This window comes from Nocardia miyunensis NBRC 108239 (genome assembly GCF_001613065.1).
GTDB classification, from domain to species: Bacteria; Actinomycetota; Actinomycetes; order Mycobacteriales; family Mycobacteriaceae; genus Nocardia; species Nocardia miyunensis.
The window spans coordinates 57,672-171,055 of record NZ_BDBQ01000034.1; the positions used below are offsets into that span (position 1 = coordinate 57,672).

The following is a 113,384-nucleotide window of genomic DNA, read 5'->3' on the forward strand; positions in this document are numbered from 1 at the left end:
GCGTACGCGGGCCTGCCCTCCTCGCCGTGGTACGAGCGCGGAAAGCAGTTGGCGCCCAAGGGAACCAGCGCGATCATCGGATTCGAGCTGGCCGGTGGCGTTGACGCCGGGAAGCGTTTCGTGGAGGCGCTGACCCTGCACAGCCACGTCGCCAATATCGGTGACGTCCGCTCGCTGGTGATCCACCCGGCCTCGACCACCCACTCGCAGCTGACTCCGGAGGAGCAGCTCGCCGCGGGCGTCACCCCGGGCCTGGTTCGCCTGGCGGTCGGCATCGAGGGGATCGAGGACATCCTCGCCGATCTGCGGACCGGATTCGCCGCGGTCTGAGGACGGCAGTAGAGGCGTCGGGTTCCGCACGGGGAGCCCGACGCACACCTCACCGGTCGTCACGCCCCCGCACACGGTCACGCCCCCGCACAGGGTCACGCCCCTGCACAGGGTCACAAACCCACGCACGGTCCAAACCCGCGCACGGTGGAGAATTCCACGACGTTATGACGTGGTGACCCGCGCCCCAGGGGCGGTGCATCGTCGAGATCATGGCGGTCCATGGTTCGGCGCAGTGCGTGAAGTGATCCGTCGCCCAGGCCGACCTATGCTGGCCGGATGAGCACACCCGCAGCGCTGGTGACGGTTGCCGAGGACCTGGAAGCGGTGACCACGATCGGAGACGAGGACGATCCGGCCGCCGCCGGGCTGAGCAAGGCGCAGGTCGAGGCGGTGTGGGGTTCGGTGCGGCAGTGGTACCGGCTGGGCACCACCCCCGCGATCCAGATCTGCCTGCGGCGCAACGGCCGCATCGTGCTCGATCGCGCCATCGGGCACGGCTGGGGTAACGCGCCCGGCGACGATCCCGCCGCCGAAAAAGTACTGCTGACCCCGGACATGCCGTTCTGCGGATTCTCCACCGCGAAGGGCGTCGCCGCGGCGATCATGGCCATGCTCATCGAGCAGGGATTCTTCGAATACGAGGATCCGGTCGCCCAGCACATCCCCGAATTCGCCGCGCACGGCAAGGAGTCGATCACCATCGGTGACGTGCTGTCCCATGCGGCGGGCGTGCCGTTCGTGACGGGACCGTACCGGGGTTTCGAGCTGGTGGTGGACGATGAGCTGGCCGCGCGGGCGCTGGCCGATCTGACTCCCGCCTGGCCGCGGGGGCGGTTCCGGGTTTATCACGCGATGACCGGTGGGCTGATCCAGCGGTTGCTGGTGCAGCGCGTCACGGGGAAACGGATGCGCGATCATCTGGCCGAGCAGATCCTGGACCCGCTGGGCTTCCGGTGGACCAGTTTCGGGGTGCGGGCAGAGGATGTCGAGCAGGTGGTGCCCAGCGTCAAGACGGGCCCGAAACCGTCCCCGGTGATGAAGTTCCTGGCGCACAAGGCGCTCGGCGGCGCGTTGAGCGGGCCGATGTCGGCGGAGAAGAATCGTGATTTCCTCACCGCCGAACTGCCCTCGGGCAATCTCGTCACCACCGCCGCGGAGTTGTCGCGCTTCTACGAGATCCTCACGCGCGGAGGCGAATTGGACGGCGTGCAGATCATGAAACCCGAGACCGTCCGAATGGCGGCCGCCCCGGCGAAGTGGATACCCGGCGCCGCGGGAAAGGTCAGCCGCGCCGGATTCGAGCTCGGCGGACGCCGGTCGAAATTCGGCCGGAACACCGAATCCCATTTCGGTCGTAGCGGTTTGACCACCCAGTACGGCTGGGCAGATCCGGCTCGCGGACTGTCCGGTGCGATTCTGACCAGCGGCAAGGCGTCCACCGATGTCAAACGCCCGGTTCAGCTGTGCGCCCAGATCGCCCGTGTCATAGGGCATTCCGACACCCCGGCATTCACCCTCTGAACCTGCCGTACCCATAAAGGCTCGACCACAGCGCAGCAACACTCGAAGCGCGAACTGAACGCCTGATCACGCTCACAGGCCACCTGGACGCGCTCGGAGATGCGCTACACGGCGGGCATACGGCATCCACCGGTGGCCGCGACGGTTCACCCGAAGTCTCACTCAGGGGCGGATTCGCAACTCGTTGTGGATGATTCGAGCGGCCTTGGCCATGATCGCCTCCGCGCCCGGCTGGAGTACGGCGGGAACGCGGGACTGAGTCAGGGCCGCGACGGCGAGGGTCTGCCCGTCGGCGTGTTCGACGACGCCGACCTCGTGACGGAAGTTCAGCAACGAGCCGGTCTTGGAGGACCAGCGCGAGGCATCGGAGCTGAAATCAGGCGCGAGGCGGTGCCGAATCACGTTGTCCGCCATCAGCTCCCGAGTCCGTGCGGCGGCCGGTTCGGTGATGGTGGTCGGTCGCCACAGCCCCTGTAGCAGATCCGCGAAGGCGCGGGCCGAGCCGGTGTTCGCACTCCCGACGTCCAGCTGCGGCACCGGATGACCGTGTCCCGCCGTCGCGGCCTCGATGGCGAGTGTGTGGGCCAGATACGCCTGGGCCTGCTCGAACGCCTCGGCCGGCGTGTGGGTCAGATCGTCCATCAGATGCCGCACGGCGATCCCGTCGTAGCCGAGCCGCCGCAGTTCGGCGCTCACCGCGGCGGGCGGCGTCAGGGCGAACAGCGCGTCGGCCGCGGAACTGTCGCTGATGGCGATGCTCAGATACAGCAGGTCATCCAGCGCGATGGTGGCGGGATACCGGAATTTCGCCACCCCGATCGGCCCCGGCGTGGCGATCGCCCCCGGCCGCACCGTGATCGGCGTGGCCGGATCGAGTTCCCCCCGCCCGACCCGCTCCAGCGTGGCCACCACCAGCGGCACCTTCACCAGCGAGGCGATCGGCCACTCCAGCTCCGCGTCGACCCCGAGCTCGTCCCCGCTGTCCAGATCCCGCACCAGAATCGACCCGCGCAACCCGGCATCGTCCAACTCCTGCCGCGCCGCCCGCAGCGCCCTGGTCATCCCCATTGCCGCACAACCCTTCTCATGAACGAAGCACCGTTGTCATGCCCGCGGTATCGCCCGGCACCGCCGTCCCGGGCCCCATCGAACAGGCCGATCGAGTCCGGGGTCGCCGCACGGCCACCGACGCGAGCGCGTCGCCGGGTATGTCCGACCGAAGGCCCATTCACCGATCACCCATCATCACGACCGCAAACCGTCGGCGGTGGTCGTTCCCTCGCCGATGTGCGGCAGGCCCAGGCAGCGGGCGATCACGACCGCAGCCCAGCAGCAGTGTCGATTCCCTCACCGACGTGCGGCAGGCCCAGGCAGCGGGCGATCACACGGTGAGGCGGGTGGCGATGCAGTCGGCGTCCGCGAGCTGGGCGACGGCGACATCGTAGCCACGGGCCGGGTCCGAATCGCCGACTGCTCACCATCACAACCACGGACCACCGCACCATCACGACCGGAGCCCAGCAGCAGTGTCGGTTCCCTCGCCGATGTGCGGCAGGCCCAGGCAGCGGGCGATCACGCGGTGGGGCAGGGTGGCGACGCGGTCGGCGTCCTCCGGGTAGGCGGCGGCGATGTCGTAGCCGCGGGCCGGGTCCAGTTCGCCGATGGGTCGCCAGTTCAGGCCGAATTCGGCGGCTTGGGTCGGTGAGCAGAGCAGCAGATCCTCGGAGGCCAGGACCGCGGCCGCGGCGGTGACGAGGGGCTGACCGACGACGACCTGGACGGGTTGCAGGCCGAGCGAATCGCGCAGGCGGATGATGCGGTCGCGGATGTGCGGCACATCGTCCTCCGGCTGGAGCCAGACTCGGCGGCGAGGGCTGTCGCGGTCGGCGCGTCCGGCACGCAGTGTCTCGAGGTAGATCGGCGTGCTGTGCGGGCCGCCGGTATCGGCCAGCCCCAACGGGATTCGCCAGACCGCACGATCGGCGGGCACCGCGACCAGGGCCGCCCGCACCTCCTGGGTGCGGGCCAGCTCGGCGCGTTCGCGCGGGTCCGCCGGATGCAGGTCGAGGGTGAGGCCGCGGGCTGTGCCGTCGGCGACCAGGCGGGCCAGCGGGAGCGGGCCGCAGACGGCGGGCACCGCCATCCGGAACGGGCGGCTGCGGGCGCGTTCGGCCTCGTCCCGCATCGCCTCGGCGAGTTCGACCAAGCGCCGCGCCGAGGGCAGCATGTCGCGGCCGAAGGCGGTGAGTGTCGCGGTGCGCGAGGTCCGGTCGAGCAGCCGGGCCCCGAAATGCTGTTCCAGCGCGGCGATGCGACGGCTGGCCACCGATTGCGGGATCCGCGCCGCGGCGGCCCCGGCGGTGAAACTGCCGTGACTGCTCACCGAGACGAACGCCCGGCAAGCGGCGACCATATCCACGATGCCGCAGTCTATGCCGATTCGGCATCGTTTCGGTGATTTCTGTCTTGGACGGCATCGAAGATCGGTGTCAGGCTCGTCGTCACCACGCCGCCCGTTCCGGTGCGGCAGTCGATCGGGAGGCGAGATCGATGTTCCATTCCGTCCGGTTCCACCGGGCCGCAGCCACTGTCGCGGTCGGCACGGCCCTGCTGTCGCTGTGCGCATGCGGCTCGGACCAGTCCGGTTCGTCCACGACCACAACCTCTGCCGCCGCGCCGACGACGCCGGTAGCCGGCACCGAACTATCAGGCCGATTCGGCGCGCTGGAAAGCCGATTCGGTGCGCGCCTGGGGGTTTTCGCGCTGGACACCGGGTCCGGACGCACCGTGGAGTACCGCGCCGACGAGCGGTTCGCATTCTGCTCCACGTTCAAGGCATTGGCAGCGGGCGCGATCCTGACCACCGCGAACAACGCCGAACTGGATCGCCGGATCACCTACACCGCAACGGATCTCACCGCCTACGCGCCGATCACCCGCCAGCACGTGGCCGACGGGATGACGGTGCGGGATCTCCTGGACGCCGCGGTGCGCTACAGCGACAACACCGCGGCCAATCTCCTGTTCGGGCTGATGGGCGGCCCCGCCGGTTTCCAACGCGACCTGCGGAATCTGGGTGATCAGGTGACTCGGAGCGACCGTCTCGAACCCATGCTCAGCGACGCCACCCCCGGCGATCCGCGCGACACCAGCACACCCCGCGCCTTCGCCGCCGATCTGCGAACCTACGTCCTGGACGCCGCACTGCCCACAGACAATCGCGCACTGCTGGCCACGATGCTGCGCGCCAACACCACCGGTGCGGGTCTCATCCGCGCCGGTGTCCCGGCCGATTGGGTGGTCGGCGACAAGACCGGCAACGGCGATTACGGCACCCGCAACGACATCGCCGTCCTGTGGCCACCCCATCGCGCCCCGCTCGTCCTCGCCGTCATGTCCACCCGCCACGGCCACGACGACACCTACGACAACGCCCTCATCGCCCAGGCCGCGAACGCGGCGGTCACGGCATTGAGTTGAGACCAATCCTGCACGGACACAACAGAATCGAATCAGGACGAATGAACGGAAATATTCCGCCACTGACGCGCCGAGGACTGTTCGGCGTAGCTGCGGGTGCCGCGGCGACGGTAGGCGGCGTGGCCTGCGGAACCGCCGAGGAGAACACCCGACGCGCACGACAGCTGACCGGGATCCGGCTGCGCTGGTGGGGCAACAACAGCTGGGAGATCCGGATCTCCGCTCCCAGCGGCGACCGGACGGTGCTGATCGATCCATGGCTCACGAGGTTCCGCACCGGCACCTATACCCCCGCGGGCGCCGACCCGGCGACGCCGCTGTCGGTGGACACCGCCCTGATCGACCACTACGTGGACAGCGGCGAACTGCGCGCCGACCACATTCTGGTCACCCACGGGCACTACGACCACATCACCGACGTCCCGTACCTGGCCCACCGCACCGGTGCCACGGTGATCGGCACCGAATCCCACCTGAATCTCCTGATCGCCCTCGGCGCCCCGCAGGACCAGTTGTCGATCGCGTCGGGCGGCGAGTACATCGACTGCGGCACTCACCAGATCCGGGTGCTGCGCTCCCTGCATTCCCAACTCGGTCCCCGTGCCCGCGTACCGTTCCCGGGCACGCGTCCGGCAGCCCCACCGCCGCGCCCTCGCACCATCGCGGATCTCGTCGAAGGCGGCACGCTCGCCTACCAGATCGACGGTCCCGGCGGTTCGGTCCTGAACCTGGGCGGTTCGAACTACATCGAATCCGAACTGAGCACCCTGCGCCCCGACGTCCTGCTCCTGCCCGTCGGCGGTTCGAATGTGCACGATTACGTCCCGCGCCTCCTACATGCTCTGGGAAACCCGCCCCACATCCTCCCGACGCACTGGGACGATTTCGACCTCCCCCTGAGTCGGCCCGCGAAGGACACCGGCGGACTGGCCCCGCTCCGCAAGGCCGTCACCGCAGCCAGCCCCTCCAGCGCCTTCGTCGTCGTGGATCATCTTCAGACGTATCCCACCTGATCGCCGCGGCTTCAACATGGAATTGTGGTCCAGCGGAACAACTCCGGCACTCTCGGTCGGGCTCCGCGGCTCATTCGTCCACGTCCGATACGACCGGCTCGCAGCGCACCTCGAAATTGACCGAGTTGGCGATGAAACACATCTTGTGCGCGCGCTCGTGAAGGATCCGAGTCCGGTCGACGTGCTGGGATTCAGCTGTTCGTACCTGCGGACGCAACACCACTTCCGAGAAGTGACCGCCCCCATCGGCTGTTTCGACCATGGTCCCGGACGGACGATCGGTGTAATCCGTGACGACTATCCGCTCCTGCGCACACAGTGCGAGAAACCAGAGCATGTGACACTGCGACAGGCTGGCGACCAGAAGTTCCTCCGGATTCCACCGCTCCGGAACACCCCGAAACGCGGGGTCGGCGGTACCGGGAATTACCGGCTTACCCAGCGCCGCGATATCGTGCGCACGCTCGTATTCCCGATATCCGCTGGTGCCCGTCCCGGTATTACCGGTCCAGGTCACATCCACTTCATAATGATGAGTCTTGGGCACTGCAATCTCTCTTTCTCGAGAACCTGGCCAGACGCACCCGAAACCTTTCGACCCCGGGATACTTCTCGCCGAGCGAGGTGGCGGCGAATCCCGCGGCGAGGTAGAAGCCGAGGGATGCGGAGTCTGTTTCGGCCACCAGATCCGAATCCGGATGGCGGGAACGGATCTCGGCCAGCAGCCGCCGCCCGATACCGGTGCCACGATGCGGCTCGGCCGTGGCGATGTGCCGGAGAGTTATTCCGGCGCGGTCTTGCGCGTATCCCGCCACACCGATCGGACGATCGTGCACGACCAGCGCGAGAAGTACTGCGCCGCAATCATTGCGGTAGCTCTCGCACGCAGCGGTGAGCCGGGAGCGATCACCGCCGATCGCAGCGAACAGAAGCTCGGCGACCGCGGGATCGTCCACATCGGCCGGGGGGATCCGGAGTGCCGGATCACCCGATGTCCGCGGCTGCCAGTTCGGCTTTGACGAGTGCATAGGCTCGGGACTGGTTGTAGCCGCGGCGGGCGAGCATGCCTACCAGGCGGCGGATCAGCTTGTCGCGGTCCAGGTTTCGGGTCGCGGTTCGGAGTTTGCGTTGGATCAAGGCGATGGCCGCATCGTCGGAGTCGGTATCGGAGAGGGCGTTGCGAGCGGTGCGGACGGCGTCGTCGTCCGAAGCGTGGTGCTCATCGGCATCGGCGGTGCGGCGGCGACCGCCTGACGTGGTGTCGGCGGCGGAGAGGGAATCGTCCGATGCTGTGCGGCCGGGGAATTCGGTGCGACGCAGGGTTGATCCCGAGTGTTCCGGGCGTGGCGGGGCCGGGAGATCGGCCTCGGCGACTGCCGCCTTCACGACCGTGTAGGCGGTGGACGGGTCGTAGCCTTTGCGGGCCAGCATTCCCACGAGACGTCGAGTTGCCTTGTCGCGGTCCAGGTCCGCGGGGAGGGTGCGGAGCTTGCGATGGACCAGGTCGGCGGCGCGGGTCTGTTCGTCGTCGGCGCTGATGGATTCCAGGGCGGGAGCCGCGACGTCGGGGGCGACGCCTTTGCGGCGCAGTTCCTGGGCGAGCACCTTCTTGCCCTTACCGGAGTACGTGTGCCGCGAATGCACCCACTGCTCGGCGAATGCCGCATCGTCGATCAGCCCGACGGCGGCGAGCCGATCCAGGGCACGCTCGGCGACCTCGGGCGCAAAGCCCTTGTCCGCCAACTTGTTCGCCAATTCGGCCCGGCTCCGAGCCCGATCGGTCAGCAGCCGCAGACACAGATCCTTTGCCTGTGCCTCGGTCCCCGCCGAGGTCTCCTGTTCGGACGCCTCCCCTCGCCGCGAACGGCGTCCTGAGCGCTCCGCCCCGGACCCCGGTACATCATCCGTGAATCGCCGCCCAGCGCCGGACTCGCTCCCCCTACGGCCCGACCGCCCCGGCGGGGCATCCATGGCCTCGGACAACTCATCCGAATCCATTCCGCCGGAACAGTATTCGTGATCTCGCCTTGGGGCGGGGTCATCGATCGCACGCCAGGGCACCGGATCCCCGTCAGCCTGCTCGCTCGACTCACACCCCGTGGTGTTCGAACCGATCGGGCCACCATCGGAACGCCACAGCCCGGTGGCACTCTCCTCCCCCGCGCCGGACGACTTTCTGCGGATCGGGCGGCGGTGTGGGCGAAAGGATTCCGTGGAATCGTCCGCGCGCGCACGCTCACCGGACTCGAGTTGTTCGAGCTGGCGGCGCAGGCGCTCCACCGCTTCGAGCCGAGTCGCGCCGGGGTCGCGGGCGGACCCGGACCCCGGCGGTTCCCGGTGCGGCATCGGTTAGAAGTCGACGGGCGCCTCGGCACCCGCGTCTGCGGTGACATCGGCACCGATGCCGAGCTTCTCCTTGATCTTCTTCTCGATCTCGTTGCGCACGTCGACGTTCTCCAACAGGAACTTGCGCGCGTTCTCCTTGCCCTGGCCGAGCTGATCGCCCTCGTAGGTGTACCAGGAGCCGGACTTGCGGATGAATCCGTGCTCGACACCCATATCGATGATCGAGCCCTCCTTGGAGATGCCCACACCGTAGAGAATGTCGAACTCGGCCTGCTTGAACGGCGGGGCCACCTTGTTCTTGACGACCTTGACGCGAGTGCGGTTGCCGACCGCGTCGGTACCGTCCTTGAGCGTCTCGATCCGGCGGATGTCCAGGCGCACCGAGGCGTAGAACTTCAGTGCCTTACCACCGGTGGTGGTCTCGGGCGAGCCGAACATGACGCCGATCTTCTCGCGCAGCTGGTTGATGAAGATGGCGGTGGTGCCGGAGTTGTTGAGCGCGCTGGTCATCTTGCGCAGCGCCTGGCTCATCAGACGGGCCTGCAGACCGACGTGGCTGTCGCCCATCTCGCCCTCGATCTCGGCGCGGGGCACCAGCGCGGCCACCGAGTCGATGACGATGATGTCCAGCGCACCGGAACGCACGAGCATATCGGCGATTTCGAGTGCCTGCTCACCGGTGTCGGGCTGGGAGACCAGCAGCGCGTCGGTGTCCACACCCAGCTTGCGGGCGTAATCCGGATCCATGGCGTGCTCGGCGTCGATCATGGCCGCGACGCCGCCGTTGGCCTGGGCATTGGCGATCGCGTGCATGGCGAGCGTGGTCTTACCGGAGGATTCCGGACCGTAGATCTCGATGATGCGACCGCGCGGCAGACCGCCCAAGCCCAGGGCGACGTCCAGCGCGATCGATCCCGTCGGAATGACCGAGATGGGCTGGCGCGCCTCCTCCCCGAGGCGCATCACCGCGCCCTTGCCGAAGCTCTTCTCGACCTGGGCCAGGGCCAGCTCGAGTGCCTTGTCGCGATCGTAGGCCTGTGGTGCCATCGTCTGGTTCCCCTTCTCACGGGTGATCGTTGTGTGGTTGGCGCCCACAGTAGAGGGCGGCACCGACAAGTTCTGCCGCCAAGCTTAGACGAACACGTGTTCGAGGCAAGCGACACGCCTGACCACACCGAACCCATCTCCTCGGGCAGCACCCGTGACGCCTGACCACACCGAACCCATCTCCTCGGGCAGCACCGCCCGACCAGCTCAGGCCCTCCGCTCCGGCGGCACCACCGCGATACGGTCCGCGCCCATCAGCGCCTGCGCCTGCTTGAACACCCGCAGCGAGGGAGTCACCTCGACATCGGTGATGCCGTCGAGCGACCCCAGCCGCTCGGTGACGTACCGGTACAGATGCGCGGTGTCGCGGCAGACGATCGAGGCGATCAGATTGGTCGCGCCGGTGGTGGCGGCGGCGAACGCCGTCTCGGGGAAGGCGGCGACGGCGGTGCCCACCGCGTGCAGATCGGCCGGACGGGTCCGCAACCACAGCGAGGCGCGCACCGCGTATCCCATCCGCTCGATCGCGAAGTCCAGATCGAAATACAGCACTCCGGCCTCCACCAGCTCGGCCATCCGCCGCGCGGCCCGGGTCGGACTCCAGCCGGTCTCGGCGGCGATCCGGGCGTACGACGCGCGCCCGTCACGGCCCAGCAGTGTCAGCATCGCCTCGTCGTCCGCCGACAGATCCATCGGCTCGTCCGGTCCCGCCGGATCGGCGATCGACCGGGTCGAGGAGCCCAGCGCCGCCCGCTGTTCGGCGGTGAGCAGACCACCGAAACGCGGCCACTCCTCGTCGAGCGGGAACCGGTGGATGATCTCGTACGCGTTCAACCGCGTAACCTGGCTGGCTTGAGGAAGGATGTTGAGCAGCAACGCATCTCGCTGCTCCGCGGTGCGCGGACGACTCACGCACGTCACCTCCGAACCGGTCGCCAGCAAGGCCACCCAGCTGACATCGGGCAGCCGCGCCAGCGATTCGGCCAGCCGCAGCGCCTTGTCCGGAGTCGAGCCCAGCCGCAGCATCCACCGGGTGCTGCCCAGCGGCACCGCGTTCACCAGACCGGAGATGTGCAGGATGCCGCGCCCGCGCAGGGAACGATAGCGCCGCGCGACGGTCTGCTCGGAAACGCCCAGCACCGCACCGAGTTTCGCGAACGGGATGCGCGGATCGGTCACCAGGCCGTGCACGACCTGCCGGTCGAGCAGGTCGAGTACGGAGGATTCGCGCACTCCATCGACGATCACGAGGGGATTCCCATGCTGCTGGTCGGTCATCGGGTGGAATTCCCCAGTATGCCGCACTTGCGCATCGATATCGTTCGCGTCCCGATATCGATGACGACCGTCACCGCCGGACGACGGTCACCAGATTGATCAGCGATGCGCTGACGTGCCCCTGCCCGGCTCGACCACCGGCAGCGGCCGACCAGCGGCGCGCAGACAGTCCGCCAGCTCGGTACGCTCGGCATCCCAGCCGCGCTCGGAGAACCACTGTGCCGCATCGGATCTCGGCTCGTTGTAGATCAGCCGCGCCCAATCGCTCCCGGCCTCGTCACCGGCCTGCTCGGACTCGGTCAGCTCGGTGTAGGACTCCCGGGGCAGCGGCGTCATCTGCTCGATGGCGGCGCGACTGCCCGCCGCACTGGCCGAATCGAGTGTGCTGAACAGCTGATCCTGCGCGTCCGGGGTGATGTAGATCAGCAGCCCCTCCACCAGCCAGGCGGTTGGCGCCGACGGGTCGAAACCGTTGCCCCGCAAGGCATCGAGCCATTCGTCCCGCAGATCCACCGCGACCTCGCGGCGATCGGCGAGCGGTTTGATTCCGGCGTCGGCCAACGTCCCGCGTTTGAAGTCCAGCACCTGCGGCCGATCGAGTTCGTAGACCACCGCGCCCTCGAGGCAGGCCAGCCGATAGGCGCGGGCGTCGAGCCCCGCCGCCAGGATCACCACCTGCGCGACGCCCGCTTCCCGCGCGGTCCGCAGGTAATCGTCGAAATACCTTGTCCGCCCAGCGATGTGGGCGCGGAAGGACGTCCCGAAATCCGGCGACCGCAGGATGTGGTCGCGAGTGAGTTCGGGATCGGGATCGGCCAGCAGCGCCCATTCCCCGCCCGCGGCCCGCAGGAACAGCCCGGCCAGCGGATCGACCGCGAGCGGCTCGTCGTCCTGTCCGGCCAGCGTCCGCGCGGCCGCCACGAACAGCGCGGTCGACCCGACACCAGTGGTGACATCCCAGTCATCCGAATCACTTCGCATGCCGGTCACGCTATCGACGGGTCACCGGAATCGGCACCCATCACGCACCGCTCCGCGAGTTTCCTCCATGACGGACAGACTCAGCGATAGTTTCCGCCATGGACAGCCACCACGAAGCCGGGTCATGCAACCCGCTCACGTCGCGGGTCGAAGTGCGGAGCGGGTGCGCAGGTGGAAAGCGACGAGCCCGAGGAGTGTGCTCGCGGCGAACCAGGCCAGTTGCACGGCGAAGCCCGCGAATGGCGTGGTGTCGGAGAAACCTGCGGCGGTGGACGCCTGCATCGCCCCGTAGGAAGGTAGCCAGCGCACGAGCCCGCTGTCCGCCCCGACGCTGGCGATGGGGTTCTGCACGGCCATGTCGAGGCAGCTGATCATCGCGATGGCGAACATGCCCTCGACCTCGCGGTGCAGCAGCGCGCCGAGAGCGACACCCAGTGCCCCATAGGTCATCGCCGCGCCGAACAGCGCCGCGGCGAGCAGGACGGGCTGCCGGGGCGACCAGTAGCAGCAGATGATCGCCGTGGCGTACACGGACACCACCACCGAGGCCAACACCAGGCAGGCGATCTTCGCCATCCCCAGCGCGACCCGGGGGTACCCGGCCATGGACAGCCGCCGGTCGAATACTCCGCTGCTGAAAGTCGCCGCGAACATCATGAACCCGACGATCAGCGTGACCGCCATCAGCGCGGCGCTGATCTGGGCGAGCTGATTGCCGTTGGCGTGCACGACCAGACCGGTGTCCCGGAGCCGGAACGGTACCTCGATGCCGGTGATGGCCACGCGCGCCAAAGTCACCAGTACGGGGACGAAAGCGGCCACCAACAGCATGGCGAACCGGTTGCGCGCGTGCTCGATGAGGCCGTAGCGGGTGGCGATCAGGAACAGCCGGAAACCGTTGCTCATGCCACCGTTTCCTGTCTGTCGTGCAGGATCCCGTCGTGCAACCGCCACACCTGATCCAGCTTGTCGGTGTCGTGGGCCAGATGCGAGACGACCAGGACCGACCGGCCGGTGTCCCGGAACTGCGAGACCAGATCCCAGAAACGCAGATACGTCTCCCAGTCGAACCCCTGGTACGGCTCGTCGAGCAACAGAACCTGCGGGTCGTGCATCACCGCCAGGGTGAGGTTGAGCTTCTGCCGGGTGCCGCCGCTGAGCGTCCCGACCCGCTCATCGACGTACTCGGACAGACGCAAGGTCTCCATGGTCTCCTCGGCCCGCCGCAGGTCCGGGATCGCATAGGCCGCGGCGAAGAAATCGAGGTGCTGGCGAACCGTGAACGCGTCGTTGAGGACCACTTGCTGCGGGCAGTAACCGAACCTGCCACGGTGGCGGACCACTCCCCGGTCCGGTCGCAGCCCGCCCGAGAGGACTTGCAGCAACGTGGATTTGCCGACCCCGTTCTCGCCGACGATTCCCACCAGCGCTCCCGCCGGCAAGGTGAAGCCGATGCCCCGCAGCACCGACCGCCTGCCGTACGAGTGGTGGACGTCCCGCACTTCCATCGTTGCCCCTTCCTACCGCCGATGCGATAGCCCGGCAACCGTACGGATTCTAACAATCATCGACGAAAGTCTCTGCCAGGAAGGCTGATTCGCGGTGCACACCCTCCGTCCCCCCGGCGGGCGTGCACCGCTGCCCGGCCGCGGTCGCCGGAAGCACCCGAGCCGAACGTGCGACGCACCGACGGACGGATTGGTAAGATCATCTGCGACGGCTTTCCAACCGCCGACCTTCCAGAGTTCAGCGGAGCGGAGTCGAGTCATCACCGTGTCGATCGCTTGCCATGAGAATCAAGGTCGGTTGTGATATTGACGAGTCCCCTTCCGGCAGTTACTGATCCGTCGTTTCCGCTGGCCACGGGAGTGCTCACTCCGGTTCCGGCCGGCGACCAGTGGTGGTAGGCGGCACCGATCCTCGCCGCAGCGCCTCGAGCAGCTCCGTCCACCCTGCTCGGTAGCCCCCGCGACGGTTACCGGCTCGGACACTGATCTCCCCGCCCGTCGCCGTGGGCGTTTCTTCCGCAACCCACCTTCATTCGACATGGAGTTCGCAATGCAGAGCAGACCACCTCTCGACCCACTCAATATGCCCCGGCATGTCGCCTGCATTCCGGATGGAAATGGAAGGTGGTCGCAGCTGCGCAACGGATCCCGAATCGGCGGACACAGCCAGGGCGCACGAGTAATCCACGATCTCATAATGAGCGCATCCGATCTGGGGATCGAATGGTTCACGGTATTCGCTTTTTCCGCGGAGAATTGGCAACGTCCCGAGATCGAGGTCAGATTCATTGCCAGTACGATCGAACGAGCCATCTACCGGTGGCTCGATGATTGCAGTCGGAGCAACATACGGATCAGATGGATCGGGCGCGCCGATACGCGCATACCTCGTGCGCTGCGCAGGGCGATCGACTATGCGACATCGACGACGAAGAACAACACCGGAATGACATTGACCGTTGCCTATAATTACAGCGGCCGCAATGAAATCGTCGATGCGATCCGCAAGATGATCGAGGACGGCGTGGACGCCGCGGATCTGGACAGCGATCTGGTGAGTCGATACCTGTACGCCCCGGATATGCCCGATCCGGATCTGGTCATCCGCACGTCGGGAGAGAGCAGGATCTCCAATTTCCTGCTCTGGCAGCTCGCCTACAGCGAACTCGTGTTCACACCTGCGCTCTGGCCGGATTTCACCGTCGATCACCTCTTGGATGCAATTCGCGAGTATCAGCGACGAGATCGAAAATTCGGAGCCGTCGACGACGGCATTGAAAAGTTGGATACACAGCTGCACTAGCCCCGGGTGGACATCCCATCACCCTCGAATGATCAGTTGGAGATATCGATGAGCACGGATTGGGCAGCCAAAGTCCCGAACCTACCGTTCGAGGACACCTATATCGCAGATTCTCGCATAAGCCCCTTCTGGGCGCAGGTGGAGGCGAAATCACGGTCGGTGCGCACGGAATGGTTGGGGCCGCTCACATCTACCGAAAAGGAGCGATTGCACGGAATAGATTGCGCGAAGATCGCGTGTCAGCTGTTTCCGGAAGCCTACCTCGACGACTTGGTCGTACTCACGATAATGTGTGAATGGAGCTTCCTCATCGACGATCGGATCGGATTCGACGAATACCACTCGCTGGAGGATCTTCAGAACGATATCTCGCGCTTCGATCGCATACTCGAGACAGCGCGGGTAGATATTGCCGAACCCGGGCTCGAATACACTCTCGCCAAATGTCTACAGCAGATCTACCCCAGGCAGTCGGACAGCTGGAAGAAACGAACACGGCAAAACTTTCTCGACTGCATTCTGGCCATGGGGATCGAACTCGACAACCGGCGGGAGGGGTACGTACCGGGTCGCCAGGAGTATATTTCGATGCGTCGGAACACGGTCGCCCTGTACCTGCTGTTGGATATAAGTGAATTCATGCTCCGGATCGAAATATCGGACAGGTTGTACGATAGCGGAGAAATGTGCGATCTCCGCGAAAGCTGGGTCGATATCGCGGCCTGGGTCAACGATATGGCGTCGTACCACAAGGAAGACGCAGCCGGTGAGGTGAACCTGATACACGTCGTGCGAGCCGAGAAAAATCTCTCGCTCGAAGCGGCATTCGATGAAGTGGCCGCTATGATCGAATCGCGTGTCGACGATCTGATCGAAGCCGAACGCTCATTGAAGGACAGTATCGCGTACAGAAACAGCACCGCCGCCGAGCGTGACGCGGTCGACGTCATGGTGCAAGCAGCGCGGAACGGAATGGGAATGTACGTGCGACATCACCGAGAATCGCCGAGATATGCCAGCAACGGCAGCGGCGTGTAAATTGCCGGACCGAATCAGCGTGCGCCCGCGAGCGTGAATTCGATGTGCAATTCCCGCAATCCGCGCAACAGGAACGTCGGCTCGTACCGATAGCCGCGCCGTTCCGCCGGACCGTGCGCGCTCTCGTCGATCGTGATGTCCCGCAAGCGATCCAGCATCCGATTCAGCGTGACCTGGCCTTCGACCCGGGCCAGCGGCGCACCGGCGCAGGTATGGATGCCGCGGCCGAAGGCGATGTGCTCGCGGGCATTACGGCGATCGAGGCGGAATTCGTCCGGATTCTCGAACTTGCGCGGGTCGCGATTGGCCGCGCCGATGCACAACATCAGCACGGTCCCGGCGGGGATGTCGACGTCACCGAGGCGAGTCGCCTTGCGCGCCAACCGGAAATCCACCTTGGTCGGGCTCTCGGTGCGTAGCGACTCCTCCATGAACGGGCCGATCAGCCGACGGTCCTCGCGCAGCGCCCGTTGCAGTTCGGGCCGTTCCGCCAGTACCCGCACCGCGGCGCTGAGCAGTTTGGTGACGGTCTCCTGTCCGGCGGCGAACAGGAAGGTCGCGGGCCGGACCACCTCGATGATCTCGGGCATGACGCCATCGGGATAGGTCGTGGACGCCAATGCGCTGAGAATGTCTCCGCGCGGCGTGCGGCGACGGTCGGCGATGTACTCGCCGAAGGTTTCCTCCAGCCATTCCAGCGGATTGCTCCCCACCGGCTCGTGGTCGAGCGCACCCACCCGGCTGCCCGGAGTCTTGTGTCCGGCAAGGGTTTCCCGGAATGTCTCGCGATCCGCCTCGGGCACGCCGAGCAGATCGGCGATGACCAGCGTGGCGAAGGGCTTGGCGTAATCGGCGAGGAATTCGCAGCGCCCGCCGGAGAGGAATTCGTCGAGCTGGCGGTCGGCCAGCCGCCACATGTACTCCTCGTTTTCCTTGAGCCGCTTGGGCGTCAGCAACCGGCTCAGCAGCGATCTCGCTCGCGTGTGGTCCGGCGGATCCATGGTGACCATATGCTCGAAAATCGGGAACCTGTGGCGGTTTTCGCTGATCTGCGCGGTGATGTCGTCACCGGCGGGTTCGAACGGCAGCGGCGGGAACGGCCCGCCGATCGAGACGCAGGCCGAGAAGGACTCCGTATCTCGGAACGCCTCCACCGCCTCCGGATATCCGGTGACGGCCACGACGCCGTAGTTCGGTTCGCGGAACACCGGATTCCGGCTGCGCAGCCAGGCCAGGTAGTCGTAGGGGTCCTGCGCGATCTGTGGATCGGAGAAGTAGTCGAGGGTTGCCGGATCGGTCATTGCACACCGCCGTGGATCGGACCGTCGCCCGCATCCGCCCGCGCCGCCTGTCGCGTCACCGGACGAATGCTGATCGATCGATCAAACTGTTAGAATGGCCCATGCCTATCACGAAGCGCGACGAGCGGTCAAGAGCGGCCTCTCCGGCCCGAAGCCGTTGCACTGCTGAAGTTCTCGACGATCTCGCGGTCCGGCAGGCCCGCGCGTGAGCAAGCGCGGGGACGCGGGCGCGCGCGAGCGGCTGATGGAGGCGACCGCCCAGATCATGCGCGAGGAGGGCTATGCGGCGGCGACTTCGCGACGGGTGGCCGCGGCGGCCGGGGTGCGATCGGCCCTGGTCTACTACTACTTCCCCACGATGGACGACCTGTTCCTGGCGGTCTTGCGCACCGGCGCGGAGGGCGCACTGGAGCGGATGCGTCAGGCGATCACCGAGGACGATCCGCTTCGTGCGCTCTGGATGATCAACACCGACAGCAGGTTCACGCAACTCAACATGGAATTCATGGCGTTGGCCAACCATCGCAAGGCCATCGGCGCCGAGCTGCGGATCTACGCCGAACGCGTCCGGGATATCGAGACCGCCGCGGTCACCCTGGTCCTGCGCGGGTACGGCGTCGACCTGGAAGAGTTCCCGCCCGTGGTGATGTCGATGCTGCTCACCGGCGCGGCGCGCATCCTGTGCAACGAGGGCACGGTGGGCGTCGAACAGGGACATGCCGAACTGCGCGCCTTCATCGAGCGCTACCTCAATCGGTTCGACAGCCCACTGCCGGTACGCAATTCGCGACACGACTCTGCCTCGTAGTTTCTCCGGAACCGTTGACAGCACACCCGGCCGGTGTCACATTTGATCGATCGATCAGGAAATTCCGGTCGACGCGGAGATCGAGCGTCGATTGCTCGATCCGAGACTTACGAGGTGGTTTCATGGCTGGGCGGGTCGAGGGCAAGGTCGCCTTCATCACAGGTGCGGCACGCGGTCAGGGCCGCAGCCACGCGGTGCGGCTGGCACAGGAGGGCGCGGACATCATCGCCGTCGACGTGTGCAAACCGGTCAGCGGCAGTGATGTCATTGCGGCGTCCACTCCGGAGGATCTGGCCGAGACCGCCGACCTGGTCAAGGGTCTCGGGCGTCGGATCGTCACCGCCGAGGTCGACGTGCGCGACTTCGACGCTCTGCAAGCGGCGGTCGACGGCGCGGTAGAGCAGCTGGGCTGTCTGGACGTCATCGTGGCCAACGCCGGTATCGGCAACGGCGGCGCGACGCTGGACAGGACGGAGGAGCGGGACTGGGACACCATGATCGGGATCAACCTGTCCGGCGTCTGGAAGACCGTGAAAGCCGGTGTGCACCACTTGATCTCGGGAGGCACGGGCGGCTCGATCATCCTCACCAGCTCGGTCGGCGGACTCAAGGCCTACCCGAACACCGGTCACTACATCGCCGCCAAGCACGGCGTGATCGGCCTGATGCGCAGCTTCGCCGTAGAGCTCGGTCAACATTCGATCCGCGTCAACACCGTCTGTCCCACGAACGTGAATACCCCGATGTTCATGAACGAGGGCACCATGAAACTGTTCCGCCCGGATCTGGAGAATCCGACCAAGGAGGATTTCGCCCCGGTCGCGCAGTTCATGCACGTCCTGCCGGTGGGCTGGGTCGAGCCGGTGGACATCAGCAACGCGGTGCTGTTCCTGGCCTCGGACGAGTCCCGCTACATCACCGGCCTGCCGATGACCGTCGACGCCGGCAGCACCCTCAAATAGCCACCCACACAGTCAACGTCCGCGCTCGGCGAGATAACCCGTGGTCAGCCAGTACACGGTCCGGTCGAGCGCGGGCACGATCTGCCGGACCTCGATCTCCCCGCGCGCGAAACGCCCGAGCAGCCCGTAGACCAGGCTCGACACGACGGTGTCGAGGTCATCGACGAAATCGCTGTCCACACCGTCCAATACGGCCATCGCCGCGGGGACGACCGCCTCGAATCCGCGGCGGATGAGCGCATCCCCGCCGGGCGCCGAGCGCGCCCGGAAATAGGCCGCGAGCAGCGCCGGATGCCGCTCCCACGGCTCGAAGATCCGGCGCAGCACCCGCATCAGTCCCTCGTACAGCGACTCTTCGCCGCGCCCGCGCGCCTCCAGCCCGGCGTACCGATTCTCCCGCATCCACACTTCCAGTGCGGCGCAGATCAATTCGTCACGCGTGCCGTGCAGCTTGTAGATCTTGGTCAGCGACACCCGGGCGCGCCGGGCGACTTCGCGCACCTGCAACGCGTCATAACCTTCGGCCTCGAGCAGGTCCACCACGGCCCGATGAATCCGGTCGTGCGCGGGTTCGGCCGTCCGCTCATCGACCGCGACACATTCGGCCTCAGCACCTTTCGCGCTCAATACCGTTTCCTTCCCGCATCCGGACAAGCGTGCTACTCTCCAACTGGTAATCAGATTACCGCAGTACAAGCGCATAACTTGCGAATAATGGTAACCGCGCTCTCGCCGTGACGCAGCCCGGCGGCGCGCACTCCGCTCGTCTTCGAAGCGAGGATCGATGGGTTCATTGGATGGCAGAGTCGCCTTCATCACCGGTGTGGCACGAGGGCAGGGCCGCAGCCACGCGGTCCGATTGGCCGCCGAGGGCGCGGACATCATCGGCGTGGACATCTGCGCCGACATACCCAGCAACAACTACCCCCTCGCGACCCGCGCGGAGCTCGACGAGACCATCTCGCTCGTCCAGGACCGAGGTAGACGGATGATCGGTTCGATCGCCGATGTGCGCGACTTCGCCACGGTGCGTGCGACATTGGACGCCGGTGTCGCCGAATTCGGCCGATTGGACATCGTCTGCGCCAATGCGGGCATCGCACCACTGTCGCTGGAACAGGTGCCGATCGAGACCGAACTGGCGCAGTGGACCGATGTGATCGGGGTGAATCTGTCCGGCACGTTCCACACGGTCCGCGCGGCGATTCCCCATCTCGTGGCCGGTGGTCGCGGCGGCAGCATCATCCTGACCAGTTCGACCGCGGGTCTGGTCGGCATGGGCGGGCTGGACGGCGGCGGCCTGGGCTATGCCGCGTCCAAGCACGCCATCGTCGGCATCATGCGATGTCTGGCCAATAACCTTGCCGCCCAGAGCATTCGGGTGAATACCGTGCATCCGACCGCGGTGAACACGATGATGGCGGTCAATCCACAGATGATGGAGTGGGCGGCGAACAATCCCGACGGCGGCCCGCATCTGATGAATCCCATGCCGGTCTCGCTGCTCGAGCCGCGGGACATCAGCGATGCGGTGGCATTCCTGGCCTCCGACGCGGCCAAGTACATCACCGGCGTAACCCTCCCGGTCGACGCCGGTTTCTGCAACAAACTCTGAGCGAGGCGGATATGACGCACACGAATGCGAGCGGCCGGGTGGCCGGTAAACGAGTCCTGGTCACCGGCGCGGCGCGTGGGATGGGCCGCAGTCATGCGGTGCGGCTCGCCGAGGAGGGCGCGGATCTGATTCTGGTGGACATCTGCCGATCGCTGCCGGAGATCGAATATCCATTGTCCGCCCCGGAGGATCTGGCCGAAACCGCCCGCCTGGTAGGGAAATTCGGTCGTCACGCCATTACCGCGATCGTGGACGTGCGCGACGCCGCGGCGCTGGCATCGGTGGTGGACGACGGTGTCGCCGAACTGGGCGGCCTGGACGCCGCGGTGGCGAATGCGGGCGTGCTGACCGCGGCGACCTGGGATGGGACCACCCCCGATCACTGGCGAACCGTGATCGACGTCAACCTGATCGGGGCGTGGAATACCTGCGCCGCGGCCCTGCCGCATCTGGTCGGCCACGGCGGCAGCCTGGTCAACATCAGCTCGGCCGCCGGCATCAAGGGCACTCCCCTGCACACCCCGTACACCGCCTCGAAGCACGCGGTGGTCGGCATGAGCAAGGCACTGGCCAATGAGCTTGCCGCACAGAGTATCCGGGTCAATACCGTGCATCCCACGGGCGTGCAGACGGGAATGAATCCGGCATCGCTGTTCGGGCTGCTGTCCGAGAAGCGGCCGGATCTTGCGCCACTGTTCGGCAACGCGATGCCGGTCCCGATGATCGACGCCGTCGATGTGAGTAATGCCGTGCTGTACCTGATCTCGGACGAGTCGCGATACGTCACCGGTATGGAGTTCAAGGTCGATGCGGGCGTCACCGTCAGGTAGCCGGGTGTGCGCCCCCGGAGCACGCCACACACGCGACTCATCAGCCACGCCAACGGATCAACGATGTGGAAGGCACAATTCATGACCACGATCGATACCGCCGGGACGCGCGATTCCGCGCGTACCGAGCGCGGCAGACGCGCGTTCGGGGAGGTGATGACCGTTGCGGCCCCGGACGATTCGAGCCCCGCCATCGCCCGCGGCCTGATCGATTTCGTCTTCGCGGAGATCTGGACCCGGCCGGGCCTGACCAGGCGGGAACGTCGATTCATCACCCTGGCCTGCGTCGCGGACGCCGATGCCGAGGCGCCGATCGTGGAGCACGTGTACGCGGCGCTCAACAGCGATGACATCACCATCGCCGAAATCCGCGAGGCGGTACTGCATTTCGCGGTCTACGCGGGCTGGCCGAAGGCCTCGCGGTTCAACATGATCGTGGACCAGCAGTGGGAGCGCGTCAATCACGAACGCGGGCAGCAGGTTCCGCCACCGGAACCACTGCTTCCGCTGGTCACGCCCAGCGATCCGCAGGCCCGGCTGGCCCGGGGCGAGCAATCCTTCCGAGAGGTCAACTGCCTGCCGTACGTCCCGGACCGGGACAACCCGTATCAGGGCGCGGGCATCCTCAACTTCGTCTTCGGTGAGATGTGGCCGCGACCGGGCCTGGGCATGAAGGAGCGCCGGTTGATCACGGTGGCCTGCGTGGCATTCCAGGACGCGCCCTATCCGATCATGTCGCACGTCTACGCGGCATTGAAGAGCCGCGACCTGTCCTTCGCCGAAATGGATGAATTCGCACTGCATTTCGCCGCATATTCCGGCTGGCCGAAGGCATCGCACCTCGATCGGGTGATCGCCGAGCAGAAGGCCCGCGTCGTCGAGGAGTGGCGCGCGGACGAGGCACAAACGTCGTAGGAGCACGCATGTCCACGGAAATCGACAGCGCACGGCCGTTACGGGGCGGGCCGATCATCGGCGGGGATCGCCTCACCCGGACCACCGAGGGAACGTACGACCACCTCTACCCCGCGACCGGCCGGCCCAACGGGACGGTCCATGTGGCCGGACCGACAGAGATCGACCAGGCGGTCACCTCGGCCCGGGAAGCACAGCGGGAGTGGATCTCCTACACCACCGATCGCCGCCGGGATCTGCTGATCGACCTGGCCGACGCCGTGCACGAGACCATGTCCGAATTCACCCGGCTCAATGTGCACGACTACGCGGTGCCGGTGTCGCTCGCGGTGAATGCCGTTCTGCTGGAACGCTTTCTGCGCTATTTCGCGGGATATGCCGACAAGCCGCACGGCCTGAGCACACCGGTCACCGGATCCGCGGATGTGAATCTGGTCGAGCGGGAACCCTACGGTGTGGTCGGTGTGATCGCGCCGTGGAACGGCTCGATGGTGGTGGCCGGTTCCTGCGTCGCCCCGGCGTTGGCAGCGGGCAACGCAGTCGTGTTGAAGCCGTCGCTGCTGGCGCCGTTCGCGGCGCTGCGACTCGGCGAATTATGTACCGAGGCAGGACTTCCCGCGGGACTGGTGAACGTCGTGCCCGCCGATACGCACGGCAGCGAAGCGCTGGTGCGGCATCCGGGAATCGGCAAGATCCACTTCACCGGCGGTGCGGATACCGCCCGCCGAGTGCTGACGAGTGCGGCGGCGAACCTCACCCCGGTGGTCGCCGAATTGGGTGGAAAATCGGCGAATCTCGTCTTCCGCGATGCCGATCTCGACGCGGCGGCACAGCTGGCCGCACACCAGGGACCGATCATGCAGTCCGGGCAGAGTTGTGCGAGCGCGAGCCGGGTGCTCGTGCACGAGTCCGTCTACAGAGCGTTCACGAAGAAGTTCGTCGCGGCGATCGAGGCCGCGACCGTGGGCGATCCGTTCGATCCAGCGGTCGTCTTCGGGCCGGTAATCAGCGAGAACGCCGTCGAACGCATTCTCGGGGTGATCGAGCGGACGGTCGCCGACGGGTCCGGGGAACTACTCACCGGCGGTCGGCGCATAGGCGGCGCACTGGCCCGGGGCTACTACCTGCAGCCGACGGTATTCGGCACGGTCGACAACCGATCGGAACTGGCCCGGACCGAGACCTTCGGGCCGGTGGTCTCGGTCATTCCGTTCACCGACGAGGCACACGCGATCAGCCTGGCGAACGATACCGAGTACGGCCTGAACGCCTTCGTCCAGACGACGGATCTGGCTCGGGCACACCGGGTTTCGCGGCAGCTACAGGCAGGATCGGTCTGGGTCAACCAGATCAGCGATATCTCACCGCAGGGCCCGTACGGCGGCTACAAGCAGAGCGGATTCGGCCGAACCGGCGGTCTCGACGGGTTGTACGAATTCCTCCAGGTGAAGAACATCCGCATCGGGATGAACTGAAATCACCACGCCGAGGATGATGGTCGAGAGCCCGCTGTCCGCGTGGGCGGATAGGTATTCAGCCACGCGGGCAACGGGTTTCAGGCCATAACTATTTTATTTGAGGGTGCTGCCGGCGTCGACGGTCATCGGCAGGCCGGTGATGTAGCGGGACTCGTCCGAGGCCAGGAACAGCACCGCGTTGCTGATGTCCACCGGCTCGACCCAGCCCACCGGCAGGACGTGCATGAACTGCGCGACCGGGGCGAAATCCTCCTTGGTCGGATTCTCCAGATCCGGGCGGAACAGTTTCATGGTGGCGTCGTTCATGAACATCGGGGTGTTCACGTTCGTCGGGTGTACCGAGTTGACGCGGATCGAATGCTGGCCCAGTTCCACCGCGAACGCCCGCATCAGGCCGACCACGCCGTGCTTGGCGGCGATGTAGTGACCCGTGTTCGGGTAGGCCTTGAGTCCGCCGACCGAGCTGGTGAGGATGATCGAGCCACCGCGGCCACCCGAAAGGACGTGCGGGATACCGGCTTTCGCGGTCTTCCAGACACCCGAGAGGTTGATCCCGATCATGGTGTTCCAGTCCTGCTCGCTGGTCTTGTCCAGCGTGTCGCCGCCGTTGCCGATACCGGCATTGGCCACGATGACGTCCAGCCGGCCCAGCTGCTCGACGCCGCTGTCCACCGCCGCCTGCAACGCGTCGAAGTCGCGCACGTCGACCTCGGCGGTGACGATCCGACGCCCCAGGCCCTTGACCAGGTCGGCGGTCTCGGCCAGATCCTCCGGAGTGGAGGACGCGATGGCGTCGCTGCCGCTGACCGGCTTACAGACATCGACCGCGATGATGTCCGCGCCCTCCTGTGCCAGCCGCACCGCGTGGCTGCGGCCCTGACCGCGTGCCGCACCCGTGATGAAGGCGACCTTGCCCTCGACCCGTCCGGTCATTTCTTCCTCGATTCGTTGTGCTGTCGATATGGCCCGTCCCGTGGAAGGGCCTGATGTGCAAGGGAATCCGTGCTTCAGGGATTCGGGGTGAAGGTGATGTGCAGGTTGGACAGCCCGCGCAGGATGTAGGTCGGCTCGTAGTCGAAGTGCCGATCACCCTCGGGGCCGTGGTGTTCGGGATCGATGCGGATGTCGAGCATCCGGTCCAGGATCCGCTCGATGGAGATACGGCCCTCGGCCCGCGCCAGCGGCGAGCCGGGGCAGGTGTGGTTGCCGCGCCCGAACGCCATGTGCTCGCGGAAGTTCTTGCGGTCCAACCGGAATTCGTGCGGGTTCTCGAACCGGCGCGGATCCCGGTTCGCCGCGCCGGGGCAGACCATGACCTTCGAACCGACCGGCAGATCGACCCCGCCCACCGTTGTGGCCCGCTTCGCCAGCCGGAATCCGCTCTTGACCGGCGCGTCCATCCGCAGCGATTCCTCGATGAAGACCGGGATCCTGCTGCGATCCGCGCGCAACGCGTCCTGGATGTCGGGGCGCTCGCCCAGAATCCGCAGTGCGGAGCCGAGCAGTTTGGCGGTGGTCTCCTGTCCCGCGCCGAACAGGAAGGTCGCGGACCGGACCACGTCGATGACCTCCGGGGTGGACCCGTCCGGATACTTCGCCTGTGCCAGTTGGGTCAGCACGTCGTCACGCGGATTCTCGCGACGGTCGCTGATGTAGGCGCTGAACTTCTCGTCCAGCCACTCCAGCGGGTTGCCGGACACGATGTCGTCGTCCAGCGCGCCGACCCGGGTGCCGGGACGCTCGGCTCCGAGCACGACCCGGAACTGCTGGTGATCCTCCTCCGGAACACCCAGCACATCGGCAACCACAAGCAGCGCAAAGGGTTTGGAGTACTCGGCGAGGAACTCACAACTGCCCTGGCTCACGAACTCGTCCAGCTGGCGGTCGGCCAGCCGCCACATGAAGTCCTCGTTCTCCTTCAACCGCGCCGGGGTGAGCAGCCGGCTCAGCAGCGACCGCGCGTAGGTGTGATCCGGCGGATCCATCGTGACCATGTGCTCGTACATGGGCATCTTGGTGCGGTGCTGTTCGATCAGCGCGCCGATGTCGTCGCCCTCGATCTCGAACGGCAGCGGCGGGAACGGGCCGCCGATCGAGATGATCGAGGAGAACAGGTCGGGATCCTTGAACACCTCGGCCGCCTCCTCGTATCCGGTGACCGCGTACACACCGTGATGCGACTCCTGCGACACCGGGCATTTGGCCCGCATGTGATCGAAGTACGGGTGCGGGTCGGGTACTAGCGACGGGTCGGTGAAGTAATCGACCGAATCGAAATCAACCATCCGGAGAACTCCTGAGTGAGCTGGGCAACATACGGATGGTAACACAGTTACTCAAATACGCGAATGAGGTTCTCTCGGCGGGCAAACCGCTCTCCGAACGGAGAGATACCGGCAGAATCAATGAAGAACAGGCCTTCTGCCCGGAGTCCGGCGAACGGAAGCACGCTCCACGGGCATCGAGGCGTACTGCGGAGGTCGACCGAGAGCCGGTCGGGCCGGGCCTCAGCGGCTCACCGACACGGCCCGCGCATGACAAAAACGAGAATGCGATTCTCCAAGTCCGCGAGACGGCTGCTCGTCAGGTGGAAGGAGAATGTCGTCATCGTCAGAATAATATCTCATTCTCCTATATAGTTCATCCATGTTCTCATCAGATGACCGGGGAACGAGGCGCCGGTGACTACCCCGAGCGAAAAACCAGCCTGGAAGCAACGAGCCGTCGAACGGTCGTTGCACACCGCCAAACTGCGTGCCGAGCAGCGGGTGCAGCGGTTCCTGGACGCCGCCCAAGTGATCATCACCGAGAAGGGCACGACGGACTTCACCGTTCAGGAGGTCGTCGACCGCTCCCGTCAGTCACTGCGCAGCTTCTACATGCAGTTCGACGGCAAGCACGAACTTCTGCTCGCCCTGTTCGAGGATGCGCTCAGCCGCACCGCCGACCAGTTGCGCGCCGCGGCCGACGCCCGCACCCAGCCGCTGGACAAGTTGCGCACCGCCGCGGTGCTGCTGTTCGAGCTGTGCCGACCCGATCCGGACACCGCCCGACCGCTGTTCACCGATTTCGCACCGCAGCTGCTGATCTCGCATCCCGGTCACGTGAAGACCGCGCACGAGCCGATGCTCACGCTGTTCACCGAACTGATGGATCAGGCGCGCGAGGCCGGGCAGCTGCGTTCGGAGGTAGCCTCGCGGCGGACCGCGGCCATGCTCATGCAGACCCTCATGTTCATCGCGCAGGCCGCGGGGACGTCCGGCGACGAGGGCCAGCAGCCGATCTCATCCGACGAGGCGTGGGACTTCTGCGCCCGCGGATTCGTTCGGCGAGACGATTAGCGAATCACCCCTCGACCTGGCCATCTCCGAACTTCCCCGATCGAATCGGTGCCGCTTCACAACTGGACGAGATTGTCATTCTCGCTAGAATGTAATGTCATACTCACATATGACATACAGGATATTGCGCACCCCACCCACTCGATCGGCCGAACGAGGCCGTAGCCCCGAAGGAAGACCGTGCTGTCACGTGACGATGACGTCACATATGCAGAACCGCCCGTAGCGACGGCTCTCCAGACACGACGCCGTATCAGACATATCCGCATCGAGGCCGGAGCGGTCTCCGTGGACTACCAGGCATGCGCCGAACAGATCGCGGACATCGTCGCCGAGCTACGCACGAACGCCGGTATCACCGTCGTCGTGGACGACAACGTCCGGCCGGATCTACCCTCACTACCCTGCGCCGCCCTCTGGGACTGACCCCTCCGGCGGCGCAGCGTGTCGCGTCCGGTCGAGGGGGACGCGACACGACCTCAGCCGACCGGACTGAGATCCGCGCCGACCGGCGGGACGGCCGAAAGCCCACTGCGGAAGACCTCGGTGGACCCGACCGAGGTCACCGGCCGCGCGGCCGCGGTCAGCGCCTGAGCCTTGAACGCCTTCGCGGCGACACTCAAGCGGTGCAGTACCGGATCGACCCGGTGCTCGGGCGAGGTGGGCCAGCCCTCACCCCAGACCACGACCTCGATTCCGCCGTCGCCCAGAGCCTTGAGCAGGCCGCGCCGCGCACGCGGATCCCCTTGGCACACATCACAAGCCACCGCCAGCGCATGCGGCCGACGGCCCTGCCCGCGCGAGGCGAGCACCTCCTCGAGCGCGATCGCGTCCGCGCCGAGGATTCGCAGCGGCCGCGGATCCGACGGATCGGCCACCAGCACGGTGACCTCCCAGCCCGCGATCGAACGGTCGAACAGCCAGCCCCCGGCATGTTCGACGGCATCGGCGACACTGGTCGCGACGACGTCGAGCCGGTACCGCATCGTCCCCCGCTGGTCGTCGGATCGCTCGGCGTCGGTCAGCTCACCGGATCGTCCGGAGCCAGATCGCGAGCCAGAGACCTCGTGTACTCGGCGAACACCTCGGGCAGCGGGATCGAGTGATCGAGCAACCATGACATCTCCATTCCATTGATGAAAGCGACGATTTCCATAGCTCGGATGTCGGGATCGATGTCGGCCCGATACCGTCCGATCTCCTGATTGCGCCGGATGATGTCGGCAACGATGCCGACCGCCACTTTCCATCGGTCGAGCATGCGGTCGTGCAGTGGAGCCTCGGGTACCAGGTTCTCCACGAGCAGCACCACGAAGGTGCCCACGAGGTCGGGTGAGCGTTCCATGCGGTCCGCCACCTTGCCGATCTCGACGATCAGATCCCCGCTCAGGTCGGTATCCGCGGCGTCGTCGGCGTCGCGGGCGTCCAGCACCGCGTGCAGCAACTGGTCCTTGGACTGGAAGTGATGCAGCAGTCCGGCCGGACTCACTCCGGCCTCACCGGCGATCTGCGCCAAAGTCGTACTGCGCCAGCCATTCTGGGTGAGCAGCCGCTGGGCGACCTGCAGGATCAGCTGACGGCGGTCTTCGCCCTTGGCACGCAACGAGGCATACGGACGAGGGTCGGTCACGAGAAGCTCTCTTCGATAGAACCTAGTGAACACACAGTAGGTTGGTTGGGCGCGCTGTGACAAGGGTCTCCAACCGACAATCGGCAACAGAGATTGACGATAACCACATTCTCGCAGGTTGAACTGGCCATATGGGGTCAATTTCGGTCAAGGTTGATGTATCGGACTCTCCATATGTGATAACTTCATTCCCATCGGGATTCACGGTCTCCGGGCGCAGCGCCGGGGAGCCACGCGGGCGCACGGCCACTCCGAGCCCACCGGACTCCGCCCGGATCAGCCCGCCGCCCCATCGACCAGGCGCCGGTCCCGCGAAACGAAAACTTCCTTGGAGGGTCAAGATGTCGGTTCCCACCAGCAGCGCTTCGTTGTACCCGCCCGGCGGATTCGGGCCGCCGAAGGATCGTCGCGGCCACGCGGAGGGCTCGGTGGGCCTGCCCGCCGGCACCGAGGTCTTCTCGGCCGACAACCACATCTCCCTGGCCGACGACATCTTCTTCGAGCGGTTCCCGGAGAGCATGAAGGATCGCGCCCCGCGCATCTGGTACGAGGACGGGGCGTATCAGATCGGGCGTAAGGGAAAGTCCTTCCTGCCAGGCGATTTCAGCAGCGTGCTGATGCAGTACGACCCGCTGGACGGCTCGGGCAGCGCCAACTTCGAAGCGCGGGCGGCCGATCTGCGCGCGGACGGCATCGCCAAGGAACTCGCGTTCCCGAATGCCTTGCTGGCCTTGCTGTTCTACCCGGACAAAGAAGTCCGGGAGCTGGCGTTCCGGGTCTACAACGAGTACATCGCCGAATTCCAGGAACGCTCCGGCGGCAGCTTCTACGGTGTCGGGCTGATCAACTGGTGGGACCCGGCCGGCGCCCGGCGCACGCTGGAGGAGCTGAAGTCGCTGGGGCTCAAGACATTCCTGCTGCCACTCTCGGCGGGCAAGGACGACGACGGCAAGGTCATCGATTACGGCAGCACCGCGATGATCCCGGTGTGGGACGCGATCGAGGAGTCCGGCGTGCCGGTCTCGCACCACATCGGCGAGTCGCCGCTGTCGGCGCCGTGTGAGGTCAACAGCGTCGTGGTCGGCATGATGCACAACGTCGCGCCGTTCCGGGAACTGTTCTCCAAGTACGTCTTCAGCGGCATCATCGACCGGCATCCGGGCCTGCGCATCGGCTGGTTCGAGGGCGGGATCAGCTGGGTGCCCTCGGCGATCCAGGACGCCGAGCACATGCACGCCTCGTACCAGCACATGTACAACCGGCCGATCGAGCACGACGTGCGGTACTACTGGGACAACCACATGCGCGCGTCGTTCATGGTGGACCCGCTGGGCCTGTCGCTGGTCGACCACATCGGCCGGGACCGGGTCATGTGGTCCTCGGACTACCCGCACAACGAGAGCACCTGGGGCTATTCGGAGAAGTCCCTGACCAGCGTCATCGATGCGGTCGGGCCCGAGGATGCCGCCAAGATCGTCAGCGGCAACATCACCGAATTCCTGGGTCTGCAGCCATGACGTCGTCCACTACCGGCACACCGGCACTCGTGATCCCCGACGTACCCGACCGCGCGCGCATGCGCCGCGAGACCGGCGTGCGGCTGCGCTCGTCCATGGCCACCCAGGGGGTCGACGCGCTGGTCCTGCTGAACAACAGCAATGTCGTCTACGCCACCGGGGCCAACTGGCCGCTCGGCGACGCGGGTCTGTCGCATGTCGAACGGCCGGTCGCGGTCGTGGTCGCGGGCGATCCGTTCCCGCATCTGTTCCTGCCGTTCCGGGAGGGCGCCTCGGCCGAGACCGATCTGCCCGCCGACCATCTGCACGGGCCGGTCTACCTCGAATTCGACGAGGGCGTAACGGAATTCGCGAAGATCCTCGCGGATCTGATCCCGTCCGGATCGGCCGTGGCGATCGACGAGTACACCGGTGCGATGCTGCGGGCGCGCTCGGATCTGTTCCCCGGCGCGGCCCCCTCGGACGCCTCCGCGGTCGTCGGCCCGGCCAAACTGATCAAGACCCCCGACGAGATCGCCTGCATCCGCACCGCCGCGCGCATCACCGATCAGGCCATGGTCGACGTCCAGGCGACGCTGGCTCCCGGACGCCGCCAGATCGATCTGTCCGCGCGCTTCCTGCGCCGGGCCTTCGAACTCGGCGCGACCGCCACCATGCTCGAGGCGATCTGGCAGGTCATGCCGGACACCAAGGCCGAGGGCGTGTGGACCACGCACGGCGATCTGGCGCTGCCGCTGCTCAGCACCGAACGCGAACTGGCCGCCGGAGATGTGCTGTGGACCGACGTGAGCATCACCTACGGCGGATACTGCTCCGATTTCGGCCGCACCTGGACCGTCGGCGTGGAACCGAATGCACGGCAGCACAAGCAATTCGAACGCTGGCACGAGATCTTGACCGCGGTCCTGGACGTCACCCGGGCCGGGGCGACGGCCGCGGATCTGGCCCGCGCGGCCACCGCCGCCAACGACGGGGCCGAACCCTGGCTGCCGCACTTCTACCTCGGTCACGGCATCGGGGTCAGCGCGGCCGAAACACCCATGATCGGAACGGATCTCGGCGCGGAGTTCGACGAGAACTTCGTCTTCGAACCGAACATGGTGCTGGTCCTGGAGCCGGTCGTCTGGGAGGACGGCACCGGCGGCTACCGAAGCGAGGAGATCATCGTGATCACCGAAGAGGGCTCGATCGCCCTGACCGACTACCCGTACGCGCCCTATGGCCACTGAGGTACTGCCGGACGATCGTGCCCTGCGGCATGGGCGGCGCGATCGCGCACTGGCACAGATGAAAGCCCATGATCTCGATGTCCTGGTGCTGGGCCGGCAGGCCAACGCCCGGTACATCGCGGGCGCACCACAGCTGTGGGTCGCCGGCACCCGCCCGTTCGGGCCGGTCGCCACGGTGATCCGCGAGACCGGCGCGGTCCATCTGCTCAGCAGCTGGGACGAGGGGATTCCCGACGACATTCCGCACGATCACCTCTACGGGATGATGTGGAATCCGATGAACACCATCGCGGCGATCCGGGACATTCCCGGCGCCGCGACCGCGCTGCGCGTCGGAACCGACGCGCTCTCACCGAATTTCGCGAAACTGCTGCCGCTGGCGTTCCCGAATGCCGAACTGGTGGACGGCGAACAGGCGATGCGCACAGCCCGTCGGATCAAGACCGTCGAGGAGATCGCGGTCCTGCGCGGCGCGCTGCGGGTCGCCGAGACGGGCCTGGCCGCGGCGGTAGCCGAACTCGCTCCCGGGAGTACCGAACAGGCCCTCACCGCCGTGCTGCTCGAGGCGATCACCGCCGGTGGTGTCACCGCCCCGGCCTCGCAGGACTCGGTGTGGGTGACCTCGAAGGAACATCCGTGGCGACGCGCGGGCGCGGACCGGCAGGCGCACGAGGGTGATCTGGTCGCCGTCTCCTGCGGTGTGCTCGGCGACGGATACATCGGCGAGGTCGGCCGGACCTATCCGGTCGGCGCGGCCGGTGCGGATACTCGCAAGCTGTACGGTCGCTGGGATGCGTTGCAGGCCGAGCTGCTCGGGGCATGCCGACCGGGCGCGACGGCCGCGGGACTGCTGGCCGCGTATGAACTCGCGGGTGAGCCATTGCCCGCGATGCCGGTCGCGCGGGGACTCGGAATGGGTTTCGATCCGCCGGTGATCTCGCCGCAGCTGCGGGCGACGGCCGAGGCCGAACGGCTCGAGCCGGGCATGGTGCTGTCGGTGACCGGCTACGTCTGGGAATCCGGTCTGGGCGCGGTGTTCGGCCGCGACGCGGTGCTGATCACCGACGACGGCTGCGAGGTGCTCACCTGCGCACCCCACTGGGAACACTGAGCCGCCCGCGGCCCGGCGCATCGGCTCACGCTGCGCCGGGCCGCGGGTTCTCCTGTCCCCCAATCACTTTCGGCAAAGGAGTCGAGCATGTCCGGTCCCGAGCAACCCTCGGCCGAGGAGATCATCCGGTACGAGAAGGATACGAGGACCAGGATCGCCACGATCACCTTCGACCGGCCCGATCAGCTCAACGCGCCCACCGCCGCGGCTCGGCTGCGCTATGCGGATCTGCTGCACCGGGCCAGTGTGGACGACGAGGTCAAGGTGCTCGTCGTCCGGGGCGCGGGTGATGATTTCGGCACCGGGGCGGATCTGCCCGAGTTCATGGAGACGCAGAACGCGCCGACCCAGGGGCCACGGCTGGCCGAGTTCCGGATCGGCGAGGACGAGGTGCGCTATCCGCCGAAGGACTCCTTCCGGCACGGCGCGAGCGTCAGCCAGTGGTACGCCAACGCCTCGGCCGGATGCCGCAGCCTGCAGGAATTCAAGAAGATCAGCATCGTGGAGACCAAGGGGTACTGCTACGGCTGGCACTTCTACCAGGCCGCGGACGCCGATCTGGTAATCTCCTCCGACGACGCGCTGTTCGGACATCCCTCGTTCCGCTACTACGGCTGGGGCCCGCGGATGTGGACCTGGGCGCAGACCATGGGGATGCGGCGTTTCCAGGAGATGGTGTTCACCGGCCGCGCCTTCACCGCGCAGGAGATGTTCGACTGCAACTTCCTGAACAAGGTGGTCCCCCGCGCCGAGCTCGAGGCCGAGACCGAGAAGTACGCGCTGGCCTGCTCGCGCAATCGCCCCACCGACACCGTCTTCATGCAGAAGGTGTTCTTCGAGATCATGAAGCAGCAGCAGGGCGAATACATGGGCAGTCTGCTGAGCGGGTTCTTCGAGTCGATGGGTGGGCACATCCGCGCCGACGACGACGAACTCATGCTGGGCGACGCGTTCGAGGGCGGGCTGAACAACTCGGTCAAGAGCAACGACGCCCAGTTCCCGCCGGATTTCCGGCTCAGCAAGTCCGGGCGCGGAGCACAGGCGTAGCGAGATGGCTTCCAACACAACCGAATTCACCGCAGAACAGCCGCTGTCCGACTGTGTCGTGGTCGATCTGTCCAGCGGCATCGCGGGCGCGTACTGCACGAAGCTGCTCTGCGACGGCGGCGCGAGGGTGATCAAAATCGAAGCGCCGCAGGGTGATCCGCTGCGGCGCTGGTCGGCTTCGGGCGCACCGCTGGACGACGGGGCCGACGGCGCCCTGTTCAGCTTCCTGGCCGGGGCCAAGGAGAGCGTGGTCGCCGACCCGGACAGCGCGGGCGACCTGGATCTCGTTGCCGCCCTGCTGGATTCGGCCGACATCGCGGTGTGGTCTCCGGGCTCGACGCTGACCGGACACCCCCGGCTCAACCCGGCCGCGATCCGCGACGCGCATCCCCACCTGGTGGTCACCACCATCACGCCGTTCGGCCTGGCGGGACCGTGGCACGACCACCCCGCCACCGAATTCACCCTCCAGGCATGGTCCGGGGCCATCGTCGGGCTCGGGCGCGGCGCGCCCGAGCAGGCGCCGGTGCACATCGGCGGCCGGGCGGGAGAATGGTTCGCCGGAGCCTATGCCTCCGCCGCCACACTGACCTCGCGAATGCGCACCATCGAATCCGGCACGGGTGAACTGGTCGATCTGGCCGTGCTCGAAACCCTGATTCTCGGCACGACCTACTATCCGGTGTCGTTCATCGACGCGCTGGACCGGCCGTACCGCACCGAGCGGCGGCTCACCGTGCCGGGCGTCGCCACCGCGGCCGACGGCCTGGTCGCACTGGGGTGCGGCACCGCCCAGCAGTGGTTCGATCTGTGTGCGATGGTGGGACATCCGGAGTGGATCGACGAGGGCATCGCGCCATCGATCACACAGCGCGCCATCGACAAAGCGCCGGAGATCTACGCCTGGCTCGCCGAACAACCGGGCGAGGTGATCCGCGACCTGGCGACCGCCTTCCGCATTCCCAACTGCCCGGTCGTCAACGGCGCCAACGCTCCGGACATGGACCACTATCGCGCCCGCGACACTTTCACGGTCAACCCCCGCGACGGGTTCGTCCAGCCCGGTCCGCCCTATCGCACCCAGCCGCCCATGCTCCGCGAGCCCGGACCAGCTCCCCGGCTCGGCGAACACACCGAGCGATACCGCACCGCCCGCCCGGCGCGCCGCGAGCCGCGCGCGACGTCGGCGCAGCCGAACCCGTTGCCGCTGAATAACATTCGCGTGCTGGACATGACCGCGTTCTGGGCCGGTCCGAGCAGTACGCACTTCCTCGCGATGCTGGGCGCCGAGGTCATCCACGTCGAATCCGCCACTCGGCCGGACGGCACCCGCCTGATCGCGGGGGTGCCGAACTCCGAGGAGCAGTGGTGGGAGAAGTCGCCGATCTTCTCCGGGCTCAACACCGGCAAGAAGAGCATCACCGTCGACTTTCGCTCCGATCGCGGACGGGATCTGCTGAAACGGCTGGCGGCCATCTGCGATGTCGTCATCGAGAACTACACCCCGCGGGTGATGGAGCAGGTCGGGTTGGATTACCCCGCACTGCGGGCGCTGCGCGAGGACATCATCATGGTCCGGATGCCGGGATTCGGCCTGGACGGCCCGTGGCGCGACGTTCCCGCGTTCGCCTACATCATCGAGGATGCCTCGGGCCTGACCTGGCTCACCGGGCACACGGATCGAAATCCCTTGGAACCCTATGCGATCGGCGATCCGAACGCGGGCGTGCACGCGCTCAACGGACTGCTGCTGGCATTGGAGTACCGGCGCAAGACCGGCCGCGGCGTGCTGGTGGAGGCCGCGATGGTCGATGCCGCCCTCAACGTCGCCGCCGAGCAGGTCATCGAGTACTCCGCGTACGGCGTACTGCTCGAACGCGACGGCAATCGCGGTCCCGAGGCCGCGCCGCAGAATCTGTACCGCGCGGCGGGCACCGACGAATTCGGCCGACGGGACTGCTGGGTCGCGATCGCCGTCGCCACCGACGAGCAGTGGCGCGGACTGTGCAAGGCGCTCGATGATCCGTCCTGGGCGCTGTCGCCCGAGTTGTCCACGGCGGCCGGGCGACGCCGCGAGCACGACGCGATCGACGAGCGTCTCGCCGCGTGGTGTGCGCGCCGCGACAGTGACGAGATCGTCCGAATCCTCTGGGACGCAGGTGTTCCCGTCGCGAAGGTGATGCAGCCGCACCGGCAGTACGAACTGCCGCAGCTCGAGGCGCGACAGTTCTTCGAACCGGTGGCCCACCCGGTCGCCAAGACGGCGCGGCACAGCACCGTGCCGGTCCGCTTCTCGGCCGGACCGGACCGATTCCACCGGGCCCCCGCACCGCTGCTCGGCGAGCACACCGGTGCGGTGCTCGCGGCGCTGGGCCTGACCGAGGCAGAGATCAGCGAACTCGAAGCCGACGGCGTCATCGGCGGTTTCCCCGAGGTCGTCCGCGCACCCGCGAAGTCCGACTGAGACGGTCTCCGCGTCCGCTCAGCGCACGCGGAACCGGACTCCGTATGGCAGCGGGACGTTTTCCACCCAGTTCCCATCGGCATCGAACCCCGAAACGGAGAACGAACCCTCCGGATCCCGGCGGAACTGCCGAATTGCGATCCAGCCGATCTCGGAGAAATGAATCGAGTCGTATTCCGCGATCGAGACGCCTGCGGCGTAACTGCCTGACGCGCTGATACTTTCGGAATCCATCGCCGATCTCACGCCCCGAGTCCGGCGGCCGCGAGCGCGTCTTCCACATCGTCGCCGTCGCTTTCGAACGCGCAGCCGCGCACCGACTTCAGATCGTGGTCTCCCGGCCGATTGAAGATGACCGGCACGTCCGCGACGGCCCGGTTCGCCGCGTCGCGCAGAATCTTGCGCAGTCGCACGACGCCGACATCGCTGGAACCGAGGTGCTCGTTCTCCCGGTCCATGATCGCGCCTTGGCTCTCCTGAACGGCGAGGTCTTCGAAGAAGAGATTGCCGAGGCCGGAGAAGTGGTCGCGGCCGAGGGCGTCACGATCCTGCCCCCAACGCTCCTTGTCGTCGCGCATCTCGGCGGTGAAGTCGTCGGGGTGCCGGGTCAGGGGTGCGACGTGCCGCCCCAGCGGTTTGGCGGCGTCGAGCGGATCGTTCTTGTCGTACCAGATGACCCATTGCATACAGTGCGTGTCGTCGATCGGCACGATGCAGAATGCCGCACGCTCGTCGTTCTGCGGCACGAAGCACCAGAACGGCGCGATGTACTCCGTGACACGGTAGTAGTGCCCGCCGTGCGGCCGCGGGCGATCCGCGTAGATCCGCATGCCGTACGGGCGGTCCCGGACGATGATCGACGGCGCGGCTTCGTAGGCCACCTGGTGCTGTCCCGGGAACTGGGTCTTGTGCAACTGGCCGAGGTGCGCCGTGTCGACCAGACCTTCCAGGCACTGGACCCAGCCGCACCGGGTAATCCCGACCACGGCCCGACAGTGCTCGTCGTCCAGGCCCATGAAATCCATATCGGGAAACGGCGGCTCATCGCCGTCGCCCAGATAGACCCAGATCATCCCGGCCGCCTCGCGTACCGGATGCGAATTCACCGGCAGGATCTGCCGAAACCGGTCCCGCCGCTGTTCCGGCTCGGTGGGAACTGCGACGCACTGACCGCCGCTGCCGAACTCCCAGCCGTGGTAGATGCAGGTCAGGCTGGTGCCGGAGTTGAATCCCAGGGCCAGCGAGGCGCGGCGGTGCGGGCACTGCTCGTCGAGGCAGCCGAGCGAGCCGTCGTCGAGCCGGTAGAGAACCATCGGCACGCCCAGTGCTTTCGCGCGCACCGGATCCGCGCCCGGCCGGACCGCGGCGCTGCGGGCCACCGGCATCCAGAATTCCCGCAGGTAGGTACCCATCGGCGTGCCGGCCCCGACCTGGGAGATCTGCGCGTTGTCAACGGTTTTGAGCACTGTGGCTCCTCGTCGGTAGTAGGGAGGGGCTGCCACTCATCGCATCGTGTCTTCCGGGGTGGCGTTCGAGTGATCCTGGTGCGGCCGATCGGCAAGCCGGGCTGATGAGCGTCGCCGTCGAGATACTCACACCAGGGTAAATACCTTACTATTAAGATTATTATTACCGAAGGCTTTCCTCTTTGGCAAGAGATAGTACCGGCCAATTCGACATCCGGCGCACCGGCGGCGCATGAGCGATCCCGCCCCTCCGGCAGCAACTGGCGACTCGTTCCGGTATGGCCATAACAATAGGCGCGCGACCTCGAACTTCTCGTAATATGCATGAAACATGTTGGCGTGGGTGACGATCCGACGCCTGCCCGAGATGGTCGACCACGCCCGGACAAATCGCCACATCACAACCGTCCGCCAGGGCAGACGCGCGACCTCGGTGCCTAAATATTTTGAACAACCGTTCATGTTTGCTGATCAGTTTTGAACGCTCGTTAAGGTGGTGGCCATGACCTCCCAGGGCGAGCAGCGGTCAACAGCGCAGCGGCGCACATACGATCCGGAGCGCAACCGTCAGGCCGTACTGGCCGCGGCGCGACGCCTGTTCGCCGCGCAGGGCTACGACGCCGTGAGCATCCGGGCCATCGCCACGGAGGCGGGAGTGACCGCAGGACTGGTGATGTCGTATTTCGGCAGTAAGGATGCGCTCTTCCGCGAGGTGGTCGGCGGCGGCGCGGGCATCGGCGCCGACGTCGTCGCACAGGCCCACGGCGGACCGGAGCGACTCGCGCAGGCCCTGGCCCACGCCTACCTGGAGCGCTGGGACCAGCTGCCTGCCGACGATCCCTGGCCCGCCCTGATCCGCTCCGCACTCACCCATCCGCCGAGCGCGGCCATGCTCCGCGAGGTACTGGAGAAGCAGGTGAGCGGCCCGCTGACGCGCCTGCTCGACGGTTCCGCCACAGCCGACGCGAGCGCCGGACTGGTGCGCAGCATCCTGTTCGGCGTGATCATGGAGCGCTACCTGTTCGCGCACGAACCCGCTCGCTCCGTCCCGGCCGAGGAGCTCGAACCGGCTCTGGCGGCCGTGCTGGCGGTCGCGCTGCAAGATATGCCGACCCCCGCGGACGTCGCCGAAGAAGCGGAGGACACGGGTGCCGACACCGTTGTGCGCATCCTGGCCGAGTGGCAGGCGGAGTTGCCCGGCACCGACGTCTCGGCGCTGGCGGTCTTCGGCCGGCTACACCGATGCTTCCTGCGTTACCAGACCCAGATCAGCCGGATCGTGGAGCGGCACGGCATCAGTTTCGCAGCGCTGGACGTACTCACGGCCCTGCGCCGAGCCGGAGCCCCCTACCGCCGCACCGCTGGAGACCTGGCCACTTCCAGCCTGGTCAGCACCGGGGGCATCACACTGCGAGCCGACAAGCTGGAGGAGGCCGGGCTGATCCTGCGCGAACGCGACGAGAACGACCGGCGCATCGTCTACCTGCGGCTGACCGATGCCGGACTGGCGCTGACCGACCGGCTCATCGAGGACCACTTCGCCAACGAACTCGACATGCTCGCCGGACTCGTACCGGCCGAACGCCGAAGACTGGCGGCGCTGTTGGAGCGCCTGGAACGTTCGTTGGAGGTTTCCGGGCAGCGAGAACGCAAAGAGCAAGATCGCGTCCTCTGATGTCCCGCCCCCTGAGGAGTGGGATCGATACCAGCGGGCGCATGCCGCTATCGGCGGGGTACCACTCGGCGCGTCAGGCCGAATCCGCGTGGGGCTGTTCGGATTCGGCGGATTCCGCGGCAACGATGGACCGCTCGAGTTTGCGCAGCAGATGAGCGAGCCCGGCCTGTTCGGTGGGCGTGAGCCCCGCGAGCATGCGGGATTCGTTGGCGAAGTGATCGGTGGCCGTCGCCTCGAGCACGCGCAAGCCCGCTTCGGTCAGGCGGGAGTAGACGATCCGCCGATCATCGGGATCACGTTCGCGTTCCACCAGGCCCGCCTTTTCGAGACGATCCACGCGCAGGGTCATACCGCCCGTGGTGACCAGGGCCATCTCGGCCAGCTGACCCGCCGTCATCCGGTAGGGCGGGCCCGAACGGCGAAGGGCGGCAAGGACATCGAAGGCGGCCATATTGATGCCGTGCCGGTCGAACAGCGCGGTCAGCGAGGACTGGTAGTAGATGTAACTGCGGTGCAGACGGCCGAACACCTCCAGCGGCGAGACATCCAAGTCGGGTCGCTGCTGGTGCCATTGCGCGACGATGTCATCGACCGCATCCCGGTCGGGGTTCGACCGCACCACGCTTCCTCCCGTTGGGCTAGAACGAATTTCGGATGACGGTATCCGCCAGGCTACTCGGCGACCGCACCGGGCTCGGCCGACAGACACGCGATGGCGTCGATCTCGACCGTCGCGCCGTACGGGAGCGCGCTGACCTCCACGAAGGTGCGGGCCGGGCGGGCGATGGTGAACAGGCGCTCGAACTGACGGTTGGCCTCCTCGCGCAACGACAGGTCGGTGACGAAGTAGGTCAGCTTCACGATGTCGTCCAGGCGGCCGCCGGCGGTGGCGAGCCGCTCCCGCATCCGGTCCACCGCCGCGTCCAGAGCCTCGGCGCGACCGGGCACGGGCACGTAGTCGCCGTCCACGGACAGCGCACCGGAAACGAATACGAACTCCCCCGCGCGCACGGCCGGGCGGTAGGGGTGCTGAGCGGAAACCGCAGTTGACATCGGGTGATCTCCTCGGTGACAGAACCGGCTGACAGAAACCTTTAGCGCTAAGTTAATTTGCGATGCGGCGCAGGTCAACCCCACCCCGGGCGTGTTGCGGCGCGGTAAACCCCGGCTAACAGCAGGTTTCGCCAAAGTCAAGGGGTTGACCCTGGATGTGACTAACGGCTATATCTTTGTGCCAAATGATTTAGCGCTCAGTGATTGATACCGCTGAGGATCGGAGAGATACCTCCATGACATCAACCGCAACCGCAGCAGACGCCGCCGGCATCGCCGCCCGGCTGGAGCGGCTACCGATCAGTCGATGGCATATCAAGGCCCGCGTGGCCGTCGGCGCGGTCACCTTCTTCGACGGCTTCGATCAGCTCATGATCGCCTACGCGATGCCGAAGATAGCCAAGCAATGGCACCTGACCACCACGGCGAGCGGATGGGTCATCGCCGCGGGCGGGGTCGGCATGCTCATCGGATCCCTGCTGGGCGGGCGGCTCGCCGACCGGGTCGGGCGCATGCCCGTCGTCATCGGCGCGATGCTGCTCTACTCCCTGATGAGCCTGGGTATGGCGCTGAGCAGTACGCTCGCGCTGTTCGTCGTCTTCCGATTCGTGCAGGGCCTGGGTCTGGGCGCCGAAGTCCCCGTCGCCACCTGCTACATCGGCGAGATCTCCAAGGCCCGGCACCGCGGCCGGTTCGTGCTGCTCTACGAGACGATCTTCCCGATCGGCCTGCTGCTGTCCTCGATAGCGTCCTCGTGGGTGGTGCCGCACGCCGGCTACCGCTGGCTGTTCGTCACCGGTCTGATCCCGATCGTGCTGCTGCCCATTCTGCTGAAGCTTCCCGAATCGCCGCGCTGGCTGACCGCGCGCGGCCGGATCGCCGACGCCGACGCCGCCATGACCCGCATCGAGCGGGAGATCACGGCCTCCGGAAAGACTCTGCCCGCGCCCGTGCCGATGCCGCCCGGCGCCGACCCGCAGAGCGCGAGCCTGCTCGACCTGTTCCGCGGTCCGTATCTGCGGCGCACCATGGTCGTCGGGTTCACCTGGCTGACAACATTTTTCGTCAACTATGGCCTGACCTCGTGGCTGCCGACCCTGTACACCAAGCGATTCCACGTCTCGCTGTCCACCGCCCTGCACTACAGCGTTGTCACCACCCTCGTCGGGGTGCTCGGTTGCGTGCTGGTCGCGCTGCTCATCGACGGACTCGGCCGTCGGCTGTCGATCGCCTTCGCGCTGGGCCTGGCTTCCGCGCTGCTGTTCCTCACCGCCGCCACCGCCACCGGCAGCGCCTTCAAGGTCATGCTGTGGTGTTCTGGCTCATCGCTTTTCGTGTTCTCAGTGACCCTGGCGCTGTACCTGTACACCACCGAGGTCTTCCCCACCTCGATGCGCGCCCTGGGCGTCTCGTTCGGCGGCGCCTGCGGCCGGCTCGGCATGGTGCTGGGCCCACTGCTCGTCGGCTGGCTGCTCGACCACGGTGCGCTGCGCACGCTGTTCACCACCTTCGGCGCGATCGCCCTGGCCGGTGGATTGATCTTCGGCCTGTTCGCCATGGAAACGAAGGAGAAGACATTGGAGGAGATCACCGCATGACCGCAGCGAAGCCGGTGCCCGACACGACATTCGAGCCCGTGCCCGACGAGTTCCTGCTCGCGGGCAACTGGAAGCACGGCGCGGGCCCGGCGACCAGCGTGATCGATCCGGCCACCGGATCCGAATTGCAGCGGGTCGGGCACGCCACCGTCGAGGACGTCGACGCGGCGATCAGCGCCGGTGCGGCGGCGGCCGCCGATCCGGCGTGGCGCGGCCTGCTACCGCATCAACGGGCCGCCTACCTGCACCGGATCGGGGCCGCCATTGAGGGGGCGGCCCCGCGTCTGGCACTGCTGCAGAGCTACAACACCGGCAAGACCGTCGCCGAGACCAGCGCCCTGGTTGCCAGCGCCGCCAACACTTTTCGCTATTTCGCCGCCGTGCTGGAGACCTCCGACGAGGACCTGACCACCTCGCGCGGCCCGTATCTGACCATGAGCGTGCACGAGCCGATCGGCGTGATCGGCGCGATCACGCCGTGGAACTCCCCCATCGCCAGCGACGCACAGAAGATCGCGCCCGCTCTCGCCGCCGGTAACGCCGTGGTGCTGAAACCGGCCGAGTGGACGCCGCTGGTGTCGCTGGCTCTGGCCCGGATCATCGACGAGAGCGGGCTGCCCAGCGGACTTCTGTCGGTGTTGCCCGGCCGCGGCTCGGTGGTGGGCGACGCGATCGTCAAACATCCCGGGGTCGGGAAGGTGAGTTTCACCGGCGGCACCACCACCGGTCGCGCGCTCGCGCACGCGGCGGCCGAGAAACTGATGCCGATATCGCTCGAGCTGGGCGGCAAGTCGCCGACCATCGTGCTCGCCGACGCGGATGTCGAGCAGGCCGTGAACGGGGTGCTGTACGGCATCTTCTCCTCGTCGGGACAGAGCTGCGTCGCCGGATCGCGCCTGTTCGTGGACGCCGCCATCTACGAGGAGTTCCTGGACCGGTTGGTCGCCAAGGCGCGAGCACTGCGGGTCGGGCCCGGCCGCGAGCCCGGCGTGCAGGTGGGACCGCTGGTGCATCATCGGCATCGGGACGCGGTGGCCGAGTATGTTGAGCTGGCGCGCGCCGAAGGTGGTCGAATCCGTTGCGGTGGAGCGGTTCCCGATGATCCGCTACTGGCCGACGGCGCGTACTACCTCCCCACCGTCATCGACGGCCTGGCCAACGAGGCGCGAGTGTGCCAGGAGGAGATCTTCGGCCCGGTGCTGGTGACGTTGCCGTTCCACGGCGAGGCGGACCTGATCGCGCAGGCCGACGACACCGTCTACGGTCTGGCCGCGGGCATCTGGACGCGGGACTACCGGCGGGCCTGGCGGCTGGCGCGCACGCTGCAGGCCGGCACGGTGTGGATCAACACCTACAAACAGTTCAGCATCTCCACGCCGTTCGGCGGGGTGAAGGAGAGCGGATTGTCGGTGGAGAAGGGCCGCACGGGCATTCGCGCCTATTCCCGGCAGAAGAGTATCTACCTGGGCATGGACGATGCGCCGATCGCCTGGGCGGACAGCTGATCCGCCGCGAGCCGCATCCGACGGAACCAATTCGCGCCGGGGGCTTGCCGCTCATATAACTTAGCGCTAAGTTATTGATTGCTTAAACATTCTGGAGGCATTCCTATGAACGAGCCGATCGCCCGGCTGCGGGCCCTACGCTCGGTGGAACTGCGGACCGTCGCCTGCCCCGAATCCGTGGACTTCTACACCGAGATCTGGGGCCTGCGAACTGTCGAGCAGGACAACGACGTCGCCTGGCTGCGCGGCAGCGGTGCGCAGCATCACGTCCTACAGCTCACCGCGGCCGAGCGAAACGGGTTGGGCCGCATAAGTTTCGCCGTATCCGATCCCGCCGAGGTCGACGCCGCGGCGCGCCGCCTCGAACAGCTCGGCATTCCCGTACTCGAGGGCCCCGGCCCTGTCGCGGACGCGGGCGGCGGCTACGGCCTCCGGTTCGCCGATATCGAGGGCCGGGTCGTCGAACTGCTCGCCGGCACCTACGCCGTCGCCGAACTCGGCCGCCACGACGCCGTCCCGGTCGGCGTCACCCACGTGGTGCTCAATACCGTCGACATCGACGCCGCCGTCGCCTTCTACACCTCGGTGCTGGGCATGCGGGTCTCGGACTGGTCCGAACACCAGATGGCGTTCCTGCGTTGCAATTCCGACCACCACAGCATCGCCTTCAACCAGGCGGGCTGGACCTCGGTCAACCATGTCGCCTACGAGATGCCCAGCGTCGATCACTTCATGCGCGGTATCGGGCGACTGCGGCACAGCGGCGTCACGCCGCTGTGGGGTCCGGGTCGGCACGGCCCCGGCGACAACACCTTCTCCTACTTCGCCGATCCGGCCGGGCTGGTCTGCGAATACACCAGCGGCATCGCGCAGGTCGACGAGGATCGGTGGCTGTGCCGGGTGTGGCGGCGCATCCCGGAACTCTCCGACACCTGGGGAACGGCGGGGCCGCCGTCGCAGCAGACCCGCACCCATATGGCGGGGATCGCGGATCCCGGTGCGTTCGAACGTTTCCCGGAACTGCGCGAGCAGATCCCCGGTGCGGTCGGGTCCACGGAAATAGGCACCGCAGTCCGCGTCGCCGCCGCCGGGAAGTACTGACCCATGGCCGATCTGCATGTCACCGAACTCGGGCCGCTCGACGCCCCGCCCATCGTGCTGCTGCACGGAATCGGCGGCAGCGCCGACACTTTCGCCGCGCAGTTCGCCGACTGGGCCGACCGCTTGCGCGTGCTGGCCTGGGACGCGCCCGGCTATGCGCGCAGCGCGCCTCCCGAAACACCATGCTCCCTCGATGATTACGCCGATCGCGTAGCCGACCTCATCACCGAGCACTGCGGTACCGCCCATGTGCTCGGCATGTCCTGGGGCGGGGTCATCGCGACTCGCCTGGCGCTGCGGCACCCCGCACTGCTGCGCAGTCTGATCCTGGGCAGCTCCACCGTCGGCTCGGGCGCCGACCCCTCGGCCGCAACGGCTATGCGCGCCCGAGCCGACGAACTGGACACCGTCGGCGCGGCGCGGTTCGCCGCCGCGCGTGCGCCGAAACTGCTGTCACCGCAGGCGGATCCGCAGGATGTGGCCGCTGTCGCTGACGCCATGGCCGCCGCCATCCGGCCGGACGGCTACCGCGCCGCAGCCGAATCCATGGCCGCCACCGATCACACCGCCGACCTGTCAGGCATCGATGTTCCCACCCTCGTACTGTCCGGCGACCAGGACGGCGTGACCGGTATCGCGGCCGGTCAGGTACTGGCGGGCGGCATCCCGAACGCCGTGTTCGTCACCCTGCGAGGGGCCGGGCATCTCGCCAATCAGGAGCGGCCCGAGGCCTTCGGCGCCTGGGTCGAATCCTTCGTCCATATCACCGAGCGGCTGCGAAACCGCTAGAACCACAAGGAGATTCATCATGGATTACACGACATCGGATCTGGCCGAGTTCACCGATTCGCTGGTGCTGACCCGGGCCAGCCGGCACGAGGACTGGGACGCCCTGGGCTTCCAGGCGAAGGCCGGTGACCAGTTCCGCCGCGCGCAGATCCGCTACGTCGGCTCCGGCGCGACCGGTAACCACGACGACGACCGCCGCATCATCGCGTCCGAGGGCTTCACCTTCTCCAATATGATGCTGCCCCCGGGCGCCGAAGGTCCCGAGCACACCCATCACGATGCCGAGGAGGCATTCTTCGTGCTCGAGGGTGAGATCGAGGTCGGCGTACATCGCGACGGCCGGGTCGAGAAGCGCACCCTCGGCTACCGCGACATGATCGTCGTGCCCGCCGGTGTGCCGCGCAGCCTGAAGAACAACGGCGACACCACCGCCCTGTTCTGCGTCGTCATCGGCACCCGCAAGCCCCAGGTCCCCACCTACCCGGAGACGTCGGCGATGCACGGAATCACCCGCGACTGATGTTGGCCGACAAGACGATTCTGATCACCGGGGCCGGTCGCGGTCTGGGCCGGGCGATCGCCACCCGGCTCGCCGCCGATCACGCCACCCTGTGGCTGGCGGATGTGCGCGCGGACTGGGGCGAGGATGCCGCCGCCGAACTGCGCGCCGCGGGCGCGGACGCGCGGTTCGTCCCGGTCGATCTGCGCGATGAGGAATCGGTGGACGCGATGTTCGCGACCATTGCCGCCGACGGCCCGCTCTACGGGGTGGTCAATAATGCCGCTCTCGCGGATGGCGTGGGCGGCAAGGCAATTCACGAACTCGGGACCGACGACTGGGACCGGGTGGTCGGGGTCAACCTGCGCGGCACGTTCCTGGTGACCCGCGGCGCGGCGCGAGCGCTCGTCGCGGCCGGTGCGGGCGGGCGGATCGTCTCGATCGGCTCGGACGCGGCCCGATACGGATCGCCGCGCCTGACCCACTACATCGCCGCCAAGGGTGGAGTGGCCGCGCTGACCCGCACCGCTGCCCGCGACCTCGGGCCGCACGGCATCACCGTCAACACGGTGTCGCCGGGCCTGACCGAGAGCGAGTCCGCGGCGTTCGTGCCCGCGGACCGGCACGAACTGTACCGGCTGAACCGAGCATTGGACCGGCCACAGCAACCCGCCGACCTGGTCGGCGCGGTCGCCTTCCTGCTCGGCCCGGAGGCCGGTTACATCACCGGCCAGGAACTGGTCGTCGACGGCGGATTCGTCCTGCACTGACGGCACGGAAGGAACACGGACACAATGGATCTGAACATCGGTGGCCGCACCTATCTGGTGACCGGCGGTAGTTCCGGGGTGGGCGCGGCCACGGTCGCACTGCTGCTCGAGGAGGGCGCGAACGTCATCACCTGCGCCCGCGACGTCGAGCGGCTGCGTGCGGTTGTCAGCCCGCTGCCCGGAGCCGAGCGCGTACACGCCGCCGCTTGTGACGTGCGGGATGCCGCCGCGGTCGACGCCCTGGTACAGGCCGGGGCCGAGCGTTTCGGCGGGCTGGACGGTGTGGTCAACAATGCCGGGAAGTCGCGGATGGTCCCGAGGGACCGAGCGGGACTCGAGGATTGGCGCGACGAACTCGACCTGAAGTTCGCCAGCGTGCTCAACACCGTCGACGCCGCGCTGCCGTTGCTGCGCCGATCCACCGCGCCCGCCATCGTCAACATCAACGCCGTCCTGGCCCGGCAACCCGAGCCTCGGCTCGTCACCACCGGCGCCGCCCGTGCCGGACTGCTGAACCTCACCAAATCGATGTCGATCGAATTCGCACCCGAAGGCATCCGCGTGAACACGGTCGCGCTCGGCTTGGTGGACACCGGTCAATGGCGGCGGCGCTATGAAGAGTCCGGCGGCACTGCGACTTTCGCCGAATGGGAGGCGGAGATCGCCGCCGACCGCGGCATCGGCCTGGGTCGCTTCGGCCACGCAGACGAGGTCGCGGCCATGATCGTCACCCTGTTGTCCCCGCGCTCGTCCTATGTGACCGGCGCTGTTCTCGACGTCTGTGGCGGCGTCGCCCGGTACGTGTGAGAGGAGCTGGAAACAGTGCGCCGAAATGGTGGAGACCTGCTGGTGCAGGTGCTGCGAGAGGCCGGTGTGGACACCGTCTTCGGCATCGTGTCCGTACACAATCAGCCGTTGGTGGAGGCGGTCGCGCGGGAACTGCGGTTCGTGCCCGTGCGACATGAGGCCACCGCGGTCAATGCCGCCGACGGATATGCCCGCGCGACAGGCGGATTGGGCTGCGCGATCACCAGTACCGGCACCGGCGCGGGCAATGCGGCGGGGGCGCTCGTCGAATCCCTTTCCGCGGGAACGTCGGTGCTGCATGTGACCGGTCAGGTGGAGAGCCGCTATCTGGGCTCGGGCCGGGGATTCATCCACGAGACCAAGGACCAGCTCGGCATGTTGCAGGCCGTATCATCCTATGCCGCAACAATTCTCGACTCTCAGGGGGCCGGGAAGACGCTACGGGACGGGGTCGTTCGGGCGCTGGCACGGCCGGGCGGGCCGGTCAGCATCGAATGGCCGATCGACCTGCAGTACGCCGAGCAGCAGATCACCGCCGACGAACTGGTGGTGCCGCGGGCCCCCGGCCCGGGCGCCGGACAACTCGAGGCCGCGCTCGCGGCGCTGGCGGCCGCGCGTCGGCCGGTGATCTGGGCCGGTGGCGGTGTCGCCCGCGCGGGCGCGGAACTGCTTGCGCTGGTCGAGCATTGGGGCGTGCCGCTGCTGACCAGCAACTCGGGCCGCGGCGCGGTTCCCGAGGACCACCCGCTGTGCGTCGGCAACTACGGCACCTCGCCCGCGGGCCGGGAGTTGCTCGGCGAAGCCGACCTGTTGCTGTCGCTCGGAACGCATTTCCGCTCCAACGAGACCGGCGACTACACCATGCCCGTGCCCACGGCACACGTGCAGGTGGACCTCGACCCGGCGGCCAACGGCCGCGTCTACCCGGCGACCGCGCCGGTGACCGGCGACATCGGCGAATTCCTACGCGCTGTCACCGAATCCGGCCGGATCACACCCGTCGAGGCCGAGTGGACCGAACGCGCACGCACGACCCGCGAACGAGTACGGGCAGCGCAGCGGCACGGGCTCGGTGATCACGCCGTCCTGTCCGACGCCGTGCGCGCCGCGCTGCCGCGGGACTCGGTGATCGCACGGGACGTCACCATCGCGTCCAGTTCGTGGGGCAACCGGTTGCTACCCGTCTACGATCCGCGCGCCAATGTGTTCCCGCGCGGCGGCGGAATCGGGCAGGGCCTGGGCATGGCGCTCGGCGCGGCCCTGGCCGACGAGACCCGCCCGACGCTCGCGTTGTGCGGCGACGGCGGACTGGCGGTGCACTTCGGAGAGATCCTGACCATGGCGCAGGAGAAGCCGTGGCTGGTGCTGCTGGTGTGCAATGACGGCGGCTACGGTGTGCTGCGAAACATGCAGCAGGCCAGCGGGACTCATACTTATGCGGTGGATCTGGTGAATCCGGACTTCGCACTGCTCGCGGAGTCGATCGGGGTTCGGTACCGCCGCGTCGAGAGCGCGGACAGGGCGGCCGCGGTACTGGCGGAGGCCGCGAGCCTGCGAGCGCCCGTGATCGTCGAGGTCGACCTGGTGGCGTACGGACCGATGCGAACGGCCTTCACGCCGCCCGTGACGGTGCCCGCGACCCCCTGACCGGGACGCGCTCTACCTGCGACGCAACGTCCGAAGTCGCATTGCGAGTATTTAATTTAGCGCTAAGATAGTTAGCGCACAAGCTTTTCGACACCTGGAAGAGGTCGCCGGTATGGGACTCGAAAATCTCGAGCTGGTAGTGCGCCAGCTGCGCTGGGAGGCAAGCGACGTCGTATCCGTCCGGCTGGAAGACGCCGACGGCGCGACCCTCCCGGACTGGGCCCCGGGCGCACACATCGATCTGCACCTGGACAACGGGCTGATCAGACAGTATTCCCTCTGCGGCGACCCCGGGGACAAGACCGGGTACCGCATCGCCGTACATCTCACCCCCACCTCCCGGGGCGGCTCCCGCTATGTGCACGAGAGCCTGCGGCCCGGCCAGTCGATAACAATCAGCCTGCCGCGCAACAACTTCGAGATGCTCGACGCGCCGAATTACCTGTTCCTCGCCGGGGGTATCGGTATAACACCACTGCTCGGCATGATCGGCGAGGCACAGCGGCGCGGCGCGGACTGGGAACTGCACTACGGCGGGCGCACCCGCGCCGCGCTCGCCTTCCTCGACGAGCTCCGGCCGCACGGCGACCGCGTGCACATCGTCAGCGAGGACCGCGACGGCAGGCTCGACCTGCCCGGACTGCTCACCGAATCCCGTTCCGGCACACTGGTTTACAGTTGCGGACCGGAAGGGATGCTGACCGCTGTCGAACAACTCGGTGCGGCCTGGCCCGAGGGCACGGTCCGCCTGGAGCGGTTCGCACCCACGACCCGGCCCGCCCCGGTCGGCGTGACGGGAGAGCGGCCGGTGCGGGTGGTGTGCCAGCGCTCCGGCGTCACCGCCACCGCCGCACCCGGGTGCAGCGTCCTGGACACCCTCGAAGAGGCAGGGGTCGAGGTGCCCAGCTCCTGCCGAGAAGGCATCTGCGGCAGCTGCGAAACCACTGTGCTGCAAGGGATTCCGGACCACCGCGACGACGTGCTGTCCAGCACCGAACAGGCGGCCGGGAAAACCATGATGATCTGCGTCTCCCGGGCGCTCACCGACGAGCTCGTGCTCGACCTCTAGGAGAATCAATGAACGACCAGTACCTGGTCATCCACCAGGCTCGCACCGGCGAACCCACACCGTACGAAATGAAGCTGGCCGGGGCCATCGAAGAAGTCTTCGGCAGCGGCGGCCACAGCCTCGACGCTCTGGTGGCCGGTCTGAACGGACGCAGCATCTACGCACCCGGCGGCCGGCCGTGGACAGCCGAATCCTTCACCACCGAGATCGCACGGCTGGGAGCCCGATGATGAACGAATCCCCCACCACCGCACTGACAGCCGACCGGATCTTCACCACCGGCATGCGTGACCAGTGGCATGCCATCTGCCCGTCCGATTTCGTCGAGCGCGGCGGCATGAAGCGCATCACCCGGCTCGGCGAGGACTGGCTGCTGTACCGGCAGTCCGACGGCGCCGTGCGCATGCTCGCCGACCGGTGCCCGCACCGCGGCGCGCCGCTGTCGCTGGGCCAGCACCTGGGCGACCGGATCGCCTGCCGCTACCACGGCATCGAGGTCGACGGCGCGGGAACCGTGGTGTCCGTGCCCGGCATGCCCGGCTGCAACCTCGAGGGGAAGCAACTCGTGCGGAGCCTGCCCGTGCGCGAGGTCGCGGGCGCGATCCTCGCCTGGATCGGCATCGACCCGGCCGCCGAACCCGGCCCGCTCGAGCTGCCCGGCCCGCTCGTGGACGAGAACACCGCCGCTTTCCTGTGTTACGCCGAATGGGAGTCGCCGTGGCGCTGGGCCATGGAGAACCTGCTCGACCCGATGCACGGCGCGTTCCTGCACCGAGACTCGCACACCATGTTCGCGGGCGAGACCACCGCGCGTTTCCGCATCCGCGAGACCGACCGCGGCTTCTTCTTCGAGAAGACGGACCAGCGCGGCATCAACTTCGACTGGGTCGAGTTCTGCCGCACCGGAGTCGACTGGGTCGATCTCGAGATCCCCTACCCGCCGACCGCGGGCCCGGGCGGCCAGTTCGGCATCGTCGGCATCGGCACACCGATCGACGAGCGGCGTACCGCCGTGTTCTTCTGGCGCTACCGCAGGGTGACCGGCTGGGAGCGGGACGTGTGGCAGTTCCTGTATCGCACCAAGCTCGAGGAACGGCATTGGCATGTGCTCGAACAGGATCGCGTCATGCTGGAGCACATGGCCGCCGACGCCGACCAGGCCGAAAACCTCTACCAGCACGACCTGGGCGTCTTGCGGTTGCGCCGACTGTACCGGGCGCAGGCTCAGGAGCAGGCGGCACGAGCCGGAGAACTGGCAGCCGGATAGGCCGCGAGCGGATCACACCCCCAGGTCCTCCTCGATGCCCTTTTGGGATTCTCGTGGCCGGATTCTCGTGGCCGCCAATGGTTTCAGGGCCGCGGCCATGCGGTAGTGGGTGCGGACGCCGAGGGCCGGGTGTCACGGCTCAGGTCACGGGCAGATTCTCGGCGAGGAATTCGCGGATGAGTGCCGCGACCTCGTCGCAAGCGCTCTCCAACAGGAAGTGGCCGCCTTCCATCACGTGGATCTCCGCGTTTTCGGTGTCGCGGGCGAACGCCCGAGCGCCGTCGGGGCCGAAGAACGGGTCGTACTTGCCCCACGTCGCCAGCACCGGAACCTGTTCGGCCCGAAGCCATTCGTGCAGTGCCGGATACAGCGGCGGGTTCGTGACGTAATCCGCGAACAGCTTCAACTGGACCTCGGCGTTGCCGGGACGCGACAGGTAGGCGTGGTCCAGCGTCCAGGTGTCCGGGCTCAGCAGGCTCTCGTCCTCGACGCCGGTCACGTACTGTTGCCGAATCGCCGCCAGCGTGAACACCTTTCGCAGCGCCGCCTCGTTCCGGCCGCTGGGATCGCGTTGGTAGTCCCAGATGATCTGCCAGCCGCTCGCGACGAAGCCTTCGTCATAGCCGTTCCCGTTCTGACTGATCACCGCGACAACCGACTTCGGATTCCCGATCGCCAGCCGCCAACCGATCGGCGCTCCGTAATCATGGACGACGAGGGCGTACCGGTTCACGCCCAGCTGTTCGAGCAGACCCTGCGTCAACTCGGCCAGCGCGTCGAAACTGTAGTCGAACTCCTCGACGGTCGGCGCATCCGAGAGCCCGAACCCCAAATGGTCCGGCGCGATGACCCGGTACCCCTCGAGCTGCGGAATCAGATTGCGAAACATGAACGAACTCGTCGGAAAGCCATGCAGCAGAACGATTGTCGGCAGATCCGCCGACCCCGACTCACGGTAGAAGAGTCGATGCCCCTGAACGGTCGCGTACCGGTGATGCACCACAACACTCATCGCTTCTAACCTCCATAGTTATTTTTAACAGTTATAAGCACAGCAGACATGAGGTAACCTTGTCAATGCACGAATGGAGGTTAGAAAAAAATGCTCGAGGTCACGTCCCCCGACGAACGGCTCCTGCTGGCCCTGCTCAACACGACCCCGACGATCGGCGGCGAGCGCACAGACCTGCTCGCCCACCCCCGACAGGCCCGCAGCTGGCTCGAGGAACACACCGACGAGCAACACACCGAGGAAGACCTCACCCTCCTACGCACAACCCGCGACACCCTCCAGGCGCTCGTCCACAACGAGTCCGAACCGACCGCCCTCACCCCCGCCCTGGCCGATGTCAGCTACCGCCCTATCGCAACGAACACCGGCATCACCTGGAAACTGACCACGCCCCCCGCCCACGCCCTATCAGCCCGAGCCGTAATCGCCTGGAACACAATCCAAAACACGTCCCCCGGCCGCCTCCGCCCCTGCGAAAACACCACCGAATGCACCCTCTTCCTCATCGACCACTCCAAAAGCAACAGCGCCCGCTGGTGCTCCATGGCAGGCTGCGGCAACCGCATGAAGGCGCGCCGTCACTACGAGCGGCGGAAGAAGTCCACGAGCTAAGTCGCTGCCTCCCAAGGCATCTCACCGCTACAACATCGGAAACACACTAGGCATCGGAATCTCCCGAGATGGGTGCGCCGGTCCGAAGGCCAGGCTTACGTACATGCTGGCCGCCTCGGTCACGCCAGCAGCACATGAACCGGCGACGGTCCTTGCAACATTTCGCGCCTGGGAAGCGATTCAACAACTGCAGCAGTGGAAACCGTCGTGAGAGGGGCCGAGGGTAATGGGGATCGCTGAATTCGACGAAAAGGGCCGTCTGCGCCGCACTCATATCATTATCCGGGGACGAGACCCTGAAACCTCGGCGCGACTGTACAAGCAGATGCTGGACTCCACGATGAAGGCCGCAGCGCGCCGATCACCGTGGCTCTCCGGATCGTTCTATCTCGTTGCCGCACTGGTGATCTTGTCGGTGCTACTCGTAATAGCCCGGCTTACGCCGGTCTGGACCGTACCCGTCGTTGTCGTCGGCGGCGTGCTGTTGCTGTCCGTTGTCGGCGCCTTCCAGCTCCGCCAAGATGACGCGCTCAGCGAGGAAGGGTTCCTCACGCTGATGATCAGCGTTCTCGGGAAGCTTCCGGCCATGCTTCGTCGCAACAAAGGTGTCGAGACGATCGCGTCATTGCCCGAGGGCACAGAAGTAGAGTGCGCGGGATTGGATCTGAGCCCAGAAGATATCGCAGCTTTGGAACGCCAAATGACCGACAGCTTGGAACAATTGGCTGAAGACGATTCCGAAGCCCCCAGTGACGACGAGGCATCCAGTCGCTGATGCGGCTGGAAGCCGGGAAGCGTATCAGGATCTCCTACAGGGCGATTCGCCCCTCATCTCGATGGTCTTACCGCTTCGGCGGCAAGGCCGATGGAGAATGAGAGGCGCTCGTCGGCGACACTCAACGAATCTGGGTCTATCCGGCCAAAGGGTGGGCAGCCCATCAGGAAGTGCCCACCGAGGTCGAAGCCTCGTACTCCAGACTCGTCGACGCAGGATTCACCAATCGCCTGCTTTCCCCGTGACAGAGTCGCCAATTTCCTTGGCCTGGAAGTAGACTCGACGCTCGCCGAGGAGGTCTCGATGACGTGCAACTGAACCGTCGTCGTCATCTTTCCTCCTCCGCAGGCGCTTGGGCAGCTCGGTCAGATCTTCTCGGCGACAATGCGCGAAGACTCTGCGGTGAGCATGCCGATGTCCTCGATGTCGGAGGTGAGTATCGTGATGTCACCCGGATACTGCGCTGCGGTCGCGCAGAGCATGGCATCGATTGCATACTTGTGACCGTGCAGGCCCGCTCGTTGCAACAGGTCCGCTGCAGCTTCCGCGAGCACCCGGGTCACCGGTTCGATCCGTAGCCGAGACAATGTCCACTTCAGCGCGGCGCGGTTGATCCTGGGGTGGATAACCTCGACCAGGACAGCGGCGGAGGTGATCACCGGAAGGTCGGACCGCAGGGCTGCGGCCAGCCATTCCTGAACCTCCCGATCGCGTTGAACGGCCTTAGCCAGCCCCTCGCTGTCGAGAACCAGCGCTCCGCTCACGCGGCGTGCCCCGCGTCGTCGGACTTACCCCGGGTGAGCTTGGAGATTTTCTCCGCCACCGCCTCCGAGTCTGCCACACCGTTGACGGCCTCGAAATCGGCAAGCAGCTCAGCCAGGTTATCCCGCTCGATCTGCCGCTGGGCGGCCATCTCCAGGTATGCGGACACGCCCCGCTTGCCGACTCTGTCCCTGATCGCCTGCAAGGTTCCAGCGGAAAGGGTGACGGAAATGCCATTGCTCGGCCCCGTACCCAGGGGGTATTCCTCCGAATCTGCCATGCCCTCATTATGCCATATGGAATAGCATAATCACCGGGTGATGGCGGGCAACGTTTCCCAGCCGCGCACGGTCGAGGTGGGCGACAGTTTGGCCGCTGACAGGTCGACTTCCCACTCCGGGAAGCGTTTCAGGATTTCCTCCAGGGCGATTCGGCCCTCGAGGCGGGCCAGGGCCGAGCCCATGCAGTAGTGGGTTCCGACGCTGAAGGTGAGGTGCTGGCGGGTGTCGCGGTGGATGTCGAAGACGTCGCCGTCGGGGGCGAAGTGGCGGTGGTCGCGGTTGGCGGCGCCGATCAGGAGCATCATCGCGCTGCCCCGGGGGACCGTACTGCCGTACAGCTCGACGTCGTGGGTGACGTGCCGGGCGACGTGCGGTGCGGGCGGCTCGAAGCGCAGCAGCTCCTCCACGGCGTTCGGGATCAGGCTCGGGTTCTCGACCAGTTGCCTGCGCTGATCGGGATGTTCGGCGAGAACCTTTCCGGCCCAACCGATCAGCCGCGTGGTGGTCTCGTTGCCCGCGCCGGAGACGACGTTGACGTAGGTCAGCAGCTCCTCGCGGGTCAGCTTCCGGACGGTACCGGTCTCGTCGGCGAATTCGACGTTGAGCAACTCGGTCATGATGTCGTCGGAGGGGTGTTCGGCCCGCCAGTCGATGTAGGCGCCGAAGATGTCGCCGCCGACCATCCCCTCGGAGGCGGCCTTCATCGGCTTGCCCTCCTCGGTGCGCATCTGCTCGTTCGCGAAGTCCCGGATCGCCTCCTGGTCCTCCTCCGGAATGCCCACCAGCATGCCGATCACACGCATCGGCATCTGCGCGCCGATGTCGGCGATGAAATCCAGCTTGCCGGTGCCCACGAGCGGGTCCAGGCTGCGGGCGCAGAATTCGCGGATCTTGTCCTCGAGCTCCCGGATCTTGCGCGGAGTGAACATGCGCGACAACAGTTTCCGGTGAATGTCATGGATCGGCGGATCCTCGAAGATCAGCACGCCCGGCGGAATCGGGATGTCGGCCTTGATCAGCTCCATGATCGCGCCCTTGGCCGAGCTGTAGGTGCCGTGATCCAGCAACGCCGCGTTGACGTCCTCGAACCGGCTCAGCGCGTAGAAGTCGTGCTGCTCGTTGTAGTAGAGCGGCTCCTCCTCACGCAGTCGCTTGAACATCGGATAGGGATCCGCGTTGAGTTGTACGTCGTAAGGGTCGTAGTAGACGTCACTGGCCGCGCTGGTGGTCACAGAGGTTCACCTCTCGCAGAAAAGTCATGGCGCTCGGTGCGGGCGGGCTTCAACCGGGACCGAGTCGTCGGCAAAGTACTACTCAGTGTAAATGTGACAGTACGGTGATGCAACTGATCTTCTCATATCTCGAGAGGCTCATTCTCATCACTATTCGGGGAGAACGCAGCCGCCCCCGGCCCGGGCTGGCACCGAGGGGCGGGGGCGGCTGCGGTCCGGGCCCTACCAGGCCACGGGCAACTCGTAGATGCCGTAGGCGAGCCGGTCGTGCTTGAACTGGACCTCTTCGAACGGAATCGCCAGGCGCAGTGTGGGAATGCGGCGCACAAGCGTCTGGAAGACGATCTGCAACTCCGCGCGCGCGAGTTGCTGCCCGACGCACTGGTGCGGACCGAACCCGAAGCCCACGTGCTGCGACGCGGGGCGCGTCAGATCGAGCTTGTCCGGCTGCTCCCAGGCCTTCTCGTCCCAGTTCGCCGGGGCCAGGTCCAGGATCAGGCCGTCACCGGCGCGGATGTGCTCCCCCGCGATCTCGATGTCGTCCAGGGCAACTCGCCGCTGACCGTTCTGGATGACGCTCAGATAGCGCATCAGCTCCTCGACCGCATTGGCGACCACCTTGGGATCGTCGGTGTCGCGCAGCAGTGCGAACTGGTCCGGATTCTCCAGCAGCGCAAGGGCTCCCAGGGAGATCATGTTCGAGCTGGTCTCGTGCCCGGCGATGAGCACGCCGGTCCCCAGCCCCGATGCCTCCTTCATATCGATCTCCCCGGCGCGCACGCGCTCGGCGATATCGGAGACCAGATCCTCGGCGGGCTCGTCCAGCTTCTTCTTCACCAGATCGATCAGGTAGAGCGCCAAGCCCATTCGGCTCTTCTCGGCCTCTTCCTTGGTGGCGAAGCGGGCGACGCTGGTGACCGCCTGCTCCTGGAAGAATTCGTGATCCTCGTACGGCACGCCGAGCATCTCGCTGATCATCAGCGTCGGCACCGGAAGTGCCAGCCCCGCAACGAGATCCGCGGGCTGCGGTCCGGCCAGCATCTTATCGATGTGGTCGTCGGTGATCTGCTGGATGGCCGAGCGCAGCGCCTCGACCCGCTTGAAGGTGAACGGCTTGGTGAGCATCCGGCGGTACCGGCTGTGCTCCTCGCCGTCGGTGGTGAACAGGGATTTCGGGCGGGTGTCGACCATCGCGGCCATACCCTCGTTCCAGTGCGGGAATCCCTTGACGTGGTCGTCCACGCTGACCCGCGGATCGGACATCAGCGCCTTGAATTCGGCGTGCCCGGTCACCAGCCAGGGGGTGCTGCCGTCCCAGATCCGCACCCGGTTCAGCGGCTTGTCCCGGCCCAGCCGGGTCGCCTCGGGCGGGGGCGCGAACGGGCACCCGGCCGAACGCAACATCGGATACTCGGGAATCTCGGTGGTCGCATCGGTCAACGCTTCGGACACTTCTCACTCCTGATGATCGGCTGCGGGGCGAACCGCAGGATGTCGGTTCATTCCTCGAGGTGAATGGCCATGGCGGGGCAGACCGCCGCCGCCTGGCGAACGTCCTCGGCGAGTTCTTCGGGCGGGTTCTCGTCGAGCAGGACGACGATGCCGTCCTCGTCGCGCTGATCGAACACCGCGCCGGCGTGCATGACGCAGTGGCCGGCCGCGATGCATTTGACTTCGTCGACAGTCACTTTCATCGAGATCTACTTCCTAGGATGTTCGGGCATATTCATCGGGTTACCGGGCCGGATACATTGACTCGAGACATTGCCGACGGCTCCGCCGAATTCTGCTCGGCGGGCTTGCGCTCCTCGGGTTTCTTGAGCGGCTTTCCTGCGGTGGTGCCGCCGTCGATCGGCAGCACCGTGCCGGTCACGTACAGCGCCCGGTCACCGGCCAGGTACACCACCGCGTCCGCGACGTGCTCGGGCTCGCCCTCGCGCGGCAGCGGGCGGTCGTTGTTCATCGACGCGCGCACCGCCTTGGCGAACCGCTCCACCTTGTCCGGCGGCATCCCGGCGGCCGAGGTGGTCAGCAGCGGGGTCGGGATATTGCCGGGCGCGAGGCAGTTGACCCGAATGTCGTACTGCGCCAACTCGATCGCGGCCGACTTGGTGAAGTGGATGACCCCGGCCTTGGACGCGCGATAGGTCTGCACTCCCCCGCCCGCCTGCAGACCGCCGACCGAGGAGACGTTGATGATCGACCCGCCGCCGTGCTCGGCCATGTGCCGCGCGGCGAACTTGGTCCCCGCCATGACGCCCAGCAGATTCACCCCGAGCACCCGGTGGAAGTCACCGAGATCGTCCAGCAGCAGGCTCGGGTGCATCTTGCCGGGGATGCCCGCGTTGTTGACCATGACGTGCAGTCCGCCGAAAGTCCGCACGGCATGCTCGACCAGCTGCTCGACCTGCGCCGGATCGGAGACGTCGGTCCGCAGGAAGACCACCGCGTCGCCGTGTTCGGCGATCGCCTCCGCGCCGCGTTCGGGGTCCAGGTCGCCCATGACCACCTTCCCGCCCTCGGCGACCAGTTTCGTCACCGTCGCGCGGCCGATTCCGGAGGCTCCGCCGGTGACGATGGCGACCTTTCCGACCAGTTCGTCGGTCATGCGTGTTTCCTTTCGATTCGGTTCGGCCGCAGCCGAACTCGCGGTCTGCGGTGTCAGGCCCGCAGCGGCGCGGGCCGGTCGGGTTCGGCGGTCGCGCGGGACTGCTCGTCGAGGAAGGTCAGCAGCAATTCGTTGACCGCCTCGGGCTGCTCGATCTGCGGGCAGTGCCCGGCCTCCGGGACGACCGCGCTGCGGCCGCGAGCGATCGCCCCGGCGATCTGCGCCGACCAGCCCGGCGGCAGCAGTTTGTCGCGGGCGCCCTCGATCACCAGGACGGGGATCGAGATGCGTTCGTACGCACGGCGGCTCGACGGCGAAGGTGGCGTTTCCGCGCCGGGGCGGCGAAAACGCGCCGCCGCCAACGCCTCCCACGCACCGGGCGCGATACTCGCCTCATAGCGGCGGCGCACGTACTGCTCGTCGGCGGGGAACTTCTCGGAGTGGAACAGCGCGGTGACGATGCGCCGCATGGCTTCCGGAGTGGCGTCGTAGTCGTAGAGCGCGCGCATGTGCTCGTTGCTCTGGATCTCCCCGCCGCCGCAGATCGCGACCATGCTGCGCATCGGCAGCCGCGGGGTCGCGGAGGTGACGTCGGCGAACATGTTCACCGCACCCATCGAATTGCCCACGAAATGTGCCGATTCCACGCCGAGCAGGGCGAGAAACCGTGCGATGTGCCGGATTCGCAGCCCGCGGCCGTCGGTGAAGTCCACGACCTTGGCCGATTCGCCGAATCCCAGCATGTCCGGAGCCAGCACTCGGTACCTGCCCGCGAGCGCATCGATGGTGTGCTCCCAGCCGACCTCCGCGCCCGCGCCGAATTCGCCGCCGTGCAGCAGCACCACCGGCTCACCGGCGCCGGCCTCCAAGTAACTGGTCGCCAGTCCGTCCACGATCAGCGTCCTGCGCTCTGCGATCACGAAACTCTCCCTATCGGATCGGCGATTGTCGTTGTGTCAGGCCATATCTGCGTCGCATTCGCCGGTGCGTCGGCGGCGAGCGAGATCCGCTCGAGGATGCGGACCTGGTCGGGGATGAAAGGATCCTCGTCAGCGACGGCGAGCAGGCGGATCTCGTGTATGCCGAGCTCGTCCAGGATCTCGAACGCCGACAGCAGATCTCCCGGATCTACCGGATGTGTTGCAGCAGAATAACTCTCGCTGAACGGCAGGCCGCGCAGCACGGCGTCCCGGGAACGCACGTAGACCAGCACGCCGTGACCCGCCCGGGCGATGAGTTCCAGCGCGCGTTCGAATCTCGCCCCGCAGTCGCAGAACAGCGAGCCCAGCGTGTCGCCGAACAGGCATTCCACATGCACCCGCACCAGCGGCACGCGATCGGCCCTGGGCTGGCCGTGGACGAAGGCGATGTGGTCGCGGCCGAGCCCATCGATGAATCCGACCGCGCGAAACTCGCCCACCGGCAAGGGGATTCGCGCCACACCGCGACGTTCCACTCGGCACAGCTCACCTCGCCGGTAGGCGATCAGATCCTCGATCGAGACCACCGGCAACCCGTGCGCGCCGCCGAGTTCGAGCAGTTCGGACAGCCGGGCCGCTTCCCCGTCGGCCCCACTGACCTCGCACAGCACACCCGCGGGCGACATCCCCGCCTGCTCGGCCAGATCCATCGCGGCCTCGGGCGGCGCGGGCGCGGCCAACACCCCCTGCTCGGCACAGCCGAGCGGAAACACGTGCCCCAGGCGGCTGAAATCACCCGGCGTACTCGACGGATCGGCAAGGGCACGAATCGTTTTCGCCCGCTGCGAAGCGTGCACACCGGTCGCGGCAGCGCCCACCGGGCCGACCGGAACCCGGAAGCGCTCACGGCTCGGACCGGTCATCGAGGGATCGGCGGGCGGTATCTCGAGCCGATCCAGCTGCGCCGAACGCACGGCCACCTGGACCAGCCCGCGCCCGAGCGCGCCGAGTTGATTGACCGACTCCGCGGTCGCCCGCTCGGCGGCCAGCACCAGATCACCGCGATACCCGCCGTCGATCTCGCTGACCAGCAACACCATTCGGCCGCGGCGCAGCGCGGTGATCGCCGCGCGCACCGCGGCCGGATCAGGTGCCCGGACACTCACGCCCGCACACCGCCCGCCGGGGCGAAGGTGAGCACCTGGGTAGCGAGCAGTTCCAGCTGTGCGGCGACGGTGTCGTCGGACAGGTTTCCCTCGGCGTCCCAGATCGGATCGGCCGAATTGATCGGCACCCCAAGGGGAGTCGGCCACGCCCGCAAGGCGTGCCCGATCGCGCGCAGCTGTCCCAGCGTGCCCACCGCGGCCTGCCAGCCGTACGCGCAGGTGATGCAGCCCAGCGGTTTGTTGTCCAGATACACCGTCGGGTCACCCCGCAGATCCTCGATGTAGTCCAGGGCGTTCTTCACCAGACCGGAGATGCCGCCGTGGTAACCGGGCGAGCCGATCACCACGGCGTCCGCGCGCCGCAGCGCCTCGATCAGCGCGACCGCCCGCGGCGTGCGATCCGGATCGTGCGGGTTGTACATCGGCAGGTTGATGTCCTCACCGCAGAACAACGCGGTGCGCCCGCCCTGGCGCTCGACGGCCGCCAGGCAGTGCCGCAGTGCCCTCTCGGTCGACGAGCCCGCGCGCAACGTCCCACCGAGGCCGACGACGAATCGTCGTCCGTCGTGGTCCGCGACGGCGGGGTCCGCACTGGTCGTACTTGCGGTCATCTCGAAACCTCCTGGTTTCCCTTACTTGATCGCGATGGGGTTGATCGGTGAGCCGACCGCGCCGACCACCCGCAAAGGCGGTGCGACGAGCTGGAATTCGTACACGCCGTCGGCGGCGCAATCGGCGGCCAGCGCGGTGAGATCCCAGTACTCACCGAGCATCAGGCCGATGTCGCGCAGGCACAGCATGTGCATCGGCAGGAAGGTGCCCTCCACGCCGGACACCACGTCCTCGACCATCAGGTTGTCCGCGGCCACGGCGGCGACCTCGCGCTCGTGCAACCACTTGGCGCACATCCAGTCCAGGCCCGAATACGGCTCGGCGCCGTCCCGGGTCTCCTGGAACCGCGACCACCAGCCGGTGCGCACCAGCACGATGTCACCGCGGCCGATCTCGACGCCCTGGGCCTTGGCCACCTCGTCCAATTCGTCCGGGGTGATGGGGTTTCCGGGCTCGAGGAAGACGTCCGCGCCGCGATAGCGGACCAGGTCCAGCAGTACGCCGCGGGTGGTGATGCCCTTGCCGTCGACCTTGTCGATCCCGCAGTGGAACGCCCCGGCGCTGGTGACCGAATCGGCCGGGAAGCCGTTGTACAGCTTGTCGTCGTAGTAGACGTGCGACAGGGCGTCCCACTGCGTGGCCGCCTGCAACGGCATGACGATCATGTCGTCGTTGAACCGGAACGGATTGTCCTCTCCGGCGAAGAAGCCGCCGAACTCCTGCCCGAAACCGTTTGCCGCCCACTGCGGTCCGTATTCGGCCATGGTCCGCGCGTCGCCGCCGTCGACGGTCATCACGTGCACCGGGTTCTGCCGGAACTTGAACGCCCCCTGCGGTCCGGACGAGTCGAAGTCGACCCCGAGCGGGAACACCCGCCCGTGCCGCACCAGCTTCGCCGCCTCGGCGACCTTGGCCGGAGTGATGAAGTTGAGCGTGCCGAGTTCGTCGGCCGCGCCCCAGCGGCCCCAGTTGCGCACTTGGTCGGCGACGCGCCGGAATTCGGTCAGGGTGGCCACTATGCCTCTCCTTCTGTGGTGGATGAGGCCGCGATTCGCGCGGCCACGTTGCCGCCGTCCACCCACAGCACCTGGCCGTGCACATAGCTGGCGGCCTGGCTGTTGAGGAACACCAGGACGGCCGCCTGCTCGGCCGGCTCGCAGACGCGGCCGAGCGGTTTGGGGATGGTGTCGAGATACTGCGCCCCGTAGGCGGACCGCAGCTGGTCCAGGATGGGAGTCTCGGTGACCCCCGGCCCGGTGCAGTTGATGCGGATTCCGCGCGCCCCGAGGGGGACGGCGTTGCGCATCGTGTAGTAGATGATCGCTTCCTTGGACAACCGGTATCCGCCGTCCGCGATCGCATCGGGATTGCTTGTGCACCAAGCGATCCCGTCGTCGATGCCGGTGGTCGCGAGCAGTCCGTCGGACTGCTCGCGGTGGTCGAGGTACCCGGACGCCGCGAGCGAGGACACGCTCACGATCGTCGAGCCCGGGCCCATTCCCGCCGCCAGCGCCTCGGTGAGGCGGCGCAGGCCGAGGAAATTGATGGCGACGACCTTGATCGGGTCGCCGATGCCCGAGGACACCCCGGCGACGTTGAACAACGCGTCGACGGGGGCCCCGATCGCGGCGACGGCACGGTCGATCGATGCGACGTCGGCCATGTCCACCCGGTGGAACTCGTCCAGTTCACCGGACGGCTCGGCCAGATCCAGGCCGATCACCGCGCCGCCGAGTTCGCGTACCTGCTCGGCCACGCACGCGCCGATCCCGGATGAGCATCCGGTCACCACGACCCGGCGGCCGTCGTACCGCCACAGCTGATCTGTTCGTCCCACGTCGGGTACCTCGCCTTCTTTCCGGCCTGCGGCTACTGCTCGTCCTTGGCGCGCTGGGCCGCCTGCACCCGGCCCTCGTTGATCTCGGCCATGGCCTCGGGGATCTCGCTCGCGGTGAACGTGCCGCCGCGACCGGTGGGCAGCCCGCCGAAGGAGTAGTTCTCGTCGAATGCGGGGCCCGCCAACGGCTTCCGGCGCGCCTCGACCTTCTCGATGATCGGCTCGAGCCGCTTGGCCTTGGCCGCGACCTGCTTCGCGTCCCGCTCGATGAACTCGGGCAGCACGTGCTTGCCCATCAGCTCGATGGACTCCATGGTCCCCTCGTGGCTGCGCGGATTGAGCAGCAGGATGATCTCGTCGACCCCGCTCTCCTCGTAGCCGCGCAGGAATTCGCGCACGGTGTCCGGCGAGCCGATCGCGCCGCGACCCGGGCCGTAGGCGAGGGTCTCGTCCTCCTTGACCGCCTCCAGGTAGCGGTCCCACACACCGGTCCGGCCGGGGGTGTGCTGGCCGGTCATGTAGTAGTGCATGATGCCGAAGGAGAAGAAGCCGCCACCGACGCCGAGGCGTTGCAGGGCCTGCTCGTCGGTCGGGGCGACCATCATCGACAGGTCGCCGCCGATGGCCAGGATGTTCGGGTTGAGCTGCGGGATGGTGGGCTCGGCCTTGTCCTCGAACTCCTGGTAGTAACCGCGCACGCGCTCGGCCAGCGGGCCGGGGCCGGTGTACGCGAAACTCAGTGCGCCGATACCCTTCTGGGCCGCCATCTGCACCGAGGAGGGCCGGGTACAGGCCACCCACACCGGCGGATGCGGGCTCTGCACCGGCTTGGGCACGACGTTGCGGGCGGGCATCTGGATGTGATTGCCCTTGAAGCCGGTGAACGGCTCCTCGATCATGCAGCGGATGGCGACGTCGAGCGACTCCTCCCACTGACCGCGCTTGTCGGCCGGATCGATGTTGAACCCGTCGAGCTCACCCACCGAGGAACCCTCGCCGGTGCCGAATTCGACGCGCCCGTTGGACAGCAGATCCAGCGAGGACACCCGCTCGGCGATGCGGGCGGGGTGGTTGATCGCGGGCGGCAGGTGCATGACGCCGAAGCCGAGGCGAATGTCCTTGGTGCGCTGACTCGCCGCGGCCAGGAACATCTCGGGGGCGGTGGAGTGGCAGTACTCCTCGAGGAAGTGGTGCTCGGTCAGCCACACGGTGGAGAAACCGGCCTTGTCGGCGGCCTCCACCTCGTCCAGTCCGTCCTGGAACATCTGCCGCTCGTCGTCGGCGACCCACGGCCGCGGCAGGGCGAACTCGTAGAACAGGGATATCTTCATTTACTTCCTCCATCAGAGTCGGTGGTGCTCACCTGTGCCGGACCGCTGTCATCGGCCCGGTCTTTCCCCGAAATGTGCTGGGCCGCTATGTATCCGAAGGTCATCGCGGGACCGATGGTGGCCCCCGCCCCGGCATAGCTGCGGCCCATCACCGCCGCGGTCGTATTCCCGGTCGCGTACAGACCGGTCACGACCGTCCCGTCCGCCCGCAGCACCCGGGCGAACTCGTCGGTGCGCAGACCGCCGGAGGTGCCCAGATCGCCGGGCACCATCCGGAACGCGTAGTACGGCGGCTTGCCCAGCGGGTAGAGGTTGGGGTTGGGCAGCGTCGGGTCGCCGTAGTAGTTGTCGTAGACGCTGTCCCCGCGCTGGAAGTCGTCGTCGTGGCCGTTGCGCGCGAGTTCGTTGAAACGCTCTGCGGTAGCGGCCAATTGGTCTGCGGGCACGTCGATCTTGGCGGCCAGCTCTGCCCACGAGCTCGCCTGCTTGACCACGCCCGAGTCGAGCCACGCCTGCGGGATCTTCCAGCCGGTGGGCACCGGCGCGAACGGGACCTTCGGGATGGGCAGATGTCCCGCGACGACGTACCGGTGCCACGAGCGCGCGTCGGTGATCAGCCAGCTCGGGATGTGCGTTACGCCGGAGCGCTGCCCCTCGATCATCGCGTGACCGAAGTCCATATAGGGCGCGGCCTCGTTGATGTACCGCTTTCCCGCGCCGTTGACGATGAACTGCGCGGGCATCATCCGCTCGTTGAGCATGAATTGCATTCGGCCGTCGGGCCATTGGATGGACGGGAACCACCACGCCTCGTCCAGCAGATCGGTATCCGCGCCGACCTGCCGGCCCGCGCGAATCCCGTCGCCCATCGAAGCCGGGTTGCCGAAACTCCAGTCCTGGTCGACCTCCGGGCACAATTCCTTGCGCCACACCATGTCGTGCTCGAATCCGCCGGTCGCCAGGATGACCCCGCCCTCGGCGCGTATCCGCAGTTCATGACCGTCCTTCTCGACGACCGCGCCGACCACCGCGCCGTCCGGGCCGGTGATCAGGGACGTCATCGGGGCGTCGAGCCACAGCGGCACATCGTGTTCGCGCAGGGCCAGGCGCATCCGGGCCATCAGCGACTGGCCGATCGCGGCGATCCGGTCGCCGAACACCCGGGCCCGGAACATCCGCCACACGAGTTTGACCAATACGGCCTTGCCCCGCCAGTTCTGCCGGACCTGGTAGAACAGCCGAAGATCCTTGGGGCCCAGCCAGATTCCCTTCGGGGCCAAGGCGAGCGGATGCAGCAGCTTTTCTTCGTCGGGCCCCAACTTGCGCAGATCGATCGGCGGCACGTTGATCGTGCTGCCCTCACCCGAACCGCCGGGAAGTTCCGGGTAGTAGTCGGCATAGCCGGGCTTCCAGACGAATTCGAGCCAATCGCTGCTGCGCTCCAGGAATTCCATCATCTCCGGCGCGCGTTCCACGTACGCCCGCAACCGCTCCTCGGAGACCAGGCCGTGGGTGATGGTGCGCAGGTACTCGACCACGCTCTCGGGATCGAGTTCGAAGCCGTCGCGCTTCTGCGCGGGCGCCCCCGGCACCCAGATGCCGCCGCCGGACAGCGCGGTGGAACCGCCGTACTGCGCGGACTTCTCCACGATCAGGGTACGCAGTCCGGCGTCCTTCGCGGCCAGCCCCGCGGTCATACCGCCGCCCCCGGAACCGATCACCAGGACGTCCACCGTGTGATCGAAGTCGTCACCCTGTTGTGCGGCAACGCTTTCCGATGTCCCGTTGGAATCTGCTTTGACGTCCTCCGCGGCCTGAATGCCACGGATTCCTACCACGCCTTGCGGCGTCTTGGTGGGTTCCTGTTTCACAAGGACTGACCTCCCGCTAGGCGGAAGGAATTACGGTCCCTCCGCAGGCGTTTGAGCTCTCGGCGCGTCCCGCCGCGAGAATGTTTTGTGCCGCGTTCACGTCCCGGTCGTGAGTCGCGCCACACGGGCAACTCCATTCGCAGATGTGCAACGGTTTCGGCCCGTCGATCCGGCCACACGCCGAACACAGCTGACTGGAGGGGAAGAACCGATCCACCTTGTGAAAGGTGCGGCCGTAACGGACTGCCTTTTCCTGCAACATGCACGTAAACATGCCCCACCCGGCATCGTGAACCGACTTCGCCAACCTGGTCCGAGCGAGCCCCTTGACGCACAAGTCCTCGACGAACACCGCTTGGTTCTCGCGGATAATCGCGGTGGAATGCTTGTGCGCCCAATCTCGCCGGGTATCGGACACTCGGGCATGCACCCTGGCCACAGTCACACGGGCTTTCGTCCTGTTCGCCGAGCCTTTCTGTTTGCGGGACAACGCTTGCTGTGCTCTGCGGAGTTTGCGTTCGACTCGCCGCAAAAACCGGGGCGACTCGATCTGCTTCCCGTTCGACAGGACGGCGAACGTCGTCAAACCCAGGTCGATACCGACCTCTGAATCGACCTGAACCAACGGTTCGTCTTCGGTCTGCACCACGAACGACGCGAAGTACCTCCCGGCAGCGTCCCTGGTGACCGCCACCGACGACGGAACAGACGGCAACGCGCGCGACCAGGTGACCTTCAGCTCCCCGACATTCGCCACATACAACCGACCATTCGGACGCAGGCCGAAGCCATTGCGAGTAAGCCTGATCGACCGCCGATTGTCCTTGCGGGACCGGAACCTGGGCGCGGAGACCTTCGGGCCTTTCCGCTTGCCCGTGAACGATGCGAAGAAGTTCCGATACGCATTGTGCAGATCGCCCAACGCTTGAATCAGCACCACCGAGGAAACCTCGGCCAGCCACGCCCGATCCGGATTTCTCTTCGCTTCCGTGATTACCATCTTCTGCAGCGCCGAGTCCTTGATGTGCGGCAATCCGGCCTCGCGAGCGTGCTGCCGCAAACGCAATCCATCGTTGAATACCACCCGCGCACACCCGAACGCCTGCGCCAACGCAACCTGCTGGCCGGGCGTCGGGTAGAGGCGAAAGTTGTAGCGCAACTGCACCCAACGAACATATCCGTAGATACCGACAAGAAAAATGATGCGCTGACCCCGCCGTCAATAACAGAGCTCGCACGCCGCGTTTCCGGGTCACGGATGCCTCCTGCTGGTCGAATCGAGATCGCGCTGCGGCAGCGCGGTGCGCACGGCGAATCCGGCGATCAGCGCGGGGGCGGGCCGGTAGTAGCGCACGATGGTCCGGTACCGGCCCTCGCTGGCCAGCGCGCCGAAGGCGGCGACCCAGGTGCGCACCTCGTGCGCGGAATTGCCCGCCACCTCGGTGATCCACGGATTGGACCAGTCGTCGAACTCGTCCAGCCGCCCCTCGTCGAGCGCGGTGAGCACCCGGCGGTCCCAGTCCGGGTTGAGCGCGCGCAATTGCCCGCTCCCGGAATCGAATTCACGCGCGACCGCGATCACCTGCTCCTGCCGGGCGGCGCGCTGCTGCGCGGACATGGTGCCGCCGTGCAGAATTCGCTCGCGCGCCGGACCCGTCGCGGTGGCCAGGGTGGGCATCGGCGGGTCGTGGGACAGCCCGCCCGATCCCACCACGAGCACCCGTTTGCCAAGGCCCGCAAGATAATCGCCGACCGCCGCCCCCAGCGCGGCGGCCCGCCGCAGCGGACCAAGCGGCACCGCGACCGAATTGACGAAGATCGGGATCACCGGCTTCGCGGTGGCCGCGCCGAGCAGCCGCGCCAACGGCTGCACGGTGCCGTGATCGACCTCCATCGTCATCGACATCGCGACGTCCACACCCGCGTCCAGGACCGATTCGGCCAGTTCGCGGGCCAGATCCGCGGGCACGTCCAGCGGTCCGGCGTGGGTGCCGTAATCGCCGACGCCCGAGGCCGCCGCACCGATGCAGAACGGCGGCATGAGTTTGTAGAAGAACCCGTTGTAGTGATCGGGCGAGAACGTCACGACCAGTTCGGGATCGAACTCGCGGACGAACTCCGCCGCCTGGTCCAGGGCCGCGCCGATATCGTCGAGCAGTTCGCGGTCCGGTCCTGGCAGATCAAGTAGAGGGCTGTGCGAGACGCAGCACAGGGCCAGCGGCATCGTGTCCTCCTCCCGGGACGAGCGTGAGAGTGCGCAGCAGATCCGCGCTGAGTTCCGGTGCCAGCTGGGCGATCGTCGCGCCCGCGATACAGCGGTCCGGGCGCAGGAACAGCACCGAATCCTGTTGCCCGTCGAACCATTTCTTGAGCGCGCCGCCGCGATCGGCCAGCACGGTCACATCCGGATCGTCGTGTCCGGTCCAGTGCAGCTGGTTCACAGGCAGGATCTCGAAGAACCTCGCCCCCAACGCTTTCCACTGCTCGAACGCCGCGTCACCGAGCACCCGCCGAGGCGCGTTGTTCCAGCACAGCACCGCGAACCAGGGCCCGAGCACCTCGTCCAGCAGCACGTTCGACCGCTCGCGGGTGTCCACTCGCGGCTGGATGAACAACGTGCCCACCGCGGATTTCGGTGTGCGCGACCAGGTGTGCACGACCGCGCCGCGTTCGTACTTCGGCATCGGCTTGAACCGCATGCCCAGCACGTAGCGGCGCACCGGCGGGATCGCGGCGGCCGCGCGGACCAGCACGTCCCGCACCGCGGCGACCTTCCGGTCGGTCGGCGAGATCACCTTGCCGACCATGGTGGACAGGTCGATCATCGCCCGCGCGTGTTTGCGGCGCTCGAGGTCGTAGCTGTCGAGCAGGCCGTCACCGGCCTGGCCAGTGACGGCCGCGGCGAGTTTCCAGCCGAGATTGGCCGCGTCGCGGATACCGCTGTTGTATCCCTGCCCCTGCCACACCGGCATCAGATGCGCGGCGTCACCGGCCAGGAACATCCGGCCCTTGCGGAACGAACCCGCGATCCGCGAATGATGCGTGTACACCCGTCGCCGGATGACCTCGATCCGATCGGGATGCGGCACGAACGGCGCGATCAGGCGTTGCGCGAACGCGGGGTCCTCGGCCAGCTCGTCGGATTCGTCGTCGTGGATCATGAATTCGAAGCGCCGGATGCCATGCGCGATGGACACCGACACGTTCGGACGAGCCGGATCGGCGGCCACCTCGAGATTGGGATGTCCCAGCGGGTCGGTGGCCAGATCGACCACCAGCCAGCGGGTCGAGGAGGTGGTTCCCTCGAACGAGACGCCCATCTGCCGACGCGTCGCACTGCGGCCGCCGTCGCAGCCCACCAGATAACGCGCGGTCACGATGGAAGTGCCTGTGGCCGTGTCGAGTTCGGCGCTGACCCGGTCGCCCGAATCGACCGCAGAGCTCATCGCGGCGCCCCACCGCACCTCGACGTGCGGATACCGGGACAGCCCGGCCAGCAGTTCGGCGTCCACCAGCGGCTGCACGAATCCGTTGCGCTTGGGCCAGCCGAATTGCGCATCGGTGGGGGCGATCTCGGCGAGCAGCCGGCGCCGGCCGTCGACGAATCGCATGAACTGATTCGGCGTGGTGTGCGGCAGGATCCCCTCGATCAGGCCGATGGACTGGAAAGTCCGCAGCGATTCGTCGTCCAGGCCGACCCCGCGCGGATAGTCGATCAGCGTCGGGCGTTCCTCGACCACGCGGGTGCGCACCCCATACATGCCGAGAATATTCGCCAGCGTCAGCCCGACCGGGCCCGCGCCGACCAGCAGCACGTCTACATCGGTGGAAGCCCCGGAATCCACTGGCGCGGAACCAATCTGTGTGGATCCACTCGTGCCGTAACCAGCCTCCGGCTTGCCCGACCCGGCACCGCTCTGCGCAGACCCGTTCGATCCCAGGACACCCTCCCCTTCGCCCGACCCGCCGCTGCTCTGCGCGGATTCGCTCGGACCGAAACCGGCGCTCACGGAATCGCCTGTGCCAGAACTACTCTGCTCAGAGCCGATCGGGCCGGGATCCCCATTCCCAGCGCCGCCCGCTCCGGCACTGTTCTGTTCAGTCACGATCAGCCACCCAGCAGGAAGTCGATGTGCAGGGCGTTGAAGCTCTTCGGGTCCTCGTACTGCGGCCAGTGCCCGCAGTCTGGCAGCACCTCGAAGCGCGCGCCGGGGATCATCGAGGCGATGCGGCGGCCCTCGGTGACGTCGGCGGTGGGATCGTCACTGGTCCACAGCACCAGCGTGGGCGCGGTGATCCGGGCGTAGTCCTCGGGCCGCACCAGATTCCGCTGCCGGATCTCCGGATCCTGCAGGGCCATGATGTCTCGCATGGCCTCGATGAATCCGGGCTGGCGGTAGATGCGCTGGCGGCTGGCCACGACGTCGTCGTAATCCTTGGTCTTGTCGGCCATCAGCCAGCGGATCCGCGCCTGCACGGTCTCCCAGGTGGGATCGGTGACCGCGGCCATGGACAGCGTGATGATGCGTTTCATCACCTCGGGATCGGCCTGCGATCCCCCGGCGGTGTTGAGCACCAGGCGTTCCACTCGATCGGGGTGGTCGATGGCGAAGCGCGAGGCCACCCAGCCGCCGAGCGATTCACCGCTGATGTGCGCCCGCTGGACCCCGACCGCGTCCAGGAACGCGATCAGGTGTGCCACATAGTGTTTCACCTCGAGCGGGTGACCGGGGCGGGCGGTGTAGCCGTGCCCGAGCATATCGATCACCCAGGTGGAGAAGTGTTCGGCGTGCGCCTCCAGATTCCGGGAGTACGCCTCGACGTGCCCGCCGGATCCGTGCAGCAGCACCAGCGCCGGTTTGTCCCGATCGCCCGCGTGCCAGTAGCGCGTGCGCACACCGCCGACGTCCAGATACCCCTGGGTGAACGCGACGCCCTGCAGATCGCTCCAGATGCTCTCGTACTCCGACAACTCGTAACCTCCCTAATCCGCACCTGCCCGTCCCGGCGACTCGGGCGCGCTGGTCGTTTTCGCTGTTCAGGCGTCTGCCGACGTACCGGTCGCGGCGGTGTGCCCGGCCCGGAAGCCCCACACCATGCCGGGGCCGATGGTCCCGCCCGCACCGCCGTAGGCCCGGCCGGTGACACCGGCCATCGCATTGCCGACCGCGAACAGACCCGGGATGACCTCGCCGTCCACGTGCAGCACCCGGCCGTCGCGATCGGTGCGCGGCCCGCCCTTGGTGCCCATCGCACCGACCGTGATCGGCACCGCGTAGTAGGGCCCGGTGTCGAGCGGTCCGAGGGTGCGGCCCGCGGCCGTGGAGGCGTTCTCATCGCCCCACCAGCCGTCGTAAGCGCTTGCGCCCCTGCCGAAGTCGGGATCGGCGCCAGCGGCGACGTTGCGGTTCCAGGCCTCGACCGTCGCGGCCAGGCCCTGCGCATCGATGCCGGTCTTGGCGGCCAGCTCGTCGAGATCCTTCGATTCGCAATACCATTCGGGCACCGCCTCGCCCGGCGCGACGCCCAGGAAGCCGTACTTGCGCAGATGTTCGGCGTCGAAGACGATCCAGCCCGGATCGTTGACGTAACCGCCCTTGGGATCGAGGTAGTGGAACGCCCCGGCCATCGAGTTGTACTCCGACGCCTCGTTCACGAACCGCCGTCCGGCGCGGTTGACCATGATGCTGCGCGGGCGGGTGCGCTCGAGCCGCACGCTGCGGCTGCGCGGCTTGCCCTCGATGGTGTCGCCCGGGATCTGCACGACCGGAACCCACCACGCCTCACTCATGGTGCCCAGATCCGCGCCGTGCGCCATCGCCATGCGCAGGCCGTCACCGGTGTTGTTGGGCGGGGAGACCGGGCCGGACATCGGGCCGCGCAGATACGCGCGGACCAGTCCGGGATCCCATTCGAAACCGCCGGTCGCGAGCACCACGCCCTTGCGCGCCCGCAGGATCGCTGCGCCCTCGGGCGTCTCGAACCGCACGCCGGTGATCCGCCGGTCCTCCGAAAGCAGTTCCACCGCACGGGCTTTCGTGCGCGGCACGATGCCGTTTCCGAGTACGCCGAACAGCAGTCCGGCGACCAGCGCGGCCCCGGCCACGACCAGATCCGTCGAGTCGGTATCGGTCCCGGCGTGCAGCCGCGCCCGGGTCTCCGCGTCGAAGCCGACGTTGCTCCAGTCCTCGGGGAAGGCGGTGATCCGGTCGCGCCACTGTCCCAACCGGGATCGGTCGAAGGCGACCGGGCTCAGCGAACGCCCGCCGCCGGGCTGCCCGCCGGGCAGCTCGGGCTTGTAATCCGGGAAACCCTCGGCGATTTCGAAGCGCAACCCGCTGTGCTTCTCAACGAATTCGACCATCCGCGCGCCGGTGCGCACGAAGGTCTCCACCAGTTCGTCGTCCATCGAATTCAGCGACTGCGCATGCAGATAGCGCAGCGCGTCCTCGACGCTCAGCGGCCCGTCGGGCGATCGGTCGTGCGCCGGAATCCACGCGATGCCGCCGGAAACCGCACTGGTTCCCCCGACGGTCGCGGCCTTCTCGACGATCGCCACCGAGGCGCCGCGGACCGCGGCGGTCAGCGCCGCGGTCAGGCCGGACGCACCGCTGCCCAGTACGACGACGTCGACCTCGGATTCGGGCGTGCCGGCGTCGCTTGCACGACTAACCATGAGACCTCCATTTGCGAATGAGAAGAATCATATTCTCGTCAGTTGGATGTGGCAATCTGCTGGCGGATCAGCTGTTTGCGCACCTTGCCGCTCGGGGTGCGGGGATAGTCCGTCACCTCGAACAAGCGCTCGGGCCACTTCTGCCGCGCGAGGCCCGCGGCCCGGAAATGCCTGCGCACGGTCTCCACCGAGGGCAGCACGTGTCCGGGGCGAATCCGCAGCACCGCGCCAACCGTCTCGCCGAGACGGGCGTCCGGGACGGCCACCACGACCGCCTCGGCAACCGCGGGCATCATGGTGAGGACCTCCTCGACCTCCACCGCGCTGACGTTCTCGCCGCCGCGGATGATGACGTCTGATTTGCGATCGGTGATCGTGAGGTGACCGTCCGCGTGCAGCACGCCGATATCGCCGGTGTGATACCAGCCCTCGGCGTCGAAGACTTGGTCGGTCAGCTCCCGATCGGTGTAGCCCAGGCACAGATCCGGTCCGCGACTGAGGATTTCGCCGTCATCGGCCAGGCGGATCTCCACGCCGGGCAGCGGCCGCCCGTCGGTGCACAGCCGCTCGAATTCGGGTGCGGTGTAGCGCGAGGCGGTGATCGAGGGATGTTCGGTGCTGCCGTAGGCGCGGAACGCGATCAGTCCCAGATCGGCGAGCCTGCGGGTGACCGCGGCGGGCACCGCAGAACCGCCCAGGCCCACATACCGGACGTGGTCGAGATGAGCGGGCGTGAAGTCCGGGTGATCGAGCAGACTGGTCACGAAGTAGGGCGGGCCGCCGCCGACCGACAGGCCGTACTCGTTCATCAGCGCCAGCGCGTTGCCCGGTTCCCACACATCCAGCAGATGAATCGATCTGCCGCCCAACACCGGCAGCAGGAACGCCCCGAGCATGCCGATGAAATGTCCCACCGGTGTCGCGGTGAGCTGATCGGCCTCGTCCATGGCGTTCTGCTCGGCCAATTGCCTTGCCTCGCAACCCAATGTCTCGTGGCTGTGCACCACGCCCTTGGGCGCGCTGGTGGTACCCGAGGTGAAGGCGATCAGCGCCGGGCCTGCGGGGTCGACCGCGATCGTGCCGCTCATCGGCTCGTCGGCGAGTAGCTCGTCGAAATCCCGCCCGACCACGCCCACCACCGGAACCTCGGCCGCCAGAGCGGGATCGAAGCTGCGCGCGCCGAATTGCTCCGCGGTCAGGTAGGCCGCCGGATGAACCGTCGCGAGGATGTGCGCGACTTCGCGATCGCCGTAGAAGTGCACGATCGGCACCACCACCGCGCCGAGAAAGGATGCGGCCCAGAAGGTCGCGGCGGCCTCCATCCAATTGGGCAGCTGGAACGCGATCGCATCGCCGGGCCCGACGCCGCGCGCACGCAGTCCGGCCGCGAGCCGCCGCGCGGTGCGCTCGACCTCGGCCAGCGTGCCCGACCACGGCCTGACCTGCGAATGCACCCGGAACTCGGCCTCGGGCGCGGCGGCCAGGCCGCGACCGAGCAGCTCGCCCAGCGTCTCGGGCCGCCACCAGCCCGCGCGCTCGTAGCGGCGTCTCAATTCCTCGGGAATGGTTCGCATCTCGGCTCTCACTCGCTCGGGTGTCGGAGGCACACCCCTCCGACGCTGACGAGAATAACGTTCTCGTCAGATGAAAAGAGCACTTTCTCGCAAAAAGCCCGGAAATCCGCCGAAACGGCAATGCTTCTCCTCGAAAAACTCCCCCGGTACGTCACGCTGGCCGCCAATCACGGGGCCTTGCGGCAACTTCGGCGCAAGAGTAACGTTCTCTTTCACCGCAAGGAAAATTCTTCTATGGCGAGATCATGAAGCGGCCGATGTCCTGTGCATCGGCCGCCGCGGCAACCAGCGGGGACGGGTGATCCGTCGCGGCGGCACCGCCACCCGGGGATAGAGATTGGAAGGTCAGCTGTGGGACGTGTCGAGGGCAAGGTCGCGTTCATCACCGGCGCCGCGCGCGGACAGGGGCGCAGTCATGCGGTCCGCCTCGCCGAAGAGGGCGCCGACATCATCGCGGTGGATCTGTGCGAAGACATCTCGACCATCGGATACGCGCTGGCGCGGCCCGAAGATCTCGAGCAGACCGCCAAACTCGTCGCCGCGGCCGGTCGCCGGGTGGTGACCGCCAAGGCGGACGTGCGCAGCGCCGAGCAGTTGCAGGCCGCGGTCGAGACCGGCATCGCCGAACTGGGACGGCTGGACATCGTCGTCGCCCAGGCCGGTGTGGCCGGGATGCAGGGCCAGCCGGCGATGCAGGCGTGGACCGACGTGATCAACACGAATCTGATCGGCACCATCAACGCCATCCAGGTCGCGCTGCCGCACCTGCGCGAGGGCGCCTCGATCATCGCGACGGGTTCCGCCGCCGCGCTCATGGACATCTCCAAGGTCGATCAGCCGGGCAAGGATCCCGGCGGCTCGGCCTACATGCACTCCAAGCGCGCGCTGACCGCCTACGTCTACGAGCTCTCGCGCCAACTCGCCGAGCGCGGCATTCGCGCAAACGTCGTGCACCCCACCAACTGCAATACGCCGATGTTGCAGAGCGAACCGATGTACCGCTCGTTCCGGCCCGACCTCGAGCACCCGACCCGCGCGGACGCGGAGCCGGTGTTCGGCGTGCAGCAGGCCATGCGCATTCCGTACATCGAGCCCGAGGACGTCAGCGCCGCGGTGGCCTACCTGGCCTCCGATGACGCTCGGTTCGTCACCGGCACGCAGATGCGCGTGGACGGCGGCGGGTACCTGAAGTTGCACGACTACCACATCTGATCGCGCGGGCGGAGGAAGAACAACGTGAGCATCGAAGACACCACCGTCGACCAGGACCGCAAGAAGAACCGGTACAACTTCGACCGGCACACCCCCGAGTACCGGCACCGGTTCGAAGAGATCACCCAGGAGATGCAGGCCAAGTGCCCGGTCGCCTGGAGCGACACCCACGGCGGGCACTGGGTGGCCGCGGACAGCACGGCGGTGTTCGAACTCGCCCGCTGTCCGCACGTGTCCAACGACCACGACCTGACCGGCGATCGCAATGGCTACAAAGGCATTTCGATCCCCACCGCGCAGCGCGCCCAGGCCGTGCGCGGCGGCATGCTGGAGATGGACGATCCGGAGCACCGGCTGTACCGGCAGGTCCTGAACCCGTACCTGTCCCCCGCCGCGGTCAAGCGCTGGGATCCGGTCATCGACGAGATCGTGCGCGCGAGCCTGGACGAGAAGATCGAGTCCGGCCGCATCGACTTCGTGGACGACCTGGCCAATATCGTCCCGGCCGTGCTTACCCTGGCCATGCTCGGAATTCCGTTGCAGCGCTGGTCGCTCTACAGCGAGCCGGTGCACGCCGCGGTGTACACCCCGGAGAGTTCCCCGGACGCCGCGCGCGTCGCCGAGATGCACCGCGCGATGGGCTTGGACCTGCTGAACAGCCTGATCGAGATCAAGGCGAACCCGCGGCCGGGCCTGGTCGACGGCCTGATCAAACTCCGCATCGACGGCGAGCCCGCCCCGGACCTCGAGATCCTGGGCATGCTCGGACTGCTCATCGGCGGCGGCTTCGACACCACCACCGCGCTGACCGCGCACTCGCTGGAATGGCTGTCGGAGCATCCGGACCAGCGCGAGATGCTCAGCAGGGAACGCGAGCACCTGCTCGATCCGGCCACCGAGGAATTCCTGCGCTACTTCACCCCCGCACCGGGGGACGGCCGCACGATCTCCGCCGACGTCACCGTCGCGGACACCCAATTCGCCGAGGGCGACCGGCTGTGGCTGTCCTGGGCGATGGCCAACCGCGATCCGCAGGTCTTCCCCGACCCGAACGACGTCGTGCTGGACCGAAGGGGCAACCGCCACTTCAGTTTCGGGCTCGGCATCCATCGCTGCATCGGCTCGAACGTCGCGCGCGCGGTGTTCAAGAAGATGCTCGTCGCGGTGCTGGATCGCATGCCGGACTACCAGTGCGATCCCGAGGGCACCGTGCACTACGAGACCATCGGCGTCATCCAGGGCATGCGCAACCTCCCGGCCACCTTCACCCCCGGCAAGCGCCAGGGCCCGGGGCTCGAGGAGACCCTGGACAAGCTCCAGAAGGTCTGTGACACACAGGAACTCGCCGCCCCGGTGACGGAGCGGCCCGATATCGCGCGGATCGACTGACACGAACGGCGCACCGGGAGAGAGCGGATGAGCAGATTACTAGCCGACGGGACCCGCATGCCCGTCATCGATGCCAGCGTGCACATCTTCTTCAGGTCGAATCGCGATATGCGCGGATTCCTGCGCGAGCCGTTCACCAGCCGGGGCATCCCGGATGTGGAGATGGACTGGTACGGCGCACCGGGCGGTGAGTACGCCGAGGGCACCCGCGGGCCGGACAAGCAGTATCCGGGTTCGGATCCCGAGCTGGTCGGCGAGGCGCTGTTCGGCGGACGCGGCGTGGATATCGCCGTGCTGCATCCCATGACGCGCGGCATCCTGCCGGACCGGCACCTCACCACGGCGGTGCTGTCCGCGCACAACGAGATGATGGTCTCGCGGTGGCTGGAATCCAATCCGTACGCCGACCGGTTCCGCGGCACGATCCGGGTGAATCCGGAGGACATCACCGGCGCGCTGCGCGAAATCGACAGGTGGGCAAGCCATCCCGGGGTCGTGCAGATCGGGGTGCCGTTACAGTCGCGCGAACTGTACGGCAAACCGCAGTTCTGGCCGCTGTGGGAGGCCGCCGCGCACGCGGGCCTTCCGGTGGCGGTGCACAGCGAGACCGGGGAGAGCGTCGCGTTCCCGCCGACCCCGTCCGGGCACACCCGCACCTATGAGCAGTACCTCGGCTTCACCTCGCTGAACTACATCTATCACCTGATGAACATGATCGCCGAGGGCGTCTTCGAGCGGATTCCGGAGCTGAAATTCGTCTGGGCGGACGGCGCGGCGGACATGCTCACGCCGTTCACCTGGCGGATGGACACCTTCGGGCGGCCGCATCTCGAACAGACCCCGTGGGCCCCGCGCATGCCGAGTGACTATCTGCCCGAACACGTGTACTTCGTGCACAACAGCCTGGACGGTCCCGGCGATGCCGAGTTCGCCGCCGAGTGGCTCGACTTCACCGGCAAACAGGACATGGTGATGTTCGGCTCCAGCTATCCGCACTGGCACTGCGGTGACGTCGACGAGCTGCCGCAGGCGCTCACCACCGAGCAGCGCGAGAAGTTGCTCTGGCGCAACGCGTCTCGCATCTACGGCATCGATGTCCCGGCCGCGACGGCCACCGTCTGAGGGGAGAGGACCATGACACTGGCTCATCAGCAGCATCGCGCACCGGCGGCCGAGCAGACCGCGGTCCGGGTGGTCGATTCGGATGTGCATCCGGTGCCGCGTCGCCGGGAACTCGTGGAGTACATCCCCGAGCCGCACCGCAGCTCGTATTTCCTGAGCCACCGCGTCGGCGACACGATCGTCTACGACGCGCCGGATTACGCGCACTCCTTCGCGATGCGGACCGACACCTTCCCCGCGGACGGCGAATTCCCCGGCAGCGACCCGGAATTGGCGTTCCGGCAGCTGATCGTGGAGGCCGGGTCCGATATCGCGATCCTGGAACCGACGGTGAAGGCGACCCGCCTGCCCGAGGCCACCCAGGCGATGGCGATCGGCGTCAACCACTGGCTGGCCAACCACTGGCTGGACCCGAAGAACAACTGGCATCAGCGGTGGCGCGGATCGATCTGCGTGGCCATCGACGATCCGGCGGGCGCGGTGCGCGAGATCGAGCACTGGGCCGGACATCCGTACATGTCGCAGATCCTGATCAAGGCCGAGCCGCGCCCGTCCTGGGGCGATCCGTCCTACGACCCGATCTGGGCCACGGCCACCAAACATGATCTGGTGGTCAGCTGTCACCTCAGCCGCGGCGCGTACGAGACGATGCCCATGCCGCCGGTCGGATTCCCCAGTTACAACCACGATTTCATGGTCACCTACTCGCTGCTGGCGGCGAATCAGATCATGAGCCTGATCTTCGACGGCGTCTTCGATCGGCATCCGAATCTGCGCATCGTGTTCGTCGAGCACGCGTTCACCTGGATCCTGCCGCTGATGTGGCGGATGGACGCGATCTACGCCAAGCGCGGCTCCTTCACCGGCATTCGGCGCAAGCCCTCGGAGTACGTCAAGGAACACATCCGGTTCACCACCCAGCCGCTGGACTATCCCGAGGACAAGACCGAACTCACCCGGGCGTTCGAGTGGATGGAGGCGGACAAGATCCTGCTGTTCTCCTCGGACTATCCGCACTGGACGTTCGACGATCCGCGCTGGCTGGTGAAGCATCTCCCCGCGCACGCGCGCGATCGGGTGATGTACCTCAACGGCATCGAGACCTATCACCTGCCCACGTCGGTGCCGTCCCTCGACGGCCGAAGGCCGGTCTTCTGATGGCGGACGAACACGAACAACCCCGGCTGGCGCAGGGACGCGAACACGTCGTCGCGACGGTCGAGGAGATTCCGCCCGGGTCGTCCAAGGTGGTGCCGATCGGGCGGCACGGCGTCGGCGTGTACAACGTCAACGGCACGTTCTACGCGATCGCGAACTACTGCCCGCACGAGGGCGGCCCGCTGTGTTCGGGCCGCGCGCGCGGGCGCACGATCGTGGACGAGTCCGTACCCGGTGACCAGGTGATGGTGCGCGATCAGGAGTTCATCTACTGCCCCTGGCACCAGTGGGGTTTCGAGCTGGCGACCGGGACCACGGCGGTCAAACCCGAGTGGAGTATCCGCACCTATCCGGTGCGGATCGTCGGTGATTCCGTCGTCGTGCTGGCCTGAGAAAGGATTGCCCCATGCCCTCCGTGACGGTGAACGGCGGCGAGGTCGTCTACGAAATCCTCGGTGACACAGGCGATCTCGTGGTACTGACGCCCGGCGGCCGATTCGGCAAGGATATACCGGGACTGCGCCCGCTGGCCGAGGCGATCGTCGCCGGCGGCTACCGGGTGCTGCTGTGGGACCGGCCCAACTGCGGCGCGTCCGACGTGCAGTTCTACGGGCAGTCCGAATCGCATATGCGCGCGCAGACGCTCAACGGCCTGCTCGACGCACTCGATGCCGGGCCGTGCATACTCGCGGGCGGCTCCGGCGGTGCGCGCGATTCGATGCTCACCACGATGCTGTACCCCGAGCGGGTCACCAAGCTCGTGCTGTGGAATATCGTCGGCGGCGTCTACGGACTGTTCAATCTGGGCGCGTTCTACGTGCTGCCGAGCCTGCAGGCCGTGCGCGGCGGCGGAACCGAGGCCCTGCCGAAGATGCGGGAGTGGCGCGAGCGGGTGCAGGCCAATCCCCGCAACGAACAGCGCCTGCGGGACCTGGACCGGGACGAGTTCATCAAACTGTCGCTGCGCTGGCTCAATGCGTACGTGCCCAAGCCCGGGCAGACGATCGCCGGTGTCGACGACGAGATGTTCGATCGAATCACGGTGCCCACCTTGATCATTCGCGGCGGCGTCGGCGATCTGGATCATCCCAAGCGGACCTCGCTCGAGGTGAGCTGCCTGATCAAGGACTCGACGGTGATCGACCCGCCGTGGCCCGAGGACGCCTGGGAACGGGCGGTCGAGGATAGCGCCACCGGCCGGGTAGACCGCTTCAACCTGTTCGATACCTGGGTGCAGGCGGCTCCGGCGATCCTGAAATTCCTGGGCGATCGATGACGGAGGCCGCCCCATCCTCACCGGGTGCTGATGCGGACTTCGCAGTTGAGCGCGGCCTCGAGGGCGGTGTGGATGCGGCTCTCCGGAACTCGTTCGAGGTCGGCGGACCGCAGCGTGATGTGCACGATGTCGAAGCCGCCCGCGTCCGCCTCGCGCACCACCTCCGCGGTCAGGCCGAAGCCCGCCAGGACGCCGTGCGCGTCGTCGTCGGTGCCGCGGCTGACGTAGGTCACCGCGGCGGCCACCGGTTCGGTGCCGAATGCCTTGGCACACAACCGAACCACCTCGCGCACGCTGGTGTCGGCGTCGCCGGTCTCGACCAGCATCTGCACCTCGCGCCGCGGCGGGAGTGCGGCATTGTCGCCGAGGATTTCGGCCCCGAACGTCGCGGCGTCATCGCGCAGGGCGCGCATACCCCGTGCCCATCGGGCCTCCGTCAGCTCCCGGGCCGGGTCGACATCGATTCGCAGCACCGCCGTTCTCATGTCGGCAAGCGTAACCACCGACGCGGCTCGCTGTCCGGACGCGTGGCGGGTGCGAAGCGCGAGTGCTCGACACGGGGCACAGCACCGAGCCCCGGAATGCCGCAAGGACACCGCGCGCCGCGGCCGACCTTCCGCCCACTGGCCTGTTTCCAGCCGAAAGAGGTTGCCATGCAAGATATTTCCGACCCGGCCACGGAACTCGCCGCGGCCTGGACACCCGACATCGAACCACGTGTGCTGCGCACCGGGTCGGATGTGGAGGACCTGACCACTTATCGGGCGAGCGGCGGCTACCGCACGCTGGATTCGGCCACCGATCTGCTCGAGGAGATCCGGCACAGCGGTCTGCGCGGCCGCGGCGGGGCGGCGTTCCCGACGGCGATCAAACTGGGTTCGGTCCGGGACGCGCACCTGCGCGGCAGTTCGACCGTGCTGGTCGCCAACGGCGAGGAAGGCGAACCCGCCTCGATCAAGGACCGCTGGCTGCTGCACCGGCGCCCGCATCTCGTGCTGGACGGGCTGCGCCTGGCCGCCGCTGTCGCGGGTGCGCGGCACGCCTACGTCTACGTCTCCGATGACGAGGCCGCACAGCGCGTCGACACGGCACTGACCGAACTGGACGGCGCAGGCATCACCGGGGCGCGGATCGAATTGGTCACCGTCGCACCGGGTTACGTGGCCGGGGAGGAGACCGCGGCGATCCGCGCGATCAACGGCGGTCCGGCCAAACCATCGGACAAACCGCCGCGGCCGTTCGAATCCGGCGTGGACGATCTGCCCACGGCCGTCTCGAATGTGGAGACCCTGGCGAATCTGCCGTTCATCCATCGGCACGGCGGCCAGGCCTTCCGCGAGACGGGGACGGCCGGATCGCCCGGCACCTTCCTGGTCACGGTCACCGGCGGCGGTCGCGGGCCCGGTCTCTACGAACTTCCGCACGGCATCGCTTTCACCGATCTGCTCGCCCTGCACGGGGTTTCGCCGCGAGCGGTGCGCGGCGCGCTGATGGGCGGCTACTTCTCCGGAATGGCCGATCGCGCGATCCTGGACGCCACGCTGGATCACGAATCGATCCGCGGCCTCGGCTACGGCCTGGGCTGCGGGGCGATATCGCTGATCACCGACGAATGCCCGGTCGCCGTCGCGGCCGCGGTGCTCGGCTATTTCGACCGGGAGAACGCCGGACAGTGCGGTTCCTGCTTCAACGGCACCGCGGCCATGGCGGCGGTGGTGGCCGCACTGCGCGACGGACGCGCCACCGACGCGGATGTCGTACGCCTGCAACGCTGGTCGGTGGTCCTGCGCGGGCGCGGCGCCTGCGGCACCCTGGACGGCGCGTGCAATACCGCCGCCACCCTGCTGACCCGATTCCCGGCCGAGATCACCGCTCATCTGAACGGCCGGTGCCCGGATTGCGCGCGGCAGATCTACCTGGCCGATCGGCCGTTCGACGCACGAGAGGTACAGGTGCTGTGAGGATTCGACTCGACCGGACGCTGTGCGACGGATTCGGCACCTGCGCCAGGCACGCCCCCGGATACTTCTCCCTGGACGACTGGGGCTACGCCTCGCTCGAGGGCGACGGCGTGGTCGACGCGGCCGATCACGCCGGGGTGACGCGCGCCCTGCTGGACTGCCCGGCCCACGCCATCATCCGCATGCCGGATGCCGAATCCTAGTCCGTTGCAACAGCTTCGGCCCCTGCTCCCCCGGGCACATCACCGAACGGGCCCGGGTCTCCCCCGAACAACACCGCGAGGCCACCGGCATTCACCGAGCGGATGCGGATCGGCATCGGCGACGTTCTTCCGCACCTGAGGCACGAATGCTTGTGGCCCGGCATATATTGCCGGGCCACAAGCATTTTCAGGCTTTTCGACTATTCACCCGGCCTGCTACTCGCCCGTGTCGCGGGCGCGCCAGATCTGGAGCGAGAGCGTCGACATGTCCAGGGTGGGGCTGAGCTTGATCTCCCCGGTGGCGGCCTTCGCGCCGAACGCCTTGGCCACGTCCTCCGGATCGCCGTCGAGTTCGTACACCGCCAGGTAGCGGTGCGGTGGCTCGCCTTCGCCGGACAGGGCGCTGGGCGCGATCTCGTACCGCTCACCGCGCACCACGCCGGGCACCTCGGTCACTTCGGCGAGGTGCTGGTTGTCGTACCAGTCGTTGAACGCATCATCCTGTCCGGCAACGGCATTGGAGAATACGAACATCTTGGAGTTCATGACGGAATCCTTCCCGATTCAATCGCTGGCGGGAAGCGGTTTGGCTTCCTTGAGCGCCAGCGGCGTCGCGCCGATGCTCAGGGTGCCCGCACCGGCTTTCGTCACCAGCACCTCGGCTCCGGACTCGTCGACGTACCGCTTACCCAGCAGATTGCCCTCACTGAGCTCCGCGGCCGCCGTCGCGCCCGGCTCCGGCTTCCCGTCGATCGGAATCATGGGAACACCTCCGGCGCGCAGATCGTCGAGGCTGTCCGAAGCCCGCACGACGATCACCTCCGTATCGCACACCTGGCTGCGTAGCCGATTGCCGTTCTTGACCATTGCGATCCTTTCCTCGGCCACGACGATCCGCGTCCGATCTTCGCCACGACACCGTTCCGGCGACCGCGCGATCTCTCCGGCGCTACGATATCGTCATTCTCTCAATAGGAGAATATCATATCCGTCAGCCGCCAGGAACGCGTCCGCACCGGTCAGCGACTCACGAATACCATTGGCGAGCAGGTGATCTCGCTCGGTCACGGCTCATGCGGGGGTGGTCAGGTCCGCCCCGCCCCACAGCCCGGTCAGCAGCAACTCGCCGCAATGGAACACCTCGACGCCACCGACTTCGGTCGCCGGCTCACCCGCGGCGGCCAGCGCGGCGCTCTTGAACGCCCGCGCGGCGACGCTGAGCCGATGCTGCGCCAGATCCAGGCGCCCGTCGAGTTCGGCGGGCAGATCCGCACCCCACAGCGCCACCTCGGTGCGGCGTTGTTCGAGGGATTCGAGCACACCGCGTCGCACCCGCAGATCGTTCGCGATCAGCTCCGGCGCGACGGCCACCGCGTGCGGCCAGATGTCGTGCACCGGCGAGGCCAGCGAATCCTCCAGATCCAGCACCGTCGCCCCGAGAATCCGCAGCGGGCGCACATCGGTGGTGTCGGCCAGCAGAGCTGTCACCTCCCAGCCCGCCATGGTCCGGTCGTACATCCAGCCGCCGACGTGCCGGACGGCCTGCACGGCATCGGACGCGACGACCGCGAGCCGATACCGCAGCAGATGTTTGCGGGAGTGTGCCCGCCAACCCGCTACCGAGTACACCTCGCCGGAGACACGATCTCGAGGACCGGAGTTGTGAGCGACCATGATTTCCATCCTTCGCCGGGGCGGCAACGAGGCGAGAATAACATTCTCGCCAGCGAAGCGAGTCGTTCTGACGAGATACGTGAGAAGGCATCCGCGACGACCCGATCCACCCCGCTCAGAGCGCGCGGTTGCCGGAGACCTGCGCGGTCGCCTGCGCGAGCGCCGTATTGACCTCCTGGACGAAATCCACCAACGTCCCCAGACTCTCCTCGTCCTGCGGCAGCGTCTCGTCCAGCGCGGCGAGTTCACCGAACAGCGGGGCGACGGCCACCTCGGCGCGCACGGCCACCAATTCCACCCACACCCTGCGGCGATCCTCCGAGTCCCGGATCCGCCGAACGTAACCCGCACGCTCGAGCCGGTCGACAACGGCCGTGATCGCACCACCGCGCGCGATGCCCAGCAACTCGGCGAGCCGACCGGGTGTCAGCCGGCCGCGCATCCACAACAGGTTCAAACACGTCAGATCCGCGACGGTGATACCCAGATCGGCCGCGACCGCCGAGTAGAGCACCACAGTGCGGGTTGCCTGCACCCGCAGGCCCTCTCGTAGTGAATTCAGCGTCTCGGCCCGCGTGCTGTACGTCGTCGTTGGCACCTGTTTCTCCATCCATCCGGCCCCCGCGGGAACTCCGACGAGAACGACACCGGCCGAAAACGCCTCCGGCACCGAACTCGTATAACTTAAATGAGAATATCATTCTCCGGTACGGCCATGAGAGGTTTCGATCGTGCTGCGACACGACTCCGACCACGACATCGCCTGCCACCCTGGCGGCCGAGAGGGGCGCGAGAGTATCATTCTCGTTGTAGGAGACTGTTCATCTCCTAGAGACAGTCGAGGTCGACCCATACGACATTCCGCACGAACTAGCGAGGAGTCCCGTGAATATCGACGACATGATCCTGGTGAGCATCGACGACCATGTGGTCGAACCGATTCACATGTTCGATGGCCATGTCCCGAAGAAGTGGGCCGATCTGGCCCCGAAGGTGATCGTCGATGAGAAGGGCATCGACCGGTGGGTCTACCGCGACCGCCCGACCGGCGTCACCGGCCTGAACGCCGTGGTCTCCTGGCCCGCCGAGGAGTGGGGTTACGACCCGGCCGGATACGCCGAGATGCGCCCCGGGGTGTACGACGTGCACGAGCGCGTGCGCGATATGAATGCCAACGGCATCCTCGCCTCGATGTGCTTCCCGACCTTCGCCGGATTCAGCGCCGGACATCTGGCGTACTTCAAGGACGAGATCACCGTCGCGATGATCCAGGCGTACAACGACTGGCACATCGAGGACTGGGCCGGGGCGTACCCGGGCCGGTTCATCCCGCTCTCGATCCTGCCGCTGTGGGATCCGAAGCTGGCCGTCGCCGAGATCGAGCGGGTGGCCGCGAAGGGCTGCCACTCGGTGTCCATGCCGGAGCTGCCGCACCTGGACGGCCTGCCCAGCTACCACGACATCGAGTTCTGGGGCCCGGTGTTCCAGGCGCTGTCCGATCACGGCACCGTGATGAATCTGCATATCGGACAAGGCTTCCGGGTGCTGAACCTGGCCCCGAACGCGCCGATCGACAACCTGATGGTGCTCGCGCCCAGCGTCTCGCTGATCGCCGCCCAGGATCTGCTGTGGGGCCCGGCGTTCCGCACCTACCCCGGCCTGAAGGTCTCCTTCTCCGAGGGCGGCGTGGGCTGGATCCCGTTCTTCCTGGACCGCTCGGACCGGCACTACACCAACCAGCGCTGGCTGCGCCGCGACTTCGGCGGCAAGCTGCCCAGCGAGGTGTTCCGGGAGCACACCGTCGCCTGCTACGTCACCGACAAGACCTCGCTGAAGTTGCGGCACGAGATCGGCATCGACAACATCGCCTGGGAGTGCGACTACCCGCACTCGGATTCGATCTGGCCCAACGCGCCCGAATTCGTGCTGAACGAGTTGCAGGCCGTCGACGCCGACGATTCGGATATCAACAAGATCACCTGGCAGAACGCCTGCCGCTTCCTGAACTGGGATCCGTTCGCGCACATCCCGAAGGAGCAGGCGACCGTCGGCGCACTGCGCGCGCAGGCCAAGGACGTGGACACCTCCACCACCTCCCGCAAGGAGTACGCCGCGGCCTACGCCGCGCGCGCCAGCTGATCCGCTCATCGCACATCTATCGTGAACCCGGTACCGGAGATTCGTCCGGTACCGGGTTCACGCGTTGTCCCGGTGCCGCCCGGCACCGCGCCCACCGCCGCGAGAAAGGCATGATCATGGAACCATCGGGATTTGTCGACTGGCCGGACTACCGCGTGGACGTGCACCGGGTCCGCAATCTGATCCGGGTCACCCTCGGAGATCGGGTCCTGGCCGAGACGAGCGCGGGCCTGCTCGTCGCGGAACAGGATCACGGCATCGCGTTCTACCTCCCCCAGGACGACGTCCGATTCGATCTGCTCACATCCGACCCGACGACCAGCCGCTGCCCCTTCAAGGGAAACGCGCGCTACTGGCGCGCGATCGACGGCGACCAGCCGATCGCCTGGGAGTACGCCGAACCGTATGCGGAGGTCGCACTGATTCGCGGGCACATCGGGTTCTACCAGGACCGGGTGCGCCTGGAGGTCGGCGTCGCGACCCCCTCGGTCAGCGCGCCCTACGCGAAAGACCGCTGACCGCAGGCGTTTTCGGTCGTGGCGTCAGGGCAGGTCTACCTTGCTGGCCAGCCAGTGCCCGCCGACCCGGTCCATGGTCATCAGGATGCGGTTGCGGTCGACTCGGGGGTCCGGGTTGGTCACGTTGGTGATCTGGGCGTCCACGAACAGCATCACCACGGCGTGGTCGGGCGAGGCGGACTGCACGCTCGCGGCCACCACATTTCCCTTGCTGACCGATTTGGCTTGCAGCAGAAGCGGTTTGAGCTGGGTGGCGGACTGGCTGTACATATCCTTGAACTGCCCGGTCGCCCCGTTCAGCACGGTCGAGAAGTCGGCGTCGATGTGCGCCGAATCGATGCTGGTCAACGCGACGGCGTAATCCTTCGCCGCGGCCATGGCCGCCTGCCCGGCCGCCTCGTTGTCGTTGCGCGCTTTCAGTTTCCACCCGAAAATCGCCGCACAGACCACCGCAGCGACGAGCAGGAGCACCAGAACTCCGGTCACGGGCCGAGGTACGAGTCTCCGCCACCGGAAACGGGACTCCTCCATTGTCTCGACGGTTCCCTGCGAGGACTTCTCATCGTCCGTCTCCGAGTCCGGATCATCCTCGCCCGCAGCACTTTCCGTCTTCTCCGTGAGCGCTGATGTCTCCGCACCCGCCGGCTTGCCCGATGTCACCGATTGTTTCGCCGCCCGCGACTTACCCCCGGCAGCCGAATTCACCGCGCAATTCTCCACGCCAGCGGAGTCTTGTGCGGCCGGATCCTTCTCCGCGGCAGCAGATTCCTTCCCGGTCCCCGACTCGTCCACGACCGGCGACTCCCCCGTCGGATTCGCGGATTCAGCGAGGTTCCCGTCTGCGAGATCCGAATCCGACAGCGCCGTTGGCTCTTTCACCGAGTCGGTGTCCTCGTCCGGTGTCACCACCGCGGTCTGGTCGTTCATCTGTTTCTCCAATCGTCGGGCCTCGTACGGCTGCCGCGTGCACGGTCATCCTGCGGCGTGGGGGCCGCCGTACGGGGTCGGAATCGATAGCGGGCCGGTCGGTGTCGGATCCGCCCTCTGCAGCGGATCCGAGCCGGGCGGCGCGGTCGCGGTGTTGTCGCCCGGCGGACGCGGCGCATTCGCCGCGCCGCGGACCAGATTCGGGGCCGGACTGGTACACCGCACGTTCAGGTACGGCTCCGGCGAGTTGGGCACCGACCCCGGCAGCCGCGGCACGTTGTAATCGCAGGTGCTGCGCGGGTAGATGGCCACCTCGGCCCAGACCCCGCCGTCGTGGAAGGCCGAGGAGATGGCGTCCAGCGCGGAACCGGCGCGCTGCTGCGGCCAGAAGAACTCGTTCAGCGCCGGAATGTGCACATAGGCCATCTGCGCGGTGGTCGTCAGATTGCCCAGCAGTTGCACCATGGTCGGCGAATTGTCCGCGATGATCTGATCGATCGAGGTCGTCATCCCCGGAACGGCGTTCACCATGGTCCGGTAGCCGCCGGTCATCGAGCCGACCCCGGCCATGGTCTCGGCCAGATTCCGCGACGTCACCCGCAGCCCCGGGCTCACCTGACTCATCATGGTCAGCACCGACTTGCTGTTGTGCAGCAGCGAAACCGTCTGCGGCAGGACCGAATCCAGCGTCGAGAGCATGAACATGCCGCCGTCCAGGATCGCGGACAGCTTCTCCGGCCCCTTCGGCCCCACGCCGAGTTCACTCTCGATGGCCTTCAATTTCGCCGGATCCACCTGTTGCAGTGGGCCGTTGAGGTGATCCAGGAGGGTGGCCAGCGGAACCGGCGTCGTGGTCCGCGACGGATCGACCACCGCGCCGTCGGTCAGATAGGGCCCCTTGTCGGTGGTCGGCAGGAAGTCCAGATACTGCTCCCCCGCCGCCGACAACGCCGCGACTCGCACGTCACCGCCCACCGGAATGTGCACGCCGTCGTCGATCGCCGCGACCGCGAACACCTTGTCGCCGTTCACACTCACCGACTGCACGCGCCCCACCGGCACACCGCGCAACGTGACGTCCTGATTGGGCAGCAGCCCACCGGACTGCGCCAGTTCCACGCGCACCTGATACTGCGAGTGCAGCGGATCGATCTTCAGCGACCCCAGCAGCAGATAACCCGCGCCGAGCACGAACACCAGCGCCAGACCGACCATCGAGGTCAGCAGGCGGTGCCGCGTCAGCGCTCGCGTGCCGGAAACCAGCACGCGCGCAGGCGGTTCGAACACCGCGGAGATACTCATCGTCCCGGTCCCGTCGGTTGCCCCGGCACTGTGAGTCCGGGCAGTGTCAGTTGTCCCGGCGCTGTCACTTGGCCGGGCACCGGCGCCGGCGCCTGCCCCGGCACCGTCAAGCGGCCCTTCAATCTGTTCAGGGTGTACTCCAGCGAACCCACGAAATTCGTCCAGTCGGTGGGCGTCGGCATGGTCGCCCCCGCGTCACCGGGTGAGTGGATGTCGGGTGTCGCGCCGATGGCCAGGCGGGCGATGTCGACATTCACGTGCGCGGACTGCGCATCGGTCACCTTCACCACGATCGGCAGGATCGCGATGAGCGGATCGAGATTGGCCTTCGGATTGTTCGCCGCGGCATTCATATTGGCGGCCATCGTGTTGATCGACTTGATCAGGCTGAGGTTGTTGGTGCCCTGCACCGAGGGGTACTGGGCCAGTTGCTGGCTGATCCGGTTCAGCTGACCGACCAGATCGACGATCTGCTGGGTGTTGTCGCCGATGACCTGCACCGCCGGTCCGGCCGCGGCCACCGCGGCGTCCACATCGGACCGGTGCGCGGCCAGCGTCGCACTCAGATCCTTCGTGGTGGCCAGGACCTTGCGAATCTGATCGGTGCGCGCGAGCAGGCTGTCCACCAGCTGACGGGTCTGCTGGATCATGGTGGCCAGGCGATCCCCGCGCCCGCCGACCGCCTCGCCGAGGCTGTTGGCCAGCGTGGTGATGTTCTCGATCGCCCCGCCGTTGACCAGCAGCGCGGCGCGGCTGAGCACCTCCTCGATGGTCGCGGCCGCGGCAGTGGACTGTTCGGGAATGCTGGCGCCGTCGGCCAGCCGGGGGGCATCCGGGGCCGGATGCACGGGCGGGGTCAGCGCGACGAAGACATCGCCCATCGGTGTGGCCGAACGCAATTCGGCCGAGGTGCCCGCAGGCAGCAGCACCCCGGCCTTGATCCGCATGTGCACCACGGCCGTGTAGTTCTTCGCCTGCATCGACTCGACCTCGCCGATGTCGGCGCCGTTGAGCCGCACCTTGGCCTTGGTCGGCAGATTGAGCGCGTTGCCGAATGTCGCTGTCAGCGAATAGGAGTCGCCGCCGACGCCCGGCGCGGGCAGCGGGAGTTTGTCCAGGCTCACCGAACACCCGGTGCTCGACAATGCCACCAGCGCCGCGAGTCCGGCCAGTCGCCGCCTCGGTCCGAATCTCGTCATCGTCTAGGTACCCCTTGCTGTTCCGCCGGGACCCCCGCCATCGCCGTGAGCATCGCGCCGAGGCCGAAGTCGGGCCCCATATCGCGCATCGTGCCGGTCGCGCAGCCCAGATTGTGCAGTTGCAGTAGGTTGCAGACCTCCTTGACCATCTGGCCGTCCAGCAGGAATTTGTCCAGGCCGACGGTGCCGCGCAACGCTCCGATATTGGTGTCCAGGGCGTTGTAGACGTTGTCGGTGACCATCGGGAAGATGTCCAGGAACTCGGCCAGATTGTCGTTGTAGTCGGCCATCGACTTGGTGATGGTGTTCGCGTTGGTCGCCAGGCCGTGCAGATTTCCCCGGTTGCGCTGTAGTAGATCGGCGACCTGCACGAGAATCTCGTTGAGCTTCTTACCGGTGTCCCCGGCGCCCAGGTTCTGATCGGCCAGGATTCCGCTGAGTGTGTCCACGCCCGAACCGAATTGGCGGATCTGCTGATCGTTGCGGGCGGCGGCGGAGGTCAGTGCGTCCAGATTGCGCACGATCGTGGTCACCGCGTCCTTGGTCGCGGCGCCGTTGTCCGAGCCGAGCCGCAGCGCGCGGGACAGCTCGGTCATCGCGTCCCGCATTTCCTTGCCGTTACCAGTGGCGATCTGCGAACTCACATCGAGCAGACCCGCGACCGGCCCGTTGCCCTTACCGTCCCCGCCCAGTGACTGGGACAGCTTGTCCGCCATGGCCAGCAGGCTGTCGAACTCCACCGGTGTGCGGGTGCGGTCGGTGCCCAGCACCGCGTGATCGCGCAGGGTCGGGCCGCTGTGGTAGACGGGCGTGAATTCCACGTGCCGGTCGGTGAGCAGTGAGTCCGAGACCGTGACCGCCATCGCGTCGGCGGGGATCTTGATCCACTTGTCTACCTTCATCGTCACATCGACGTGCGTCGGATGCGGGGTGACGGATACGACCTTGCCGACCTTCATCCCCAGTACCGCAACGGTATTGCCGTTGTACAGACCGTTGGCGGAGGTGAATTTCGCGGTGACGGTGATCGAGGAATCGACCAGATCGCCGACGGGCCCGCTCGAGCATCCGGCCACCGCCGCGCCCGCGACGGCGACGACCAGCAGCTTGAGCGCGCGACTCACGGTACTCAACGGCAATCCTTCAGGTACGTGGGCCGATTCACCTTCTGGGCGTATCCGCTCAGCGCGCACATGAACGAGTCGATGAACGCGCCGTCGGGTCCGTTGCCGACCAATTCCTGACCGGTGCCGGTGGCATTGGCGAACAGTCGCCACGGCACCGGAAGGATCTGCAGGATGTTTCGCAGCAGATCGTCGTGACCGGCCAGCATCCCGGTCATCTGCCGCAGATTCGTGAGCAGTTGCTGTATTTCGGCGCGGTCGCCCACCGCGATCGGCTCGAGCTGCTGGATCAGCGTCGTGGCGGCGTTGAGCAGATTCACCACGGCCTGCTGCCGGGAGATGATCTGCGACAACACATTCCGACCCTGGGTGATCAACTGCGCGAGTTCGGCCTTCTGCTGTATCAGCACGTTCGTCACCTGCTGCGTGCTGGCGAGCAGGGAGCCCAATTGATTGCGCCGGTCCGCGATCACGGTCGCGAGGTCCTTGACGTTCTGCAGCACCTCGGGCACCAGCTTCGGCGTGCCCTGCAACTGGGTGCTCAGTTCCTGCATGGAGGTGGCGATCCGATCGGCATCCATCCCGCCGAAGGTGGTCGTGGCATTCTCCAGTGCGGTCTGCAAATTGTAGGGAACCTCGGTGTCGGACAACGGAATAACGTTGTCGCGCAGATGTCCCGAACCCGCGGGCCGCAATTCGACATAACGCGATCCCAGCAGCGTGGTCAGTTTGATCGCGGCCTTGGTGTCCTTGCCCAACGGTAGATCCCGGTGCAGTTTCATGGTGAGCACCACGTGGTCGCCGTCGAGCCGGGTTCCGGTGACCGTGCCGACCTGAATACCGGCCAGCGTCACCGCATCCCCCGCCCCGACCCCGGCCGCCTGAGCGAAATCCGCGGTGTAGGTGTCATCGCCCACATGCAGCGAGTTCACGAAGACCGTGATGCCGACGACGACCACGAGCGCGACCATCGCGACGATGCCGATGCGCAGTTTGCCGTGCTCCTCGAGCGGACGTCCACGCATCCGCTGCCACATTTGCCTGAGTCGTCTCACCATAATCCCTATCGACAGATCGCCGAATTCTCGACCTTGCCACTGGGCGTCGTCATCCCGAGAATCGTCGACATCAGCGGGTCGATTCCGGGAACGGCGCTCACTTGCACATTGCAGACGTACGCGTTGAGGTACGCGCCGGTGTTGGTGATGCGGGACAGGCCCTTCAACATGTACGGCAGGTTGAATCCCAGATACTCGAACTTCTGTTTATTGGTGATGAAATGCTGCGCGAATCCCGGCTGGCGGACGACGAAATCGTTCATCGCCGGCGCAGCGCCGCGCACCACGGCCGCCGCGCGACCGACCACCGCCGAGATCGAACTGACCTGCCCGAACAGCGCGTCGCGATCCTGCGACAGACCGTCGAAGATCCGCCGCGTCTGCTGCACGACCGTCTGTAGATTGCCGCTCTGGCGCGCCAGATCCGACATCACCCCGGCGAGATTGTCGATGATCTGCCCCAGGATCTGATCCGGGCCCGAAAAGGCTTGTGCCAGTTGGGAAGTCTGCGTGATCAGCGAGGTGATCGCGCCGTTGTCACCCTGTAGCGCCCGGACCACCGCGGTGGTGATGTTGTCCACCTGCTTGGGGTCGAGCATGCTGAACAGCGGCTCGAATCCGTTGAGCAGCTTGGAGATGTCGAACGACGGCTCGGTGTGCGCGAGCGGGATCTGCCCGCCCGGCGGCAGCACCCTCGGATCGCCGTAATTGCCCAGCGACAGACCGACATAGCGCTGCCCGATCAGGTTCTGATACGTGACCGATGCGGCGGTATTTCCGTACAGCACCTGATCGTGCTGCACCTCGAAGGTCACCTTGGCGTTGACGCCGTCGAGTTCGACCGCCTTGACCCGGCCGACCCGCACTCCGGCCATCCGCACGTCATCACCCGAGTGCAGTCCGGACACGTCGGTGAACACGGCCGAGTAGCTGTCGGTGCGCCCACTCACGCTGCGCGCCAGGGTGATATAGACCATCCAGGTCAGCACGATCGAGACCGTCAGGAACAGGATCAGGCCGATCAGCGGTTTGCGGTAGCTCATCGAGGCGCTCCTGACTGGTCGGCGGGCTGCGTATCCGAGGCCGGCGTGAGGGTCACCGAGTTGTCCCGCAGCAGCGGACCGACGATCAGATCCGTTGCGGCATTGGGCTTTCCGCCCAGAATCGAGGCGATCTGCCGCTGTTCACGCGCACTGCCGACATCACCGACGTTGCCGCCGGTGTAACTCGCGGGCGCGGTGTGCGGAGCGACGATGGTGGGTCCTCCGGCCGGGCCGGTCGCGCAGCTCGGGCCCACCAGATTGCCGTATCGCGGGCAATCCGCACGGGTGTACTGCTTGTGCGGAGTGAGTTCGATGATGATCTTGCCGGTCATGTTCTGCGTCTTGGGATTCCACAGCGTGCGGAACTTGCTGGACAGGTTCGTCTCCGAGGTCGTCATCTGCATGAAATTCGCACTGCCCCTTGCCAGTACATCCAGCACAGGGGAGAACTTGCTGGTCATGTTGGTGATGGTTCCGGTGTTGTGCTCGAGCGCCGCGCCGATCGTCCCGGTGGTGGTCAAACCGCCACTGAGCAAGGCGGACAACTGATCTCGCTGTTCGGCGACGGTGCGCAGCGGGCCCACCGCATTGTGCACCGCGCTGAGCAGATCCGGTGCGGAATCGCGCAGTCCGGTCAGTGCGTCGGCGAGGGTGCCGAGCATCGAGGCCCTGCCGTCCGGGGCCATGACCCCGTTGAACGCCTGGGCGATTCGGGTCAGCTCGGCGCCGGCCCGCGCGGCCTGGGCGCCGTGCCCGGCCGTGGCCTGTTCGACCGTGGTCAAGATGCCCAGCACCGGATCGGACTCCGAACGTCCGGCCGCGGCGACGATCTTGTCCAGGGCGGTCAGCGAGGTCTGCAACCGCACGGTCGCCAGGCTCCGATCCTCGGCGATGTGCGCGCCCGAGGCCAGCGACCGGCCCTGGCCGTTGTAGACCAGTTGCACCGAGGGCACGGCGAATACGTTGCTGGGCACCACGCGCGCGGTCACCGTGCTCGGAATTCCCGTGGAGTACTGCGGCAGCAGGGAGATGTGCACGTGATTCGGCCCGCCGTCGGTGGACGGGGTGACGCTGTCCACCATGCCGACCAGCACGCCCTCGTACTTCACATCGGATTTGCTGGGCAGGCCGTCGCCGACGTTCACCAGATCGGCGGTGACCTGCACGGTCTTGTCGAACACGCCCTGGGATCGGGCGATCATCGCGACCCCGATCAGCACGAGCACGACCAGGAATCCCAGCCCGCGCAGGAAAAGTTTCCAGTTGGGCAGGACCTTGCCGTCGGATTCGAATGCAATGGACATCGGCTACCCGCTGATTCTCGCGCCGGAGTTGAAACCCCACAGCGTCAGTGTCAACATCAGATCCACGAAGATCATCACGGTGATGCTCGCGCGCATCGCCCGCCCGGCCGCCACCCCGACGCCCTGCGGGCCGCCCGAGGCGTAGAAGCCGAAATAGCATTGAATCGTCGTGGTAGTTACGACGAAAACAATCGCCTTCACCAGGGAATAAATAATGTCCGACCCGCTGAGCACCAGGCGGAAATAGTGTTCGTAGGTGCCCGGCGACTGACCGCCCGCCACGCCGACGACGATTTCCACGCCCAGATAGCTGACCGCCAGACAGGCCAGATACAGCGGAATCATCGCCACGATCGAGGCCAGCATCCGGGTGGTGACCAGATACGGAATCGGGCGAATGGCGATCGCGTCGAGGGCATCGATCTCCTCGGCGATCCGCATGGATCCCAGCTGCGCGGTGAATCGGCAGCCCGCCTGCGCGGCGAAGGCGATCGAGGCCATGATCGGCGCGAGTTCGCGGGTCGCCACGGTCGAGGCGATCATGCCCGTCGCGGGGGCCATACCCAGTAGTTTCAGCGCGCTGAACCCCTCGATGCCGACGACGACGCCCGCCGCGGCCCCGAGGACGAGAATCACCTGCGCGGTGCCGCCGCCGACCACGATGGAACCGTTGCCCCAGGTCACATTCGACAGAATCTTGAGGAATTCGGCCCGATAATGCCGCAGCACCACGGGAATTCCGCCGATCATCCGGAAGAAGAATGTGGCCATATAGCCCAGTCGCATGACCGGTACCGCTGCCGTGTTCCCGGCGACCACCGCCGTTTTCGTGCCCGGGAAATAGTACCGTGATGCCATCAGAGAGTCGTCCTCGGAAACAGCAGGGTGTACAGCTCGGTGAATCCGGCGTTCACGATCATCAGCAGCACGATGGACGCGACCACCGCGGCGTTGACCGAATTGGCCACACCGCCGGGCCCGCCCTTGGTACTCAATCCTTTCTGGCACGAGACGAGCGTGACGATCACGCCGAAGGTGATGGCCTTGACCATCGCCAACCACAGATCGCCGATGGTGGCGAAGGAGGAGAACGTCGCGAGATAACTGCCCGGGACGCCATTCTGGGCATAGACGTTGAACAGATATCCGCCGAGGAATCCGACGAAACAGCTCAGTCCGGTCAGGCCCATCGCGACCAGAATCCCGGCCGCCAGCCGGGGCACCACCAGCATCCGCAGCGCCGAGACGCCCATGACCTCCATCGCGTCGATCTCCTCGCGGATCGTGCGCGCGCCGAGGTCCGAGCAGATCGCTGAGCCGACCGCGGCCGCCAGCAGAATGGCCGTGACCAGCGGGGCGACCTGGCGGATCACCGCGAGGCCGCCCGCGGCGCCGGCCAGCGACGTCGCGCCGACCTGCCCGGCCAGCAGGCCGAACTGGATCGACATGGTGGCGCTGATCGGCAACGCCACCGCGACGGTCGGCACCACGGCGGTCTTGGCCATGAACGTCGCCTGCTGCACGAACTCCCGGAACGGAAACTGCCCGGTGGCAATGTCGGTGCACAGGTATCGGATGGCCTGAACGCCCAGAATGACTTGTCCGCCTACGGTTTCCAGCGAGGCGAGCGGGTGGCGGCGCAGATACCCACCGGTCCACCGCTTGATCTCACCGACCGCCGACTGCCCGGCGACGTCCGTTCCGGCCGCTGGTGCGCTCATCACGGCCTCGCTCCACTCGCCACGGGTTCGGCGGCACTGTCGGTCATCGATTCCTCCCTGATCCGGCGTACTTCCATGCCGCAACCGCGAGTTGCGCGACCGACGCAGCATGCCGAGCGCTCGGGCAGCACGAGGGCTGCGTACTCGCCCGGCATCGGAGACCGGATCCGCCGGGGGGTGGCCCGGGCATCCCGTCTCCTCCTGGAGTAGGAAGCCTCATTCTCCTCAAAGGAGAATGTAACCTCCGTAACACAGTTACTGTAGCAACATTCCGGGCCGGGCAACACCCTCGACATTCATTCGCCGCCCCCGATCGACGTCCTCGCATGCACTTCCAGTACCTAACGTGCACGCATCTAGTTCGAACAAGTGACGAGAGTAGCATTTCCGTCTAAGGGAAGCTCCGTTTTCACTCTTATCTCGACCGAGTCTGTGATCAGGCACAAAGTCCCTGTCCACGGCTCAGCCGTCCTCAATCGGCGCACTCGTTGCCGACCGGGACGATCGGCGGGATCCAGCCGCCCGATGCCGGGCCGATCGGCATGCCAGCAAGCCGCGAGGTACTCGACACGTCATCCGCGTCCGAACGATGTCGAACGCACATCACCGACAGCACAGCATGTACGGGATCCGCCGACGATGATCCACCCCGAGGGCGCAACGCACCGGGCTATTGGGCGAACCCGCAAGGGAAGTCCGTCCAGCACGGGGTCAGCGCGCTCGATCCGCTGTCCGGACCGGACATTCCGGGGCCCGGCGGATCCACCGCCGGAACGCTCCCCCGCGAGCACCTGGGACACGCTGCTGAACACAGCACGAGCGCGAAGACTACGGATCAGCCGAGATGTCCGCACCGGCTGTCTCGACCGAAGAGACAGAGGCGCGAGCCGTGTTCAGGGGCATGGACGTTTCCGGTCACCCGGAACGGCCCGGATTCCTACCAGCGGGTGCGCGGGACGTCGAATTCACCGCACAGTGCACGCCAGACGTCGCGTGGATCCACGCCGTCCTCGATGGCCTGGGCGCCGGTTCGGCCGCCCATGGCTAGTAGCACGTGGTCGGATAGCAGGACGTCGCCGCGGGACACCCCGAATTCGGTATGCAACAGTTCCTGGAATTCCGTCAACCGCACCGTGCCGAGGCTACAGGTCGCGGGCGGCTCAGTGGGAGCGGGCGCGGTCCAGGACGCGATGACAGATCTCGACCGGATCGGCCACCTCGGCGGCGCTCGCCGCGGCGGCCCGCGCGGCGGTGGTGAAGGACCGATCCGCGAGCACGGTGTGCACAGCGGACCGAACTGCCTCGGCGGTGAACGGCCGCACCAGGACCGAACTGCCTTGGCGCACAGCGCGATTGGAGAGTTCCCACTGATCGCCACCGCCCGGGACGGTCACGATCGGCACACCGGCCAGCAGCGACTTCGCCAGCAGCCCGTGTCCGCCGCCGCCGACCACGACCGATGCGTGAGCCAGCAGCTCGTCCTGGCGGCCCAGCCCCGCGGTGGCCCACGACGGCAGATCCGCGGGCGGGCTGTCGAGGGTCGACAACGCAACCCGCACACCGGCCCCGTCCAGCGCCTCCAGCAGCGTCTGCGCCATCCCGGACACACCCGTGTGCGCGGTCGAGGGCGCGACCACGACCAGCGGATCGTCCCCGGGCGGCAGCGGCAGCACCTCGGCGGTCGGCTCCCACAGCAGCGGGCCGACCACATGCGCGTCCTGCGGCCAGTCCGGCCGCGGCACCTCGAGCGCGGGCAGGGTGGCGATCAGCCGGGCCGCTGGCCCCGGGTCCTGTGCGGGCAGACCGACACTCGCGCGGGCGACCGATCGTTGACGCTCGCCTCGGGCGATCGCGCGCCCGGTCATGCCGCGCAGCACCGCATCCCGCGCGCGCCCGCGCAATCCCTCCCCCGGCGCGAGGCCACTGCCGATGGGCGGCAACGCTTTCGACGGCAGATACAGCGGATGCGGGGACAGCTCCAGCCACGGCACCCCGATCCGCTCGGCGGCCATCCCGCCACCGACCGTGAGCACATCGGCGATCACCAATTCCGGCAGCATCGCCCCGAGTTCGGGCAGGATCTCGGTGGAGATGTGCGCGGCGCGCTCGTGAATGCGCTGTCCGGCATCGAGATCGTCGTCCTGCGCGCGCGGCGCGAGGCCCTTCAGCCGCCGCACCCCGATTCCCGACGCCCGCGCCGCGTCGAGCCAGCGCGGACCGGTGAACAGCACCGGCTCGTCACCCGCCGCCAGCAACCGCAGACACAGCGCGATCGCCGGAAACGCATGTCCCGGATCCGGTCCCGCGACCACAGCAACTCGCATCCGCCCAGCCTGCCACATGGCTCCGGCACGCGTAGACGGGGCCGCGAGCACGCGCTGGTTAGCATGACAGCACGGGGGCGAGGAACTCCAGATCGCCGGCCTGGTGCACGACATCGGCCATCTGCTCGTCCCCGGCGACGACGCCGGGCACGGTCGCACCGGCGCGGCCGCGGTGCGCGAGCTGCTCGGCACGCGGGTCGCGCGACTGGTCGAACCGCACGTCGTCGCGAAACGCTATCTGGCGGCGACGGATTCGCAGCATGCGGCGAAGCTGTCCGCCTCGAGCCGACGCACCCTCGTCAGCCAGGGCGGCCCGATGACCAGCACCGAGGCCGTCGCATTCGAGGCCGATCCGGAATTCGCCGCCGCGCTGGCCCTGCGCCGGGCCGACGATGCGGGCAAGGTCGTCGGGCTCGCGGTGGCGCCGCTGGAATTCTGGCGTCCGGTGATCGAGCGGGTCGCGGCCGCTCAGCCACGAATGTAGAACAGCTCGAATCCGACCGCCCGCTCGGCCGGGAAACCCTCGATCGGCGCGGTGGCGGCCTCCACGATCGCCCGCGCCCGCACCGGAACCGGCGAGGATCCCAGCGCCGCGAGGTAACGGCTGTGCGCCAGAATGGATTCCGTCGCCGCCTCGATCGAATCGGTGACATCGACCGCGTGCGTGACAACGGGTCCGGTCACCGCCGCCCACCGGGCCGTCCAGATCGGCAGGCCGCTCAACTCCGTGAAGATCCACTCGTTGGCGGCGTCGGCGATGGCATCGAGTGCGGCTCGCCCGACCGCGCGGTGGTCGGCGCTGTTGGCGCGACCCGGCGCCCAGGTGTCGTGGAAGTTGTACAGCACGACCATTTCCGGACGATACCGCCGGATCGCCCGCGCCAAATCCCGTCGCAGCGCCAGGCTCTCCTCGATCCTGCCGTCCGGGTAATCGAGGAATTCCACGTCCTGCACACCCACGGCATTGGCGGCGGTGAGCTCCTCCTTCTCGCGCAGCGGTCCGGTCTGAGCCGGGGGCAATCCAGCGATACCGGCCTCGCCGCGACTGACCAACACATAGCGGATCCGCTTGCCCTGCTTGGTCCACCGATGCACCGCAGCCGCGGCTTCGTACTCGATATCGCCGGGATGCGCGACGACGACGAGTCCGGTCTTCCAGTCCTCGGGTACCTGATGCATGGGTCCCATTGAATCACCGCGCATACGAACGGGCCGCCCGGAACGGATTCCGAGCGGCCGTCGCAGTGCGGTCTACAGCTTGTCGACCGTCGATTTCGAGCCCGACACAGCCTTGTAGAGCAGGTACAGCCCGAACACGACCAGGCTGATCATCAGGATCGGGAACAGCGCCTTGACCAGCGCCCCGACCACGATCAACACCAGCCACACGACTGCGACCACGCCCAGAATCTTCCAGAACATGCTCATTGGGTCCTATCCTCCCGAAGGTTTTCCGCCGAATCTCGTCTCACGTGATCCGACATCCTCCATACTGCCGAGCCCGCCGAAGAAAATCACCAGGTCACCCGCGATATCAGGGTTAAATCAGGGTATTTCCCGAGGATTTCCCACCCGCCGGAGCACGAACAGTCCGGATATCCACCTGCCGAGCGTTTTTCACCACGGGCCGCATCGCACACCGCGCGACTATCGGCCGGCGGCCGACTCGACCAGTTGGCGCACCTCGTCGGCGACGAGGTGCGGCTCGCAGTGCAGCACGTAGTGGTGGGAGTCTTCGGCGACGACGTGGCGGTCCTTCCCGCCACGCCAGCCCTTCCTCCCCACGATCCCGCCCGCGCGCCGGAAACACGCCGTCGATCGACAGCCAAAACTAAGCTCAGCCTAACCTAGTCAGACATACTCTTCGCTGCCAATGAATTTCCGGAACCGCGGACCCGGCGAATTCCCGGCAACCGATTCGACGGCACGCGGATCGCAATCCACACAGCGCCGTCTGACCCGGCATCTCACCGAATCATGTTGCGGCGCAGATCAATTCGACTGGCACACACGATGGAGGCGAACTTGGCGATGCCGCCCCAGGTGGTCTGCGCCCGGTGCGCGGCTTGAAATTCGTTGCCCGCGAGCTGAAAAGTAAGCGGCTGCAAGGCTTTTCCGGACCAGTCCGTCCCGGTGCAGGTGTACGTGTAGCTGATGGACGGTCGCGCGGCGGCGTCCGGCGCGGCCACCGTCCCGGCCAGTGCCGCCAATCCGGCCAGGGCGATCATTCCGGCAAGGGTTCCTCTGATGCGCATGGATTCCACTCCCACGACGACGACAACAACCGGCGCAGACCCTACCCGCAGATCGGCCGAAAATCCGGGCGAGCACGCTGGTCGGACACGACACCGAACAGGATCCGCACCGCTGGCGTAATCCACGCTCATCCGGTCAGCGTCTGTGTCCCCAGGACGGTGATCAGGGCCAGGCGCTCGGCGTCCTCAGTGCCCGGTTCGGCGGTGTAGATCATGATGCGCAGATCGCTGCCGGTGACCGTGAGAATGTCGCAGTCCAGCGTCACCGGGCCGACCAGCGGATGATCGATGATCTTCGGGGCGGCGTCACGGCGGCCGACCGCGCCGGAATCCCAGATCTCGGCGAATCGGGGACTGCCGGTGTGCAGGATGGTGATCAACTCCTGCAACTGACGGTCGGCCGGATAGCGGGCCGAGGCGGTGCGCAGATCGGTCACCAGCGCGGTCTCGTAGGCGGCGAGGGCTTCCGGGGTGCGGCGGGCATTGGGTCCGGGCCCCAGGAAATGCCGCCACACACCGTTGCGCCGCACACCGGCCAGCCCGGACTGATCGCCGACCAGCGCCGCATGCTGCGGATTGGCCAGCAGAAGCTGCCAGGTCGCGTCGTAGACCGCGACCGGCGTCCCGGTCAGGCGATCCAGTACGCGCTGCACGCTGGCCGTGATGTGGCGCGGGACCAGATCCGGATCCGGCAGCGGCAAACCGGCCAGCCGGAACAGATGCGCCCGCTCGGTGCCGGACAACCGCAACGCTCGCGCCAGCGCCTCCACCACCTGCGCCGACGGATTCGACGCCCGCCCCTGCTCGAGGCGGGTGATGTAATCCACCGAGATCCCCGCCAGCAACGCCAATTCCTCACGGCGCAGTCCGGGAGCGCGCCGCCGCTCACCCGCGGGCAGTCCCGCGTGACCCGGTTCGAGCCGGTCGCGCCACCGCCGCACCGCCGCGCCGAACTCCGAGGTCGTCATGGTTCCAGTCTGCGATATCCGATCGCATCGTGCCTGGTACCGCCAGTCCCAGGACATACAGACGACTGGCTGTGCGGTTCGGCCGGAGTCAGGCTGGAGCCATGACCACAACACTCATCACCGGAGCGAACAAGGGGATCGGCCTGGAAACCGCCCGTCGGCTCATCGCCGCCGGGCACACCGTCTACATCGGCGCACGCGATTCCGAGCGGGGCCGCCGGGCGGCCGAGCAGATCGGTGCGCGCCTGGTACAGCTGGACGTCACCGACGACGCCTCGGTCGCCGCCGCGGCGAAGACCGTTGAGGCCGACGGCGGGCTGGACGTGCTGATCAACAACGCGGGCGTCGAGACCCGCGGTCCGGACAACAGCGTGCCCGGCGCGGGCGAGACGACCGGCGAGATGATCCGAGAAGTGTTCGACACCAACGTATTCGGCGTCGTCCGGGTGATGCACGCCTTCCTCCCGCTGCTGGCGCGCTCGGCCGCGCCGGTGGTGGTGAATCTGGGCAGCGGCCTGGGCTCGCTCGCCGCCGCCTCGACTCCCGGCACTCCCACCCACGCCTATCCCGGCCTGGCCTACCCGACGTCCAAGACCGCGGTCAACATGCTCACCGTGCAGTACGCCAAGGCATTCCCGGCCATGCGGATCAACGTCGTCGAACCCGGTTACACCGCAACCGATCTGAACGGCCACTCCGGCCACCAGACCGTCGAGCAGGCCGCCGAGATCGTCGTGCGCATGGCCCAGACCCCGCCCGACGGCCCGACCGGGAGTTACTTCGACATCTCCGGACCGCTGCCCTGGTGATCGGCCGGGGCACTTCATCCCGAGGCGCGCCCCTGCTCGTAGATCGGCCGTGACGAGGCGCATCTCACGAAAGGTCCCGGCGCAGGTCCGCGAGCAGCGCGAGGGTGCGGGTGCGGTCCCGCGCGTCACCGGCGAGGCTGATCAGCAGATCCGTCACACCGGCCGACGCGTAGGCCCGCAGCCCCTCGGCCACCGCTGTCTCCGAGCCGATCACCGCGGTCTGATGCACGCCGGCCAACGCCTGAAGTGCCAGTAGCGCACGGTAATTGGCCAGATCCGACGCGACGGCGGTCCTTTCGGCCACCTGCCGCGAGACCCCCACGGGATCGGCGGCGGCAGCGGCGGTGACGAGGGCGGCGATTCTCGGTCGCGGCCGGTTCGCCGCGCGAGCCGCCTCGGTGAGCCGGGGTGCGATATTCGTCGCGATGAATTCCGCTGTGGTCCAGACGGTTACGATGCCGTCGACGGTCGATCCGGCCAGCTCCAGCATTGCCGGACGCAATGCGGACAGCAGCACCGGCGGCGCTTCGGCATGCGGAACCTCCACCACGGCGGTCGATTTCAGCGTCTCACCGGCGAATTCGATACTCTCCCCGCGCAGCAGCGGCAGTAGCGCACCGAGATATTCGCGCACGTGCCGGACGGGCCGCTCGGGCGATGCTCCGTAAACCTTCTCCACCACCGCCGCATGACTCGGCCCGACGCCGAGCACCAGCCGTCCGCCGGTTGCCGCCGCCACGGTCAGCGCCTGCTGCGCCAGGGCCACCGGATGCCGTGAGTAGGTCGGCACCACGGCCGTGATCACTTCCAGGCCGGGAGCCTCGCGACCGGCCACTCCGGCGAGGGTGAGCACGTCCCAGCCCAGCACCTGGTTGAAGGACACGCTGTCGAGTCCCAGCTCGCCCGCCGCCCGCACCGTGGCGAGTATCTCCTCGAATGGGGGTGTGCCGCCGACGTTCACGCCTATGTGCATGTTCCTCCTCCTCACCGAGCCCTCCGCGCGCCACGTCGCATTCGTCCCGGTCCGCACGAACCGGCGAACGGTCACGGATTTCGCGCATCCGGCGTCCAACTGGACGGGGGCCCGTCCTGTATCAGCGACCATGGTGGTGTCGGTTCAGCACGAGCGGAAGAAGGCACTTTCGTGTACCGGAGTCACATTGATGTACCTGTCCTGATCAGCCAGGCATGCCCGGTCGCCGAGGTGATCGATCACGTACGCGGCAAATGGAGTATCAGCATCCTGACCGCGGCCGCACAGGGCCCGGTCCGCTTCGCCGACCTGCATCGCGCCATGTCCGGAATCAGCCGCCGAATGCTGACGCTCAAACTCCGCAGGCTCGAACGCGACGGCCTGCTGACGCGCACGGTCCATCCCACAATCCCGCCACGCGTCGAATACGCCCTCACCGACATCGCGACCGAACTACTCGACTCCCTACAGGGCCTCACCGCATGGGCCACTCGCAATCGCGACGCCGTAGCCACCGCCCGCACCGCCTACGACCGGGAACACGGAACCATCACCGAGGAGTAGCCACCCCGGCGGTGCGGACCACAACCCGAGTGGCCGGTGGCCTTCCGCAATCGGTTGCCCCGACCGGAAGCCACCTGCGGACACTCCGGGCCATCCGCAAACCCTTGTGGCGCAGCAGCTCTCAACAGAACCTGGAGACCACCCAGGAAGCCGGTCGGCGCCGGACTCGGTTGCATCGCAGCCGCGCACGAGCCGGTTACAACTACGAGAAACCATTACAGCGAAGGCAATCCGGCGGCATCCTTGCTCGAACAGAACCGAGCGCAACCCGCGAAAACGGCTGCCACCGAGATCGGCCGATGCCTGAGTCCGATGACACCAGCCGCGTGACGAACGGGCCTTGCTGCGAGACACATTGCGGCACGGGGAAATCGATGCCGATCCCGCTCGAACAGGACCGCGAACTAGCCGCGGAAACGGCTGTCCGCGAGATCGGTCAGCGCCTGCGCCCAGCTGTCCAAGCGGTCGGCGGACTCGCGCAGATTCAGTAGGGCCCAATCGGTTTCGGACAGGACCGCGGCGGATTCGGGGACCGCGAGAATACGGCCCGCGGCGGCGACGAGGGCCTCGTATTCGGTGACGCCCACATCCAGCCGGGACGTCACGGCACGAACCTGACCGGGCAGGTCCAGGCCGGGGATCGAATCGCCTTCGCCCACAAGCTCGGCCGTCTTCTCCATGGCCACGATATCCGCGGCCAGCGCGTGCAGGGCCGCGGCGCAAGACGCCGCGGTCTCGACGGTGTCGGTGAGGTCCTCGGCGGGCATCCGGCCGCCCTGCGCGATCCGGTCGCTGAGGGCGTGCAGCGCCGCCTCGGCGCGCACCAGGCGAGCGATCGGCCCGCGCGCCGCCGACCGGACCGGCGGCAGGCGACGCGGCACGAATGCGGCCTGCGGCAACGGATTTCGACGAATTTGCAGATAATTCCGGGTAGTCACGGCGGCCCCGGTCACCATGGCCGCCGCACCGCTGCCCAGGACGATCACCGCCCAGGCCGGAGCCGAGACGACCACCAGACCCGCCGCGCCCAGGGCGGTGATTCCGGAGGCGGCGCTCCAGCGCAGACTGCGTCGCCGCGCGCGTCGGCGGCGGCGCAGTTCCCGCTCACGCGGGTCGGCCCAGGCGCGCACGGCGTGCATCGCGGTTTCCCCGGCCTCGCGCAGGGTCTCCGGCAGCCGCCGCGCCCGGTCCAGCTGTTCGGGCTCGAGCCCGGACTGCGACAACACTTCTCGCACCACCCGGGAGCGAATCGCTCCGGACGACCGGCCGCGGGCACGGCCTGTCGCAGGCTCGTCGGCGGCCTGCGATCTCCCCATCACCTCGATGCCTCTCGAACTTCGACGGACTCGCCGCGCGACTACTGCTGAGCGGCCTGGCCCGGGTTGGCCTGCGGCTGCGCGGCGGCCGGGTTCGAGGCCGGGGCGGCGACCTGCGGGGTGGCATCGCCGGAGGTCAGCGAATCACCGCGCATCGAGGCCCGGATCTGCTCGAGCCGACTGTGCCCGGCCATCTGCACGCTGGCCTGCTGCACCTCCATCATGCGGCCCTGCACCGAGTTACCGGCCAGCTCGGCCGCGCCCAGCGCATTGGCGTACCGGCGCTCGATCTTCTCCCGCACCGCGTCCAGACTCGGCGTGCTGCCCGGGGCGGACAGCGTCGAATCCATCCGCTGCAGCGAGGCGGACACCTGCTCCTGCATCTTGGCCTGCTCGAGCTGGCTGAGCAGCTTGGTGCGCTCGGCGACCTTCTGCTGCAACAGCATCGCGTTCTGCTCGACGGCCTTCTTGGCCTGCGCGGCGGCCTGCAGCGACTGGTCGTGCAGCACCTTCAGGTCCTCGACCGACTGCTCGGCGGTGACCAGCTGCGCGGCGAATGCCTCGGCCGCGTTGGTGTACTGGATCGCCTTGTCGGTGTCACCGGCCGTGGTGGCCTGATCGGCGAGCATGACCGCCTGGCGGGCGTTGGAGTTGAGCTTCTCCACCTCGTCCAGCTGACGGTTCAGCTTCATCTCCAGCTGACGCTGGTTTCCGATCACCGACGCGGCCTGCTGCGACAGTGCCTGGTGCTGCCGCTGAGCCTCCTCGATGGCCTGCTGGATCTGGACCTTCGGATCCGCGTGCTCCTCGATCTTGGAGTCGAAGAGGGCCATCAGGTACTTCCAGGCCTTGACGAACGGATTAGCCATCGATTGATCCCGCCTCCATCTGACGCGCCGCGCTCCAACGCGACTGTGGTGCGCGACCGTCACGCACCCCTGTGGTACCTATCCTCCATTGCCCGGCGCCCCGGGCGTGGAAACTCGCCCGGGACCGATGCCCATTAGAGAATCTATCCGTTTCCGTTCCGTCGCACAGCCTCGTCGATACCGATCACATACCTTTGCCGATCGAATAACTCCCCCGAGTCAATTCGCCTGGACGAGGACCAGCTTGTCGGCGGTGGGCGCGGGGATGACGATCCTGGTCTCACCCGGAATCCGGGCGAACGCCGACGGCGCGGGGACAGCCGCGGAATCGGCCGGTGCGGCGGCGTGTTCGGCCACCGCCGGGTCGCGCTGGGCCCGCGTGGCGGCGAGATCGTCCGCCGCCATCGTGATGCTCACATCGGACAGCACCTCCGACAACGGCACGTCCAGGGCCTGGCAGATCGACGCCAGCAGCTCGCTGGACGCCTCCTTGCGGCCGCGCTCCACCTCGGACAGATATCCCAGACTCACCCGGGCGGACGTCGACACCTCGCGCAGGGTCCGGCTCTGGGCGATCCGAGCACGCCGCAAACTATCTCCGATTGCCTCTCGCAGCAGCGTCATCTCGTTCTCCTAACGGTTCATGCCTGGCCGGAACCGAGCCTATGCAAGTGACAACGTCACATGCCCTCGCCTGGTTCCCATCGGTGGCCGCTGGCTCGCCGGTGATCCGGCGTCACGAGCGCGACGCCGACCGGGCCCGCGCCGACTCGCTCATCCCCCGCCCAGGCCGCGAGCGAGTTCGGTCACGGCCGCGTGCACCGCTCCCAATCTGATCGTCCACCGGTCACCGGCCAGTTTCAACCGCAAAACCTCGGTACTCTCCGGACCCGACACGCCCAGGAACACCGTGCCGACCGCATGCCCGTCCTGGGAATCGGGCCCGGCCACCCCGGTCAGGCCGATCCCCCAGTCCGCCCCGCAGACCCGTCGCGCCCCCGCCGCGAGCTGTTCGGCGGTTCCGGCCGCCACCGGCCCCTCGGTGGCAAGGAGGTGCTCGTCCACCCCGGCCAGCGTGTGTTTGAGGTCGGTTGCGTAGACGATCAGGCCCCCGCGCAGCACCGCGCTGGCGCCGGGCACACCCGCGATCGTCGCCGACAGCAAGCCCGCGGTGAGCGATTCGGCCGTCGCGACCGTGGCGCGGGCGGTAAGCAGGCGTCGCACCAGATCAGCGGCCGGGACCATGGCGGTCAACGGATCGATACTCGCCGGACTCGCCCCCGCGGACTCGGCGGTCGACGGCTCGATGGACGCAGGATCAGACATCGGAGACCTCGGTCGTCTTCAGCTCGATCCGCGCAAACCCGGTCCGCACGGGCGCACTCCTCGCAGGCTCGATGTCGGCGAAGCGAGTCTGCGCGGGCTCGGTTGTCGCCAGCCGCGCTGTCATCTGGACTTGGCCGTACGCGACCACAGGCGGGCGGCCTGCACGATGTAATCCAGACCGGTCACGACCGTCAACGCGACGGCTACGTACATCAACCACAGCCCCCCGGTGGCGAACGCGCCCGACAGCGGCAGCAGCAATACCGCGATGGCCAGCGACTGCACCAACGTCTTGAGCTTGCCGCCACGACCCGCGGGAATCACCCCGCGTCGGACGACGGCCAGGCGCAGCAGCGTGATTCCGATCTCACGGGCACAGATCACCAGCGTGATCCACCAGGCCAGATCCCCCAGCGCCGACAACCCGATCAGCGCCGCGCCGATCAGCGCCTTGTCGGCGATCGGATCGGCGAGTTTGCCGAAATCGGTGACCAGACCGTATTTACGGGCCACCTGGCCGTCGATGCGGTCGGTGATGGCCGCGATCCCGAACAGCGCCGCGGCCAGAATCCGCCAGCCGGTATCGTGCCCGGTCCCGGTGAACAGCGCCACCAGGAACAACGGCACGATCAGAATCCGCAGCACGGTGAGAATGTTGGCGATGTTCAGCACCGGCACCGCGGCCGGTTCGGTGCTCGGCACCGCCGGAGCCGGTACCAGATTCGGCCGCGAACGGGGAGTCTCGGCCCGGGGGCTCAGCGAGTCCGGCCAGCCGCCGTCCATATCGTCGCTCTGCACGCTCACCGGCACCCTCGTCCGGGGCGGGCCCGGAAAACCTCGGGCGAGCGGGCGGAGTGGATGTGCGGCACCACACCAGACTATCGGTACCGAACCCGACTAATGTGCACCCCATGACGACACGGGCGACACACAGCGGTTCGAGTGACGGGACGGTGGCGAACGCCCCGACCGTGCGCCGCGCCCGTACGTCGGACGTGCCCACGATCAAGTCCCTGGTCGACGTGTACGCCGGGCGAATCCTGCTGGAGAAGAACCTGGTCACCCTCTACGAGGCCGTCCAGGAATTCTGGGTCGCCGAACTGGACGGCGAGTTGATCGGATGTGGCGCATTGCACGTGCTGTGGGCCGATCTGGGCGAGGTCCGCACCGTCGCGGTGCATCCGAGCGTCAAGGGCAAGGGCGTCGGCCGCCTGATCGTCGATCAGCTGATCGCGACCGCGCGGGAGTTGCAGTTGCGACGGCTGTTCGTGCTGACCTTCGAGGTGCCGTTCTTCGAGCGGCACGGTTTCGCCGAGATCGACGGGACGCCGGTGACCGCGGAGGTATTCGCCGAGATGTGCCGCTCGTACGACACCGGCGTCGCGGAATTCCTGGACCTGAGCTACGTCAAGCCCAACACCCTCGGCAATACTCGTATGCTGCTGAACCTCTGAAATTGAACCTCTGAAATTTTTCCCCACCGAACGCCCCGGGAGTCACCATGGCCGTCTTCGCCGCCCTCTACACCTACGCCGAGGCTCAGGCCGCGGGCCGCGACGAGCACCGTCCGGCGCACCGTGCGTGGCTCAACGGCCTGGTCGAGCAGGGCGTCGTGCTGACCAGTGGCCCGTACCCGGACGGCTCGGGCGCGCTTATCCTGTTCAAGGCCGACGATCAGGCCGCCGCCGAGTCGTTGTTCGCGAACGACCCGTTCGCCCAGCACAAGCTGCTGCACGAGGCCCGCATCGTGGAGTGGAAGCCGACCATGGGCGCGTTCGCCGAGTAGATTTCGGTACAGTTCGCCTATACAACCAGTTGCATAGGCGAGGTGGAGATGCATTCCTTCCGGCAGGCGGTCGAGACGCACGATGCGGCGGTGATCGAGGCGACATTGGCGGACGACGTGGTGTTCACCAGTCCGGTGGCGTTCAAGCCGTATCCGGGGAAGGTGATCACGGCGGCCATTCTGCGCGGGGTGCTGCGGGTGTTCGAGGACTTCCGCTACGTCCGGGAGATCGTCGATGCGAACGGCCGGGACGCGGCGCTGGTCTTCGAGGCGACCGTCGACGGAAAGCATGTCAACGGTTGCGATTTCGTCCATCTGAACGAACACGGCAAGGTCGACGAGCTCACGGTGATGGTCCGCCCGCTCTCGGCCGCCACCGCCCTGGCCGAGGCGATGGGCGCACAGTTCGAGCGCATCCAGCGCGAGGCGGCCGAGCAGATCCAGCGCGAAACCGCGGGAGCCTGAGCAGCCCGCCGCAGCAGTCAGGACGGACCGGCCGGCAGCGCAACCGGTCACCGCACCGACATCCGGGCCCGCTCCGACATGGACCCGACCGGCACCCCGTCGCGGCCCACCCGGGAAACGGGTCGGCGGCACGGGTCGCTCGCACCTTATGGTCGATATCCTGACCGTGTGCGATTGACCGAGCGGGATGCGCTGAAACGGTTTCGCGACGCGCGGGTCGCCCGCCTCGCGACGGTCAGCGAGGACGGACAGCCGCACCTGGTACCGGTGACCTTCGCCCTGGCCCCGGATAGCCCGGAGCCGGTCGCGGTCTTCGCGATCGATCACAAACCCAAGACCACGACGAATCTGCGACGCCTGCGCAATATCGCTGCCACAGGCCGGATCTCGCTACTGGCCGACGAGTATTCCGAGGACTGGACCCGACTGTGGTGGGTCCGCCTCGACGGCTCGGCCCGCATCCTGACCGAACCACCCGACCGCGCCGCGCCGATCGCCTGGCTCTCCGCGAAATACCCTCAGTACCAAGGCAATCCACCGCAAGGCCCGGTTGTCCGGATCGCAGTGCGGACAATCTCGGGCTGGGCTTACACCGGCTGACCAGTCCTATTCCGCACCCTCGGCCGCGGCGTCGGGCGCGTCGGCGGGATCTCCCCCGCCGCGAATCGTGTACAGCAGACCGTCCAGCTCGTCGGGCTTGATCAGCACGTCACGCGCCTTGGATCCTTCGCTGGGCCCGACGACGCCGCGGGTCTCCATCAGATCCATCAGACGCCCGGCCTTGGCGAAACCGACGCGCAGCTTGCGCTGCAACATGGATGTGGAGCCGAACTGCGAACTGACGACCAGTTCCACCGCCTGCACGAACACGTCCAGATCATCGCCGATATCCGGATCGACGTCCTTCTTCTCCCCCGCCTTGGCGGCGGTGACGCCCTCCTGGTAATCCGGCTCGGCCTGGTTCTTGGCGAAGTCGACGACGCCCTGGATCTCCTCGTCGGAGATGAACGCGCCCTGCAGACGCGTCGGCTTGGACGCGCCCATCGGCAGGAACAGGCCGTCGCCCATGCCGATCAGCTTCTCCGCGCCGGGCTGATCGAGGATGACGCGCGAATCGGTCAGCGAGGAGGTGGCGAAGGCCAGGCGCGACGGGACGTTGGTCTTGATCAGGCCGGTGACCACGTCCACCGAGGGCCGCTGGGTGGCCAGGACCAGGTGAATACCGGCCGCACGCGCCTTCTGGGTGATGCGCACGATCGCATCCTCCACATCGCGCGGCGCGGTCATCATCAGATCCGCGAGCTCGTCGACGATGGCCAGGATGTACGGGTACGGCCGGTAGACGCGCTCGCTGCCCAGCGGCGTGGTGATCTGGCCCGACTTGACCTTCTTGTTGAAGTCGTCGATGTGGCGGACCTTGCTGGCCTGCATGTCCTGATAGCGCTGTTCCATCTCCTCCACCAGCCAGGCCAGCGCCGCGGCGGCCTTCTTCGGCTGGGTGATGATGGGCGTGATCAGATGCGGAATGCCCTCGTACGGTGTGAGTTCCACCATCTTCGGGTCGATCAGGATCATCCGCACCTCCTCGGGGGTGGCGCGGTGCAGCAGCGAGACCAGCATCGAGTTCACGAAGCTCGACTTACCCGAACCGGTGGAACCGGCGACCAGCAGATGCGGCATCTTGGCGAGGTTCGCCGAGAGGTACTCCCCCTCGATGTTCTTGCCGAGGCCGATCACCAGCGGGTGGTGGTCGTTGCGGGTGGAGGGCGCCTTGAGCACGTCGGCCAGGCGCACGAGTTCCCGGTCGGCGTTGGGCACCTCGATGCCCACGGCCGATTTGCCCGGGATCGGGGCGAGCAGGCGGACGTTCTCGGTCGCGACGGCATAGGCGATATTGCGGGCCAGCGCGGTGATCTTCTCGACCTTCACACCCGGACCGAGTTCCACCTCGTACCGGGTGACCGTCGGGCCGCGCACGAATCCGGTGACCGCGGCGTCGATCTTGAACTGCACCAGCACCTCGGTGATCGCCTCGATCATCGATTCGTTTGCGGCGCTGCGTTTCTTGGGCGGTTCGCCGTCGGTCAGCAGGGACAGCGGCGGGAGTTGGTAGTCGCCGTCGACCTCGCGTTCGGTGACGAATTCCAGTTGCTGCGGTTCGGGGGGCGGCGGGGTCTGATCGACGACCTTGGGCGCCTTGCGTTTCGGCTTCGGCTCGGGTGCGGGCTTCTCCGCGGCGGCGATGGGCTTGGCGTCCTGCAGGGGCGGCTCGCCCATGACCTCCGTGGCCGAATCGGATCCGCCGAATTCGTCGGTCGGGTAGTTCTCCTCGGGTGTGCGGCCGCGCCGCCGGCGCGGGCGCGACTCGTGCACCGGAAGGCCGTCCGCGTCATGCTCATCCGAGTCGTACCGCCCGTATCGGTCGTCGTACGAGTCGTATTCGTCGCGGGCCTCGGTGCCGAACAGCCAGCGCAGGCGGTCGGGCACCTCGCGCACCGTCGTCCCGGTCAGCAGCAGCACACCGAATGCGATGGCCAGCAACAACAGTGGCGTGGCCAGCCAGGCGGTCAGGCCGTTGCGCAGCGGGCCGCCCATCACGTAGCCGACGAAACCCGCGGCGTGCGCGCGGCCGTGCGCGCCGGTCGGCGAACCGGCCGCGATATGCCACACGCCCAGAGCCGGGAGCGCGACCAGCAGCCCGCCGAGTACCAGCCTGGGCCGGATCTCCGGACGCGGCTCGGTGCGCATCAACACCACCGCGATCGTGCAGGCCACGAAAGGTATTGCG

119 protein-coding genes and 2 pseudogenes (2 of these 121 cut by a window edge) are annotated in these 113,384 nt (G+C 67.1%); 50 read left to right on the plus strand and 71 right to left on the minus strand.

What is annotated here, in order from left to right:
• Positions 1–330: the end of a bifunctional o-acetylhomoserine/o-acetylserine sulfhydrylase gene (locus NM2_RS13820; protein ID WP_067668445.1), read on the plus strand. 1,014 nt of this gene lie to the left of the window's left edge; only the last 330 of its 1,344 coding nucleotides appear in the window; its start codon lies beyond the left edge, outside the window; the stop codon is at positions 328–330.
• Positions 331–609: 279 nt separating this feature from the next.
• Positions 610–1,854, plus strand: coding sequence for a serine hydrolase (locus NM2_RS13825; RefSeq protein WP_067668447.1), 1,245 nt, complete (start codon positions 610–612; stop codon positions 1,852–1,854).
• Positions 1,855–2,016: 162 nt separating this feature from the next.
• Here the strand turns inward: NM2_RS13825 and NM2_RS13830 are convergent, their stop codons facing one another.
• Positions 2,017–2,922: a serine hydrolase gene (locus NM2_RS13830; protein ID WP_067668449.1), complete on the minus strand. Its 906-nt coding sequence runs from the start codon at positions 2,920–2,922 to the stop codon at positions 2,017–2,019.
• 436 nt (positions 2,923–3,358) lie between these two features.
• Positions 3,359–4,267 carry a LysR family transcriptional regulator gene (locus tag NM2_RS13835; protein ID WP_245718024.1) on the minus strand — a complete coding sequence of 303 codons (909 nt, stop codon included), beginning with the start codon at positions 4,265–4,267 and terminating at the stop codon, positions 3,359–3,361.
• A 137-nt stretch (positions 4,268–4,404) separates the two neighbouring features.
• On the opposite strand from NM2_RS13835, the gene bla reads away from it, so the two are divergent.
• Positions 4,405–5,334: a class A beta-lactamase gene (bla, locus tag NM2_RS13840; RefSeq protein WP_067668453.1), complete on the plus strand. Its 930-nt coding sequence runs from the start codon at positions 4,405–4,407 to the stop codon at positions 5,332–5,334.
• A 41-nt stretch (positions 5,335–5,375) separates the two neighbouring features.
• The gene (locus NM2_RS13845; protein WP_067668455.1) at positions 5,376–6,347 is read left to right on the plus strand and encodes an MBL fold metallo-hydrolase; all 972 of its coding nucleotides are present in this window, start codon (positions 5,376–5,378) and stop codon (positions 6,345–6,347) included.
• Between the two features lie 70 nt (positions 6,348–6,417).
• Here NM2_RS13845 and NM2_RS13850 read toward each other — a convergent pair whose 3' ends face one another.
• The 9 genes and pseudogenes from NM2_RS13850 to NM2_RS13885 form a co-directional block, all read right to left on the minus strand.
• Entirely contained in the window at positions 6,418–6,894 is a 477-nt protein-coding gene (locus NM2_RS13850; protein ID WP_067668457.1) for an OsmC family protein, read from the minus strand.
• Positions 6,872–7,303 carry a GNAT family N-acetyltransferase gene (locus tag NM2_RS13855; protein ID WP_169816173.1) on the minus strand — a complete coding sequence of 144 codons (432 nt, stop codon included), beginning with the start codon at positions 7,301–7,303 and terminating at the stop codon, positions 6,872–6,874. The genes NM2_RS13850 and NM2_RS13855 overlap by 23 nt, the downstream gene beginning before the upstream one ends.
• A gap of 28 nt (positions 7,304–7,331) precedes the next feature.
• On the minus strand, positions 7,332–7,733 hold the full coding sequence (locus tag NM2_RS53405; RefSeq protein ID WP_439956872.1) for a hypothetical protein: 402 nt from the start codon (positions 7,731–7,733) through the stop codon (positions 7,332–7,334).
• Positions 7,716–8,318 (minus strand): annotated as a pseudogene (recX, locus tag NM2_RS53410) (recombination regulator RecX); the annotation flags it as partial. The gene NM2_RS53405 and the pseudogene recX, both read right to left, overlap by 18 nt.
• A gap of 378 nt (positions 8,319–8,696) precedes the next feature.
• The gene (gene recA / locus NM2_RS13865; RefSeq protein ID WP_067668692.1) at positions 8,697–9,740 is read right to left on the minus strand and encodes a recombinase RecA; all 1,044 of its coding nucleotides are present in this window, start codon (positions 9,738–9,740) and stop codon (positions 8,697–8,699) included.
• Positions 9,741–9,947: 207 nt separating this feature from the next.
• The gene (locus tag NM2_RS13870) at positions 9,948–11,018 is read right to left on the minus strand and encodes an Lrp/AsnC family transcriptional regulator (RefSeq protein ID WP_067668461.1); all 1,071 of its coding nucleotides are present in this window, start codon (positions 11,016–11,018) and stop codon (positions 9,948–9,950) included.
• A gap of 99 nt (positions 11,019–11,117) precedes the next feature.
• A complete protein-coding gene (locus NM2_RS13875) occupies positions 11,118–11,999 on the minus strand; it encodes an SAM-dependent methyltransferase (RefSeq protein WP_067668695.1) in 882 nt (293 codons plus the stop codon).
• Positions 12,000–12,134: 135 nt separating this feature from the next.
• Complete coding sequence (locus tag NM2_RS13880) at positions 12,135–12,905, minus strand: hypothetical protein (protein ID WP_067668463.1); 771 nt, start codon at positions 12,903–12,905, stop codon at positions 12,135–12,137.
• Positions 12,902–13,507, minus strand: coding sequence for an ABC transporter ATP-binding protein (locus NM2_RS13885; RefSeq protein WP_067668465.1), 606 nt, complete (start codon positions 13,505–13,507; stop codon positions 12,902–12,904). The genes NM2_RS13880 and NM2_RS13885 overlap by 4 nt, the downstream gene beginning before the upstream one ends.
• Positions 13,508–14,045: 538 nt before the next feature.
• Here NM2_RS13885 and uppS point away from each other — a divergent pair.
• Together uppS and NM2_RS13895 are read left to right on the plus strand one after the other, a co-directional pair.
• Complete coding sequence (gene uppS / locus NM2_RS13890) at positions 14,046–14,810, plus strand: polyprenyl diphosphate synthase (protein WP_084530939.1); 765 nt, start codon at positions 14,046–14,048, stop codon at positions 14,808–14,810.
• 48 nt (positions 14,811–14,858) lie between these two features.
• Positions 14,859–15,848, plus strand: coding sequence for a terpene synthase family protein (locus NM2_RS13895; RefSeq protein WP_084530940.1), 990 nt, complete (start codon positions 14,859–14,861; stop codon positions 15,846–15,848).
• Between the two features lie 14 nt (positions 15,849–15,862).
• Here NM2_RS13895 and NM2_RS13900 read toward each other — a convergent pair whose 3' ends face one another.
• A complete protein-coding gene (locus tag NM2_RS13900; protein ID WP_067668469.1) occupies positions 15,863–17,149 on the minus strand; it encodes a cytochrome P450 in 1,287 nt (428 codons plus the stop codon).
• Positions 17,150–17,393: 244 nt separating this feature from the next.
• On the opposite strand from NM2_RS13900, the gene NM2_RS13905 reads away from it, so the two are divergent.
• Complete coding sequence (locus tag NM2_RS13905) at positions 17,394–17,957, plus strand: TetR/AcrR family transcriptional regulator (protein ID WP_084530966.1); 564 nt, start codon at positions 17,394–17,396, stop codon at positions 17,955–17,957.
• A 122-nt stretch (positions 17,958–18,079) separates the two neighbouring features.
• Complete coding sequence (locus NM2_RS13910; RefSeq protein ID WP_067668473.1) at positions 18,080–18,919, plus strand: mycofactocin-coupled SDR family oxidoreductase; 840 nt, start codon at positions 18,080–18,082, stop codon at positions 18,917–18,919.
• A gap of 12 nt (positions 18,920–18,931) precedes the next feature.
• On the opposite strand, the gene NM2_RS13915 is transcribed toward NM2_RS13910, so the two are convergent.
• Positions 18,932–19,474, minus strand: coding sequence for a TetR family transcriptional regulator (locus NM2_RS13915; protein ID WP_067668699.1), 543 nt, complete (start codon positions 19,472–19,474; stop codon positions 18,932–18,934).
• Positions 19,475–19,703: 229 nt separating this feature from the next.
• On the opposite strand from NM2_RS13915, the gene NM2_RS13920 reads away from it, so the two are divergent.
• From NM2_RS13920 to NM2_RS13935, 4 genes are all read left to right on the plus strand, one after another.
• Positions 19,704–20,534 carry a mycofactocin-coupled SDR family oxidoreductase gene (locus NM2_RS13920; RefSeq protein ID WP_067668475.1) on the plus strand — a complete coding sequence of 277 codons (831 nt, stop codon included), beginning with the start codon at positions 19,704–19,706 and terminating at the stop codon, positions 20,532–20,534.
• 11 nt (positions 20,535–20,545) lie between these two features.
• Positions 20,546–21,364 (plus strand): mycofactocin-coupled SDR family oxidoreductase, encoded by an 819-nt coding sequence (locus NM2_RS13925; RefSeq protein WP_067668477.1) that lies wholly within the window; start codon positions 20,546–20,548, stop codon positions 21,362–21,364.
• Positions 21,365–21,445: 81 nt separating this feature from the next.
• Positions 21,446–22,279 (plus strand): carboxymuconolactone decarboxylase family protein, encoded by an 834-nt coding sequence (locus tag NM2_RS13930; RefSeq protein ID WP_067668701.1) that lies wholly within the window; start codon positions 21,446–21,448, stop codon positions 22,277–22,279.
• An 8-nt stretch (positions 22,280–22,287) separates the two neighbouring features.
• Positions 22,288–23,754: an aldehyde dehydrogenase family protein gene (locus NM2_RS13935; protein ID WP_067668479.1), complete on the plus strand. Its 1,467-nt coding sequence runs from the start codon at positions 22,288–22,290 to the stop codon at positions 23,752–23,754.
• Between the two features lie 96 nt (positions 23,755–23,850).
• On the opposite strand, the gene NM2_RS13940 is transcribed toward NM2_RS13935, so the two are convergent.
• Both NM2_RS13940 and NM2_RS13945 read right to left on the minus strand, forming a co-directional pair.
• A complete protein-coding gene (locus NM2_RS13940) occupies positions 23,851–24,690 on the minus strand; it encodes a mycofactocin-coupled SDR family oxidoreductase (protein WP_067668481.1) in 840 nt (279 codons plus the stop codon).
• Positions 24,691–24,764: 74 nt separating this feature from the next.
• Positions 24,765–26,042 (minus strand): cytochrome P450, encoded by a 1,278-nt coding sequence (locus NM2_RS13945; RefSeq protein WP_067668484.1) that lies wholly within the window; start codon positions 26,040–26,042, stop codon positions 24,765–24,767.
• Between the two features lie 396 nt (positions 26,043–26,438).
• Between NM2_RS13945 and NM2_RS13950 the strand changes: the two genes are divergently transcribed.
• Both NM2_RS13950 and NM2_RS48990 read left to right on the plus strand, forming a co-directional pair.
• A complete protein-coding gene (locus NM2_RS13950; RefSeq protein ID WP_067668486.1) occupies positions 26,439–27,098 on the plus strand; it encodes a TetR/AcrR family transcriptional regulator in 660 nt (219 codons plus the stop codon).
• A 288-nt stretch (positions 27,099–27,386) separates the two neighbouring features.
• A complete protein-coding gene (locus NM2_RS48990; protein ID WP_157121076.1) occupies positions 27,387–27,524 on the plus strand; it encodes a hypothetical protein in 138 nt (45 codons plus the stop codon).
• A gap of 53 nt (positions 27,525–27,577) precedes the next feature.
• Here NM2_RS48990 and NM2_RS13955 read toward each other — a convergent pair whose 3' ends face one another.
• On the minus strand, positions 27,578–28,084 hold the full coding sequence (locus NM2_RS13955; RefSeq protein WP_067668488.1) for a hypothetical protein: 507 nt from the start codon (positions 28,082–28,084) through the stop codon (positions 27,578–27,580).
• 35 nt (positions 28,085–28,119) lie between these two features.
• Positions 28,120–28,728, minus strand: a complete 609-nt coding sequence (locus NM2_RS13960) for a TetR/AcrR family transcriptional regulator (protein WP_067668490.1) — start codon at positions 28,726–28,728, stop codon at positions 28,120–28,122.
• A gap of 341 nt (positions 28,729–29,069) precedes the next feature.
• Between NM2_RS13960 and NM2_RS13965 the strand changes: the two genes are divergently transcribed.
• From NM2_RS13965 to NM2_RS13985, 5 genes are all read left to right on the plus strand, one after another.
• The gene (locus NM2_RS13965) at positions 29,070–30,245 is read left to right on the plus strand and encodes an amidohydrolase family protein (RefSeq protein WP_067668492.1); all 1,176 of its coding nucleotides are present in this window, start codon (positions 29,070–29,072) and stop codon (positions 30,243–30,245) included.
• Positions 30,242–31,474 carry a M24 family metallopeptidase gene (locus NM2_RS13970; RefSeq protein WP_067668494.1) on the plus strand — a complete coding sequence of 411 codons (1,233 nt, stop codon included), beginning with the start codon at positions 30,242–30,244 and terminating at the stop codon, positions 31,472–31,474. The genes NM2_RS13965 and NM2_RS13970 overlap by 4 nt, the downstream gene beginning before the upstream one ends.
• A complete protein-coding gene (locus NM2_RS13975) occupies positions 31,464–32,585 on the plus strand; it encodes a M24 family metallopeptidase (RefSeq protein WP_067668496.1) in 1,122 nt (373 codons plus the stop codon). The genes NM2_RS13970 and NM2_RS13975 overlap by 11 nt, the downstream gene beginning before the upstream one ends.
• Before the next feature lie 87 nt (positions 32,586–32,672).
• On the plus strand, positions 32,673–33,632 hold the full coding sequence (locus tag NM2_RS13980) for an enoyl-CoA hydratase/isomerase family protein (protein ID WP_067668498.1): 960 nt from the start codon (positions 32,673–32,675) through the stop codon (positions 33,630–33,632).
• A gap of 4 nt (positions 33,633–33,636) precedes the next feature.
• Positions 33,637–36,096, plus strand: coding sequence for a CaiB/BaiF CoA-transferase family protein (locus NM2_RS13985; RefSeq protein WP_067668500.1), 2,460 nt, complete (start codon positions 33,637–33,639; stop codon positions 36,094–36,096).
• An 18-nt stretch (positions 36,097–36,114) separates the two neighbouring features.
• Here the strand turns inward: NM2_RS13985 and NM2_RS13990 are convergent, their stop codons facing one another.
• Together NM2_RS13990 and NM2_RS13995 are read right to left on the minus strand one after the other, a co-directional pair.
• A complete protein-coding gene (locus NM2_RS13990) occupies positions 36,115–36,330 on the minus strand; it encodes a hypothetical protein (RefSeq protein WP_067668502.1) in 216 nt (71 codons plus the stop codon).
• Positions 36,331–36,338: 8 nt separating this feature from the next.
• Positions 36,339–37,562, minus strand: a complete 1,224-nt coding sequence (locus NM2_RS13995; protein ID WP_067668504.1) for a Rieske 2Fe-2S domain-containing protein — start codon at positions 37,560–37,562, stop codon at positions 36,339–36,341.
• A 502-nt stretch (positions 37,563–38,064) separates the two neighbouring features.
• Here NM2_RS13995 and NM2_RS47475 point away from each other — a divergent pair.
• Positions 38,065–39,237, plus strand: a complete 1,173-nt coding sequence (locus tag NM2_RS47475) for a TetR/AcrR family transcriptional regulator (RefSeq protein WP_084530944.1) — start codon at positions 38,065–38,067, stop codon at positions 39,235–39,237.
• A gap of 73 nt (positions 39,238–39,310) precedes the next feature.
• Here NM2_RS47475 and NM2_RS14005 read toward each other — a convergent pair whose 3' ends face one another.
• Together NM2_RS14005 and NM2_RS14010 are read right to left on the minus strand one after the other, a co-directional pair.
• On the minus strand, positions 39,311–39,856 hold the full coding sequence (locus tag NM2_RS14005) for a MarR family winged helix-turn-helix transcriptional regulator (protein ID WP_067668705.1): 546 nt from the start codon (positions 39,854–39,856) through the stop codon (positions 39,311–39,313).
• Between the two features lie 53 nt (positions 39,857–39,909).
• Complete coding sequence (locus NM2_RS14010) at positions 39,910–40,290, minus strand: RidA family protein (RefSeq protein ID WP_067668506.1); 381 nt, start codon at positions 40,288–40,290, stop codon at positions 39,910–39,912.
• 236 nt (positions 40,291–40,526) lie between these two features.
• Here NM2_RS14010 and NM2_RS14015 point away from each other — a divergent pair, with 236 nt between their 5' ends.
• The 11 genes from NM2_RS14015 to NM2_RS14065 all read left to right on the plus strand — a co-directional run bounded on the left by NM2_RS14015 (position 40,527) and on the right by NM2_RS14065 (position 51,342).
• Positions 40,527–41,888, plus strand: coding sequence for an MFS transporter (locus NM2_RS14015; protein WP_067668508.1), 1,362 nt, complete (start codon positions 40,527–40,529; stop codon positions 41,886–41,888).
• Positions 41,885–43,393 carry an aldehyde dehydrogenase gene (locus NM2_RS14020; protein ID WP_067668510.1) on the plus strand — a complete coding sequence of 503 codons (1,509 nt, stop codon included), beginning with the start codon at positions 41,885–41,887 and terminating at the stop codon, positions 43,391–43,393. Before NM2_RS14015 ends, NM2_RS14020 begins: the two co-directional genes overlap by 4 nt.
• Before the next feature lie 105 nt (positions 43,394–43,498).
• The gene (locus NM2_RS14025; RefSeq protein ID WP_084530945.1) at positions 43,499–44,494 is read left to right on the plus strand and encodes a VOC family protein; all 996 of its coding nucleotides are present in this window, start codon (positions 43,499–43,501) and stop codon (positions 44,492–44,494) included.
• 3 nt (positions 44,495–44,497) lie between these two features.
• Positions 44,498–45,283, plus strand: coding sequence for an alpha/beta fold hydrolase (locus NM2_RS14030; RefSeq protein ID WP_067668512.1), 786 nt, complete (start codon positions 44,498–44,500; stop codon positions 45,281–45,283).
• 19 nt (positions 45,284–45,302) lie between these two features.
• Complete coding sequence (locus NM2_RS14035) at positions 45,303–45,803, plus strand: cupin domain-containing protein (RefSeq protein WP_067668514.1); 501 nt, start codon at positions 45,303–45,305, stop codon at positions 45,801–45,803.
• The gene (locus NM2_RS14040; protein WP_067668516.1) at positions 45,803–46,552 is read left to right on the plus strand and encodes an SDR family oxidoreductase; all 750 of its coding nucleotides are present in this window, start codon (positions 45,803–45,805) and stop codon (positions 46,550–46,552) included. Before NM2_RS14035 ends, NM2_RS14040 begins: the two co-directional genes overlap by 1 nt.
• A 24-nt stretch (positions 46,553–46,576) precedes the next feature.
• The gene (locus tag NM2_RS14045; RefSeq protein ID WP_067668518.1) at positions 46,577–47,359 is read left to right on the plus strand and encodes an SDR family oxidoreductase; all 783 of its coding nucleotides are present in this window, start codon (positions 46,577–46,579) and stop codon (positions 47,357–47,359) included.
• Positions 47,360–47,374: 15 nt separating this feature from the next.
• Positions 47,375–49,006: a thiamine pyrophosphate-binding protein gene (locus NM2_RS14050; RefSeq protein ID WP_067668520.1), complete on the plus strand. Its 1,632-nt coding sequence runs from the start codon at positions 47,375–47,377 to the stop codon at positions 49,004–49,006.
• Between the two features lie 112 nt (positions 49,007–49,118).
• Positions 49,119–50,075: a PDR/VanB family oxidoreductase gene (locus NM2_RS14055; RefSeq protein WP_067668522.1), complete on the plus strand. Its 957-nt coding sequence runs from the start codon at positions 49,119–49,121 to the stop codon at positions 50,073–50,075.
• A gap of 8 nt (positions 50,076–50,083) precedes the next feature.
• Entirely contained in the window at positions 50,084–50,305 is a 222-nt protein-coding gene (locus tag NM2_RS14060) for a recombinase-like helix-turn-helix domain-containing protein (RefSeq protein ID WP_067668524.1), read from the plus strand.
• Complete coding sequence (locus tag NM2_RS14065; protein WP_067668526.1) at positions 50,302–51,342, plus strand: Rieske 2Fe-2S domain-containing protein; 1,041 nt, start codon at positions 50,302–50,304, stop codon at positions 51,340–51,342. Before NM2_RS14060 ends, NM2_RS14065 begins: the two co-directional genes overlap by 4 nt.
• 139 nt (positions 51,343–51,481) lie before the next feature.
• On the opposite strand, the gene NM2_RS14070 is transcribed toward NM2_RS14065, so the two are convergent.
• On the minus strand, positions 51,482–52,354 hold the full coding sequence (locus NM2_RS14070; protein WP_067668528.1) for an alpha/beta fold hydrolase: 873 nt from the start codon (positions 52,352–52,354) through the stop codon (positions 51,482–51,484).
• A gap of 90 nt (positions 52,355–52,444) precedes the next feature.
• On the opposite strand from NM2_RS14070, the gene NM2_RS14075 reads away from it, so the two are divergent.
• A complete protein-coding gene (locus NM2_RS14075; RefSeq protein ID WP_067668530.1) occupies positions 52,445–52,966 on the plus strand; it encodes a CGNR zinc finger domain-containing protein in 522 nt (173 codons plus the stop codon).
• Between the two features lie 226 nt (positions 52,967–53,192).
• Positions 53,193–53,741, plus strand: a complete 549-nt coding sequence (locus NM2_RS14080) for a hypothetical protein (protein ID WP_067668532.1) — start codon at positions 53,193–53,195, stop codon at positions 53,739–53,741.
• A 53-nt stretch (positions 53,742–53,794) separates the two neighbouring features.
• Here the strand turns inward: NM2_RS14080 and NM2_RS48995 are convergent, their stop codons facing one another.
• From NM2_RS48995 to NM2_RS49000, 21 genes are all read right to left on the minus strand, one after another.
• A complete protein-coding gene (locus NM2_RS48995) occupies positions 53,795–54,073 on the minus strand; it encodes a hypothetical protein (protein ID WP_157121077.1) in 279 nt (92 codons plus the stop codon).
• 33 nt (positions 54,074–54,106) lie between these two features.
• Positions 54,107–54,505, minus strand: coding sequence for a type II toxin-antitoxin system VapC family toxin (locus NM2_RS14085; protein ID WP_067668534.1), 399 nt, complete (start codon positions 54,503–54,505; stop codon positions 54,107–54,109).
• Positions 54,502–54,783: a hypothetical protein gene (locus NM2_RS14090; RefSeq protein WP_067668536.1), complete on the minus strand. Its 282-nt coding sequence runs from the start codon at positions 54,781–54,783 to the stop codon at positions 54,502–54,504. Before NM2_RS14090 ends, NM2_RS14085 begins: the two co-directional genes overlap by 4 nt.
• Before the next feature lie 30 nt (positions 54,784–54,813).
• Complete coding sequence (locus NM2_RS14095; RefSeq protein ID WP_067668538.1) at positions 54,814–56,016, minus strand: cytochrome P450; 1,203 nt, start codon at positions 56,014–56,016, stop codon at positions 54,814–54,816.
• A 222-nt stretch (positions 56,017–56,238) separates the two neighbouring features.
• Positions 56,239–57,468: a cytochrome P450 gene (locus NM2_RS14100; protein WP_245718013.1), complete on the minus strand. Its 1,230-nt coding sequence runs from the start codon at positions 57,466–57,468 to the stop codon at positions 56,239–56,241.
• 47 nt (positions 57,469–57,515) lie between these two features.
• Positions 57,516–57,710: a ferredoxin gene (locus NM2_RS14105; RefSeq protein WP_067668539.1), complete on the minus strand. Its 195-nt coding sequence runs from the start codon at positions 57,708–57,710 to the stop codon at positions 57,516–57,518.
• Between the two features lie 32 nt (positions 57,711–57,742).
• On the minus strand, positions 57,743–58,624 hold the full coding sequence (locus NM2_RS14110; RefSeq protein WP_067668540.1) for an SDR family NAD(P)-dependent oxidoreductase: 882 nt from the start codon (positions 58,622–58,624) through the stop codon (positions 57,743–57,745).
• A gap of 53 nt (positions 58,625–58,677) precedes the next feature.
• Positions 58,678–59,544 (minus strand): alpha/beta fold hydrolase, encoded by an 867-nt coding sequence (locus NM2_RS14115; RefSeq protein ID WP_157121078.1) that lies wholly within the window; start codon positions 59,542–59,544, stop codon positions 58,678–58,680.
• Positions 59,541–60,710 carry a 3,4-dihydroxy-2-butanone-4-phosphate synthase gene (locus NM2_RS14120; protein ID WP_067668542.1) on the minus strand — a complete coding sequence of 390 codons (1,170 nt, stop codon included), beginning with the start codon at positions 60,708–60,710 and terminating at the stop codon, positions 59,541–59,543. Before NM2_RS14120 ends, NM2_RS14115 begins: the two co-directional genes overlap by 4 nt.
• Positions 60,707–61,321, minus strand: coding sequence for an NADPH-dependent FMN reductase (locus NM2_RS14125; protein WP_067668544.1), 615 nt, complete (start codon positions 61,319–61,321; stop codon positions 60,707–60,709). Before NM2_RS14125 ends, NM2_RS14120 begins: the two co-directional genes overlap by 4 nt.
• A gap of 21 nt (positions 61,322–61,342) precedes the next feature.
• Entirely contained in the window at positions 61,343–62,338 is a 996-nt protein-coding gene (locus NM2_RS14130; protein WP_067668546.1) for a cyclase family protein, read from the minus strand.
• A complete protein-coding gene (locus tag NM2_RS14135) occupies positions 62,338–63,159 on the minus strand; it encodes a coniferyl-alcohol dehydrogenase (RefSeq protein ID WP_067668548.1) in 822 nt (273 codons plus the stop codon). The genes NM2_RS14130 and NM2_RS14135 overlap by 1 nt, the downstream gene beginning before the upstream one ends.
• A gap of 32 nt (positions 63,160–63,191) precedes the next feature.
• On the minus strand, positions 63,192–64,490 hold the full coding sequence (locus NM2_RS14140) for an LLM class flavin-dependent oxidoreductase (RefSeq protein WP_067668551.1): 1,299 nt from the start codon (positions 64,488–64,490) through the stop codon (positions 63,192–63,194).
• On the minus strand, positions 64,487–66,187 hold the full coding sequence (locus NM2_RS14145) for an FAD-binding protein (protein WP_067668711.1): 1,701 nt from the start codon (positions 66,185–66,187) through the stop codon (positions 64,487–64,489). Before NM2_RS14145 ends, NM2_RS14140 begins: the two co-directional genes overlap by 4 nt.
• Before the next feature lie 190 nt (positions 66,188–66,377).
• On the minus strand, positions 66,378–67,526 hold the full coding sequence (locus tag NM2_RS14150; RefSeq protein WP_067668553.1) for an RNA-guided endonuclease InsQ/TnpB family protein: 1,149 nt from the start codon (positions 67,524–67,526) through the stop codon (positions 66,378–66,380).
• Between the two features lie 87 nt (positions 67,527–67,613).
• Positions 67,614–68,585 (minus strand): 3-carboxyethylcatechol 2,3-dioxygenase, encoded by a 972-nt coding sequence (locus NM2_RS14155; protein ID WP_067668554.1) that lies wholly within the window; start codon positions 68,583–68,585, stop codon positions 67,614–67,616.
• The gene (locus NM2_RS14160) at positions 68,542–70,206 is read right to left on the minus strand and encodes a bifunctional 3-(3-hydroxy-phenyl)propionate/3-hydroxycinnamic acid hydroxylase (protein WP_067668713.1); all 1,665 of its coding nucleotides are present in this window, start codon (positions 70,204–70,206) and stop codon (positions 68,542–68,544) included. The genes NM2_RS14155 and NM2_RS14160 overlap by 44 nt, the downstream gene beginning before the upstream one ends.
• Positions 70,207–70,469: 263 nt before the next feature.
• Entirely contained in the window at positions 70,470–71,333 is an 864-nt protein-coding gene (locus tag NM2_RS14165; protein WP_067668556.1) for an alpha/beta fold hydrolase, read from the minus strand.
• A gap of 66 nt (positions 71,334–71,399) precedes the next feature.
• Entirely contained in the window at positions 71,400–73,037 is a 1,638-nt protein-coding gene (locus tag NM2_RS14170; protein WP_067668558.1) for an FAD-dependent oxidoreductase, read from the minus strand.
• 38 nt (positions 73,038–73,075) lie between these two features.
• Positions 73,076–74,611 (minus strand): AMP-binding protein, encoded by a 1,536-nt coding sequence (locus NM2_RS14175; RefSeq protein WP_067668559.1) that lies wholly within the window; start codon positions 74,609–74,611, stop codon positions 73,076–73,078.
• A 66-nt stretch (positions 74,612–74,677) separates the two neighbouring features.
• On the minus strand, positions 74,678–74,827 hold the full coding sequence (locus tag NM2_RS49000) for a hypothetical protein (RefSeq protein WP_157121079.1): 150 nt from the start codon (positions 74,825–74,827) through the stop codon (positions 74,678–74,680).
• A gap of 135 nt (positions 74,828–74,962) precedes the next feature.
• On the opposite strand from NM2_RS49000, the gene NM2_RS14180 reads away from it, so the two are divergent.
• Genes NM2_RS14180 through NM2_RS14205 form a run of 6 tightly spaced genes read left to right on the plus strand, consistent with a single transcriptional unit; the run spans position 74,963 to position 80,768 of the window.
• Positions 74,963–75,823, plus strand: a complete 861-nt coding sequence (locus tag NM2_RS14180) for a mycofactocin-coupled SDR family oxidoreductase (RefSeq protein WP_067668561.1) — start codon at positions 74,963–74,965, stop codon at positions 75,821–75,823.
• Positions 75,824–75,847: 24 nt separating this feature from the next.
• A complete protein-coding gene (locus NM2_RS14185; protein WP_067668562.1) occupies positions 75,848–77,212 on the plus strand; it encodes a cytochrome P450 in 1,365 nt (454 codons plus the stop codon).
• A gap of 27 nt (positions 77,213–77,239) precedes the next feature.
• A complete protein-coding gene (locus NM2_RS14190; protein ID WP_067668564.1) occupies positions 77,240–78,334 on the plus strand; it encodes an amidohydrolase family protein in 1,095 nt (364 codons plus the stop codon).
• A gap of 12 nt (positions 78,335–78,346) precedes the next feature.
• Positions 78,347–79,492 carry an amidohydrolase family protein gene (locus tag NM2_RS14195; RefSeq protein ID WP_067668566.1) on the plus strand — a complete coding sequence of 382 codons (1,146 nt, stop codon included), beginning with the start codon at positions 78,347–78,349 and terminating at the stop codon, positions 79,490–79,492.
• Positions 79,492–79,884, plus strand: a complete 393-nt coding sequence (locus NM2_RS14200) for a Rieske (2Fe-2S) protein (RefSeq protein WP_067668567.1) — start codon at positions 79,492–79,494, stop codon at positions 79,882–79,884. Before NM2_RS14195 ends, NM2_RS14200 begins: the two co-directional genes overlap by 1 nt.
• Positions 79,885–79,898: 14 nt before the next feature.
• Positions 79,899–80,768: an alpha/beta fold hydrolase gene (locus NM2_RS14205; protein WP_067668569.1), complete on the plus strand. Its 870-nt coding sequence runs from the start codon at positions 79,899–79,901 to the stop codon at positions 80,766–80,768.
• 17 nt (positions 80,769–80,785) lie between these two features.
• On the opposite strand, the gene NM2_RS14210 is transcribed toward NM2_RS14205, so the two are convergent.
• Entirely contained in the window at positions 80,786–81,253 is a 468-nt protein-coding gene (locus NM2_RS14210; RefSeq protein WP_067668571.1) for a hypothetical protein, read from the minus strand.
• A 168-nt stretch (positions 81,254–81,421) separates the two neighbouring features.
• On the opposite strand from NM2_RS14210, the gene NM2_RS14215 reads away from it, so the two are divergent.
• Positions 81,422–82,729, plus strand: coding sequence for an NADH-ubiquinone oxidoreductase-F iron-sulfur binding region domain-containing protein (locus tag NM2_RS14215; protein WP_067668573.1), 1,308 nt, complete (start codon positions 81,422–81,424; stop codon positions 82,727–82,729).
• Positions 82,726–82,905: pseudogene (locus NM2_RS14220) on the plus strand (ferredoxin); the annotation flags it as partial. The gene NM2_RS14215 and the pseudogene NM2_RS14220, both read left to right, overlap by 4 nt.
• A 243-nt stretch (positions 82,906–83,148) precedes the next feature.
• Here the strand turns inward: NM2_RS14220 and NM2_RS14225 are convergent.
• From NM2_RS14225 to NM2_RS14240, 4 genes are all read right to left on the minus strand, one after another.
• Complete coding sequence (locus NM2_RS14225; RefSeq protein ID WP_067668576.1) at positions 83,149–83,478, minus strand: DUF4286 family protein; 330 nt, start codon at positions 83,476–83,478, stop codon at positions 83,149–83,151.
• 18 nt (positions 83,479–83,496) lie between these two features.
• Positions 83,497–83,799 (minus strand): hypothetical protein, encoded by a 303-nt coding sequence (locus NM2_RS14230; RefSeq protein WP_067668578.1) that lies wholly within the window; start codon positions 83,797–83,799, stop codon positions 83,497–83,499.
• Positions 83,800–84,003: 204 nt separating this feature from the next.
• Positions 84,004–84,606 (minus strand): hypothetical protein, encoded by a 603-nt coding sequence (locus NM2_RS14235; RefSeq protein WP_245718014.1) that lies wholly within the window; start codon positions 84,604–84,606, stop codon positions 84,004–84,006.
• Between the two features lie 115 nt (positions 84,607–84,721).
• Positions 84,722–85,204: a MarR family winged helix-turn-helix transcriptional regulator gene (locus tag NM2_RS14240; protein ID WP_245718015.1), complete on the minus strand. Its 483-nt coding sequence runs from the start codon at positions 85,202–85,204 to the stop codon at positions 84,722–84,724.
• 287 nt (positions 85,205–85,491) lie between these two features.
• Between NM2_RS14240 and NM2_RS14245 the strand changes: the two genes are divergently transcribed.
• Both NM2_RS14245 and NM2_RS14250 read left to right on the plus strand, forming a co-directional pair.
• Positions 85,492–86,745 (plus strand): amidohydrolase family protein, encoded by a 1,254-nt coding sequence (locus NM2_RS14245; protein ID WP_067668580.1) that lies wholly within the window; start codon positions 85,492–85,494, stop codon positions 86,743–86,745.
• A 116-nt stretch (positions 86,746–86,861) separates the two neighbouring features.
• Positions 86,862–87,263, plus strand: a complete 402-nt coding sequence (locus NM2_RS14250) for a DUF427 domain-containing protein (RefSeq protein WP_245718016.1) — start codon at positions 86,862–86,864, stop codon at positions 87,261–87,263.
• Between the two features lie 24 nt (positions 87,264–87,287).
• Here the strand turns inward: NM2_RS14250 and NM2_RS14255 are convergent, their stop codons facing one another.
• The 11 genes from NM2_RS14255 to NM2_RS14305 all read right to left on the minus strand — a co-directional run bounded on the left by NM2_RS14255 (position 87,288) and on the right by NM2_RS14305 (position 99,265).
• Positions 87,288–88,190, minus strand: a complete 903-nt coding sequence (locus NM2_RS14255; RefSeq protein WP_084530950.1) for an Rv1363c family protein — start codon at positions 88,188–88,190, stop codon at positions 87,288–87,290.
• A 45-nt stretch (positions 88,191–88,235) separates the two neighbouring features.
• Complete coding sequence (locus tag NM2_RS14260; RefSeq protein ID WP_067668584.1) at positions 88,236–89,492, minus strand: MlaD family protein; 1,257 nt, start codon at positions 89,490–89,492, stop codon at positions 88,236–88,238.
• Positions 89,489–90,691, minus strand: coding sequence for an MlaD family protein (locus NM2_RS14265; RefSeq protein WP_067668586.1), 1,203 nt, complete (start codon positions 90,689–90,691; stop codon positions 89,489–89,491). Before NM2_RS14265 ends, NM2_RS14260 begins: the two co-directional genes overlap by 4 nt.
• A complete protein-coding gene (locus NM2_RS14270; RefSeq protein ID WP_245718026.1) occupies positions 90,688–91,815 on the minus strand; it encodes an MCE family protein in 1,128 nt (375 codons plus the stop codon). The genes NM2_RS14265 and NM2_RS14270 overlap by 4 nt, the downstream gene beginning before the upstream one ends.
• A 5-nt stretch (positions 91,816–91,820) precedes the next feature.
• Positions 91,821–92,840 (minus strand): MCE family protein, encoded by a 1,020-nt coding sequence (locus tag NM2_RS14275; RefSeq protein WP_245718017.1) that lies wholly within the window; start codon positions 92,838–92,840, stop codon positions 91,821–91,823.
• A gap of 38 nt (positions 92,841–92,878) precedes the next feature.
• Positions 92,879–93,916 carry an MlaD family protein gene (locus NM2_RS14280; protein ID WP_067668593.1) on the minus strand — a complete coding sequence of 346 codons (1,038 nt, stop codon included), beginning with the start codon at positions 93,914–93,916 and terminating at the stop codon, positions 92,879–92,881.
• Positions 93,913–95,220 carry an MlaD family protein gene (locus NM2_RS14285; protein WP_067668596.1) on the minus strand — a complete coding sequence of 436 codons (1,308 nt, stop codon included), beginning with the start codon at positions 95,218–95,220 and terminating at the stop codon, positions 93,913–93,915. Before NM2_RS14285 ends, NM2_RS14280 begins: the two co-directional genes overlap by 4 nt.
• Before the next feature lie 3 nt (positions 95,221–95,223).
• Positions 95,224–96,078, minus strand: a complete 855-nt coding sequence (locus tag NM2_RS14290; protein ID WP_067668597.1) for an ABC transporter permease — start codon at positions 96,076–96,078, stop codon at positions 95,224–95,226.
• Complete coding sequence (locus tag NM2_RS14295) at positions 96,078–96,941, minus strand: MlaE family ABC transporter permease (protein ID WP_067668722.1); 864 nt, start codon at positions 96,939–96,941, stop codon at positions 96,078–96,080. Before NM2_RS14295 ends, NM2_RS14290 begins: the two co-directional genes overlap by 1 nt.
• Before the next feature lie 937 nt (positions 96,942–97,878).
• Positions 97,879–98,073 (minus strand): DUF3046 domain-containing protein, encoded by a 195-nt coding sequence (locus NM2_RS14300; protein WP_067668598.1) that lies wholly within the window; start codon positions 98,071–98,073, stop codon positions 97,879–97,881.
• A 28-nt stretch (positions 98,074–98,101) separates the two neighbouring features.
• On the minus strand, positions 98,102–99,265 hold the full coding sequence (locus NM2_RS14305; protein WP_067668600.1) for a glycosyltransferase: 1,164 nt from the start codon (positions 99,263–99,265) through the stop codon (positions 98,102–98,104).
• A gap of 91 nt (positions 99,266–99,356) precedes the next feature.
• On the opposite strand from NM2_RS14305, the gene NM2_RS14310 reads away from it, so the two are divergent.
• Positions 99,357–99,749: an HD domain-containing protein gene (locus NM2_RS14310; protein WP_157121080.1), complete on the plus strand. Its 393-nt coding sequence runs from the start codon at positions 99,357–99,359 to the stop codon at positions 99,747–99,749.
• Here the strand turns inward: NM2_RS14310 and NM2_RS14315 are convergent.
• The 5 genes from NM2_RS14315 to NM2_RS14325 all read right to left on the minus strand — a co-directional run bounded on the left by NM2_RS14315 (position 99,734) and on the right by NM2_RS14325 (position 102,488).
• Positions 99,734–100,444: a PIG-L deacetylase family protein gene (locus NM2_RS14315; protein ID WP_067668601.1), complete on the minus strand. Its 711-nt coding sequence runs from the start codon at positions 100,442–100,444 to the stop codon at positions 99,734–99,736. The two genes, NM2_RS14310 and NM2_RS14315, sit on opposite strands and share 16 nt — an antisense overlap.
• 72 nt (positions 100,445–100,516) lie before the next feature.
• Positions 100,517–100,693 carry a hypothetical protein gene (locus NM2_RS49005; protein WP_157116702.1) on the minus strand — a complete coding sequence of 59 codons (177 nt, stop codon included), beginning with the start codon at positions 100,691–100,693 and terminating at the stop codon, positions 100,517–100,519.
• Between the two features lie 219 nt (positions 100,694–100,912).
• The gene (locus NM2_RS49010) at positions 100,913–101,050 is read right to left on the minus strand and encodes a hypothetical protein (RefSeq protein WP_157121081.1); all 138 of its coding nucleotides are present in this window, start codon (positions 101,048–101,050) and stop codon (positions 100,913–100,915) included.
• 182 nt (positions 101,051–101,232) lie between these two features.
• Positions 101,233–101,520 (minus strand): hypothetical protein, encoded by a 288-nt coding sequence (locus NM2_RS14320; RefSeq protein ID WP_157121082.1) that lies wholly within the window; start codon positions 101,518–101,520, stop codon positions 101,233–101,235.
• Between the two features lie 128 nt (positions 101,521–101,648).
• Positions 101,649–102,488, minus strand: a complete 840-nt coding sequence (locus NM2_RS14325; protein ID WP_067668604.1) for a helix-turn-helix transcriptional regulator — start codon at positions 102,486–102,488, stop codon at positions 101,649–101,651.
• 101 nt (positions 102,489–102,589) lie between these two features.
• Here NM2_RS14325 and NM2_RS14330 point away from each other — a divergent pair, with 101 nt between their 5' ends.
• The gene (locus NM2_RS14330; RefSeq protein WP_067668605.1) at positions 102,590–103,297 is read left to right on the plus strand and encodes an SDR family NAD(P)-dependent oxidoreductase; all 708 of its coding nucleotides are present in this window, start codon (positions 102,590–102,592) and stop codon (positions 103,295–103,297) included.
• A gap of 64 nt (positions 103,298–103,361) precedes the next feature.
• Here the strand turns inward: NM2_RS14330 and NM2_RS14335 are convergent, their stop codons facing one another.
• The gene (locus tag NM2_RS14335) at positions 103,362–104,270 is read right to left on the minus strand and encodes a TIGR03564 family F420-dependent LLM class oxidoreductase (protein WP_067668607.1); all 909 of its coding nucleotides are present in this window, start codon (positions 104,268–104,270) and stop codon (positions 103,362–103,364) included.
• A gap of 171 nt (positions 104,271–104,441) precedes the next feature.
• Between NM2_RS14335 and NM2_RS14340 the strand changes: the two genes are divergently transcribed.
• A complete protein-coding gene (locus NM2_RS14340; RefSeq protein ID WP_084530956.1) occupies positions 104,442–104,834 on the plus strand; it encodes a winged helix-turn-helix transcriptional regulator in 393 nt (130 codons plus the stop codon).
• A gap of 404 nt (positions 104,835–105,238) precedes the next feature.
• Here the strand turns inward: NM2_RS14340 and pspM are convergent, their stop codons facing one another.
• From pspM to pgsA, 5 genes are all read right to left on the minus strand, one after another.
• Positions 105,239–106,060: a phage shock envelope stress response protein PspM gene (gene pspM / locus NM2_RS14345; protein WP_245718019.1), complete on the minus strand. Its 822-nt coding sequence runs from the start codon at positions 106,058–106,060 to the stop codon at positions 105,239–105,241.
• A gap of 131 nt (positions 106,061–106,191) precedes the next feature.
• Positions 106,192–107,019, minus strand: a complete 828-nt coding sequence (locus tag NM2_RS14350) for a PspA/IM30 family protein (RefSeq protein ID WP_067668609.1) — start codon at positions 107,017–107,019, stop codon at positions 106,192–106,194.
• Between the two features lie 219 nt (positions 107,020–107,238).
• On the minus strand, positions 107,239–107,643 hold the full coding sequence (locus NM2_RS14355; RefSeq protein ID WP_067668613.1) for a helix-turn-helix domain-containing protein: 405 nt from the start codon (positions 107,641–107,643) through the stop codon (positions 107,239–107,241).
• A gap of 150 nt (positions 107,644–107,793) precedes the next feature.
• Positions 107,794–108,264 (minus strand): CinA family protein, encoded by a 471-nt coding sequence (locus NM2_RS14360; RefSeq protein ID WP_067668728.1) that lies wholly within the window; start codon positions 108,262–108,264, stop codon positions 107,794–107,796.
• Between the two features lie 201 nt (positions 108,265–108,465).
• The gene (gene pgsA, locus NM2_RS14365; RefSeq protein ID WP_439956870.1) at positions 108,466–109,149 is read right to left on the minus strand and encodes a CDP-diacylglycerol--glycerol-3-phosphate 3-phosphatidyltransferase; all 684 of its coding nucleotides are present in this window, start codon (positions 109,147–109,149) and stop codon (positions 108,466–108,468) included.
• Positions 109,150–109,256: 107 nt separating this feature from the next.
• Between pgsA and NM2_RS14370 the strand changes: the two genes are divergently transcribed.
• From NM2_RS14370 to NM2_RS14385, 4 genes are all read left to right on the plus strand, one after another.
• Positions 109,257–109,799 carry an amino-acid N-acetyltransferase gene (locus NM2_RS14370; RefSeq protein ID WP_067668615.1) on the plus strand — a complete coding sequence of 181 codons (543 nt, stop codon included), beginning with the start codon at positions 109,257–109,259 and terminating at the stop codon, positions 109,797–109,799.
• Between the two features lie 47 nt (positions 109,800–109,846).
• Entirely contained in the window at positions 109,847–110,131 is a 285-nt protein-coding gene (locus NM2_RS14375; RefSeq protein ID WP_067668616.1) for a YciI family protein, read from the plus strand.
• Between the two features lie 48 nt (positions 110,132–110,179).
• Positions 110,180–110,596, plus strand: a complete 417-nt coding sequence (locus tag NM2_RS14380) for a nuclear transport factor 2 family protein (protein ID WP_067668732.1) — start codon at positions 110,180–110,182, stop codon at positions 110,594–110,596.
• A 168-nt stretch (positions 110,597–110,764) separates the two neighbouring features.
• Entirely contained in the window at positions 110,765–111,196 is a 432-nt protein-coding gene (locus NM2_RS14385; protein WP_218025912.1) for a TIGR03668 family PPOX class F420-dependent oxidoreductase, read from the plus strand.
• Positions 111,197–111,202: 6 nt separating this feature from the next.
• Here NM2_RS14385 and NM2_RS14390 read toward each other — a convergent pair whose 3' ends face one another.
• Positions 111,203–113,384: the 3' portion of an FtsK/SpoIIIE family DNA translocase gene (locus NM2_RS14390; RefSeq protein ID WP_067668617.1), read on the minus strand. Its footprint extends 440 nt past the window's final position; only the last 2,182 of its 2,622 coding nucleotides appear in the window; the start codon falls outside the window, past its right edge; its stop codon occupies positions 111,203–111,205.

Bases quoted from the DNA above. Each gene is read 5' to 3' on its own strand.
- NM2_RS14350 (WP_067668609.1), bottom strand. From the start codon at position 107,019: ATGGCTAATCCGTTCGTCAAGGCCTGGAAGTACCTGATGGCCCTCTTC.
- NM2_RS13940 (WP_067668481.1), bottom strand. From the start codon at position 24,690: ATGACCGGACGGGTCGAGGGCAAGGTCGCCTTCATCACGGGTGCGGCA.
- NM2_RS13870 (WP_067668461.1), bottom strand. From the start codon at position 11,018: ATGACCGACCAGCAGCATGGGAATCCCCTCGTGATCGTCGATGGAGTG.
- uppS (WP_084530939.1), top strand. From the start codon at position 14,046: ATGGAGTTCGCAATGCAGAGCAGACCACCTCTCGACCCACTCAATATG.
- NM2_RS14360 (WP_067668728.1), bottom strand. From the start codon at position 108,264: ATGGTCCCGGCCGCTGATCTGGTGCGACGCCTGCTTACCGCCCGCGCC.
- NM2_RS14170 (WP_067668558.1), bottom strand. From the start codon at position 73,037: ATGGTTAGTCGTGCAAGCGACGCCGGCACGCCCGAATCCGAGGTCGAC.
- NM2_RS13885 (WP_067668465.1), bottom strand. From the start codon at position 13,507: ATGGAAGTGCGGGACGTCCACCACTCGTACGGCAGGCGGTCGGTGCTG.
- NM2_RS14025 (WP_084530945.1), top strand. From the start codon at position 43,499: ATGAACGAGCCGATCGCCCGGCTGCGGGCCCTACGCTCGGTGGAACTG.
- NM2_RS13830 (WP_067668449.1), bottom strand. From the start codon at position 2,922: ATGGGGATGACCAGGGCGCTGCGGGCGGCGCGGCAGGAGTTGGACGAT.
- NM2_RS14045 (WP_067668518.1), top strand. From the start codon at position 46,577: ATGGATCTGAACATCGGTGGCCGCACCTATCTGGTGACCGGCGGTAGT.
- NM2_RS14260 (WP_067668584.1), bottom strand. From the start codon at position 89,492: ATGAGTATCTCCGCGGTGTTCGAACCGCCTGCGCGCGTGCTGGTTTCC.
- NM2_RS14215 (WP_067668573.1), top strand. From the start codon at position 81,422: ATGCAAGATATTTCCGACCCGGCCACGGAACTCGCCGCGGCCTGGACA.
- NM2_RS14305 (WP_067668600.1), bottom strand. From the start codon at position 99,265: ATGCGAGTTGCTGTGGTCGCGGGACCGGATCCGGGACATGCGTTTCCG.
- NM2_RS14325 (WP_067668604.1), bottom strand. From the start codon at position 102,488: ATGACGACCTCGGAGTTCGGCGCGGCGGTGCGGCGGTGGCGCGACCGG.
- NM2_RS14285 (WP_067668596.1), bottom strand. From the start codon at position 95,220: ATGTCCATTGCATTCGAATCCGACGGCAAGGTCCTGCCCAACTGGAAA.
- NM2_RS14190 (WP_067668564.1), top strand. From the start codon at position 77,240: ATGAGCAGATTACTAGCCGACGGGACCCGCATGCCCGTCATCGATGCC.
- NM2_RS14145 (WP_067668711.1), bottom strand. From the start codon at position 66,187: ATGACCGCGGGGCTGGCCGCGAAGGACGCCGGACTGCGTACCCTGATC.
- NM2_RS13825 (WP_067668447.1), top strand. From the start codon at position 610: ATGAGCACACCCGCAGCGCTGGTGACGGTTGCCGAGGACCTGGAAGCG.
- NM2_RS13980 (WP_067668498.1), top strand. From the start codon at position 32,673: ATGTCCGGTCCCGAGCAACCCTCGGCCGAGGAGATCATCCGGTACGAG.
- NM2_RS14155 (WP_067668554.1), bottom strand. From the start codon at position 68,585: ATGCCGCTGGCCCTGTGCTGCGTCTCGCACAGCCCTCTACTTGATCTG.
- NM2_RS14065 (WP_067668526.1), top strand. From the start codon at position 50,302: ATGATGAACGAATCCCCCACCACCGCACTGACAGCCGACCGGATCTTC.
- NM2_RS14255 (WP_084530950.1), bottom strand. From the start codon at position 88,190: ATGAACGACCAGACCGCGGTGGTGACACCGGACGAGGACACCGACTCG.
- NM2_RS14055 (WP_067668522.1), top strand. From the start codon at position 49,119: ATGGGACTCGAAAATCTCGAGCTGGTAGTGCGCCAGCTGCGCTGGGAG.
- NM2_RS13975 (WP_067668496.1), top strand. From the start codon at position 31,464: ATGGCCACTGAGGTACTGCCGGACGATCGTGCCCTGCGGCATGGGCGG.
- NM2_RS47475 (WP_084530944.1), top strand. From the start codon at position 38,065: ATGACCTCCCAGGGCGAGCAGCGGTCAACAGCGCAGCGGCGCACATAC.
- NM2_RS14020 (WP_067668510.1), top strand. From the start codon at position 41,885: ATGACCGCAGCGAAGCCGGTGCCCGACACGACATTCGAGCCCGTGCCC.
- NM2_RS13905 (WP_084530966.1), top strand. From the start codon at position 17,394: ATGGAGGCGACCGCCCAGATCATGCGCGAGGAGGGCTATGCGGCGGCG.
- NM2_RS13920 (WP_067668475.1), top strand. From the start codon at position 19,704: ATGGGTTCATTGGATGGCAGAGTCGCCTTCATCACCGGTGTGGCACGA.
- NM2_RS14250 (WP_245718016.1), top strand. From the start codon at position 86,862: ATGGAACCATCGGGATTTGTCGACTGGCCGGACTACCGCGTGGACGTG.
- NM2_RS14125 (WP_067668544.1), bottom strand. From the start codon at position 61,321: ATGACCGCAAGTACGACCAGTGCGGACCCCGCCGTCGCGGACCACGAC.
- NM2_RS14075 (WP_067668530.1), top strand. From the start codon at position 52,445: ATGCTCGAGGTCACGTCCCCCGACGAACGGCTCCTGCTGGCCCTGCTC.
- NM2_RS14060 (WP_067668524.1), top strand. From the start codon at position 50,084: ATGAACGACCAGTACCTGGTCATCCACCAGGCTCGCACCGGCGAACCC.
- NM2_RS14235 (WP_245718014.1), bottom strand. From the start codon at position 84,606: ATGGTCGCTCACAACTCCGGTCCTCGAGATCGTGTCTCCGGCGAGGTG.
- NM2_RS49005 (WP_157116702.1), bottom strand. From the start codon at position 100,693: ATGAGCATGTTCTGGAAGATTCTGGGCGTGGTCGCAGTCGTGTGGCTG.
- NM2_RS14010 (WP_067668506.1), bottom strand. From the start codon at position 40,290: ATGTCAACTGCGGTTTCCGCTCAGCACCCCTACCGCCCGGCCGTGCGC.
- NM2_RS14205 (WP_067668569.1), top strand. From the start codon at position 79,899: ATGCCCTCCGTGACGGTGAACGGCGGCGAGGTCGTCTACGAAATCCTC.
- NM2_RS14275 (WP_245718017.1), bottom strand. From the start codon at position 92,840: ATGCGTGGACGTCCGCTCGAGGAGCACGGCAAACTGCGCATCGGCATC.
- NM2_RS13935 (WP_067668479.1), top strand. From the start codon at position 22,288: ATGTCCACGGAAATCGACAGCGCACGGCCGTTACGGGGCGGGCCGATC.
- NM2_RS14330 (WP_067668605.1), top strand. From the start codon at position 102,590: ATGACCACAACACTCATCACCGGAGCGAACAAGGGGATCGGCCTGGAA.
- NM2_RS13835 (WP_245718024.1), bottom strand. From the start codon at position 4,267: ATGGTCGCCGCTTGCCGGGCGTTCGTCTCGGTGAGCAGTCACGGCAGT.
- NM2_RS14070 (WP_067668528.1), bottom strand. From the start codon at position 52,354: ATGAGTGTTGTGGTGCATCACCGGTACGCGACCGTTCAGGGGCATCGA.
- NM2_RS14140 (WP_067668551.1), bottom strand. From the start codon at position 64,490: ATGAAGATATCCCTGTTCTACGAGTTCGCCCTGCCGCGGCCGTGGGTC.
- NM2_RS14080 (WP_067668532.1), top strand. From the start codon at position 53,193: ATGGGGATCGCTGAATTCGACGAAAAGGGCCGTCTGCGCCGCACTCAT.
- NM2_RS14090 (WP_067668536.1), bottom strand. From the start codon at position 54,783: ATGGCAGATTCGGAGGAATACCCCCTGGGTACGGGGCCGAGCAATGGC.
- NM2_RS13990 (WP_067668502.1), bottom strand. From the start codon at position 36,330: ATGGATTCCGAAAGTATCAGCGCGTCAGGCAGTTACGCCGCAGGCGTC.
- NM2_RS14225 (WP_067668576.1), bottom strand. From the start codon at position 83,478: ATGAACTCCAAGATGTTCGTATTCTCCAATGCCGTTGCCGGACAGGAT.
- NM2_RS14380 (WP_067668732.1), top strand. From the start codon at position 110,180: ATGCATTCCTTCCGGCAGGCGGTCGAGACGCACGATGCGGCGGTGATC.
- NM2_RS14200 (WP_067668567.1), top strand. From the start codon at position 79,492: ATGGCGGACGAACACGAACAACCCCGGCTGGCGCAGGGACGCGAACAC.
- NM2_RS14290 (WP_067668597.1), bottom strand. From the start codon at position 96,078: ATGGCATCACGGTACTATTTCCCGGGCACGAAAACGGCGGTGGTCGCC.
- NM2_RS13955 (WP_067668488.1), bottom strand. From the start codon at position 28,084: ATGCGGTACCGGCTCGACGTCGTCGCGACCAGTGTCGCCGATGCCGTC.
- NM2_RS14030 (WP_067668512.1), top strand. From the start codon at position 44,498: ATGGCCGATCTGCATGTCACCGAACTCGGGCCGCTCGACGCCCCGCCC.
- NM2_RS13970 (WP_067668494.1), top strand. From the start codon at position 30,242: ATGACGTCGTCCACTACCGGCACACCGGCACTCGTGATCCCCGACGTA.
- bla (WP_067668453.1), top strand. From the start codon at position 4,405: ATGTTCCATTCCGTCCGGTTCCACCGGGCCGCAGCCACTGTCGCGGTC.
- NM2_RS13895 (WP_084530940.1), top strand. From the start codon at position 14,859: ATGAGCACGGATTGGGCAGCCAAAGTCCCGAACCTACCGTTCGAGGAC.
- NM2_RS14315 (WP_067668601.1), bottom strand. From the start codon at position 100,444: ATGCATCAGGTACCCGAGGACTGGAAGACCGGACTCGTCGTCGTCGCG.
- NM2_RS14335 (WP_067668607.1), bottom strand. From the start codon at position 104,270: ATGCACATAGGCGTGAACGTCGGCGGCACACCCCCATTCGAGGAGATA.
- NM2_RS13875 (WP_067668695.1), bottom strand. From the start codon at position 11,999: ATGCGAAGTGATTCGGATGACTGGGATGTCACCACTGGTGTCGGGTCG.
- NM2_RS14265 (WP_067668586.1), bottom strand. From the start codon at position 90,691: ATGACGAGATTCGGACCGAGGCGGCGACTGGCCGGACTCGCGGCGCTG.
- NM2_RS13930 (WP_067668701.1), top strand. From the start codon at position 21,446: ATGACCACGATCGATACCGCCGGGACGCGCGATTCCGCGCGTACCGAG.
- NM2_RS13845 (WP_067668455.1), top strand. From the start codon at position 5,376: ATGAACGGAAATATTCCGCCACTGACGCGCCGAGGACTGTTCGGCGTA.
- NM2_RS13880 (WP_067668463.1), bottom strand. From the start codon at position 12,905: ATGAGCAACGGTTTCCGGCTGTTCCTGATCGCCACCCGCTACGGCCTC.
- NM2_RS14370 (WP_067668615.1), top strand. From the start codon at position 109,257: ATGACGACACGGGCGACACACAGCGGTTCGAGTGACGGGACGGTGGCG.
- NM2_RS14355 (WP_067668613.1), bottom strand. From the start codon at position 107,643: ATGACGCTGCTGCGAGAGGCAATCGGAGATAGTTTGCGGCGTGCTCGG.
- NM2_RS13910 (WP_067668473.1), top strand. From the start codon at position 18,080: ATGGCTGGGCGGGTCGAGGGCAAGGTCGCCTTCATCACAGGTGCGGCA.
- NM2_RS14040 (WP_067668516.1), top strand. From the start codon at position 45,803: ATGTTGGCCGACAAGACGATTCTGATCACCGGGGCCGGTCGCGGTCTG.
- NM2_RS14210 (WP_067668571.1), bottom strand. From the start codon at position 81,253: ATGAGAACGGCGGTGCTGCGAATCGATGTCGACCCGGCCCGGGAGCTG.
- NM2_RS13900 (WP_067668469.1), bottom strand. From the start codon at position 17,149: ATGACCGATCCGGCAACCCTCGACTACTTCTCCGATCCACAGATCGCG.
- NM2_RS14175 (WP_067668559.1), bottom strand. From the start codon at position 74,611: ATGCGAACCATTCCCGAGGAATTGAGACGCCGCTACGAGCGCGCGGGC.
- NM2_RS48995 (WP_157121077.1), bottom strand. From the start codon at position 54,073: ATGACGACGACGGTTCAGTTGCACGTCATCGAGACCTCCTCGGCGAGC.
- NM2_RS14015 (WP_067668508.1), top strand. From the start codon at position 40,527: ATGACATCAACCGCAACCGCAGCAGACGCCGCCGGCATCGCCGCCCGG.
- NM2_RS14280 (WP_067668593.1), bottom strand. From the start codon at position 93,916: ATGAGCTACCGCAAACCGCTGATCGGCCTGATCCTGTTCCTGACGGTC.
- NM2_RS14295 (WP_067668722.1), bottom strand. From the start codon at position 96,941: ATGAGCGCACCAGCGGCCGGAACGGACGTCGCCGGGCAGTCGGCGGTC.
- NM2_RS13965 (WP_067668492.1), top strand. From the start codon at position 29,070: ATGTCGGTTCCCACCAGCAGCGCTTCGTTGTACCCGCCCGGCGGATTC.
- NM2_RS14375 (WP_067668616.1), top strand. From the start codon at position 109,847: ATGGCCGTCTTCGCCGCCCTCTACACCTACGCCGAGGCTCAGGCCGCG.
- NM2_RS13985 (WP_067668500.1), top strand. From the start codon at position 33,637: ATGGCTTCCAACACAACCGAATTCACCGCAGAACAGCCGCTGTCCGAC.
- NM2_RS14195 (WP_067668566.1), top strand. From the start codon at position 78,347: ATGACACTGGCTCATCAGCAGCATCGCGCACCGGCGGCCGAGCAGACC.
- NM2_RS14320 (WP_157121082.1), bottom strand. From the start codon at position 101,520: ATGCGCATCAGAGGAACCCTTGCCGGAATGATCGCCCTGGCCGGATTG.
- NM2_RS13925 (WP_067668477.1), top strand. From the start codon at position 20,546: ATGACGCACACGAATGCGAGCGGCCGGGTGGCCGGTAAACGAGTCCTG.
- NM2_RS14035 (WP_067668514.1), top strand. From the start codon at position 45,303: ATGGATTACACGACATCGGATCTGGCCGAGTTCACCGATTCGCTGGTG.
- NM2_RS14105 (WP_067668539.1), bottom strand. From the start codon at position 57,710: ATGAAAGTGACTGTCGACGAAGTCAAATGCATCGCGGCCGGCCACTGC.
- NM2_RS14230 (WP_067668578.1), bottom strand. From the start codon at position 83,799: ATGGTCAAGAACGGCAATCGGCTACGCAGCCAGGTGTGCGATACGGAG.
- NM2_RS14110 (WP_067668540.1), bottom strand. From the start codon at position 58,624: ATGACCGACGAACTGGTCGGAAAGGTCGCCATCGTCACCGGCGGAGCC.
- NM2_RS13945 (WP_067668484.1), bottom strand. From the start codon at position 26,042: ATGGTTGATTTCGATTCGGTCGATTACTTCACCGACCCGTCGCTAGTA.
- recA (WP_067668692.1), bottom strand. From the start codon at position 9,740: ATGGCACCACAGGCCTACGATCGCGACAAGGCACTCGAGCTGGCCCTG.